Annotated in this window: 98 protein-coding genes and 10 pseudogenes (2 of these 108 running past the window's edge); 32 read left to right on the forward strand and 76 right to left on the reverse strand. The window is 44.7% G+C overall.

Annotated features, from left to right (window positions below):
* From PLE7327_RS08265 to PLE7327_RS08275, 3 genes are all read right to left on the reverse strand, one after another.
* Positions 1–2,576, reverse strand: partial view of a cation-transporting P-type ATPase gene (locus PLE7327_RS08265; RefSeq protein WP_015143390.1) — the 5' portion only. Its footprint begins 157 nt before the window's first position; the window shows 2,576 of its 2,733 coding nt (coding positions 1–2,576); the start codon lies at positions 2,574–2,576; the stop codon falls past the left edge of the window.
* Positions 2,577–2,702: 126 nt separating this feature from the next.
* Positions 2,703–3,998, reverse strand: a complete 1,296-nt coding sequence (locus PLE7327_RS08270; RefSeq protein ID WP_015143391.1) for a glycosyltransferase — start codon at positions 3,996–3,998, stop codon at positions 2,703–2,705.
* A 259-nt stretch (positions 3,999–4,257) separates the two neighbouring features.
* Positions 4,258–4,932, reverse strand: a complete 675-nt coding sequence (locus PLE7327_RS08275; RefSeq protein WP_015143392.1) for a response regulator transcription factor — start codon at positions 4,930–4,932, stop codon at positions 4,258–4,260.
* 99 nt (positions 4,933–5,031) lie between these two features.
* Between PLE7327_RS08275 and PLE7327_RS08280 the strand changes: the two genes are divergently transcribed.
* The gene (locus PLE7327_RS08280) at positions 5,032–6,402 is read left to right on the forward strand and encodes an ATP-binding protein (protein ID WP_041393018.1); all 1,371 of its coding nucleotides are present in this window, start codon (positions 5,032–5,034) and stop codon (positions 6,400–6,402) included.
* A 276-nt stretch (positions 6,403–6,678) separates the two neighbouring features.
* Here PLE7327_RS08280 and PLE7327_RS26440 read toward each other — a convergent pair.
* The 19 genes and pseudogenes from PLE7327_RS26440 to PLE7327_RS08365 form a co-directional block, all read right to left on the reverse strand.
* Positions 6,679–7,784: pseudogene (locus PLE7327_RS26440) on the reverse strand (ISAs1 family transposase).
* Positions 7,785–8,287: 503 nt separating this feature from the next.
* Positions 8,288–8,965, reverse strand: a complete 678-nt coding sequence (gene rppA / locus PLE7327_RS08295) for a two-component system response regulator RppA (protein ID WP_015143394.1) — start codon at positions 8,963–8,965, stop codon at positions 8,288–8,290.
* Positions 8,966–9,088: 123 nt separating this feature from the next.
* Positions 9,089–9,373 (reverse strand): annotated as a pseudogene (locus tag PLE7327_RS25200) (amino acid permease); the annotation flags it as partial.
* A gap of 11 nt (positions 9,374–9,384) precedes the next feature.
* Positions 9,385–9,576 (reverse strand): hypothetical protein, encoded by a 192-nt coding sequence (locus PLE7327_RS08305; protein WP_041391969.1) that lies wholly within the window; start codon positions 9,574–9,576, stop codon positions 9,385–9,387.
* Between the two features lie 132 nt (positions 9,577–9,708).
* Positions 9,709–9,882 carry a hypothetical protein gene (locus PLE7327_RS23935; RefSeq protein ID WP_015143395.1) on the reverse strand — a complete coding sequence of 58 codons (174 nt, stop codon included), beginning with the start codon at positions 9,880–9,882 and terminating at the stop codon, positions 9,709–9,711.
* A 36-nt stretch (positions 9,883–9,918) separates the two neighbouring features.
* The gene (locus tag PLE7327_RS08310) at positions 9,919–10,872 is read right to left on the reverse strand and encodes a F0F1 ATP synthase subunit gamma (protein ID WP_015143396.1); all 954 of its coding nucleotides are present in this window, start codon (positions 10,870–10,872) and stop codon (positions 9,919–9,921) included.
* Positions 10,873–10,993: 121 nt separating this feature from the next.
* A complete protein-coding gene (atpA, locus tag PLE7327_RS08315) occupies positions 10,994–12,505 on the reverse strand; it encodes a F0F1 ATP synthase subunit alpha (protein WP_015143397.1) in 1,512 nt (503 codons plus the stop codon).
* A 42-nt stretch (positions 12,506–12,547) separates the two neighbouring features.
* The gene (atpH, locus tag PLE7327_RS08320; RefSeq protein WP_015143398.1) at positions 12,548–13,102 is read right to left on the reverse strand and encodes an ATP synthase F1 subunit delta; all 555 of its coding nucleotides are present in this window, start codon (positions 13,100–13,102) and stop codon (positions 12,548–12,550) included.
* Positions 13,102–13,638 (reverse strand): F0F1 ATP synthase subunit B, encoded by a 537-nt coding sequence (locus PLE7327_RS08325; protein WP_015143399.1) that lies wholly within the window; start codon positions 13,636–13,638, stop codon positions 13,102–13,104. The genes atpH and PLE7327_RS08325 overlap by 1 nt, the downstream gene beginning before the upstream one ends.
* A 31-nt stretch (positions 13,639–13,669) precedes the next feature.
* A complete protein-coding gene (locus PLE7327_RS08330; protein ID WP_015143400.1) occupies positions 13,670–14,101 on the reverse strand; it encodes a F0F1 ATP synthase subunit B' in 432 nt (143 codons plus the stop codon).
* Positions 14,102–14,353: 252 nt separating this feature from the next.
* Positions 14,354–14,599 (reverse strand): ATP synthase F0 subunit C, encoded by a 246-nt coding sequence (gene atpE / locus PLE7327_RS08335; protein ID WP_015143401.1) that lies wholly within the window; start codon positions 14,597–14,599, stop codon positions 14,354–14,356.
* Positions 14,600–14,818: 219 nt separating this feature from the next.
* Entirely contained in the window at positions 14,819–15,574 is a 756-nt protein-coding gene (gene atpB, locus PLE7327_RS08340) for a F0F1 ATP synthase subunit A (RefSeq protein WP_041391971.1), read from the reverse strand.
* A 63-nt stretch (positions 15,575–15,637) separates the two neighbouring features.
* Complete coding sequence (locus tag PLE7327_RS08345; protein ID WP_015143403.1) at positions 15,638–15,991, reverse strand: ATP synthase subunit I; 354 nt, start codon at positions 15,989–15,991, stop codon at positions 15,638–15,640.
* A gap of 241 nt (positions 15,992–16,232) precedes the next feature.
* Positions 16,233–16,379, reverse strand: coding sequence for a hypothetical protein (locus tag PLE7327_RS25715; RefSeq protein WP_186005405.1), 147 nt, complete (start codon positions 16,377–16,379; stop codon positions 16,233–16,235).
* A gap of 4 nt (positions 16,380–16,383) precedes the next feature.
* Positions 16,384–16,560, reverse strand: a pseudogene (locus tag PLE7327_RS26445) (hypothetical protein); the annotation flags it as partial.
* Complete coding sequence (locus PLE7327_RS26450; protein ID WP_071880600.1) at positions 16,478–16,741, reverse strand: hypothetical protein; 264 nt, start codon at positions 16,739–16,741, stop codon at positions 16,478–16,480. The gene PLE7327_RS26450 and the pseudogene PLE7327_RS26445, both read right to left, overlap by 83 nt.
* 433 nt (positions 16,742–17,174) lie before the next feature.
* Entirely contained in the window at positions 17,175–17,576 is a 402-nt protein-coding gene (locus tag PLE7327_RS08355) for a fasciclin domain-containing protein (protein ID WP_015143405.1), read from the reverse strand.
* A 178-nt stretch (positions 17,577–17,754) separates the two neighbouring features.
* The gene (locus PLE7327_RS08360) at positions 17,755–17,988 is read right to left on the reverse strand and encodes a winged helix-turn-helix domain-containing protein (RefSeq protein ID WP_015143406.1); all 234 of its coding nucleotides are present in this window, start codon (positions 17,986–17,988) and stop codon (positions 17,755–17,757) included.
* A gap of 263 nt (positions 17,989–18,251) precedes the next feature.
* Positions 18,252–18,716: a DUF2808 domain-containing protein gene (locus PLE7327_RS08365; RefSeq protein ID WP_371265294.1), complete on the reverse strand. Its 465-nt coding sequence runs from the start codon at positions 18,714–18,716 to the stop codon at positions 18,252–18,254.
* A gap of 337 nt (positions 18,717–19,053) precedes the next feature.
* Between PLE7327_RS08365 and PLE7327_RS08370 the strand changes: the two genes are divergently transcribed.
* The gene (locus PLE7327_RS08370) at positions 19,054–20,232 is read left to right on the forward strand and encodes an AGE family epimerase/isomerase (protein WP_015143408.1); all 1,179 of its coding nucleotides are present in this window, start codon (positions 19,054–19,056) and stop codon (positions 20,230–20,232) included.
* Positions 20,233–20,267: 35 nt separating this feature from the next.
* On the opposite strand, the gene PLE7327_RS08375 is transcribed toward PLE7327_RS08370, so the two are convergent.
* From PLE7327_RS08375 to PLE7327_RS08385, 3 genes are read right to left on the reverse strand one after another with little or no spacing between them, the layout of a single operon-like run.
* On the reverse strand, positions 20,268–20,942 hold the full coding sequence (locus PLE7327_RS08375; RefSeq protein WP_015143409.1) for an N-acetylmannosamine-6-phosphate 2-epimerase: 675 nt from the start codon (positions 20,940–20,942) through the stop codon (positions 20,268–20,270).
* Entirely contained in the window at positions 20,939–21,310 is a 372-nt protein-coding gene (locus tag PLE7327_RS08380) for a LapA family protein (protein WP_015143410.1), read from the reverse strand. The genes PLE7327_RS08375 and PLE7327_RS08380 overlap by 4 nt, the downstream gene beginning before the upstream one ends.
* 34 nt (positions 21,311–21,344) lie before the next feature.
* Entirely contained in the window at positions 21,345–23,651 is a 2,307-nt protein-coding gene (locus PLE7327_RS08385; protein ID WP_015143411.1) for a GAF domain-containing hybrid sensor histidine kinase/response regulator, read from the reverse strand.
* A 105-nt stretch (positions 23,652–23,756) separates the two neighbouring features.
* On the opposite strand from PLE7327_RS08385, the gene cobN reads away from it, so the two are divergent.
* Positions 23,757–27,542 carry a cobaltochelatase subunit CobN gene (cobN, locus tag PLE7327_RS08390; protein WP_015143412.1) on the forward strand — a complete coding sequence of 1,262 codons (3,786 nt, stop codon included), beginning with the start codon at positions 23,757–23,759 and terminating at the stop codon, positions 27,540–27,542.
* A 40-nt stretch (positions 27,543–27,582) separates the two neighbouring features.
* Here the strand turns inward: cobN and PLE7327_RS08395 are convergent, their stop codons facing one another.
* From PLE7327_RS08395 to PLE7327_RS08410, 4 genes are all read right to left on the reverse strand, one after another.
* Positions 27,583–27,918: a hypothetical protein gene (locus PLE7327_RS08395; RefSeq protein WP_015143413.1), complete on the reverse strand. Its 336-nt coding sequence runs from the start codon at positions 27,916–27,918 to the stop codon at positions 27,583–27,585.
* 333 nt (positions 27,919–28,251) lie between these two features.
* A complete protein-coding gene (locus tag PLE7327_RS22615; RefSeq protein ID WP_015143414.1) occupies positions 28,252–28,632 on the reverse strand; it encodes a hypothetical protein in 381 nt (126 codons plus the stop codon).
* A gap of 131 nt (positions 28,633–28,763) precedes the next feature.
* Positions 28,764–31,205 (reverse strand): HD family phosphohydrolase, encoded by a 2,442-nt coding sequence (locus PLE7327_RS08405; protein ID WP_015143415.1) that lies wholly within the window; start codon positions 31,203–31,205, stop codon positions 28,764–28,766.
* Between the two features lie 120 nt (positions 31,206–31,325).
* Positions 31,326–32,255, reverse strand: a complete 930-nt coding sequence (locus PLE7327_RS08410; RefSeq protein WP_051036405.1) for an ADP-ribosylglycohydrolase family protein — start codon at positions 32,253–32,255, stop codon at positions 31,326–31,328.
* A 445-nt stretch (positions 32,256–32,700) separates the two neighbouring features.
* On the opposite strand from PLE7327_RS08410, the gene PLE7327_RS08415 reads away from it, so the two are divergent.
* The 4 genes from PLE7327_RS08415 to PLE7327_RS08430 all read left to right on the forward strand — a co-directional run bounded on the left by PLE7327_RS08415 (position 32,701) and on the right by PLE7327_RS08430 (position 38,455).
* Positions 32,701–34,515, forward strand: a complete 1,815-nt coding sequence (locus PLE7327_RS08415; RefSeq protein WP_015143417.1) for a fatty acyl-AMP ligase — start codon at positions 32,701–32,703, stop codon at positions 34,513–34,515.
* A gap of 159 nt (positions 34,516–34,674) precedes the next feature.
* Positions 34,675–36,489, forward strand: coding sequence for an acyl-CoA dehydrogenase (locus PLE7327_RS08420; protein WP_015143418.1), 1,815 nt, complete (start codon positions 34,675–34,677; stop codon positions 36,487–36,489).
* 16 nt (positions 36,490–36,505) lie between these two features.
* Positions 36,506–36,862, forward strand: a complete 357-nt coding sequence (locus PLE7327_RS08425) for an acyl carrier protein (protein WP_217523412.1) — start codon at positions 36,506–36,508, stop codon at positions 36,860–36,862.
* A gap of 135 nt (positions 36,863–36,997) precedes the next feature.
* Positions 36,998–38,455, forward strand: a complete 1,458-nt coding sequence (locus PLE7327_RS08430) for an MBOAT family protein (RefSeq protein WP_015143421.1) — start codon at positions 36,998–37,000, stop codon at positions 38,453–38,455.
* Between the two features lie 156 nt (positions 38,456–38,611).
* On the opposite strand, the gene PLE7327_RS08435 is transcribed toward PLE7327_RS08430, so the two are convergent.
* Entirely contained in the window at positions 38,612–39,703 is a 1,092-nt protein-coding gene (locus tag PLE7327_RS08435; RefSeq protein WP_015143422.1) for a saccharopine dehydrogenase family protein, read from the reverse strand.
* A 257-nt stretch (positions 39,704–39,960) separates the two neighbouring features.
* Here PLE7327_RS08435 and PLE7327_RS08440 point away from each other — a divergent pair, with 257 nt between their 5' ends.
* Entirely contained in the window at positions 39,961–41,535 is a 1,575-nt protein-coding gene (locus PLE7327_RS08440; protein ID WP_015143423.1) for a trypsin-like peptidase domain-containing protein, read from the forward strand.
* Between the two features lie 168 nt (positions 41,536–41,703).
* Here PLE7327_RS08440 and PLE7327_RS08445 read toward each other — a convergent pair whose 3' ends face one another.
* The 7 genes from PLE7327_RS08445 to PLE7327_RS08475 all read right to left on the reverse strand — a co-directional run bounded on the left by PLE7327_RS08445 (position 41,704) and on the right by PLE7327_RS08475 (position 48,960).
* The gene (locus PLE7327_RS08445; protein ID WP_015143424.1) at positions 41,704–42,603 is read right to left on the reverse strand and encodes a glycosyltransferase family 2 protein; all 900 of its coding nucleotides are present in this window, start codon (positions 42,601–42,603) and stop codon (positions 41,704–41,706) included.
* Between the two features lie 212 nt (positions 42,604–42,815).
* Positions 42,816–43,025, reverse strand: a complete 210-nt coding sequence (locus PLE7327_RS08450; RefSeq protein WP_144266101.1) for a hypothetical protein — start codon at positions 43,023–43,025, stop codon at positions 42,816–42,818.
* Between the two features lie 119 nt (positions 43,026–43,144).
* A complete protein-coding gene (locus PLE7327_RS08455; RefSeq protein WP_015143426.1) occupies positions 43,145–44,068 on the reverse strand; it encodes a glycosyltransferase family 2 protein in 924 nt (307 codons plus the stop codon).
* Positions 44,069–44,144: 76 nt separating this feature from the next.
* On the reverse strand, positions 44,145–45,881 hold the full coding sequence (locus PLE7327_RS08460) for a hypothetical protein (protein ID WP_015143427.1): 1,737 nt from the start codon (positions 45,879–45,881) through the stop codon (positions 44,145–44,147).
* Positions 45,882–45,977: 96 nt separating this feature from the next.
* Positions 45,978–47,435 carry an NAD(P)/FAD-dependent oxidoreductase gene (locus PLE7327_RS08465; protein ID WP_041391977.1) on the reverse strand — a complete coding sequence of 486 codons (1,458 nt, stop codon included), beginning with the start codon at positions 47,433–47,435 and terminating at the stop codon, positions 45,978–45,980.
* A 1-nt stretch (position 47,436) separates the two neighbouring features.
* Positions 47,437–48,459 (reverse strand): glycosyltransferase family 2 protein, encoded by a 1,023-nt coding sequence (locus PLE7327_RS08470; RefSeq protein ID WP_015143429.1) that lies wholly within the window; start codon positions 48,457–48,459, stop codon positions 47,437–47,439.
* Positions 48,460–48,705: 246 nt separating this feature from the next.
* On the reverse strand, positions 48,706–48,960 hold the full coding sequence (locus PLE7327_RS08475) for a hypothetical protein (protein ID WP_015143430.1): 255 nt from the start codon (positions 48,958–48,960) through the stop codon (positions 48,706–48,708).
* A gap of 172 nt (positions 48,961–49,132) precedes the next feature.
* Here PLE7327_RS08475 and PLE7327_RS08480 point away from each other — a divergent pair, with 172 nt between their 5' ends.
* Together PLE7327_RS08480 and gyrA are read left to right on the forward strand one after the other, a co-directional pair.
* Positions 49,133–49,780, forward strand: coding sequence for a hypothetical protein (locus tag PLE7327_RS08480; RefSeq protein WP_015143431.1), 648 nt, complete (start codon positions 49,133–49,135; stop codon positions 49,778–49,780).
* A 165-nt stretch (positions 49,781–49,945) separates the two neighbouring features.
* Positions 49,946–52,513 (forward strand): DNA topoisomerase (ATP-hydrolyzing) subunit A, encoded by a 2,568-nt coding sequence (gene gyrA, locus PLE7327_RS08485; RefSeq protein ID WP_015143432.1) that lies wholly within the window; start codon positions 49,946–49,948, stop codon positions 52,511–52,513.
* Positions 52,514–52,582: 69 nt separating this feature from the next.
* Here the strand turns inward: gyrA and PLE7327_RS08490 are convergent, their stop codons facing one another.
* On the reverse strand, positions 52,583–52,801 hold the full coding sequence (locus tag PLE7327_RS08490) for a hypothetical protein (RefSeq protein ID WP_015143433.1): 219 nt from the start codon (positions 52,799–52,801) through the stop codon (positions 52,583–52,585).
* A 166-nt stretch (positions 52,802–52,967) separates the two neighbouring features.
* Here PLE7327_RS08490 and PLE7327_RS08495 point away from each other — a divergent pair, with 166 nt between their 5' ends.
* Positions 52,968–53,627, forward strand: coding sequence for a Fe2+-dependent dioxygenase (locus PLE7327_RS08495; protein WP_015143434.1), 660 nt, complete (start codon positions 52,968–52,970; stop codon positions 53,625–53,627).
* A gap of 24 nt (positions 53,628–53,651) precedes the next feature.
* Here the strand turns inward: PLE7327_RS08495 and PLE7327_RS08500 are convergent, their stop codons facing one another.
* The 4 genes from PLE7327_RS08500 to PLE7327_RS08515 form a co-directional block, all read right to left on the reverse strand.
* Positions 53,652–54,527: a YihY/virulence factor BrkB family protein gene (locus PLE7327_RS08500; RefSeq protein WP_015143435.1), complete on the reverse strand. Its 876-nt coding sequence runs from the start codon at positions 54,525–54,527 to the stop codon at positions 53,652–53,654.
* Between the two features lie 174 nt (positions 54,528–54,701).
* The gene (locus PLE7327_RS08505) at positions 54,702–55,670 is read right to left on the reverse strand and encodes a YegS/Rv2252/BmrU family lipid kinase (protein WP_015143436.1); all 969 of its coding nucleotides are present in this window, start codon (positions 55,668–55,670) and stop codon (positions 54,702–54,704) included.
* A gap of 66 nt (positions 55,671–55,736) precedes the next feature.
* Positions 55,737–56,450 carry a rhomboid family intramembrane serine protease gene (locus PLE7327_RS08510; RefSeq protein WP_015143437.1) on the reverse strand — a complete coding sequence of 238 codons (714 nt, stop codon included), beginning with the start codon at positions 56,448–56,450 and terminating at the stop codon, positions 55,737–55,739.
* Positions 56,451–56,484: 34 nt separating this feature from the next.
* Positions 56,485–56,721, reverse strand: a complete 237-nt coding sequence (locus tag PLE7327_RS08515) for a hypothetical protein (RefSeq protein ID WP_015143438.1) — start codon at positions 56,719–56,721, stop codon at positions 56,485–56,487.
* A 719-nt stretch (positions 56,722–57,440) separates the two neighbouring features.
* Here PLE7327_RS08515 and PLE7327_RS08520 point away from each other — a divergent pair.
* A pseudogene (locus PLE7327_RS08520) lies at positions 57,441–57,644 on the forward strand (GlsB/YeaQ/YmgE family stress response membrane protein); the annotation flags it as partial.
* A 379-nt stretch (positions 57,645–58,023) separates the two neighbouring features.
* On the opposite strand, the gene PLE7327_RS08525 reads toward PLE7327_RS08520, so the two are convergent.
* Positions 58,024–58,908: a ClpP class periplasmic serine protease gene (locus PLE7327_RS08525; RefSeq protein WP_015143440.1), complete on the reverse strand. Its 885-nt coding sequence runs from the start codon at positions 58,906–58,908 to the stop codon at positions 58,024–58,026.
* Positions 58,909–59,144: 236 nt separating this feature from the next.
* Entirely contained in the window at positions 59,145–59,522 is a 378-nt protein-coding gene (locus tag PLE7327_RS08530; RefSeq protein ID WP_015143441.1) for an orange carotenoid protein N-terminal domain-containing protein, read from the reverse strand.
* Between the two features lie 480 nt (positions 59,523–60,002).
* On the opposite strand from PLE7327_RS08530, the gene PLE7327_RS08535 reads away from it, so the two are divergent.
* Entirely contained in the window at positions 60,003–60,695 is a 693-nt protein-coding gene (locus PLE7327_RS08535; RefSeq protein WP_015143442.1) for a manganese catalase family protein, read from the forward strand.
* A 276-nt stretch (positions 60,696–60,971) separates the two neighbouring features.
* Here PLE7327_RS08535 and PLE7327_RS08540 read toward each other — a convergent pair whose 3' ends face one another.
* Positions 60,972–61,631, reverse strand: coding sequence for a hypothetical protein (locus tag PLE7327_RS08540; RefSeq protein WP_015143443.1), 660 nt, complete (start codon positions 61,629–61,631; stop codon positions 60,972–60,974).
* Positions 61,632–61,894: 263 nt separating this feature from the next.
* On the opposite strand from PLE7327_RS08540, the gene PLE7327_RS08545 reads away from it, so the two are divergent.
* A complete protein-coding gene (locus PLE7327_RS08545) occupies positions 61,895–62,452 on the forward strand; it encodes a zinc ribbon domain-containing protein (protein WP_015143444.1) in 558 nt (185 codons plus the stop codon).
* A 58-nt stretch (positions 62,453–62,510) separates the two neighbouring features.
* Here PLE7327_RS08545 and PLE7327_RS08550 read toward each other — a convergent pair whose 3' ends face one another.
* The gene (locus tag PLE7327_RS08550) at positions 62,511–63,269 is read right to left on the reverse strand and encodes a phycocyanobilin:ferredoxin oxidoreductase (RefSeq protein ID WP_041393028.1); all 759 of its coding nucleotides are present in this window, start codon (positions 63,267–63,269) and stop codon (positions 62,511–62,513) included.
* 142 nt (positions 63,270–63,411) lie between these two features.
* Between PLE7327_RS08550 and PLE7327_RS08555 the strand changes: the two genes are divergently transcribed.
* From PLE7327_RS08555 to PLE7327_RS08565, 3 genes are all read left to right on the forward strand, one after another.
* Positions 63,412–63,588 (forward strand): twin-arginine translocase TatA/TatE family subunit, encoded by a 177-nt coding sequence (locus PLE7327_RS08555; RefSeq protein WP_015143446.1) that lies wholly within the window; start codon positions 63,412–63,414, stop codon positions 63,586–63,588.
* A gap of 130 nt (positions 63,589–63,718) precedes the next feature.
* Complete coding sequence (locus PLE7327_RS08560; protein ID WP_015143447.1) at positions 63,719–64,537, forward strand: tetratricopeptide repeat protein; 819 nt, start codon at positions 63,719–63,721, stop codon at positions 64,535–64,537.
* A 472-nt stretch (positions 64,538–65,009) separates the two neighbouring features.
* On the forward strand, positions 65,010–65,771 hold the full coding sequence (locus PLE7327_RS08565) for a glycosyltransferase family 25 protein (RefSeq protein ID WP_015143448.1): 762 nt from the start codon (positions 65,010–65,012) through the stop codon (positions 65,769–65,771).
* Positions 65,772–65,957: 186 nt separating this feature from the next.
* Here PLE7327_RS08565 and PLE7327_RS08570 read toward each other — a convergent pair whose 3' ends face one another.
* The 3 genes from PLE7327_RS08570 to PLE7327_RS08580 are packed head-to-tail and all read right to left on the reverse strand — an operon-like array spanning position 65,958 to position 68,433.
* Positions 65,958–67,091, reverse strand: a complete 1,134-nt coding sequence (locus tag PLE7327_RS08570; protein ID WP_015143449.1) for a beta-ketoacyl-ACP synthase — start codon at positions 67,089–67,091, stop codon at positions 65,958–65,960.
* Positions 67,092–67,144: 53 nt separating this feature from the next.
* Positions 67,145–67,828 (reverse strand): peptidylprolyl isomerase, encoded by a 684-nt coding sequence (locus tag PLE7327_RS08575; protein ID WP_015143450.1) that lies wholly within the window; start codon positions 67,826–67,828, stop codon positions 67,145–67,147.
* Positions 67,829–67,866: 38 nt separating this feature from the next.
* A complete protein-coding gene (locus PLE7327_RS08580; RefSeq protein ID WP_015143451.1) occupies positions 67,867–68,433 on the reverse strand; it encodes a photosystem I assembly protein Ycf4 in 567 nt (188 codons plus the stop codon).
* Positions 68,434–68,715: 282 nt separating this feature from the next.
* Here PLE7327_RS08580 and PLE7327_RS08585 point away from each other — a divergent pair, with 282 nt between their 5' ends.
* The 4 genes and pseudogenes from PLE7327_RS08585 (at position 68,716) to PLE7327_RS08600 (ending at position 73,961) form a co-directional block, all read left to right on the forward strand.
* On the forward strand, positions 68,716–69,651 hold the full coding sequence (locus PLE7327_RS08585) for a DUF5050 domain-containing protein (protein ID WP_015143452.1): 936 nt from the start codon (positions 68,716–68,718) through the stop codon (positions 69,649–69,651).
* A gap of 17 nt (positions 69,652–69,668) precedes the next feature.
* On the forward strand, positions 69,669–70,910 hold the full coding sequence (locus PLE7327_RS08590) for a glycosyltransferase (protein ID WP_015143453.1): 1,242 nt from the start codon (positions 69,669–69,671) through the stop codon (positions 70,908–70,910).
* A 54-nt stretch (positions 70,911–70,964) separates the two neighbouring features.
* Positions 70,965–71,330: pseudogene (locus PLE7327_RS26455) on the forward strand (VOC family protein).
* Positions 71,331–71,429: 99 nt separating this feature from the next.
* The gene (locus tag PLE7327_RS08600) at positions 71,430–73,961 is read left to right on the forward strand and encodes a sigma 54-interacting transcriptional regulator (RefSeq protein WP_015143454.1); all 2,532 of its coding nucleotides are present in this window, start codon (positions 71,430–71,432) and stop codon (positions 73,959–73,961) included.
* 134 nt (positions 73,962–74,095) lie between these two features.
* Here the strand turns inward: PLE7327_RS08600 and PLE7327_RS25215 are convergent, their stop codons facing one another.
* A complete protein-coding gene (locus tag PLE7327_RS25215; protein ID WP_217523355.1) occupies positions 74,096–74,245 on the reverse strand; it encodes a hypothetical protein in 150 nt (49 codons plus the stop codon).
* A gap of 44 nt (positions 74,246–74,289) precedes the next feature.
* On the opposite strand from PLE7327_RS25215, the gene PLE7327_RS08605 reads away from it, so the two are divergent.
* Positions 74,290–74,835, forward strand: a complete 546-nt coding sequence (locus PLE7327_RS08605) for an adenylate kinase-like kinase (RefSeq protein ID WP_015143455.1) — start codon at positions 74,290–74,292, stop codon at positions 74,833–74,835.
* 7 nt (positions 74,836–74,842) lie between these two features.
* Here PLE7327_RS08605 and PLE7327_RS08610 read toward each other — a convergent pair whose 3' ends face one another.
* On the reverse strand, positions 74,843–74,998 hold the full coding sequence (locus tag PLE7327_RS08610; protein WP_186005374.1) for a hypothetical protein: 156 nt from the start codon (positions 74,996–74,998) through the stop codon (positions 74,843–74,845).
* A gap of 286 nt (positions 74,999–75,284) precedes the next feature.
* Here PLE7327_RS08610 and PLE7327_RS08615 point away from each other — a divergent pair.
* Positions 75,285–76,320: pseudogene (locus tag PLE7327_RS08615) on the forward strand (histone deacetylase family protein).
* An 81-nt stretch (positions 76,321–76,401) separates the two neighbouring features.
* Here PLE7327_RS08615 and PLE7327_RS08620 read toward each other — a convergent pair.
* From PLE7327_RS08620 to PLE7327_RS08660, 10 genes are all read right to left on the reverse strand, one after another.
* On the reverse strand, positions 76,402–77,568 hold the full coding sequence (locus tag PLE7327_RS08620; RefSeq protein ID WP_015143457.1) for a 5-(carboxyamino)imidazole ribonucleotide synthase: 1,167 nt from the start codon (positions 77,566–77,568) through the stop codon (positions 76,402–76,404).
* The gene (locus PLE7327_RS08625; protein WP_015143458.1) at positions 77,568–78,074 is read right to left on the reverse strand and encodes a pentapeptide repeat-containing protein; all 507 of its coding nucleotides are present in this window, start codon (positions 78,072–78,074) and stop codon (positions 77,568–77,570) included. Before PLE7327_RS08625 ends, PLE7327_RS08620 begins: the two co-directional genes overlap by 1 nt.
* 114 nt (positions 78,075–78,188) lie before the next feature.
* On the reverse strand, positions 78,189–79,739 hold the full coding sequence (locus tag PLE7327_RS08630; protein ID WP_015143459.1) for a Na+/H+ antiporter: 1,551 nt from the start codon (positions 79,737–79,739) through the stop codon (positions 78,189–78,191).
* A 142-nt stretch (positions 79,740–79,881) separates the two neighbouring features.
* Positions 79,882–81,294: a hypothetical protein gene (locus PLE7327_RS08635; RefSeq protein WP_051036524.1), complete on the reverse strand. Its 1,413-nt coding sequence runs from the start codon at positions 81,292–81,294 to the stop codon at positions 79,882–79,884.
* A 12-nt stretch (positions 81,295–81,306) separates the two neighbouring features.
* Positions 81,307–82,674: a glycoside hydrolase 100 family protein gene (locus PLE7327_RS08640; RefSeq protein ID WP_015143461.1), complete on the reverse strand. Its 1,368-nt coding sequence runs from the start codon at positions 82,672–82,674 to the stop codon at positions 81,307–81,309.
* A 115-nt stretch (positions 82,675–82,789) separates the two neighbouring features.
* Positions 82,790–82,930 carry a hypothetical protein gene (locus PLE7327_RS24790; RefSeq protein WP_015143462.1) on the reverse strand — a complete coding sequence of 47 codons (141 nt, stop codon included), beginning with the start codon at positions 82,928–82,930 and terminating at the stop codon, positions 82,790–82,792.
* 104 nt (positions 82,931–83,034) lie between these two features.
* On the reverse strand, positions 83,035–84,081 hold the full coding sequence (locus tag PLE7327_RS08645; RefSeq protein WP_015143463.1) for an AI-2E family transporter: 1,047 nt from the start codon (positions 84,079–84,081) through the stop codon (positions 83,035–83,037).
* A gap of 203 nt (positions 84,082–84,284) precedes the next feature.
* On the reverse strand, positions 84,285–84,914 hold the full coding sequence (locus tag PLE7327_RS08650; RefSeq protein ID WP_015143464.1) for a class I SAM-dependent methyltransferase: 630 nt from the start codon (positions 84,912–84,914) through the stop codon (positions 84,285–84,287).
* Between the two features lie 32 nt (positions 84,915–84,946).
* Positions 84,947–86,314: an APC family permease gene (locus PLE7327_RS08655; RefSeq protein ID WP_015143465.1), complete on the reverse strand. Its 1,368-nt coding sequence runs from the start codon at positions 86,312–86,314 to the stop codon at positions 84,947–84,949.
* 92 nt (positions 86,315–86,406) lie between these two features.
* Positions 86,407–86,820, reverse strand: a complete 414-nt coding sequence (locus PLE7327_RS08660; RefSeq protein WP_015143466.1) for a NirD/YgiW/YdeI family stress tolerance protein — start codon at positions 86,818–86,820, stop codon at positions 86,407–86,409.
* Between the two features lie 335 nt (positions 86,821–87,155).
* Here PLE7327_RS08660 and PLE7327_RS08670 point away from each other — a divergent pair, with 335 nt between their 5' ends.
* From PLE7327_RS08670 to PLE7327_RS08680, 3 genes and pseudogenes are all read left to right on the forward strand, one after another.
* Positions 87,156–87,770, forward strand: a complete 615-nt coding sequence (locus PLE7327_RS08670; RefSeq protein WP_015143468.1) for a universal stress protein — start codon at positions 87,156–87,158, stop codon at positions 87,768–87,770.
* Positions 87,771–87,786: 16 nt separating this feature from the next.
* Positions 87,787–90,723 (forward strand): UPF0182 family protein, encoded by a 2,937-nt coding sequence (locus PLE7327_RS08675; RefSeq protein WP_015143469.1) that lies wholly within the window; start codon positions 87,787–87,789, stop codon positions 90,721–90,723.
* Between the two features lie 30 nt (positions 90,724–90,753).
* Positions 90,754–90,972 (forward strand): annotated as a pseudogene (locus PLE7327_RS08680) (sodium:proton antiporter); the annotation flags it as partial.
* A gap of 154 nt (positions 90,973–91,126) precedes the next feature.
* Here the strand turns inward: PLE7327_RS08680 and PLE7327_RS26460 are convergent.
* The 8 genes and pseudogenes from PLE7327_RS26460 to PLE7327_RS08715 form a co-directional block, all read right to left on the reverse strand.
* A pseudogene (locus tag PLE7327_RS26460) lies at positions 91,127–91,409 on the reverse strand (DUF3124 domain-containing protein); the annotation flags it as partial.
* A 36-nt stretch (positions 91,410–91,445) separates the two neighbouring features.
* Complete coding sequence (gene gltX, locus PLE7327_RS08685) at positions 91,446–92,891, reverse strand: glutamate--tRNA ligase (protein WP_015143472.1); 1,446 nt, start codon at positions 92,889–92,891, stop codon at positions 91,446–91,448.
* Positions 92,892–93,010: 119 nt separating this feature from the next.
* Positions 93,011–93,292, reverse strand: a complete 282-nt coding sequence (locus PLE7327_RS08690; RefSeq protein ID WP_015143473.1) for an acylphosphatase — start codon at positions 93,290–93,292, stop codon at positions 93,011–93,013.
* Between the two features lie 3 nt (positions 93,293–93,295).
* Positions 93,296–94,189 carry a CoB--CoM heterodisulfide reductase iron-sulfur subunit B family protein gene (locus tag PLE7327_RS08695; protein WP_015143474.1) on the reverse strand — a complete coding sequence of 298 codons (894 nt, stop codon included), beginning with the start codon at positions 94,187–94,189 and terminating at the stop codon, positions 93,296–93,298.
* Positions 94,190–94,573: 384 nt separating this feature from the next.
* Positions 94,574–95,626: an adenosine deaminase gene (locus PLE7327_RS08700; protein ID WP_015143475.1), complete on the reverse strand. Its 1,053-nt coding sequence runs from the start codon at positions 95,624–95,626 to the stop codon at positions 94,574–94,576.
* A gap of 212 nt (positions 95,627–95,838) precedes the next feature.
* On the reverse strand, positions 95,839–99,279 hold the full coding sequence (locus PLE7327_RS08705; RefSeq protein ID WP_015143476.1) for a hybrid sensor histidine kinase/response regulator: 3,441 nt from the start codon (positions 99,277–99,279) through the stop codon (positions 95,839–95,841).
* A gap of 34 nt (positions 99,280–99,313) precedes the next feature.
* Positions 99,314–99,574 (reverse strand): hypothetical protein, encoded by a 261-nt coding sequence (locus PLE7327_RS08710; RefSeq protein ID WP_015143477.1) that lies wholly within the window; start codon positions 99,572–99,574, stop codon positions 99,314–99,316.
* Positions 99,575–99,735: 161 nt separating this feature from the next.
* A pseudogene (locus tag PLE7327_RS08715) lies at positions 99,736–100,697 on the reverse strand (RNA-guided endonuclease InsQ/TnpB family protein); the annotation flags it as partial.
* 62 nt (positions 100,698–100,759) lie between these two features.
* On the opposite strand from PLE7327_RS08715, the pseudogene PLE7327_RS23275 reads away from it, so the two are divergent.
* A pseudogene (locus tag PLE7327_RS23275) lies at positions 100,760–101,601 on the forward strand (IS5 family transposase).
* 199 nt (positions 101,602–101,800) lie between these two features.
* On the opposite strand, the gene era reads toward PLE7327_RS23275, so the two are convergent.
* On the reverse strand, positions 101,801–102,751 hold the full coding sequence (gene era, locus PLE7327_RS08725; protein WP_015143479.1) for a GTPase Era: 951 nt from the start codon (positions 102,749–102,751) through the stop codon (positions 101,801–101,803).
* Entirely contained in the window at positions 102,748–103,887 is a 1,140-nt protein-coding gene (locus PLE7327_RS08730; RefSeq protein ID WP_015143480.1) for a succinylglutamate desuccinylase/aspartoacylase family protein, read from the reverse strand. The genes era and PLE7327_RS08730 overlap by 4 nt, the downstream gene beginning before the upstream one ends.
* A gap of 131 nt (positions 103,888–104,018) precedes the next feature.
* Here PLE7327_RS08730 and PLE7327_RS26140 point away from each other — a divergent pair, with 131 nt between their 5' ends.
* Both PLE7327_RS26140 and PLE7327_RS08735 read left to right on the forward strand, forming a co-directional pair.
* On the forward strand, positions 104,019–104,141 hold the full coding sequence (locus PLE7327_RS26140; protein ID WP_256377722.1) for a hypothetical protein: 123 nt from the start codon (positions 104,019–104,021) through the stop codon (positions 104,139–104,141).
* Between the two features lie 141 nt (positions 104,142–104,282).
* On the forward strand, positions 104,283–104,921 hold the full coding sequence (locus PLE7327_RS08735; protein WP_015143481.1) for a VWA domain-containing protein: 639 nt from the start codon (positions 104,283–104,285) through the stop codon (positions 104,919–104,921).
* 18 nt (positions 104,922–104,939) lie between these two features.
* On the opposite strand, the gene PLE7327_RS08740 is transcribed toward PLE7327_RS08735, so the two are convergent.
* Both PLE7327_RS08740 and PLE7327_RS08745 read right to left on the reverse strand, forming a co-directional pair.
* On the reverse strand, positions 104,940–106,370 hold the full coding sequence (locus PLE7327_RS08740) for an oligosaccharide flippase family protein (protein ID WP_015143482.1): 1,431 nt from the start codon (positions 106,368–106,370) through the stop codon (positions 104,940–104,942).
* A gap of 119 nt (positions 106,371–106,489) precedes the next feature.
* Positions 106,490–109,060, reverse strand: coding sequence for an EAL domain-containing protein (locus PLE7327_RS08745; protein WP_015143483.1), 2,571 nt, complete (start codon positions 109,058–109,060; stop codon positions 106,490–106,492).
* A gap of 449 nt (positions 109,061–109,509) precedes the next feature.
* Here PLE7327_RS08745 and PLE7327_RS08750 point away from each other — a divergent pair, with 449 nt between their 5' ends.
* From PLE7327_RS08750 to PLE7327_RS08760, 3 genes are all read left to right on the forward strand, one after another.
* Positions 109,510–111,123: a hypothetical protein gene (locus PLE7327_RS08750; protein ID WP_015143484.1), complete on the forward strand. Its 1,614-nt coding sequence runs from the start codon at positions 109,510–109,512 to the stop codon at positions 111,121–111,123.
* A gap of 115 nt (positions 111,124–111,238) precedes the next feature.
* Positions 111,239–111,829: a DUF3038 domain-containing protein gene (locus tag PLE7327_RS08755; protein ID WP_015143485.1), complete on the forward strand. Its 591-nt coding sequence runs from the start codon at positions 111,239–111,241 to the stop codon at positions 111,827–111,829.
* Between the two features lie 96 nt (positions 111,830–111,925).
* On the forward strand, positions 111,926–113,437 hold the full coding sequence (locus PLE7327_RS08760; protein WP_015143486.1) for a DUF4335 domain-containing protein: 1,512 nt from the start codon (positions 111,926–111,928) through the stop codon (positions 113,435–113,437).
* 83 nt (positions 113,438–113,520) lie between these two features.
* Here PLE7327_RS08760 and PLE7327_RS08765 read toward each other — a convergent pair whose 3' ends face one another.
* The 3 genes from PLE7327_RS08765 to PLE7327_RS08770 all read right to left on the reverse strand — a co-directional run.
* Complete coding sequence (locus PLE7327_RS08765) at positions 113,521–114,090, reverse strand: DUF308 domain-containing protein (RefSeq protein ID WP_041393036.1); 570 nt, start codon at positions 114,088–114,090, stop codon at positions 113,521–113,523.
* A gap of 56 nt (positions 114,091–114,146) precedes the next feature.
* Positions 114,147–114,293, reverse strand: coding sequence for a hypothetical protein (locus PLE7327_RS24795; RefSeq protein ID WP_186005375.1), 147 nt, complete (start codon positions 114,291–114,293; stop codon positions 114,147–114,149).
* Positions 114,294–114,677: 384 nt separating this feature from the next.
* A protein-coding gene (locus tag PLE7327_RS08770; RefSeq protein ID WP_186005376.1) for an HMA2 domain-containing protein crosses the window boundary here: on the reverse strand, positions 114,678–115,343 show its 3' portion. 294 nt of this gene lie beyond the right edge of the window; only the last 666 of its 960 coding nucleotides appear in the window; the start codon falls outside the window, past its right edge; its stop codon occupies positions 114,678–114,680.

Raw genomic sequence — 115,343 nt, forward strand, 5'->3', positions numbered from 1 at the left:
GCGCCAACGATCCCAATAATAATAGCTGGAGCATCTGTTATTCGTTCACTTCTGCCTCGAATTCTATTAAAAATTGCCGTTCCTAATTGACTGATGCTCAATAGATAAAAAATACGCCCCGATACTAAGGCTTGAATTGCCATCGTGCGGGCGAGAGCAATATTTCCCGTCGTCGCTTCGATCCATTCAAATACGCCAAAAATGAGAATCCAATTAAATACAGAAATTGCTAAGATGCGTTTTAATAAACTTCTAGAAAGTAAAGGTTCTTTGGGGCTGCGCGGAGGCTGTTGCATGACCCGCTCGGATTTTGGCTCGAAGGCAAGAGGAACCGTCATGGCGATGGAATTGACCATATTGAGCCAAAGAACTTGTAGCGCTAAAATCGGCAAATCCCTAGCAAGCAATACGCTAATCAAAATCGTCATCGATTCCCCACCATTGACGGGTAGGATAAAAGCGATCGCTTTGAGCAAATTTCGATAGACAGTACGTCCTTCCTCAACCGCCGCTTCAATCGAAGCGAAGTTATCGTCGGTCAAAATCGCGTCAGCCGCTTCCTTGGCGACTTCCGTACCAGCCTTGCCCATTGCGATGCCAATATCGGCTTGCTTGAGCGCAGGGGCATCATTAACCCCATCTCCCGTCATGGCAACGACTTCGCCCTTGGATTGCAAAGCTTCCACTAGCCGTAATTTCTGTTCGGGTGCGACGCGGGCAAACACTACCCCTTCTTCGATCGCATTTGCCAGTGCTTGGTTATCCATGCGACTCAGTTCCTGTCCGGTGAAGGCGAGAACTTCCCCATGCTTTTCCAATCCCATGCGAGCCGCGATCGCTTGTGCAGTAACGGCATGATCTCCAGTAATCATCTTCACTTGGATCCCTGCTGTTTTACAAGCGGCTACCGCTCTAATTGCCTCCTGTCGCGGCGGATCGATCATCCCCTGCAAGCCGATAAAGATTAGACCTTCTTCGATGTCTTCATGGTCTAGAGAGTTTTGCTCGTTAGAGACGAGTTTTTTAGCGAACGCCAGTACCCGTAACCCTTGCGCTGCCATCGCATCGGCTTCTTGATAAATTATATTTGGATCGAGGGGAGTTAAATTACCTTGGGCATCGAGCTTCTGCGTGGAGCGAGAGAGAATTGCCTCTACCGATCCTTTAACGTAGATAATTTTGGATTTCGTGCTTGCTTCTCCGTTCCCATGCAAAGTTGCCATGTACTGAAACTCGGACTCGAAGGGAATTACATCGAGCCTGGGCATCTTTTGTTCTAACTCGTCGCGAATGCATCCTACTTTGTTGGCAACGACAATCAGAGCACCTTCAGTCGGATCGCCAACAACATTCCACCGACCATCTTTGAATTCTAGGTAAGAATCATTGCATAACAATCCAGCGATTAGACACTCCCTAAGTACGGGAGACTCATCTAGATTGACTGGTGCTTCATCGAGAAAGATTTCTCCTTTTGGAACATAACCTTCACCGCTAACGCGATACCGTTGTCCTCCTGCGTAGATAGCTTGCACGGTCATCTGATTTTCGGTGAGCGTACCCGTTTTATCCGAACAGATGACTGTGGCACTGCCGAGGGTTTCTACAGCAGGTAATTTGCGGATAATCGCATGACGACGAGCCATCCGGGAAACGCCAATCGCCAGGGTAATGGTCACAACTGCGGGTAAGCCTTCAGGAATTGCGCTCACTGCCAAGGCGACAGCCGCCTCGAACATTTCTACCCAGGAATAACCGTATCCCAAACCGACGGCAAATGTCAGTGCAGCTACTCCTAAGATGATGTAAACCAATGTGCGACTGAATTTATCGAATTTGCGAGTTAAGGGCGTTTTTAAGTTAGTTTGCTGCTCCATTAACTGGGAAATTCGCCCGGTTTCAGTTTCCTGCGCGATCGCGACAACAATTCCCTTTCCTTGCCCAAACGTAACGAAACTGCCTGCATAAGCCATATTGGTTCGCTCTGCTAAAGGTGCATCGGCATCAAGCATTTGAAGATTTTTTTCGACGGCAACGGATTCGCCAGTGAGAGCAGATTCATTGACTTGTAGGTTTCGGATTTCAATGAGTCGCAAATCGGCTGGTACTTTGTCCCCAGAAGTCAGTAATACCAAATCTCCTGGTACGATCTCAGATGAAGGGATTCTGACTTTTTGTCTGTCTCGAATGACTGTTGCTTCGGTTTGAACAGAGGAAGCCAAGGCAGCGATCGCGCTTTCGGCTTTGGATTCTTGCACGAATCCGACAATGGCGTTAATCAGAGTTACGCCCCAAATCACCCAAGCATTCACCCACTCTCCCAAAATAGCCTTAATTGTCCCCGCGATGAGCAAAATATATAGCAAGGGTTGGTTAAATTGCAGGAGAAATCGTATTAAGGGACTTTTACCCGGTTTTCCCTTGAGTTCGTTAGCGCCAAAACGTTCTCGTCGTTTGGCAACCTCAGCCGATGTTAAACCCGCTTCTAAATTACTATCTAAATGTCCGGCGACTTCCCGTATTGATAGATGATGCCATTGGTACGATGGCAAGGGTTTTTGAGTAGTTGCTGTCATATTTTCACTCCAAGATATATCCTGGCAGATAAAGTTTCTAAGCTTGTTGTTAAGCGAGCGCGCCAGATTGCATAACGGTTAACTTACCAAGTAAATGTGATAGAAAAATGACAGTTATGCCATTATTTATTTCATATTTGTTAAATAATAATTTTCATCCCTCTGTTGGTAGACATTGATAAGCGATTGGTACAGTTGATGGATTTGAGCGGCGACTGTGGCACTATTGAAATGCAACTGGACTCGCTTTGAGCTAGCTTCTCCCCAAGACTGCGCTAATTTTGAATTGCTCAACACCGCCCAAAGTGCATAGGCTAAAGCTTCAGGATTGCCAGGAGGAATCAGCAGTCCAGTTTCGCCATGTACGACGGTATGCTGCAATTTTCCTACATAGCTGGCAATTACAGGAGTTCCCGCAGCCATTGCTTCAATCGCAACTAGTCCAAAGGATTCGCAGTCACTGGGCACCACGCAAACATCGGCAGCAGCATAATAAGCTGGTAACTGTTGCTGCGGGATATGCTCGATCGACGTTGTGACCGATTCTAATCCCCATTCCCAGACTAAAGCTTTAATTCGTTTTCGATCGCGTTCGTCACTGCTGCTCGGTTCGCTTCTATTTGCCAGACACAGTTGGAATCGCTTAGGTAGCTGGGCACAGCCTTTAATTAAAGTTTCAAGACCTTGGCGGCGGTCAAAACAACCCACATACAAAATCGTCTTGGTCTTTGGAGATATTCCTAGCTGTTGGCGAGCTTTCTGTTTGGCAAGCAGAGAAAAGGGTCGAGCGTCAATTCCGTAGGGAATGACTCGAATCTTGCCCCGTCTGGAAACCGACCAACGCAAATCTATTTTTTCTTGCGGAGTCGTTGCCACCACGCAATCAGCTTCTTGCAAACACGCCCATTCAACTATTAATCGGGCACTAGCGAGATCGGAAATAGGTTCGCTGTCGCCAGATTTGACAGAACCGATAGAGTGATAGGTATGAACTAGAGGTAATTTCAATCGAGATTTGAGTTGTAAACCTACCCAACCAGAGAGCCAGTAATTAGTATGGATGAGGGCGTAATGGCGATCGCAACAGCTTTGAAAAGCTAGCCAAGCTTCAAGAAAAGCAGGTAAATGCTCGAACAATTCATCTTGAGAGATCGACCGGGCAGGGCCTGCCGTTAGACGAACGATTCGACATCCCGGCGCGAGATCGATAATAGCAGGCTGGTCGGGATCTTGGCGGCGAGTAAATATATCGACTTGGCATCCTCGTTGCGCTAGCGCCAGTCCTAGCGATCGCACGTAGACATGTTGCTCGCATCGGTCGTCATCCACCGATATCAAAGCGTAGGTTGATTTAGCAGTCTGATTTTGCGGTAATGATTGAATCGTTTTTATCTGACTAACGCGACCAATCGTTTGCTTCATAATCTCTTAATCAAGTGACGGACATAATACAAGCGAAGGCACTGTAGATGAGTGACGGTTGAGAAATCGCTAAGTTCGAGCAAAATTGAGAAGGAAGATGAATATCATTCCAAACAAGAAAATTTTTACCAAGCTGAAATCATATTCATCCGGGTTCCCTAACCAACTGCTTTGGTTAAAGTTAGCTTAATTTTTCCTCGTGGCAGAAATTAGGGAAAAATCGGGGAGAAATCGGGGGAAAATTAACCTAGGAGTTTCTCTAAAACTGCTTGAGGCGGTATCCCAGTCCGTGAACTGTCTCGATCAAATCTTCTGGTGCGCCTGCGGTTTTGAGTTTATTGCGTAGACTTTTAATATGAGACTTGACAGCTTCTTCTGTCGGCAGTTCTCCCAGCGACCAAACCTGCTCGATGATACCTGCTCGACTCATAACTCGCCGACCGTTGGCAATGAGTAGCTCTAAGATAGCAAACTCTTTTGGAGTCAAAGATAGTGGGATGTTCTCATAAGTAACTTCAAAGGTTCCCGAATTTAGGTATAAGCTTCCCCAAGATAGTCCCGACGTAGTGGTCAGTTTTCCTCGGCGCAGCAGGGCACGAATTCGTGCCATTAACTCTTGCAAGTCAAAGGGTTTGACCATGTAGTCATCTGCCCCCGCATCCAAACCCGTAATTTTGTCGGCAATGGTATCGCGGGCAGTTAACATTAAAATCGGAAGAGCAACGCGTTGTTGGCGCAGTCGCTGACAAAAACTGACTCCATCTAGCTTGGGCAGAGTTAAATCCAGCAAGATCAGATCGTATTCTTGTCCCCTAACCCAATCCCATGCAGTTTCCCCGTCTTGGGCAAGATCGACCACGTATTGAAAGTCTGTGAGCGCTTCTGTCAGCATTTCTGCTAGCCGGACATCATCTTCAACGACTAAAATACGCATTTGGTAGCTTAGAGTATAAATAATTGACTGGCTCGATTGTAGTTTGAGTTGCTAATTACCAAGATAAATCCACAATTGACAATTTCCAATCGTGTCGTGATAAAAAAGTCGCTTGAAGGCAAGTGGATCGCGGGCGGGTTAAGTCTGGCATTGCTGTTGATGGGTTTTGTCAGCTTGGTTTCTTACCAAAATGCCACTCGCTTAATTGCCAGTGCTAACCAAATGAAACAGACTCATCAAGTCCTGAAAACCCTGACAGATGTCGTCGCTACCCTGACTAATGCAGAAGCCGGACGGCGGGGCTATATTTTGTTTGAGGACGAGGAAGAGTTAGAGCGCTATAATCTCGCTATTCAAGGCATTGATTCTAAAATTACTCAACTTCAGCAATTGCTCGACAACGATCCCAACCAACAGAGGCGACTAGCAAAGCTGAACGCATTAATTGAGCAAAGGTTAGCTTTTTTCCAGCAGCTTACTGACCTATACGAGAACAAGAAATCGCGAGCAGCTCAAGACTCACTAATTGCCCAAACCAAGCAAAATCAGCGTGAAATTCTTCAAATCGTCGCCCAAATCCAAACTGAAGAAGAACAATTACTTCAGATACAGGTTAGTCAAACTCAGTCCGGCTTTCATAGCAGAATGTCGATCGAGATTCTGGGAACTATTCTAACGTTTGTCGTACTTTTAGCCGTGTATGCGCTGCTTTACCAGCAAATGGTAAAGCGTCAGCAGGCAGAGATACGACAACGAATTCTGGCTCAAGAAAAAGAACTGAGCGAACTGAAGCTCAATTTCTTTTCTATGGTCTCCCATGAATTTCGCACGCCCTTGAGCTTGATTCTCGGTTCGGCGCAACTGCTACTAGCAAGTAATCAACAAGGGCTAGATCCCAAAGAGCGCAAAAATCTCGATCGCATTCAGTCTTCAGCTAGGGTAATGACGAAGTTGCTTGCCGATCTGTTGACCCTAACTAGGGCTGAAGCGGGAAAGTTGGAGTGCAAGCCATATTTACTCGAACTTCAATCCTTCTGCCTCAATCTAGTGGAGGATATGCAGGTTTTTGATGAGTCTTCTCACTCAATTGAGGTGATCGGTCAAGGAGCGCTTACCCACGCCTATCTGGATGAAAAGTTGCTCTACTCGATTCTGAGCAATTTGCTTTCCAAAGCCATCAAGTATTCACCTAGCGGTGGTAAAATCCGCTTTGTGCTGAGGGACGAACCAGGTGCAGTAGTTTTTCAGATCCAAGATGAAGGAATAGGAATTCCCTCAGAAGACCTGAAAGCTCTTTATGAGCCATTCCATCGCAGCAAAAATGTTAAAGATATCGCTGGTACTGGATTGGGATTGGCAGTGGTAAAAAAGTGTCTGGAACTTCATCAAGGAGAGATTTTTGTAGAAAGTCAAGAGGGAGTTGGAACGACGTTTACTGTTAAGATTCCACAGGAGTCTGCTTGTCCGTAAATTATGTATTCTCTTTACTTACTTTGATTATCGGCTCCAAAGATTTGCGCTGCTGTTAGAGGACATCTGAAAAGTCCATTTTGTCATTCTCAGTGCAGGAGAACGTAACGAAGAATCTCTGTTTGGAGTTGCTATGCTAGATGGATTTTCGAGTGAATAGAATACAGGATTTTTTTCCTTTTTCCTCGATGCTCAAAGAAGCTTCGCTATCCCCCCTATCAGGCAGCAGGGCTGTTTCAAGAAGAAGAAATCAGCAAAAAATATGAGTTTATTGTTCTAAATTGAGCATAAAGAACACATTGCCTTGAGAGCGTGACTCAAATAACTTATTGCTTCTGTGATTGAATCATAGCCGTGACTCCTCAACAGATTAATTACCCAACTCTTGAGAATTGAGAAATTTATCGAGGCCAAACCATTAAGCCTCGGACTGGTATCTTCACGAAAAACGACATCTTTGACCCAATGAAGCCGATTTTCAATTGACCAATGCTGGCGAATCCCAGAGGGAATTAGTGAAGAGTGAGGAACTAGAGAGCAGATGTAATAAGTCGGCAACTTTGATTGATAAAATTGTTTTCCTCTAATGCCTTGTCTAAACACTTTGATTACGCAATTAATTCCTCGCCATTGTGGGTCAATCTCCGAGGGCGCTTCAAACACTTCAATCGTTCTTTGTATCAATCTGTCTCTGGTTTTTTCTGTATCTTGATACTGACGGATTGGTTTTTTCATAAGACATTGAAGTTCCAGGAGTTGGTGTAATTTAGGTTGATTTTTTTTGACTGGGATTAGGTAGTCATTGCCACTGTCAATAATGGCGGCGACTGTTTTTTTTGACAGTGCAGAGCATCAACCGTGAATACTACATTTTGTAAATCCAAGAGCGATAAAAGATTTTCGACGACGACTATTTCGCTTTCGTGCTTATTTTCCATCACTTGTACTCCTAAAACTAAACCGCGATTATGACTAAAAGCTGATACCATGCTCACGAAGTTTTGCTCGGCCCGTGCAGAGTCACTCACTGTATTTCTGAGGCTTTTACCATCAAGAGCTACCCATTGGCGAGAAACTTCCTTATCGATCTGAGATGCCCAAGCGTTAAAGACATCGCACAGAGCTTGATAATCAATCTCCATCAATACTCTTCTAATAGTTGAATAAGAAGGAACTGTTGCTCCTCGGATCAAAAACATTTGTCTTAGTACTCGCCGATGTCTTTCCACAAATGTTCCCAGACCGCGATATCCATAATATCCACTCATTAGCCCCATGATTATGAGCAGCAAGACCAACCATAATGGATGTCTACGACCATTTGGATGTCGCGGGTCGGGAATTTGTTGAAGATAATCAATTAAGCTTTTCTCAAAACTCATTAGTTCGTTTTAAACTACTTATCGTTCTCTTAGACTAGATTATCTGTTTTCTCTGGTTCTTGAAACAGCCCTGCTCTGGAAGAGGGGTTGCTCGCTCCCGCGTGCGCGTCGGCTCCCCCTTTCCCCGATCGACCAATTTTATCTCTCATCTAACTGGAAACTGCTATAATGCCATTTCTAAAAAAGAACGCTACAGATGCTCAATGAAAAAGCCTTACACACAGAGAGCTGCTGACTAATTGCGAACTGATAATTGCGAATCGGTAGAAGATGTTTCGCTTCGCGATCGCTATGCTCGACATGACATTCTATACTTTTGGGACAACCTGCTAGATCCAGTTCTCTAAACTGTGGGAATACTATTCGCTCGTTCCCCGAAAAAAAGCTGCCAAATTTAGTGTAAGTGATTCCGGTTAATTCCAATACCAGTATCGTTTTCGCTTGGGGGTCTACAACCCATTGACCAATCCTAAAATAATGGCGGCGATCGCTGACATTAAAGATTAGCTATTGCAAGGGTCAAAACGATAACCCATCCCATAAATAGTTTTTATCCATTCTGCCGCATTCACTAGCTGCAATCGCTGCCGCAAACGCCGGATCGAAGCCGATACAGCATTACTTTCCGGCTCAGTTCCCCATTCCCACAAAGCTTGTTCGATTTGGTTGCGGCTTAATACTTGACGGGGGTGACGGACAAAGTATTCTAATAACTGAAATTCGCGGGGTGATAGTCGCACCGATGCCTGACCGCGTTCTACTGTCAGGCAGGTTGCGTCTAGTTGCAAATCGGCAACGCCGAGACAATCTCCTTGCCAATTCGGCGATCGCCTTCCTAACGCCCGCACTCGCGCTAGGAGTTCGAGTAAGTCTACAGGTTTAACGATATAATCGTCAGCACCGGCATCTAATCCGCTAATTTTATCTGCAATTGTGTCTTTAGCGGTCAAAATCAGTACAGGCGATGTTTTCCCAGAATGCCGATACTGCTGACATAGGCATAGTCCGCTAAGATCGGGTAACATCCAATCGAGAATTAGTAAATCATAGTCTTTCTCGCCTAAAAGCCATCGAGCTGTTTCGCCGTTCCGTGCGCCATCGACAATATGCCCGACTTTTGATAAAGCTTCATGCAGTGGTTCGAGTTGTTCTGGATCGTCTTCAACCAGTAAGATACGCATTCAATATTTTTGCCTCTTTTATTTTTATGATTTAGGATATGCAAGGAAAGGCGATCTTATCTTCTTTCTCCAGTCAGATTTAGTCGCGATCGATGAAAATGATTGTTCTATCTCCAGAAGCGTTGAAGTTTGAGTGACAGAGACAATGGTAATGTTGACTGGGTTAGAGCGGTGAATTCCCCCCAGAACAATCGATATCAGCAACACGACTGCGTCTAAAGCCGTGGAAATAAGAAAGGTGCGATCGCTAACGCCGAAAACATTGAGCAAGTAACCCGCACATCCTAAAGCAGCCGTAGCAGCAGAAGCAGACTTAGCAATCAAGAACATTCAGCCAGCCGTAAAACCGAGCCAGGGGTTAAGATACTTATAACCATCCTCGTAAGCTCCACCACTAACGGGACGTGAGTTCGACGAAACTAAAAAACGGCAGGAGGTAATACAGGCAAATCTTTTGGGTAAATGTCAATCGACAGTTTTTTGGGTAAATAGGTGTAAACGGCTAAACCAGCGATTAGAATGAAGTTTAAACCCAAAGTGCCACCCCACAGAATTTTTTGCTTAGATATTTTGAGTCTCGGCGTTTTTTGGTCTTTTTTGCGGCTGCTCAATCAATCTTAGCTATCCCATTACCTGCCTAGCTGTTCATACTTCATATCTAGCAGGCTTTTTGCCTTTTTCTCATCGTCTTCTCATCATCGAACTCACGTTAACGGGATGGCTAGCTACTAATCGATCGCTGTTTAAGCCATTACAGATAGCAACCCCAGCCGCGATCGCAACAGAAACGATCGCTGCCGGACCCGCAATCCCTGCGGCATGCCCGTACTGACAAACACGCCAGCACCAACAATCGAACCCAGTCCGAGGGTACTCCCGCCTAGTACCCCCAGCTCTCGTTTTAGCGACTGTGCCATTAATTTACAGCGGCATGTTACTGAAAATCACTGTAATCACAGAGCATTTGCACCCGCAACGACTTCTAGAAGTTCTTGGGTAATTGCTGCTTGACGAGCTTTGTTGTATGACAGAGTCAGGGTGTTAATCAACTCGCTGGCGTTGTCGCTAGCGTTATTCATTGCAGTCATGCGGGCTGCAAGTTCGCTGGCGGCTGATTCCTGCAACGCTCTCAGCAATTGGTTATTTAGATAAAGAGGTAAGAGCGAATCCAGAATTTGCACCGGGTCTTGCTCAAAAATCATGTCCTGAGAAAAAGCTACCTTCGGTGTAGAAACTTTCTCTCGTTCTACCTGGAATCTGCCCTCGCGGGTAATCAGTCGGAAAATCTCATCGTCTTGAACTTCTAGCCCTTGGGGAGTCAGGGGAAGTAAGGTTTGGACGATGGGGCGAGAACTGATCAGAGAAACGAAACGAGTATAGATCAATTCAACGCGATCGACGGTCTCCGAAAGAAACAGCGACAGCAGTTCGTCGGCAATCCGAGAAGCTTCGGCAGCAGAGGGAATCTGCTCTAACCCCGTGTAGATTTTCTCGTGAATCTGAATCGGTCGATCGTGACGCTGGAAATATTGAATGGCTTTGCGTCCGACTAAAACGTATTTGTAGTTCACGCCCTGCGCTTTCAGTTCTTGAGCGCGTTGTTCGGCGCGACGGATGACGTTGGTATTGTAGCCGCCGCACAAACCGCGATCGCCCGAAACGACGAGTAAAGCAACCGTGCGAACTTCCCGTTGCGTCAGCAGGGGCAAACTGACTTCTCCAAAGCGCAGTCGATTTTGGAGGTTAAATAGAACCTGCGTCAGAGCATCGGCAAAGGGACGGGTGGCGATGACTTGCTCCTGAGCGCGTCGTACTTTAGCGGCTGCCACGAGGCGCATGGCTTCTGTAATTTTTTTCGTATTTTTGACCGACTGAATGCGATCGCGGATAGCTTTTAAGTTAGCCATAAATTCAGTAAACAGTTATTAGTTATTAGTAATCAATTATCAAGGGTTAATGGTTATTAGTTAGTAGTTGCTCGTTCATTCCCACTAACCACTAACTAATAACTCCTAACTAATCGCCGAACTATGCTGTAAAAGCCTGCTTGTATTCAGTAATTGCCTCTTTAAGCAGGGCTTCTGCGTCTTCGGTCAGAGCTTTTTTCTCGCCGATAATTTCGGAGTATTTGGGCTTGTTGGTTTTGAGATACTCCCGCAATCCTTTGGCAAAGTCAACCACTTTATCGACTGGCAGGTCGTCGAGATAGCCGTTCAGACCCGCGTATACAGTAGCTACTTGCTCCCATACCGCTAGAGGAGAGTTTTGAGGCTGTTTGAGGATTTGGCGCAGGCGCTGACCCCGTGCCAATTGTGCCTGAGTTGCCGCATCCAAATCGGAAGCAAACTGAGAGAAGGCTTCAAGTTCGGCAAACTGAGCTAATTCTAGCTTCAGCTTACCTGCAACCTGTTTCATCGCTTTGGTTTGAGCGGCAGATCCCACGCGCGATACCGAGATTCCTGCGTTAATGGCGGGGCGGAAACCAGCGTTAAACAAGTCAGAAGAGAGGAAGATCTGTCCGTCGGTAATAGAAATAACGTTAGTAGGAATGTAAGCAGATACGTCGCCTGCCTGAGTTTCGATAATTGGCAGCGCGGTCATACTACCGCCACCCAGTTTGTCGCTTAGCTTAGCAGCACGTTCTAGCAAGCGAGAGTGGAGGTAGAATACGTCTCCGGGATAAGCTTCCCGTCCGGGTGGACGACGCAGCAGCAGTGACAACTGACGGTAGGCTTGCGCTTGCTTGGTGAGGTCGTCATAAATCACTAGGGTATGTTTGCCCTTGTACATGAAGTATTCCGCCATCGAAGCCCCCGTGTAAGGCGCGAGATATTGTAAGGTGGCGGGGTCGTTGGCGTTAGCAGCAACGACGATGGTATAGTCCATTGCGCCTTTAGATGCTAGGGTATCGACGACCTGAGCAACGGTAGAAGCTTTTTGTCCGATCGCGACATAGACGCAAATCACGTCTTCGCTCTTCTGGTTAATGATGGTATCTACGGCTACAGACGTTTTCCCGGTCTGGCGATCGCCGATGATTAATTCGCGCTGTCCGCGTCCGATGGGAATCATCGCGTCAATGGCGGTAATCCCCGTCTGTAAGGGTTCGCAAACGGATTTACGGGCTACGATACCGGGAGCGGGCGATTCTATCAGCCGAGTTTCGCTAGTGTTAATCGCCCCTTTGCCGTCAATCGGACGACCTAAAGCGTCTACTACTCGTCCGATCAGGGCTTCGCCCACGGGCACCTGAGCGATTTTTCCAGTCGCTTTAACCGTGCTACCTTCTTGGATTCCGAAGCCTTCTCCCATCAACACCGCACCTACGTTGTCTTCTTCTAGGTTGAGGGCGATGCCGACCGTCCCGTCTTCAAACTCTAACAGTTCTCCAGCCATTGCTTGTTCTAGCCCGTAAATGCGAGCCGTACCGTCTCCTACCTGAAGAACCGTTCCTATGTTAGAAACCTGGACTTGCTTGTCGTAGGCTTCAATCTGTTGGCGAATAATGCTGCTAATTTCGTCGGGTCTGATGCTAACCATAGTCTGAATTTTGGATTTTAGATTTTAGATTGAGAAAAAAATTTAAGTGGCGCTGCTAAGGCTATAGCTAATGCGACGCAGTTGTCCTCTGAGGCTGGCATCGTATACCTGAGAACCCACTTTGATAATAACGCCGCCGATGAGGTCGGGATCGATTTTTGTCTTTAGTTCTACTGCTTGTGCGCCTGTTAAGGCTCTAACTTTATCTGATACTGCTTGTCGCTGCCGTTCGTTTAGCTCGGTTGCCGAGATAACTTCTGCCAAAACTGCGTTTTTTAACTTCCGCAATAGTTCTAGGTATTGCTCGCAAATTTTTTTTAAGAAGATAACGCGGCGCTTATCGACTAGAAGCATGAGAAAGTTAACGAGATAGGGATGACTCTCTCGTGCAATCCGTCGCAGAATCGCTTTTTTATCCGGATCTTTAACGACTGGATTGGCCAGAAATTCGCTTAAATCTTGGGAGCTTTCTATTAAATCGATTAAAACGCGAATATCGTCGCCAAATCGATCGGTTAGATTGTTAGACTGAGCGACAGCCATCAAAGCTTGAGCGTAAGGCTCGGCAACTTCCGTCCCGAATGCACTTCCTTTCATTAGCGACCTCCTAATTGAGCGATACTGCGCTCGATGAGTGTTTGCTGAGCAGATTCGTCTAACTGAGCTTTCAGTTGAGACTCAGCTCGCTCGATTGCCAACGCCGCGATACGCTGTCTGAGTTCGGCGATAACGCGCTCTTGCTCGGACGTAAGATCTTGCGCTGCTATCTCTTTTAGGCGCTGAATATCTTTTTCGGTTTGAGAGGCGATCGCAACTTGAGCGGCTTGGGCTCGCTGTTCGGCTTCCTGGCGAATGCGTTCCGCTGTTGCCCGAGCTTGGGCTAATTTCTTTTGCTGCTCGGCTAGGAATGCCACCGCTTTCTTTTGGCGGTCTTCGGCTTCTTGAATCGCCTGAGCGATCTTGGAGCGGCGCTCGCTGAGGATCTGCCCTAGTACTTTGCGACCGAAATAGACCAGAAGCCCAACTAAAATGGCAAGGTTGATGAGGTTTGTCTCGAATATGTCTAGATTTAGACCAAAACCTCCTTCCTCAACCGCTTCTGTAGCTGCTAATAATAAAATTGTACTCATCATGTTTAAATTTAAAACTCAACCGATGAAGGAGTTATCTTACCAGTTCGGGTCCTAGTAATTTGTCTAGGATTTGGCGGCTGAGAGCATCAACCTGTTGCTCTAGCTCTCGCAGAGCTTCTTGTTTTTGCTTCTCTATCTCTCGAGCAGCTTCTTCTTTTTGTGCCTGAGCTTCTCTTTGAGCCTCTGCAATCTTGCGATCGGCTATTTTTTTAGCCTCTGCTTGCGCCGCCGCAATAATTTCTTGCGCTTGCTTGCGAGCTTCTGCAATTTGAGTTTCGTACTCTTTTGCCAAGGCTTCGGCTTTGGCGATTCGTTCCTTTGCTTCAGCTTCTGTGGTACGGATATAATCCGCTCTCTCATCTAAGACTTTGCCGAGGGGCTTGTAGAAAATGGCATTAAGCAAGACAGCCAAGATTACGAACTGCAATGCCATAAATGGCAAAGTTGCATCAAAATCAAACATATTTGCGAGTTCCCATTAATTTTAGTTAAAGTAAGCCTTTTACAAGCCAAACCTATCATCTTATCTCGGTTTTATCTTGTTTTGACTCTCTCCTAATTAAAAGGCGCCAACTTTGCGGAGGAGCTGGCTGACGTTCGCTAAGTATTTTAGAGGAACTTACCCACGTCGCCAGCTCGCTTGCGATCGCCCAATGGCAGAATCGGTTCTACCATTTTAGCGGTGCCTCTCCGCCTTTTTCTGACCTATAACCTTTTAGGCAAATGGGTTAGCAAATAGTAGTACTAGAGCGATTACCAGACCGTAAATCGTCAGAGACTCCATAAACGCTAGAGTTAATAGTAGAGTACCGCGAATTTTGCCTTCAGCTTCGGGTTGACGGGCAATACCCGAAACGGCTTGTCCAGAGGCATTACCTTGACCGATACCAGGACCGATAGCAGCCAGACCAACGGCTAAAGCAGCAGCAATTACTGAAGCAGAAGCAAGAATTGGATTCATATCAACTTATTTCCTTTGATTACAAAACAAATCGTCAAGTTAATTGTCAGGAGCGCGAAGTCCCCAAGCAACTCAATCTATGTTGACTTCTTCTAAATTACTCCCAAAGTGTCATCTACTGAGCTTCTAGATCGGTTATCTATTACCAATTATCAATCATCAATTACTTATGTATTCTTTCACTGATAACTGATAACTGAATAATTAATAACCGATCGTCTACTCATGCCCTTCTTCACCTTCAGACTCAATCGCCTCGTGAATATAGGCTCCGGCTAAGGTAGCAAATACCAATGCCTGAATTGCGCTAGTAAATAACCCCAACCCCATCAGCGGTAAGGGAACGAATAGCGGCACTAAAAACACCAGTACTGCTACAACCAGTTCGTCTGCCAAAATGTTTCCAAAAAGTCGGAAACTGAGAGATAGAGGCTTGGTGAAATCTTCTAAAATTTTGATCGGTAAAAGGATGGGAATCGGCTGAACGTAGTTAGCAAAATATCCCAAGCCCTTTTTACTAAAACCTGCGTAAAAATAAGCCAAAGAAGTTAGTAACGCTAAAGCAACCGTCGTATTGATATCATTTGTCGGGGCTGCGAGTTCGCTATTGGGAATCTCAATGAGTTTCCAGGGAATTAATGCGCCCGACCAATTAGACACGAAGATAAAGAGAAACAGCGTGCCAATAAATGGTAACCAAGGACGGTATTCCTTTTCTCCCAGTTGGTTTTTGGCTAAATCTCGTAAGAATTCTAGAACGTATTCCATTAGGTTTTGGATGCCACTGGGGATTCGCTGAACGTTGCGCGTTGCAGCTAGCGAAGCAATAATGAGAAGTGCAATTACGAACCAGGAAGTGAGAAACACCTGTCCGTGTACTTTTAAATTACCAATTTCCCAATAAAAGTGTTTACCAACTTCTAAAGCGGCGAGGGGAAGAGAATTTAAAACGCTCAAACCGTCCAACATTGTCATTTGCTGAGATTCACCTAGTTTTTAAAACAGGCAATTCTAGAATTTCCTCAACAGCTAATCGATCTACTTTTTTGCTGGCTGCACGAGGCTTTGCAGCATGTAGATGACGATCGCGGCTTTATAAGTTAGAAATCCAAGAAAAACAGGCACTATGTGCAATTGCTGCCATTTACAGGCAAAGATAATTAGCGCTGCAAAAAGGGCTAGACCTTTTACTCCGACTCGTCCAGGCTGTTTGCCTACCCTTTCTACATCTCTAGCAAGTAGCTTTAGATAGACTACGCCCACACATGCGCCCAGTAAATAATTTAGCGCCGTGTCAAGCGAGTAAGCTATCCAGATGCTGACACAAATCATCCCAGTCAAAACAAGAGTGGTCAGCAACAGGGTTTGTTGCAGTTGGTAGAACTCTTGCATTGAATTATCCGATGCCGACATTTGGGAATCGGTTTGAGAACGATCTTGTGTCAAGGTCGTAGATTCGAGAGATGGATGGGAAAGGGTCACGCTTCTCGGCTACAGGCTAATTATAAAAGGACAGCTTGCTAGATTTAATTTTCCATGATAGAGGAAGGTTAAATCCAAGCCAGAAGTCATCATATCATGGGATAGTAACAAGATTAAACAATTGTAAAAGCCAAGATTTCTCTAGAGTCAACTAACCGCACCGACAAGCGGATGCGGCTTGGCTCTGGGAACCGAGAGTCCCCGAACCATGAGGAGCATTGACTGACCCCTGTTCCCCCGTCTCGATTTGAGCAAGGGAAAGAATACCGAGAACATTTCTGACTGGTATACCGAGCATCGACAAAGACAACTCGTTTGCCAAGTGCCTCAGCCTTATACGAAAGGAATTGCTCAAACTGATAGAAGCTCCAGCTAGAGAGCCACTTATTGAGCTTTTTACCTCGCCTTTGAGTGCGAAGTCCCGACTTCCAACACAAAAACTGTGTAATCAGGCTGTCTAGCAAGCTTCTTGGTTGCACAATAGTTAACGTCGCCCATGAACCGCTTCTCTTTGCCTGACATCGCCCCTAGGCGACGCTTCGCGCTTCGAGTACCTTTTTGCTGCAACTTGCGCCGATTGTACAAATACCGTCTTGGCGTAGCACGAACTTTGTTTGAGCTAAAGAACTGACCGTCTGAGGTAGTTGCCAGATGGTACAAACCTCGGTCAATGCCTTGAGCTTCACCGTTTTGAACTTTGGGGTTTCAGTTTCAAACTTCAACCTCACCCAAAGCCGATTAAAAATCTCAGCACAAAACCCCATGAGGGGCACAAACCGCTCATGGGGGAAATTGACGGGAATGGAGACGGTGCGCTTCATTTGCTGCTGCCAACCAGTTTTTCAATTGATACTCAGTATCACTATAGAAATTTTACGTTATCACAGAACACAAGATGCGGCGATAGCCGCGATGGTAGCGTAGTTTCAAGAGTTCGGTAAGAGTTTGGCGATTCCTCAGCGACCTTAATCACTCATCAGCCTGCGGCTAATATTGTTTAAGGGGTCACTTCGTCATCGCCTCGCCTCTCATCCGCCACCACAAGGGTGGGCGGGATTCCCGGCGAATTTAATAAAAAATAACCAACTATGCACTATCCCATCAAAATAACATTATCAATAACATGAATTACCCCATTATCTGCTTCGATATCTGCAGCAATAACAGTGGCATTTTTTACCTCAAAGCCATCGGAACAATCAATCCGAATGGGCGAACCTTCTACAGAAGTTACCGAATCAACTTTTTCTAAGTCTGCTTTCATTAATTTACCGAGAACGACATGATAGCAAAGAATTCGAGTTAGTTGAGGAATATTTTGCACTAGGGTTTGTATCGTTCCTGGGGGAAGTTTAGCAAAAGCGTCGTCAGTAGGAGCAAAAACGGTAAAGGGGCCGGGACTTTTTAGGGTATCTACTAAATTAGCAGCTTTAACGGCGCTAACCAGGGTTTGGAAGTTATCGGCGCTTACTGCAATATCAACAATGTCAGGCATATTGGAGGTATTTTTTGTGAGGATTCCTCTAGCAAAATAATATTATAGGCAGATATTCGCTCGTTTTTTTAAATGAATAAAGTTAATCAGAAAAATAAAATTAGTTTAATCTTTAGAGGAGAAACTGAGGAAATCGCGATTGCACCGTCGCTTCAGCTAGATGAAATAATGAAACCATCTATGCGATCGCGCTTGGATAATAAATCTGTTGCATCCCGCTTTCGCTGAGTCGAACATAAACTTGTTTGGATGTGAGAAGGGGTTTTAAACATAGGTTAACCATTGAAACAGGACGATTCAAACGATTGCTCAATTCTTTGATAGTGATTCCTTGAGGATGGGCTAGGATCAGCTCAAGAATTCTTTCAGTCGTAGTAGGTCCTGGCGTGGCACTGATAATTTGTATCGGCAAGATCTATTATTTTTGAGTGCGTTCGCCTCATATGACTTACCGATGCAGAAAATTTGTTCCCTTTTAGTTAATAGACTTCTTGCAAAAGTCTTTCGTGGTCTGATGAAATGTTGGTCAATTTTTGATAAGCGCGATCGCCATAGCGGTTCTCATACTCATGAGGTACAAATTTTTTCTCTTTAACCCTTCCCCTTTGACCTTTCCCTTTTCCCCAGACATAGCCAAGGTGTACCTCACTTAATCGAGAATTGCTATATCAATATTTACCGTCCTTCTATACTAACAATCCAAGTGCCCAAATAGAGACGAACGGGAATCTGTCCGGCAGCTTGAGCATCGCAAACAAAATAATAAGTTCCAAAGTCGGGATTTTTAACGTTAGACAAGACAATAGTTGCTTTGGTGCCTGCTTCGATTGGCTGTTCTAGATCGATTTCGAGAACGCGACTCTCTTTATCCCAATAGACTTCTCGCAAGGGAACAGACTCCTTATTGACTCGGACTTCAACTTTATCTGTATCAAACTTGCCGTTGAAGTGTTTTGGATAGGAGATGAAGAATTTACTAGCTCCCTGAGTCAATTTTTTAGCGGGAACGTAAAGTTTATAGCGATCCCACTGGCGAGGGATTCCGCCAAAATCTAAATAGTAATTTAGAATATTTTCGCGCTCGACACCGCTGAAAATGGTTAATCCAGGATTGCCCTGCGCCCAGCCAATCGTTTGCATGCCAGCCAACAAACAACCTGAGAAAAATAGGGCAGGGATAAGACGTTTAGCCAATAATTTTATAGCAAACATAGACTTTAATGCGTGATATAGCTCTGAAACTCTTTTTTTAAACCTCGTCTATAGGATTAACAGTAACAAATAAAGAGCCTAAATGTCATAAATGGCTAGCCAGCCCAAAAACTGTCCTAGAGTGGGAACGATCGCTAGAGTATTTTAGTCAGATCCGGTTGTAGGGAAAAGCGATCGCCCGCGTCGCCCATCCCACAAAATCCCTTGTTGAAGATCTCCCGCAAAGGCGATAATTAACGCGATTAGTTTTGGTGAAAATCGGATCGTGGAGTACGACTTTAAAGCACTGGCGCAACTGTACAAAAACGCACTCCTCAAGGACGCGATTCCATTTTGGGAAAAACACTCGCTCGACTGGGAACGGGGCGGCTATTTCACCTGTTTGGATCGAGAGGGAAACGTTTATGACACCGACAAATTTGTCTGGTTGCAAAACCGTCAGATCTGGATCTTCTCCATGCTTTACAACCAGTTAGAAAAGCGCGAAGACTGGCTCAAAATTGCTGCCAATGGAGCCAATTTTCTGGCTCAACATGGCACAGATGCGGACGGCAACTGGTACTTTGCCCTCGATCGCGCTGGAAATCCGCTAGTGCAGCCCTACAGTATCTTTTCTGATTGCTTTGCTGCCATGGCATTCAGCCAATATGCAATGGCTTCTGGCGAAAGTTGGGCAACAGAGGTAGCCTTGCAAGCTTACAATAATGTTTTGCGCCGCAAGGATAATCCGAAGGGAAAATACAACAAAATCTATCCCGGCATTCGTCCGATGAAAGCGCTGGCAGTGCCGATGATTTTAGCCAATCTGACGCTGGAAATAGCGTGGCTTTTGAGCGAGGAAACCCTTGAAAATGTCCTAGATATGACGGTTCGGGAAGTGATGGCAGATTTTTTGGATCGCGATCGAGGACTAATTTATGAAAATGTTGCCCCTGATGGTTCTCACGTCGATTGTTTTGACGGGCGGCTGATTAATCCCGGTCATGGGATTGAAGCGATGTGGTTCGTTATGGATATTGCCAGTCGTCGCCACGACGCCACAACGATAAACCAAGCGGTAGACGCGATGCTCAATATCCTCAATTTTGCTTGGGATGTTGAGTACGGCGGATTATATTATTTTCTGGATATAGACGGTCATCCGCCACAGCAACTAGAGTGGGATCGAAAACTGTGGTGGGTGCATTTAGAATCCTTGGTAGCACTGGCAATGGGCTATCGCCTGACGGGGCGCGAGGGGTGTTGGGACTGGTATCGAAAGATGCACGATTACGCTTGGTCGCATTTTGCCGATCCAGAATACGGCGAGTGGTTTGGCTACCTCAACCGTCGCGGTGAAGTGCTTTTGAATCTCAAAGGCGGTAAATGGAAGGGCTGCTTCCACGTCCCCCGTGCGTTGTACCTGTGTTGGCAGCAATTCGAGGCATTGAGCCGACCAAAATAGTTTAAAGTTCAAAATTTAAAAGGACGATGGAGAAATTAACCAAAAACAGCCTTAAAAGCTTTTACTTTCAGATCGATTCCGGTAATAGCCGTACCGACAACGACAGCGAAAGCACCCAAATCTAAGGCTTTCTTTGCGTCTTCGGGAGAACTAATTCCTCCCTCGCCAATGACTGGAATCTGTAACTTTTCTACTATCTCTGTCAGGAGCGAGTAACCGGGAGGAGAGAGGTGTTGAGTTTGGGGCGTGTATCCATAAAGCGTCGTGGCAACAAGATCGGCTCCTGCTTCAGCCGCCGCGATCGCGCTTTCAATCGTATCGATATCCGCCATAACCAGTTTGTCGAGTCTTGTGTGAATTTTCTCGATAATTTCTGAAACTGTTTCTCTCTCTGGGCGTTCTCTACGGGTAGCATCAATGGCAATGATATCTGCCCCTGCCCGGGCGATCGCGATCGCTTCTTCAAAACGAGGCGTAATATAAACTTCCGACTTTGGAAACTGTTTTTTCCACAAGCCAATGATAGAAATGTCGGGCATTTGTTGTCGCACTTGCTCGATATGAGCGGGCGTGTCGATTCTTACTCCTGCTGCTCCTTGCATAACGGAAGCTTTTGCCATTGCTGCGATAATTTTCGGGTCGTGTAGGGGAGAATCTATGGGAGCTTGACAGGATACTATTAAGCTATTTTTCAGCGTTTCAATATTCATTGAGACGTTTTAGCAGATTCGCTGGTTACAGTTTCTTCTATCTTCTTCGCTTCTGTTATTTGGGCTTTTAAAGCCATTTCTTTTTCGTTTAAAGTTTTCTGAAGTTCTTGAATTTGTTTATTCTGTTGAGCAATTTGTAGGCTTTTTTTAAAGCTGTTGTAACTCGAACCTAATAAGCCAATCAGTACTCCCGAACCTAGAGCGGATAACAACACGATCGCCAAAGAACTTTGAACTTTAAGAAAAAGTAAATCTATCGTGACTGTCTCAGCATTTTGTAGGGCGAATAACACGAAGAAAGTAGCAAGCAATAGAGCTAATATTAGTAAATACTGCATAAAACCAAGAGGAGAGAAACGACCAACCATAAACCACCCACCACTGACTACTAACAATCCCCAATCACAACTTCATTTTATCATTCTCTGAGTTTTTATCGCTTGAGACTAAAGCACTAACCCTTTGTAATAAAAGGTGAGGTTGAATGGGTTTGGGCAAATAATCATCAATACCTTTTCTTGAGAGAGCTTGCCAGTCTGTTAAGGTAATTTTATCGCTCAATAAAAGAATTTTAATTGATTTTGTTGTCTGTAATTTTTTGAGAGTTTTACTAATATGATAAACATCGGGGATATTGCGATCGACAATAGCGAGAGAAGGGCACAAAAGTTCGATTTGCCCGATCGCAGTCGTACTGTCAATCAACCAGACAACTTGATAAGTAGCTGCTGTCAGAAGTTCGCACATTAAGGTAGCGACTTCTTCATCTCTTTCGATGAGAACGATACTTTTACTTTCAGAAGATATCTGGTCGTCTACTTTTGAAGCTGGCGTAGTTTTGAGCTGACGATGAGATTGGTTGGGCAAGCGAACGGTAAACAACGATCCTTTTCCTACTGTTGATTCGACTTCAATCGTTCCTCGATGCAATTCGACTAATTGTTTGGTTAATGCTAACCCCAATCCCGTGCCGCCGTGGGTGCGTTGACGGGATTTTTCCAACTGTTGAAATTTCTCAAATAATAGCGGTAATTGGTCTTCAGAAATGCCAATTCCCGTATCTTCGACTTGAAAAACAGCGTAGTTATTCTCTTTCCAAACTCTTAGAATAACAGTTCCGTCAGCCGGAGTAAATTTGATAGCATTTTTGATCAGGTGAAAGAGAATTTGTTGAATGCGATCGGGATCGGCATAAAAGCGATCGTGTCTTGATTCGACTCGACAGTCTAATTCTAAATGAATTTGTTGATTAGTTGCTTCAGTCTGAAGATTTTTAAGCACTTTACGAGACAAGTTTTGCAGCGAAAATTCTTTAGTATTTAAGAATAATTTTCCTGCCTCTAATTGAGAAAAATCTAAAATTTCGTTGATTAATTCCAGCAATTGTTTGCCGCTGTCTTGAATCATTTTTAGGTATTGTCGCTGCTTTGCTAGCGAGAGAGCAGAACCTCGATCCGACCAATGTAATAAAGTTCCCGACAAACCAATAACGCTGGTTAAAGGCGTCCGTAATTCGTGACTCATATTGCCCAGAAATTCGCTTTTGGATTGATGGGCAGATTGAGCGGCTAGCAGAGTATCGCGAAGTTCTTGGGTGCGTTCGATAACTCGTTGTTCAAAGGTATTTTTTTGCTGTTGAACTTCAGCGTATAATTGAGCTTGATAAATCGCAACTGCTAAGTGTTCTCCAATTTGTCTCAAAAAGTTTTTTTCGCTTTCAAACCATTGACGAGTCTCAAAACATTGATGAGCAATCAGTAATCCCCACAGTTTTTCTTCTACGACAATAGGAGCAATTAATTTAGCTTTTACATCGCGTTGTCTGAGTAACTCTACTAAGCAAAAAGATGAAGAATAAGCTTTTTCTACATCTTCGATCGCAACAACCAAGCCGCGACGGTATTTTTCTGTGTAACGAGGAATATAGGTGAAACAATCATCTTCTGCGGTTAAGTTTAAGATAGAAGGAATGCGATCGGATGCTCTAGATTCATAAGTCACCCGTCCCCAACTTTGAGAAGAATGATTCCGTTCGTTCTCAGCAGAACTCTCATTGATAAATTGATAAATAACCAGGCGATCGACCTGAAGAAAACTCCTAACTTCTTTGACGGCAGTTTCTAAAATGACGGGTAATTCTAAGCTTTGACGAATCTGAGTAATAACTTGATTGAGAAGACGCTCTTGTGTAACCTGTTGGTGCAGTGCATCTTCTACGGGTTTGCAAATAGACGCGCGAGGATACATCTGCTCCAATCCTCCTAAAGTCTCCGGAGTCAGAATGTCTAATAATTTGAGAGTAAAGTGACATTGGAGATCCGGATTATTAGACGGTTGAGCGATTAAGGTTTGTTGAAGGAGATCGCGCAGCTGTTGTATTTTTGTGTTTTGTCCGATCTCTTCGCTAAGTCGATCGACAAAATCTGCGATCGTCCGAGTATCCCAGATAATGCTAATTTGATAAAGCAAATCCTCTGTTCTGAGCCTTCCTGTCAAAAGTGCTCTAAATTCTGGAGAAAATAGCAAAAAAAAGCGTTCGCGATATTCTTTCTCTGCAAAGCTTGGATTTACGGGAAAAAGGGTTTCTTCTGTCAACAAAATGTTTTCTTGTCCCTTCCTCTCTGCCATCTGCTGCCATAAGGAACAGAGTCGCTCATAGGTATCGCTGGACACAGTTCGGCGTAAAATGGAAGTCTGGGAATTATCCATTCCTGCGGTTGGGTCGATAGGCACTAGAGTTGGCTATATTTAGGATGGCGCGTCATTATTCACTCTATCTTGAAACCTAATCATTTTTAAAGATAAGAAAATTAAATGCATCGAATTGCTGCTACCCCAGGCGGATGGAATCCCGATTCGGAAGGGGTAATTTTTATCGAACAAACTCCTGCTCCCATCATCTTACTTACGGCAGCAGATACTGATATTCAAACCCTCGCTGCTTGCGTTTCTTGTCTACCTTCTCAATTTCCTGCGATTCGAGTTGTTAATCTTCTACAACTGCAACAACAACTCAGTATTGATATCTATGCAGATACGATTTTGTCGCAGGCAAAAGTTATTATTCTTCGCTTACTTGGCGGACGATCCTATTGGTCTTATGGATTGGAAGTTCTTAAAGAAATCGCCCAAGAAACGGATGCTTTTTTATTTATATTACCTGGCGACGATCGCCCCGATCCTGACTTAATTAGCCATTCCACTGTTTCTTTAGCAACAGTCAATCGCTTGTGGCGCTATTTTACAGAAGGAGGCAGAGAAAACTGGATTAATGCCTTAAAATTCGTTGCCGATGTTTGTCTGGGATATGATTACCATCCTTCCCCTCCTCAAGTCATTCCTCGCGTTGGATTGTATGATTGGCAATTAATAGAAAAAGAACGAGCGATCGCTCGCCCAAAAGTCGGTTTATTGTTTTATCGCGCTCATTATCTAGCCGGAAATACATTACCAATTGATGCAATTTGTCAAGCTTTAAGGAAAAAAAACTTATCCCCTATACCAGTATTTATTTCTTCTTTGCGAGATCCAGACGTACAAGAAGAACTATTAACTTACTTCCAACCTTCACCTATAGACTCGATTGAATTATTACTGAATACGACCAGTTTTTCCTTAGCCAGAATTGGGAAAGAAGAACAATCACAATTATGGCAAAAACTTAACGTTCCCGTCTTGCAAGTTATCTTAAGTGGCACGACTGAAGAACAATGGAAATCTAGTTTTCAAGGATTAACGCCGCGAGACGTAGCAATGAATGTCGCCCTTCCAGAAGTAGATGGAAGAATTATTACTCGTGCCGTTTCTTTTAAATCAGTCAAGACTTGGAATAAAGCCTTAGAAACTGATGTTGTCGTTTATCAACCCAAATGCGATCGCATTAATTTTATTGCCGATCTCGCGGCCAATTGGATACGTCTAAGACGAACTCCCATCTCGGAAAGAAAAATTGCTTTAATCTTAGCAAACTATCCCAATCGCGATGGCAGAATTGCCAATGGAGTTGGCTTAGATACGCCGGCAAGTTGTATTGAAATTCTCAAAGCATTACAAAACGCTGGCTATTCTGTTCGAGACATTCCCGAAAATGGCGATGAATTAATAAGACGATTGACGGTTGGCATAACCAACGATCCAGAAGGAAAAGAAATACGTCTCATTCACCAAAAATTATCTTTAGAAGACTATCAAGAGTATTTTTGTACTTTGCCAGAAAAAGTCCAAAAAGAAATTTGCGATCGCCGGGGAGACTTTAGAAAGAGCGGAGAAGAAAATACTTCTTCATTTCCCATTCCCGGAATCCAACTAGGAAATATATTTATTGGCATACAACCGTCGCGAGGATACGATCGCGATCCGAGTTTAAACTATCACGCTCCCGATTTAGAACCAACCCATGATTATCTTGCCTATTATTGTTGGTTGCGACGGAAATTTGGAGCAAGCGCGATCGTTCACCTTGGCAAACATGGTAACTTAGAATGGCTGCCCGGTAAAAGTATTGCTTTATCCGAGACTTGTTACCCAGAAGTTACTCTAAAAACCCTGCCAAACTTTTATCCTTTTATTGTCAACGATCCAGGAGAAGGTTCGCAAGCAAAACGCCGTTCTCATGCCGTTATTTTAGATCACTTAACTCCCCCTTTGACTCGTGCCGAACTCTATGGCGACTTAGAAAAACTAGAAGCATTCATCGATGAATATTACGAAGCGCAAAACCTCGATCCCTCTCGACTCAAAATTATTAGCGATCGCATCAGCAAACTCATCGCCAAAACCAACCTAAACAAAGACTTAGGAATCGATAAAATAGACCCCAGATCCATCCCCCAATTCCTCACCCTTGCCGATGGATATTTATGCGAACTAAAAGAAGCCCAAATACGAGACGGATTGCATATATTTGGTCAATGTCCTCAAGGAAAACAACTGCGAGACTTAATTGTTTCTGTTGCCCGTTCTCCTAGTCGCGATCGCCTCGGTTTAACCCGCGCGATCGCCCAAGATTTACACTTCGACTTCAACCCCCTCACCGCCAACCCCAGCGAGAAATTCTCTCCCTCCCAAATCTCTGCGCCCTCCCCCCTTAATAAGGGGGGCAGGGGGGATCGCCTCTGCGAGAGATTAAAAAACGCCCGTACTCAAGGCGACGCGATAGAAGCAATAGAAGAATACGCCGCCGAACTAATAGAAAACCCAACCCAAACTCCCCTCGGACAAGCAACCCAAAAAGAACTCGAATGGATTCAAAACATTCTCCTCCCCGCCCTCCAAAAAACCCCTCAAGAAATTACTAACCTTTTGAATGGATTAGATGGCAAATACATCCCCAGCGGTGCCTCTGGCGCACCCACTAGAGGAAGACCCGAAGTTCTTCCTACAGGGCGCAATTTTTATTCAGTAGACATCCGCGCCATCCCAACCGAAACCGCCTGGGACGTAGGACGAAAAGCAGCAGAAGCACTGATCGAACGCTATACCCAAGAAAACGGCGAATATCCCAAAACTCTCGCCATCTCTATCTGGGGAACCTCCGCCATGCGAACGGGAGGAGATGATGTCGCGCAAGTCCTCGCTTTGCTGGGAGTACAACCCGTTTGGGATAGTTCGTCTAGAAGAGTCGTAGATTTTGAAATTCTTTCTCCATCTGCCTTAGGACGACCTCGCGTCGATGTGACGATTAGGATATCGGGCTTTTTTAGGGACAGCTTCCCCAATATACTCGAATTATTATACGATGCGATAAATGCAGTGTCAAGTCTAAAAGAAGACAAAGAAATTAATCCCTTAGCGGCGCAAGTTGAAGCAGATACAGTATTCTGGCAACAACAAGGATTAGAAAAAGAACGAGCTAAACAGAAATCTTGCTACAGAATATTTGGTTCAAAACCAGGCGCATATGGTGCGGGATTGCAGGGATTAATTGAAGCACAAAATTGGCAGGATAATAAAGATTTAGCCCGCGCTTATATTAATTGGAGTTCCTATGCTTATGACAGGCAGGGAATCGGTCATGCAGCACCCGAAGTATTTGAACGAAGATTAAAACAATTACAAGTTGTATTGCACAATCAAGATAACCGAGAGCACGACTTATTAGATTCGGATGATTACTATCAATTTCAGGGAGGATTGACAGCTGCCGTTCGCGCATTAACGGGTAAGAATCCTCAGACTTATTTCGGCGATAATTCGATTCCAGCCAATCCCAGAGTTCGGTTATTAAGAGAAGAAATTGCAAGGGTATATCGATCGCGCGTCGTCAATCCGAAATGGATAGAAGGTGTCATGCGACACGGCTATAAAGGTGCTTTTGAAATGGCAGCGACAGTCGATTATTTATTTGCCTACGATGCAACGGCGAGATGCGTAGAAGATTTTATGTACCAAGGAGTAGCCGAAGCGTATTTATTTGATGAAAAAGTACAACAGTTTATCCAAGAAAAGAATCCTTGGGCATTAAGAGATATGGCAGAGAGATTGTTAGAAGCAAATCAAAGAGATTTATGGCAATCTGTGAGTCAGGAAACATTGGAAAAATTGCGGGGAATCGTTCATCAAGCAGAGGGAATAGTAGAAAGCATACATGAAATAACCTAAGTCAAAAATGAAAATGCGATCGCTCAATCTATTATTTGTTTTAACTTAAAGTTTGAAGACGTTTATGGTAAATTTCAGTTAATTCGGATTTAGACAACTCAACTTGTCCATTAACTTTCATCCGACAACGAAGACCTTGCCAAAGTCCTTCATTATAGTCAATGACAAATGATGTGTTAGTTTTGGTACTAGAAAGAAAAATTAGACCATCCTTCCGTTTAATTGAAAAAGTTACTTGAGGTTCGCGATACATTCGATCGGCATTACATAAAATTTTTAGTAACTCTTCAGCTTCAACCTGAGTTAAACATCGAGCCAAATAGACTTTTTTGTTTGGATAAATAAAATAAACTTTCCAAGAAAACGGCTGATTCATATTTTCTGAAAAAATATAAAATACTGTCTCTCCTCTTCTTTCATACTTGCGTCTGCCAACATAAATATAGTTTGGAGCGATCGTAATAGTAATTAGAGAACTTCTGATAGAAAGCAAAGTAAGAAAATAGATGACCGTGATTCCAATTAAGGCGATCGCCAGAAAATTAAATTCTTGTATATTTTCAGATATCGCTCCTAAAATAAAACCAAGTACGATAAGTTGAATAAAAGCAAAGATAACTCTCCCAAAAATAATTGAAATTAATCTTCCTTTTCGAGTTAAAATTTTAATTCCAAAAGCATTCTTTTCTAAATAAAAAACAAAATTTCTTCAAGTTGCTGAACGATTAGTAATTGTTCTAAAATGCTCGTTTAAATTTACTGAAATCTCACGATTATTTTCTGAGAAAAACTGCTGCCCTTGGTTAAAATTTTGCTGCGTTCCAGGCTGGTAATTTTGTAAAGCTGCTTCAACTTCATTGCACGCTCTAATAAAGCGATCGCGGTCATCTAGAGTTTGATAATTAGCATCATGAGTTATTTTCTTGCGAATTGTAGCAATATATCTTCCTTGTTTAACTACATTTGGAGGAAGCAAATTTTCTACACTAGAAATTTTTTCATGTAACCCTTGACCAGTAGCTCCAAAACGTTTCACCAGCAAAGTTTCAATTGCTTTGCATCTAGTCAGAGTAAATTCAATGTCACCCATCTTTTTTCTTTTTTCTTATCCATTGTTTTTTTTATTATTATTTCATAACGACACCAAAGACAAGACCAACGCTACCAGCAACGCTTACTGCCAGCGCGATCGCGCCTTGAAAAATCGTCTTCAAACTCGTATTAGTGTAGTTTTCCAGGATTGTGAGAATCTAGAACCGCTTTAGGATAAGCAATACGCTGGTGATTGACTTGTTGCCAAACCCTGACAAAAATTTCTGCAATAATCGGTAGCTCTTCGTATCTGATACCGCTATCGACGAGTTGACTATCCCGCCAGCGGGCTTTAAAAATCTTGTGAATGGTTGTTAGGGCGATTTCTGGCGTAGCCTCTTTGAGCGATCGCAACGCAGCTTCGCAGGCATCTGCCAGCATAACAATCCCCGTTTCTCGCGATTGAGGAATCGGACCATCATAGCGAAAATCTAACTCCGATATGGGGGGCTTGCCTTCCCGTTCGGCTCTTTGTTTAGCTTGAAAATAGAAATAAGAAATGAGTAGCGTTCCTTGATGTTCGGGAATAAAGTCCCGAATCGCCTTTGGTAATCCGTATTTGCGAGCCATTACCAAGCCCTCAGTCACGTGCTTTTTGATAATATCCGCACTAACCCAAGGATTATTAATTGTGTCGTGCTTGTTAGGACCGCCCATCTGATTTTCGATGAATCCCATGGGATCGTGCATTTTGCCGATGTCGTGATACAGGGTTCCTGCTCTGACCAGTTCTACATTACAGTGCAATTCCCTGGCAGCTGCTTCGGCAAGAGAGGCAACAAAGAGCGTATGTTGAAACGTACCGGGCGCTTCTGTTGCCAGTCGCTTCAAGAGACTGCAGTTAGGATTGGACAATTCTACCAACCGAATCGGCGTTACCAAATCAAACAATCGTTCTAGGTAGGGCGAGATTCCCAAGGCAACTACGCTCCAAGCTAAACCCAACAACCCGTAAACGATCGCGCCTGGCAAAAGAGCAGACCAAAGCGTTCCCGCTGACGAAGTCAGAATCAAGTTGACAACGAAGTAGGTTCCTCCTTGGGTTAAGCCCACTCCTACTCCTAGTAGCGATAATTCATCCCTAGAACGAAGTCGTCCGGCGAAGTAAGCAGCAAGCAGCCCACTTGCCGTGCCTGCCAGCAAATGCTCCCAACCGACAGCCCCGACTGCGAAAGTCGTCAGTCCGCCTGTCAGAACGACCTGTGTCGCTGCTAGGGTTGGGCTATAAAAACTGCTGACCAATAGCCCGATCGCAGGCAGACTCATGTATCGAGGATGAAGGGCAGCCATGACGGGAGCGCTCAGAGTCAACAAACACAGCAAAAATGCATCGCGACGGCGGATTGGGCGGCGGACTCGCTTGACGACCAGGCAAAATATACCTGTCGCACCAGCGACGAGAATAGCAGAGATGCCTAAACCCATCCAGCTAACTCCGCGACGGCTTAACCCAAAACCATCGAGAACGACAAAATCTTCTTGGGCGATAACATCGCCTTCCTCAACGATTGTGTCTCCCTTTCTAACTTCTACAATGACGGGTTCTACGGCGAGTGCCGCTTGTTCTGCCCTCAGTTGCGTTTCTTCGCGATCGACTGTCAAATTAGGTTGCAACACCATCAACAGCAATTGATTGGCGGCGGGCTGGATTTGTTGCGTCAGCGAGAGACTCGAATGCATCTTAACGGTTTCTTCTAGTACGTTAGGCGGCAGCCCTCTGGGAATTCCTTGAGTGAGAATTCTTCTCGATACTTGAGAGAGTTCGAGCTTGGTATTCTGCCAAGTGCGATCGCTCAAATCTAGAAAGGCGGCGATCGCGCCTGAGTCTAATTCGATATGAGCATGTTTGACTGCTACACTCGTGGCTTTGGCATATCGTTGACGAGCAATGGAAATTTTGGCGATCGAGGTTTCAAATTCCGGTTGAGGAACTTTTTGGCGATAGGTTTTTAAAGAGGCGATCGCCGCCTTCATGACGGGGTCTGAACCCTCAAACGACGCGCTGGACTTGGCTGCGGCAAGAATGGCTTGCCAGTTAGGTTCGGGCATCGAACGTAAAGCTTTTTGGCTGTTTAGGGAGAGAACGCTTACCTCTACGAATGGAAAAGCGCCTACATCCTGTCTCAATTGTTCGATGCGATCGAGAATGGCAACTAAATTCTGTTCGACTTGAGAACTGGCTTGTAAATCCCGTTTCAGAATAGGAGTTACTCCCGTTTTAATCTCTTTGCGCCTCTGTTCTGTGGTTTTAGCATCTTCAAAACGACCGTCTTTGGGCGCTTGAATCGTTTCGGGAGCAACCGTACCGACACCTAGTTGAGGTTGATTGTAAAAGCGATAGCCAAAAATACTGGTCAAAGAAGCGATCGCCACTACGATTACTAGCGGTTGAGCTTTGCGCTTGTGCTTTGATGCAGAGGGTTGGTTTGAGACGGTCTGCTCTTCTAAAATCGCTCCTGCTCTTGCCGTTATTGGCACAGGTGCCTTCTCTGATGCGGAGAAGGAGTGAGACTCTCGATCTTTTCGTCGCCATTCTTCAAATTGCTTGGTCAATGAACGAAAGGTCTTCATAGAGTGTGAGAACGATCTGATTTTATAGGATTAGAAGGAGCTGGCTGGAATTGTCTCGCTAGCGATTTCATAACTTTTAAGCATAAATACTTAGTAAACTATCGTGTAAAACATCAGTGTTTACTTTTTTATTACTTTACTGTCTACATTAAACAGAGGATCTAAAAATGAATATTCTCCTTGAGAAATAATCTTGAGAGAAGAGCGGGGTTGCATTACCAGAGGCGAAGTGACAGCAGCAGATTCAAGAGTATCCAAGCCTTCTAGTCTATAAGCGCCCGACCAAGCAGCAAACAGACAAGTCACCTCTCTAGTAAGTTTTTGACCCGTTGGGTGTTTGCCAACCGCTACACGCCAATCGATAGGAATTCCGCTAAAACTGTTGTGCGCTCCTGCCAAAGCACCAGTTAGAGCAGCAACGAGAGAAGCTTGTTTGCCCGTCCGAATGGCTTGCATCAAGCAAAGTCGAAAATCTTCTGGAGTGCGAGCAAAACAGTAGAGTGCTAGCACTATCGGATTCGGTTTGCCGCCCTTAGAGATTTGGGCGATCGCTTGCCGTAGGGAAGTTCCTTGCTCTAGCCAAGTCCGAACTTGCTCTAGCTGGTCCATGAGGGGAGTCTGAGCCAATCGATAGCGAGCCAAGATTTGAGAAAGCAATCGATCGGGATCGAGTTTTTCTCTGAGTGCCAGCGCGATCGCATACGCCCATATTAAAACATCTTCTAAGGTCTGTGCAGACAATTGCCAAATGTTTACCAAATGTTGTAGCTGCTCTTTGAGCAACCCCAAGTCGTCATGAAAAAAGAACAGTATGGGTAGCGCCGCTACAGCCAATTCGCCGCCGTTGGTAGGAGTTTTGCCCTCTAAAGTAGTAGACAGGCGAGCGCCAATTTGCTCCCAGTCTTCGGCAGACAACGTACCAGAAGCGAGCCAAGGTTCGATCGAGTCGATCCCTATCTCCGATACGATCATTCCTTCTCGTTTTGAAGAACTGCCAATTAAAATCTCTCCCAGGAAACCGCCGAGCAAACCGCCTTGAAACCGACTCAAAAGTGAGTATCGCACCCTCTTTCGACCTCCTTCCCCATCTATTTTGGCTTGTACTAGCTTATAGGCTTCGTACTAATTACGCCTACGAGAGATCCCCGATCTTTCTTTCAATCGTACCGAGTCAGTGCCGTAGCTTTTCTTATTAGATTAAAAAGGTTTTTGGTAACTCTATCTTTAAAAGCTTTAAAGATAGTATTATGCTTGAATCTTTATCTTGAATTTATGTAAGAATAGCTTTCTTAAGGCTCTTGAAGGTTACTTCTACAAGAAAGAAGTTGAATGGGGCTGACAATTTAGGTAAGAGGTTGACATAATTTGTAATTAAGTTAACGTTTATATGTTCTAATTTATCGACAATGTAGGTAACGCTCTGCCGCTCCGTCGTGTCTGAAGGAAGTCGCAGAACGGCAAGAGGACTAATCTAAAAGTTACTAACGAGTTAAAGATGACCCAAAGCCTTGAAAAATCAACAGCGATCCAAACGGTTCCTTCAACCCTAATCGAACTCCTGCGCGGGAGAGCTACACAACAACCTGACGGTCATGCTTACACCTTTCTCATCGATGGAAAAACAGAAAGTGCGCCTCTGACCTATGGAGAATTAGACCGTCAAGCCAGAGCGATCGCCGCCTTACTACAACAGTATCGGGCAAAAGGAGAACGAGCGCTATTGCTCTATCCTCAAGGACTGGAAGTCATCGCTGCTTTTTGCGGGTGTCTGTATGCGGGAGTGATTGCCATTCCCGTTCCCCCGCCAGAATCCGGCAGACTCAAGCGAACCTTACCCAGACTGCGAGCGATTGTTAAAGACGCTCAAGCCACCTTTGCTCTAACTACAGCGGGAATTTTGTCTTTAATCGAGAACGTGCGCGACGAATTTCCCGAATTCGAGCTAATGCACTGGATCGATTCGGCAACCGTCGATCTTGCCCTCGCCGAACAGTGGCAAGATCCGCAGGCAGACAAAAACCAGTTAGCTTATCTTCAGTATACGTCGGGGTCTACTTCCACGCCTAAAGGTGTAATGCTCAGTCATTTTAACCTGATTCACCATGCTGGCTACTTACAAAAAGCTTGCGGCTACGAACCCGATAGCGTGACGCTTACTTGGATGCCATACTTCCACGATTACGGACTCGTTGAAGGAATGATGGTGCCCCTCTACAACGGCACGCCTTGCTATCTCCAGTCTCCCTTCGCCTTTATCAAGCGTCCCGTTCAATGGCTAAAAAACATTACTAAATATCGCGTCACCCATTCTCAAGCGCCTAACTTTGCCTATGACTTGTGCATTCGCCGCGCTAAACCAAAAGATCTTGAAGAACTCGATCTGAGCAGTTGGCAAGCGGCAGGAAATGCAGCCGAACCTATCAACCCGAAAGTGATGGCAAAGTTTGTCGAAACCTTTTCTCCCTGTGGCTTTGCCTGGGAGACCTTTGCTCCCGCCTACGGATTGGCAGAATATACTTTGCTCGTCTCGACGAAACCCAAAGGACACAAACCCGTTATTACACGCCTAGAAGCTGCCGCTTTAGAAAAGGATAAGATTGTCGATGCCAAGCCAGAGCGAGAAAACGGCATTCGGACTATTGCTAGCTGCGGTCGTCTGGTTTGCGATACCAAAGTTGCGATCGTGCATCCCGATACCTTAATTCGCCGTGCACCCGATGAAGTAGGCGAAATTTGGGTTGCCGATCCCAGCGTCGCTCAAGGGTACTGGCAGCGCGAGGAAGAGACAGAGCGCACTTTCAGAGCTTATATCCAAGATAGCGGAGAAGGGCCTTTCCTGCGCACGGGCGACCTCGGATTCCTCAGAGATGGAGAACTCTACATTACCGGACGGATCAAAGATTTAATTATTATGCGAGGCACGAATCACTATCCGCAAGATATTGAATGGACGGTGCAACATCTGCATCCTGCCCTTCGCCCCGATTATGGGGCTGCTTTCTCTATTGAAGATAATGGAGGAGAACAATTGGTTATCGTGCAGGAAGTCGAGCGTCGAACTGAAAATTTAGATCTAAAGCAAATAATTGGCGATATTCGTCAAGAAATTGCCGAACAGCATGAAATTCCTGTCTACGCGATCGTGTTGGCAAAATCGGGAACCATTCTCAAAACGGCGAGTGGCAAGATTCAGCGTCGCGCTTGCCGCCAGAACTTCTTGAATGGAACGATTAACATCGTTGCCGCTTGGAGCGAAAATCCCGAACTCGTGGCAAAATTTAGTCCTGCGGATGAGGAAATTGAAGAGTAAAAATTGTAGTTTTATCGGAAGGCGATCGCGCTTCTTTTGAGCTAACCAACAGAAGATATGGCTAAAATAGCGACAAATTCTGGTGAACTCTCGACCTTCAGCAATGACAAAAAAGCATTGTTTTGAAATCATTTCTTGGATGAATGGAGCGAAAATCTGATGCACGAACTCAAGCAATACTGGGTTGCCCAAACGCTCGAAAAAGATTTAGGCGATCCTCTCGCCCCAGACAGCATTATGTCTTTTAGGCGGGTCATAGAAATCGATGAAAGCGAGGAATTCCCGCACCAAGAAATCGATTGGCTATACAAATGGAAATTACAACATTACTACGTCCCTGCCAATTGTAGCGGAAAATTTACCTCTTTTGAGGAATTTGTCGCCTTTGTCAGAGTTCTGTCGCGTCGAGATCAGACCATCGGCATTGCCTTTACTACCCTCTTCTGGTCGTTTCTGACTTGGATGGCAGGAAGCGAGGAACAGAAACAAAAACTTGCTCGCTACATCATGGACGAATGTGGAGCAATGTGTCTCGGCTATTCCGAGAGAGAACACGGCAGCGATTTAGTAGGCGGCGAACTGACGGCGACGAAAGTTCCCGGCGGCTATCTTCTCAACGGAGAAAAATGGCCCATCAACCGCGCTACTATTTCTGGCATTGCTTATATTTTGGCGAAAACAGAACCCGCAGGCGGTCCGAAATGCCTCACCCTTTTTATGGTGGACAAGCGCGAACTCGACCCCTCGCAGTACTACAACCTACCCAAAATCCTTACCCACGGCATTCGCGCTTCTGATATGAGCGGGATTGGGTTTAAAGATTGCTTCGTTCCCGACTCGATGCGCCTCAAGGAAGAGGGAGACGGATTGGAATTGGCGCTCAAAGGCTTCCAAATTACGCGGATGTTGTGCGCTGCTTTCTCCCACGGAGCTGCCGATACTGCTCTTAGGACAACCCTGAACTTTGCCACTAATCGAGTTCTCTACGGCAAGAAAGCGATCGATCTCCCCCAGCCTCGTAAAACCCTCGTCGATGCCTTCCTCGACATTTTAATTTGCGAGTGCGAAACTATAGGCGCAGCTAGAGGATTTCACATTATCCCGGAACAGTTTAGCGTCTGGGCATCAGTGGTGAAATACTTTGTCACTGTGCGGTTAGAGACGATGGTGAATAGCGTCTATGTCGTTCTAGGTTCTCGTTTCTACTTTCGGGAAGAACATGACTATGGCATTTTCCAAAAGGTGCTGCGGGATAACTCTATTATCAGCATGTTTGATGGTAGCACGATCGTTAACTTGCACGCGCTAATTCTTCAGTTGCGTCAGTTGAGCAAGTACCGCGCTAGAAGAAAGCCGCAAACGATGGCAGAGATTCGGTCTCGTCTGGAAACCATCTTTTCTTTGAACAAACCCGTGCCGACCTTTGAACCCCAAAAATTAGAACTGTTCGGTCGCGGTATGGACGACCCATTACAGGGACTAGAAATTGCTCTGCAACAACTGGAGGGATTGAAAGAAGATACCGATCTCGATCCAGCAGTGTTGGCTAAGCTGCTCGATCTGGGAAATCTAGTATTAGAGGAATTAAATGCCCATGACGAACAGATAGCGAACTCAAAATTTGAATTCGGTCACGAGCAATCGCCCGAATTGTTTGAAATCGCCAAGAAGTACTGCACGTTGCACGCAGCAGCAGCTTGCTTGCATATGTGGCTGTATAATCGGAAAAATTTGGGCGATTTCTTTGCTAAGGGAGAATGGCTGGTACTGAGTCTGCACAGACTTTTGCGTAGCTTGCGACCCCTGCCGTACTTTATCTGTGAACCTTATGTAGAAAACGTCGCTCAAGAACTGCTTAAGCTTTATAGAGAAGATAAACTGTTCTCAATCGTTCCTTTCCAACTCGCGCGATCGCAATCAAAAACACAAGAGGATAAAACCCATGCAACTTCAGAACTCCAGCTTCAAGCTTGACGAACAAGCACCAGCAATGACTCCTGTCGAAGCCGTCCAAAATTGGCTGGTCAAGCAGTTGTCCGAGCAACTATCTCTCGATCCCAAAACGATAAACGTTACCGAACCGTTGACCCGCTACGGACTCGATTCTATCGATGCCGTGACGATGGTGGGCGACTTGGAAGATTGGCTCGATCTAGAGCTTCCTTCTACGCTGTTCTGGGATCATCCGACCATTGAGAAGTCAGCTCAATATTTATGCGAGAACTTTGATTTGTCGAGTGCGTTAGGCGACGTTAAAACAGCCCAAGCAGAAGCTTCTGGTCAGGAAACAGCACAGCCAGCTTCTAGCGGAAAAAAGGGTTGGGGGGGTCTTTGGGGGCGTAAGTAATAAAATCAGTAATCAGGATAAGGGCGCACGGCGATGCGCCCGTACTATTTGAGAAATTTAACTTTTTTCTTTTTTCTCTTATCTCCACCGTCCTGCGGGCGGGAGCGCTAATCACCAATCCCATATTGCAGAGCCTTGAATTACTCTGACTTTTCCTTTTGGCTTATTTTAATCGGATTTGCTATTCCCTATTTCGGGATACGCTATCTTGCGAAGACACTCAATCTTTGGCGAGATAGCTTTGACAGCATCGGACTGATGGTTTGGTCGCTAATGCTGTTTTTGAATACCGATCGCATTAGCTTCGCTGTCTTTGTCTTCGAGGTCGTCTTCAATTACATTATGGTGGCGCTGATGTTGCGTTACCAAAGCGTGCAAGCTAGGCTTATTGCGATGACTGTCATCGTTTTTGATATCGCAATTCTTGCCTATTTTAAATATCTAGCCTTTTTTGTCAAAGATGTGGCGGGATTGGTAGCAACTATACCGCAAAATTGGCAAACAACCTTTCCCATTCCAGTACCCGATCGCATTCCTCCCGGCGTTTCTTTTTATACTTTCCAAATGGTTGCTTTCGTCGTCGATTCGCTGACTGCAAGGAAAAAGAAACCGATCGGTTTTCTCGATTATGTTAACTTCGTCTCTTTCTTTCCTCAAATCGTCGCCGGTCCTATCGAACGCCGCGTGGATCTCTTCCCTCAAATTGAATCGTTTCGCTTTAAATTTTCTTTTGATAATTGCGAGCAAGGACTAAAGTGGCTGTCTTTGGGGCTGTTTATGAAATTCGTCCTCGGCGACAACCTTTCACCTTATATTGATTTGAAAGTGGCAGATAACGCTTGGATTATTTGGTTCCAGGCTTTCTTATTTGCACTCAGAATTTATTTTGACTTTGCCGGATATAGCTTTATTGCAGTGGGTCTGGCTAGATTTTTGGGCATTAAATTAACGCTTAATTTCCTAGCTCCTTATACTTCCCAAAGTATCAATGAATTTTGGCGGCGGTGGCATATTACGCTAAGTACTTGGTTCCGAGATTACGTCTTTATCCCGCTCATGGGTTCGCAAAAGCAATTGGCTCCCTTTTTCCTGTTTATCACTTTTACGCTCTCTGGTTTCTGGCACGGTGCTGCCTGGAATTTCATCCTTTGGGGAGCCTATCACGGCGCTCTCTTGCTAGTTTTACGCTATTTGGGCAGACCCTTTTATGGCTTTATCGGCAAATACATGTCCCAGCCTCAATTTGTCTCTTGGGGACTAACCTTTGCCTCAGTGGTTCTAGGATGTTTATTCTTTATGGAGACGAATACTAGACGACTGCTAGCTAAATTACTTGCGATCGCAACCCCTTGGAACTATTCTTTGACTGGCTTGGGCAAATTATTTAGTTCCTATAGCCTAAATGAAGGAGTCATGCTGATTGCTATTTTGATATTGGCAACGGCTGTTCTCCTGATGGAGCATATCGCTATTTGGCAGCGGAAATTTGAGTACGAGTTACTTCTCTCTCCTTGGGTATCGCCAGTATTGCTTGGTTTAACTGTCCTACTGGCAGAAAAAACCCCATCGAAGTTTATTTATTTCGAGTTTTAGCGGGAAGGGAATTCATTAGAATTCCCTTGCTCGAGCGCGAAAGTCCTATAGGCGAGGACTTTCGCGCTCGCTAGATAAGGCTTTCAGTCCATGTTAATGGACTTATGCTGTTAGCCAAGAAATTGATTTCTTGGGGATCGTTAAACGGATTTGATATTATTCAACGTTCAGTTGTCGATGAATTTTAATTCCTCGACTTGCCATAGTTTCCTCAAATAAATTAGTTGGCAAGACTTGTTCTACCGGAAAAATTCCAGGTTGGTGGAGTTTTCCTGCTAGTACTAATTGGGCAACGCCTCCCGTTCCATATCCAGCAGCAATTGCTGTATTTTCATGTACCATTGTCGAGTAATATTTGACATTGCGATCGCCTTTCTTGCCGCTTATTTCCGTTCGCATTGCTACCCCAATGCCGCTAAAGCGATCGGTCACGGAGGTCATTTTATAACCGACATGAGAAAAAAATTCAACTCCTTTTTTACTCTTAACCCATGCCGAAGGAAAAACATGAGCTGTAATCCAGGTTAGATGATTATATAGATCGGGAACTGACCCAAATTTTGTAATAACGTTTTTGACAGGAAAAGATTCAGCAAAGGTATAAGTTTCTGGCACGTCAAACCAATAAACGCCTGTCTTGCCATACGGTTTGGGAAATTCTATAACTTCTCGTTGGGTGTAAGGCAATTTTTTTTGCCATTTGCCATCTATCCACACCTCGAATGGTTGTTGCAATCCCAAGAAAGTCGTTCGCATGACGGTAATACCAGCACCGCCAGAACCTGCTACAACATAACTGAGATGAATCGTTTCGGCTGCGTCAAGCTGTTCTATTCCTTGACGAACCATACTATTAGAAATTCCTGGAAAAACTCCCGTATTTAAAATTGCCGTAATACCAGCCGTTTTTGCTTCGTCTCGATAATTGATAACCTTCTGATAGAAAGAACGGTGGTCGCTAACATCGATATAATTAACGCCTTGTTCGATACAAGTTTTGAGAACCCGACCATCTCGATAATGAAACGGTCCTGCACAATGAATGACTAAGTTAGAAGTTGCGATCGCAGCTCTTAATCCTTCTAAATCTTCTAAATCTAAGGCAAGAAATTGTAGAGGTTGTTTAATATCTTGTCTGGGTTGGCGACCCGTAACAATAACTTCTGCATCGGTGTGGTTAGCGATATCTTGAGCTACGCTACTCCCAATTCTTCCACAACCCCCAATAATTAAAACTTTTTTAGTCATTTTTTTTAGATTAAAAATTATTTCAAAGATCGTACCCGAACATACAAGGCTATTTCAGTCTATTAGGTTAATATTTTAGCTCCAAGAAATTTATTTTTTAAAGATTTATCTTTCTGTATTGCTTATCCTGTAGGGAGATCGATTTTAGCGCGATCGCGTTCAATTATAATGGGATGGGTTACGATCCAATCGATCGAGCGCTAAATCGGTTCCGAGTAGAAAAACCGAGATTGAGAGGCAAGTCTTGTAGATATGCCATGTCTAAATTTACTCGAAAGTTTTATTTTCTAGTCATTTGCGGGGTTATTGTTGGCATTCTAATTTTATATATAGCACGCCTCGATCGCTTGCGTACCAATATTTCTGTCACTACTGAGAAAGAAAGCATATCTCGCCATCCCAATGCAATCGCTGCTTTAGAAGCAGGAATCGAGTCTTACCAACACTCACAAATGCTAGATGCAGAGATAGCTTTTCGTAAAGCGATCGCACAGGATGCTAACTTAGCGGAAGCATATAACAATCTAGGGGTAATTCTTTTTTGGAACGATCGCTCACAAGACGCGATCGCTGCTTTTAGGAAAGCACTCGATCTTAAGCCATCCTATCGAGTCGCTAATACCAATTTAGGCTGGCTGTTGAAAACCGAACATTACTTCCAAGAATTCATAGAAGCTTATGCCAAAAAAATGCCTGTTAACCCCAATGAGTCTTTAGCTAGGTATAGCCTAATCCTGAAACCAGCTTCCGATCGGTGGGACTATAGTACCCTAGCCCAGGCGATCGAGCAATACCGATCGCAAGTAAAAAGAAATCCTCGTAGTGCTTGGTCTCACTATAATTTAGGAATAGTGCTAGATATGCTGGGGGATTTACCCGCCGCGATCGCCGAGTACCAAATAGCCGTCGATCTTCAATCAGATTTTGCAGAAGCTCATAGCGATCTAGGGAATGTTTTAGGAATTTTAGGAAAAGAAAAACAGGCAATTTTTCATCTAACCAAAGCACGAGATTTATTTCGGAAAAAAAGCAAAATAGATTATCGAGCAACTAATAATTACAATGCTTGGCAAGCAGAACAATTAATCGCTCAATTTCAATCTAAGTCAGACAATAAAAAAAATCTTGCCTTTAATTCCTCTAAGTTAATGGCAACTGCTTTTGTTGAAGAAGGAAAAATCCTGTCTCCCGATCGAGTTTATGCAAAAGTTAGTCCATCTATTGTTTGTATCGAAAAAGAAACGAGCCAAGACGGCGAATGTGGCGGTGGTGGCATAATTGTTACTTCTGATGGGTTGGTTCTTACTAACCAGCATGTTATCGGAACGAAATCAACGGTATCAGTTAAATTAAAAGATGGAAGAAAGCTTACTGGCAAGGTTTTTGAAAGCGATTTAGTTTTTGATTTGGCTTTATTAAAATTACAAGGAGCTAACGATCTGCCAAAAGTTACTTGGGCTGATACCAAGATTAAAGATGAAGCAGGAGGGGAGTTAATTTTAGTAGATTCAAATCCAGTTTATGCAATTGGCTTTCCTTTCCCAGAAGAATGGAAGATGTCCAATGGACAGGTTCTTAAATTACAGAGTCAAAAAATACAATCTTATAGAACGCTTTTAAAAGCTTTTATAACTTCTAGTGACTTAGTTCTCCCCGGATATAGCGGCGGACCATTGATTAACTCTTATGGACAAGCGATCGGGATCACTTCTCACAGACATCGAAAAACCGGTGTAGGAAGACATATTTCAGTTGGAACAATTAGAGGTTTTATCGATGAAGTAGTTCCCTGGCTGAGAATAACTAATGGGAGATGGGAGAACTTATATTAATTTATCTTATATTAAGGTTACAGGTCTTTAAAATTCCTGGGGTTTGACGATGTTTTCTCAAGTTGATTGATGTTATGAATGAGTTTCGAGATTTTTCTGTTTTAAAAGCCTTGACCATTCCTCCTTTGTTAGCGATCGCCTGTTAAGGAATAACTCGTTTCCCTAAAATCACAAAAGACTGCGATCGCGCTGCAACCGTTCCCAGAAAAATCCTGCGACATTGGCAACTTGGGAAACAAAAAATAAGCCAGCCAATAAGACTCTTGGATGGCGAGATGGGATAGAAAAAGGATAGCGCAGTAGGTCGGTATAAAACGTCAGTGGCTCGACTTTAATAGGTTCTAGATTGCGTTGCGAACGGACTTGGTGAAAATGAAACGCGCCGCGACCGTAGTTAAAATGCTGCCGCCAAAAGGTAGGCAATGAAAGTTTATGGGCATGATAGACTAAAGCTTCCGGGACGTAAACCATTGTGTAACCGCGATGCAACCAGCGATCGCACAATTCCCGATCCTCTCCTGCCGCCAAGGGAAACGTCGTATCGAAGTAGCCAAGCTCGCGAAAGCGTTCTGTCGATAGGGCAAAGTTATTAGAAGTAAAGAACGCAGCTCGCTGGGGGTCGCGATTGTAGTAAGTGTAAAGATAATCGACTAAAAGCTGGCTGGCTTCTGAGTAGAGATTCTCAGATAATTCGTTAATTGTATGACCGCCGAGCAAGCCATCGGGATACCGGTCGAAATGGGTTTCGAGCACCTTCAACCAGTTGGGATCGGGTTGACAGTCGTCGTCGGTAAAGACAAGAAACTTTCCCCTCGCACTGGCGGCGCCCGTATTGCGGGCAGCGGCGGGTCCGGCGTTAGTTTGCCGAATGAGCTGGAGGTTGAGTTCTCCTCTAAATGGCGATACGACTGAATCTAGCGATCGCGCGCTACCATCATCAACGACAATAACCTCAAAGCGATCGCGCGGGTAGTTCAGACGAGTTAGGGACTTCAAGCAAGTTTCCAGTCGCTCTGGGCGATTGTAAGTGGGAATAATGATGGAAAAGAAAGGCTGTTTGGGTTCCATAGTTTTATATTTTTGTCAAAATGAGCGATGGAATTTCCAGTCTCGCTTATCCTCAGAAAGTTTTTTCAGCAGGCATATATTATGAGAGAAAAATCTGATTCCTCCGTAATCTCTTTCAAAAGGATTCTGTAAAAAGCGGTAGGCAACTCTCATTAAATACGTGGATAAATTTGGAAAATTGCCAATTTTGACAACTTCATAGCGTCGGTTTCTTAATATGTAATACAAAACTTTCCTAATTCCTGGCATCCATATATCGTCAAACAACACATATCCTTTTTTTGAAAATTGTGTTTCTGAACTAGATCGTAGAGAATGGTGCCCGTCTCGCGAGGAGTAGCAACGGGGAAAGGATTAATCGAATTTCCCTCAGCGTCTTCTACGTAGCCAGTCTCGTAAATATTTTCTAGGATTGCATTCATGGTTTTTTGCTCAAACATAAGATAGAAAAGTAGAAGCTATAGTTTCATAAAAACTCTTAGTTGAGCGAGCAATCAGAATATCTAATTATTCTGACTCCTGACTCCTATCCTTTCCAAGGCTATTCTCTCGCTGACGTTGCTCCTAATTGAAGCCGACACAGTTCCCAAGCACTCACGTATCTGACATAAAACATAATCAGAGACACTTGAATTTTCTGGTTTAATCCTTGCAAGCGCGAATCTCGAAAAGCATTAAAGACAAAAAATAAAGGAGGAATCATATTGCGCCATAAACAATCGAGAAACAGCTTCTGCTTTTCTAAGCGAGAAGATACGTTTTTACACTGCCGCTGATAGCTTCCTGCTGCTAATCTGATCGTTCTTTTGTACAGTTGAGCCAGAGAATATCTTGCTGGATGCGCCACGCATACGTCATCGGCATAAATTTGCACGTATCCCCCAGCAAAAACCCGCGCTCCCCACTCAAGATCGCCATTCGATTTTAAACTTGCATCGAAAGCTCCGACGCGCTCGATGACTTCTTTAAAGGTAAAAACATTGGCGGTAGCCCCACCTTTATACTCCTTAAGTAATTTCTCCTGAGGAAACGCAGTAATACTTTCATAAAGTTCGACTGCTGTCGGTCGATCTGGGTTTTTGAAAAAAAGGTCTATTTTACCGACTACTTGCCCGCAGTTAGGAACTTTGAGCAAATTGTTTACTCCTTTTTCTATCCAATTTGGAGCGGGAATACAATCTGCATCGGTGAAGGCGATTACTTCTCCTTTAGCTAGCGAGATTCCTTTATTGCGAGCGGCGTAGGAACCCGGAATGCTTTCATCGGTTAAAATAGCTTGTCTAAATCGAGCGACAATGCTTTGAACTTTTTCGCGATCGCTCGAACCGTTATCGACAACAATTATTTCATAAAGCTCTTTTGGATAGGTCTGTTTTTCTAGAGCTTCCAAACAAATTTTTAGATGCTCGGAATCGTTGAAAACCGGAACGATCGCAGAAACAAACGGTCCAGATTTGTACTCCATGATCCGATGATTTTGACGGGTTAATAAAATCTACAATGAGCGAGAATTTTCCTCGGTTAACCATCTATCAATTTCTCTATTTTTTGGGTTCGTTGAGAATAAATCCCGCTCCTATTCCCTTGGCTGGATTGCGCAATTTAATATCATTTTTTATTCCTACTTCCGAACAAGGCAATTTAGTAATCCAGCATTTATTAGTCCAGTTGGCTGGATAGGTGTACTCTACATCATTAATTTTTGCATATATTAAATCAAAACTCGGTAATTTAGAGGGGAAAACTAGGCGAGATTGTCCTCCCGCGATCGCAAGAGAAACTACAGCTAAGCCAATTGCTCCTAAGCGAGCGAATTGTTTAACTCTAGTCAACTCGATTATTTTGAAAAAATGAGATAAGAGAAAGTTTTTCTCTCCCCTAACCAAATAATATTTAGCTAAAAATAAGGCAGGGATTGCAATTAAATATCCCAAAGCAAATCTTAACAAAGGAATTTTAGTATATATGAAAGAAGTTCCTAATATCCCCAAAGCAATTATCCAATTTTGCCCCCTCATTTTAGGAGGATTCGAGCTTCTCGATGTTATTAACATCCAAATTGATAAAATTAGTGAAGTAACAAATAACAGAAGCATTATTTGTAATTTGATTGAAGATTTTATCCAGGTAAACCGCTTCTGGAATGCTTCCAATAAAAAATTATCGCTACCAGACGGCATATCTAATCCGGTTATCTTTGACGTTTCTTGGACAATGGTTTGTTCTGGAACCGACCAAGGTAGATCGACGCACATAAACTGGGAAGGATAGAGGGGACATCCAGAGGTAGTAATACTAAATAGAGCATTAGGTAGTAACGCAATAGCGACTAGGATAACTCCCACAAAAACTCGTTTGATCGCTAACTTTTTCCCAAAAACATAAAACAAAAAGCCGATCGCTAAAAGCGGAATAGCACTCAGCTTTATACTAACTGCTCCAACAGAGAGAATCAGCGGGATAAGATAGGCATCTAAATGAGAAGTATTATTCTCTATTAAAAGGGATTGATAATAGTTAGAAATGAGTAAAATACTCCAAGCTGTGACGCCGATAAGAAGCGTTATTGGAACGTCAGGAGAAAAAGATACCAGAATAGATTCATTCAAAAAAGCCGATAAAGTATAGGCACAAATAATTACGCTTGAAAAGAAAATAAAAAACCAATCGGATAACCGAAGATTTTTGGTAATTCCTCGCTGCAAACAGATTAAAAAATGGAAAACATAAATTAAAAAAACAAATCCGTTAGTAATTGCCCCGACGCGATCGCCTAAAAATTGAGGGGTTAACGGGGCAGAAAAAGCAAACCAAGATGAGGTAAACCCAAATCTAGAATGAATCAAAGCCAATCCAGGAACGGCTCCAAATTGAGATAGCCATTGAATGGAACCGAGATGGTAAAGACCCGTATCGAACCAATTAATTTGTTGGGTCGTTAAAGCGGCAACGATTATTTCTATAGCGAGAAATCCTGTAATTAATTTCGGAGAAAGAAGCACTCGAAAACTAAAAATCTCCCTCCTCGCCTGGCGCGATCCCAAAGACAATGCAACTAAAGCGATCGCGACTGTCCCGCCGACCAACGGCGATAGGGGAACAACCAGCGAGACGGCAAGCAACGATATGCTAGGAGCGATCGTCCCCAACCAAACGGCAATCATCAAGCGATCGCTCCTGCGATCGAAGCAATCTGCTTTTAACCAATTGAGAACGGCTATTCCGATAGCAGGACAAACAAAAATTAGTATCGTCCAAACGACGAGCGTATATAACATGAAAATTAAATTGTCTAACTATCCTCGTGCCAACCTGCTAAGAGAGCAGCATTTTTTCGGGGCAAGGCATTGCCTTACCCCTTCTAACGACTTGTCTCAGACTTGCGCTGCTTTTAATTCCTGTTGTCGTTTTTGCCACTCTTCTTGAGTAAATTCCTCGTGATAGGAGCGTTCCGTATTGACGTTCCAGAGATCGTGTTCCTCTCCGAGAATGTTTTTAGCAGCTAAAAGCGCCGTCAGCATCGAGTGGTCTTGGTTGTTGTAGCGGTGCATGCCATTACGTCCGACCGTTTGTAAGTTTTCAAAGGTTTCGATGTAATCGCGAATGACCTGGAGGTGCTTGTAATAATTGCGATCGTAGACGGGATATGCTTTGCGCTGGCGAATGATCGTACCGTCTTCAACCTTGCTAGCATCGACGAGACCCAAACTATCCAATTCTTGCGTTGCCAAATCGAGCAATTCCGTATCGGACATCTCCCAAATAGCATCGCCTTCGCTACAGAAATATTCCATTCCCAAACAAGTCTTGGTTTGGTCGGGAACCATCGCCGGACTCCAATTCTTGAAGTTTTGGATGCGACCGACTTTCACCTCCGGACTGTGAATGTAAATCCAGTTGTCGGGAAACAAGTCTTCTGCATCGACAATCAGCGCTACGATTAAGAAATCTCGATAGGAAAGCGATCGCGCTGCGTGCAAAACTTCCTCTGGCGGAGCGGGATCTAGGCGCTGAAGCAAGGCGGTGACGGGCATGCTAGAAATAAAATGATTTCCGCTAATCTCGATAGTTTTTTCGTCGTGTTGGGCAATGACTCTCTTGATGCGGCTGCCATGTCTCTCGATGCGAACGACTCTGGTATTGAGACGCACTTGTCCGCCTTTGTCTTCCACCAATTCCTGACACCGTTCCCACATCATTCCCGGACCGAGAACTGGATAGTCGAATTCTTTAATCAGACTCTTGGCATTGGTTCTCTTAAATAGAAGATTAATGACAGCTGCCTTGAGCGACATGCCTTTGATGCGCTGTTTCGCCCATTCGGCTTGAATTTTACTACAAGGAATGCCCCAGACTTTTTCGGTATAGGTTTTAAAAAACGTTTTGTACAGACGTTTGCCAAAACAGTGCGTTACCCATTCTTCAAAAGTTTGCGGGTCGGGACGCTTGATGAGAGCTTTTAATTTTTCCTTGAGATAACTCCAGACGACTAGGACACTGAAAATCGGTCCCAGATTCGATAGGGTACTGGAGAATGAGAGGGGATAGTCAAAGAACTTATCTCGGTAGTAGATTCGCGAGAGGCGGGGAACTTTAATAAAATCATCTCCGAGTATCTCGTACCACAGTTGTTCGACCTCTCCTACTTTGGTAAAAAAGCGATGTCCGCCAATATCGAAGCGATAGCCTTTGTAGACCTCAGTGCGAGCAATACCGCCCACTTTATTATCTGCTTCTAGTACGAGGGGACGAACGCTATTCTTGACGAGTTCGTAAGCAGCAGTTAAACCTGCTGGACCTGCTCCGATAATAACGACGGGATGATGTTCCATGTTAGCCATTGATAGTTCTTTGGTTTGAGTTATAGGGAATTGTGCTCAGTAGATGGCGAAGAATACCGATCGCAAATGCTAGTCCGCTGTAGATGTAATAAAGCCAGTGCCAAGGAATGGTCGCGATTGCGAATACCGTCCCACGCTTGTGATAAAAAAACTGGTAAACCGGACGATTGATTGCCAAAAGTGTTATGCAGAGGATGAGAGCAAGCGGCAAGGCTGGAAACCACCACCACGCCAACACTGTAGACCCCAACAAGGCGTGGGCTAAGATGACGCTAACTCGACTAGACCACTGCAAGTTCAGATCGTTCTTTACCTGGCGATTTCGTAAAATTAGAGCAGTCCAGGGAAGCGCTCGGTAAAAAAAGTCTGCTTTCAATAGGGAAATGACTTCCCATCGCTTGAGATGCTTGACTTGTATGTTTTTGGCAAGTTTAATCCGGTAGCCAGCTTGCTTGAGGCGATAGCCCAATTCAATATCTTCTATGCAAGGAAGGCGATAACTTTCATCAAATCCTCCGATTTTTAGGAAAATATCGCGACGGATTGCCCCACAAGCTCCCCAAAAGGTAGATGCTTCTTCACTGCTCGTCTGATGGGTGTAATGATGAAATAAGTTTTTATACTGAGACAGAAAATTAGTTGCCCCAGGCGAATCGTCGTAAGAGCCGATTGAGGCTGCCAAGTCGGGTTCGTCACAAAAGACACGACTGACTTGTGGAATCGTGCTAGCACAGATAGTGACATCGGCATCCAGAAAAAAAAGAATCTCGCCTGTAGCTGCCCTAGCTCCCAGATTTCTCGCCTTTGCCGGACCGCCAGCGCTAGGAATTCTCAAGACGCGCATGCCAAACGCTTCTGCTATATCTCCTGACTCTTCATCGCCATCAGCGACAACGATAATTTCTGTTTCTGGCGGTGCAAACTCTTTTAGGCTCGACAGACACTGCCGGAAAGGTTTGCCCCCGTTGTGTACGGGAATAACTACTGAGATCGATGGTTGTATCCGATTTCTCACAGTTTTTCTCTACTAAGACTATTAGTCGCTAGGTTAAGTGCTTTTAGTTTAATTTCAGGAAAGTTTCTGAAATTGACATGAAAAATACATGAAAGTTTTTTCACGACGATCGACACTGGATCCTAACACATGTTAACAAAGCAAGGATCGCGCTTAAGGAAGATCTATGTTTTGTTATAAGGTAAACTAGCATAACTTATAAGATTTCGGTTAATCCTCAAATCCTTCTCGTTACTAGCTGAGTTTTTAACATTCTCTTTGCCCAAGCTGGCAAATTAAATAAGCATCAATGGAGAGATTTGCATAAAGCGTTTGTGAAAATCGCTCTTGGGCAAGCTTTTGATTATTCATTATATATTTGGCGATAGAGTCGGCGATCGCAAACGAAAAATAGATTGAAAATATGAGATTTTTAAGACTTAATTCAGATAAAATTTGGTTTTTTGTCTTTTTTGTTGCTTTTAATTGCTTTTGCTTATCTGAATTAAGGGATTTTATCATTTAATGCTCGATCCAAATAATCCTGTCGATTTAGTGCTGCGATGGAAAGAACAACAGTATATCTATCGCGGGATATATCCTTACGACGTTACACTAGATTCTCTCAAGCTCGATCCAAAGATTGGGGAAATAAAATCGGGAGGATATCCTCTTTGGGCATTTTTTACTTTATATGTTAAATACTCTTCTCAGACAATCAAAACACTTTGCCGACGAGGGATATTCAAGTATAGCTTTTTTAACCAACTTAGGAATTGCCCCTACAAGTGCAACAATATTGCTAGCTTTGATCGGCGTAGTAGCTGTTACAGTCATTTTTTATACCTATCACAATTCCTCGCTGCTAACGCTTTTTGCGATTGCTTCTGTAATTGGAAGAGTTTCGACTTATCATAGGTTTTACGATAATGTTATGCTAATCTTCTTTTTATTAGCTTTGCTGAAGATGACCTTTAAAAATCTTCACCGATTAAACATTTTAGTTTTGATGTTGGTAGGAATAAGTTTGTGGCTTCCAGGCAAAACTGTCGGGGTAGATAATCTTGGCATTCTAGTACAATTTTTTTTCAGTTACTTGTTTGGAGTTTGGGCTTTGTTTATCTTCTCGTTCAAATCAAGTTTTATTCGGGAGACGGAAGTCAAAAATCTTCTTAGGAAAATCACTATTAGTTATTATTTATTTGCCAAAAAAAATAAAAATATTAGACAGGAGATATTGAAAGTAAATATTTTTTTGATTCTGATTTTGCCAAGCGATCGCCACAATCTAAAAAACTTAACCCCTCAAAATCAAAAGCTTAGAGTTATCCTCGATTTTTGAAGCAGTCTTGGCAAAAGCCAAAAAGAGACCCTGCATGTTAAAATAGTTAAGAAACTCGCGATTTTTACCGTCTTCTCGGTTAAAAAGAAGGCGTTTTTTGCTCGTTATAATTGCTTTTTAGCTGTCTGTCTCTTACATTAACAGATTAACGGAGTTTTTTCCCCTATGACCTTCTCTCAAGATCGGATTATTCCTACGGATCTGAGCAACGAAATGTCCCGATCTTACTTAGAGTACGCGATGAGCGTCATTGTAGGACGGGCACTTCCCGATGCCAGAGATGGTCTCAAACCAGTTCATCGCCGTATTCTCTACGCAATGTACGAACTGGGATTGACCCACGATCGCCCGTTTCGTAAATGCGCCCGCGTGGTCGGGGAAGTCTTGGGCAAATACCATCCTCACGGCGATACGGCAGTATACGATGCCCTAGTGCGAATGGCGCAAGACTTTTCCATGCGCCATCCCCTCATCGAAGGACACGGCAACTTCGGTTCGGTGGATAATGACCCGCCAGCTGCGATGCGTTATACCGAATGTCGCTTGCAATCGCTATCAACTAACGCCCTGCTTCGAGATATCGAAGCAGAAACCGTCGATTTCGTCGATAACTTTGACGGTTCGCAACAGGAACCCGTCGTCTTACCTGCCAGGATTCCCCAGTTACTCCTCAATGGATCGTCGGGAATTGCAGTGGGGATGGCAACAAATATTCCTCCTCACAACTTAGGAGAACTGGTCGATGGAGTCGTGGCACTGCTGCACAACCCACAGATGACCGATACCGACTTGATGCGCTATATCCCCGGTCCCGACTTTCCCACCGGAGGACAGATTTTAGGTCGCGCTGGAATTAAAGAGGCATACACTACGGGACGCGGTTCGATTATCATGCGGGGAGTCGCCCAAATTGAAACCATCGAACAGCATGGTCGTCCCGACAGGGAAGCGATTATCATCACCCAACTGCCCTATCAAACCAATAAAGCAGCGCTCATCGAGAAAATCGCCGAACTGGTTAACGACAAGAAGATTGAAGGAATTTCCGACATTCGGGATGAAAGCGATCGCGATGGCATGCGCATCGTCATCGAACTCAAGCGAGATGCCTATCCCCGCGTCGTTCTCAATAACCTCTACAAGCAGACTCCCATACAAGCTAACTTCGGTGCCAATATGCTGGCGCTAGTCAACGGAGAACCTCACCTCCTAAGTCTGAAGCAATTTCTTCAAGTCTTCATCGATTTCCGCATCGAAACCATTACCCGACGCACTCAGTACGAACTGCGCAAAGCCGAAGAAAGAGACCATATCTTGCAAGGCTTATTGATTGCTCTCAGCAATCTAGATGCGGTCATTCAGCTAATTCGAGGGGCGGCAGATACAGCAACGGCAAAAACACAACTGGTAGGACGATTTGGCTTGTCTGAAGCGCAAGCCGATGCCATTCTACAAATGCAACTGCGACGTTTGACGGCATTAGAAGCCGAAAAGATTCAAGCCGAACACGAAGAACTGCAAGCTAAAATTGCCGACTTGCAGGACATTCTGGCGCGGCGAGAACGGATCGAAGCCATTATCGAACAAGAAGTCCAGCAAATCAAAACAGCCCACGCAACTCCCCGACGGACAGAAATCATACAGGCAGAAGGAGAACTGGTCGATACCGACCTAATTGCCAACGAACAGGCAGTCATTTTATTAACCGAACAGGGTTACATCAAGCGAATGCCTGTCAATACTTTTGGGGCGCAAAATCGGGCAACCAGAGGCAAAGCAGCAGCGAAGATCAAAGAGGATGATGTCGTAGAGCATTTCTTGACTTGCTGCGATCACGATAACATCCTGTTCTTTAGCGATCGCGGCGTAGTTTATACGCTCAATGCTTACCACATCCCTGCCGGATCGCGGTCCGCTAGAGGCGTGCCCATCGTGCAAATGCTAGCCATTTCCCAAGGGGAAAAGATTACCTCAATCGTAGCGGTGCAAGAATTTACCGAAAATGACTACCTGATCATGCTGACGCGCAAAGGCTACATCAAAAAAACCGCACTCTCAGCCTTTAGTAATATTCGTGCCAACGGACTCATTGCCATTTCCTTAGAAGAAGGCGACCAACTGCGCTGGGTAAGACTTGCCCGCGAAGAGGATAGCATCATTCTTGGTTCCAAAGGAGGCATGGCAATTCACTTCAAAGCCGACAGCCAGCAATTGCGTCCCTTGGGTCGCGCCACGCGAGGCGTAAAAGCGATGAAACTAAAAGAGGGCGACGAACTCATCAGTATGGATATCCTACCCAGTCAAGTCGTTGCTCGTATTGGTACGGCTGAGGAAGAATCGGAAGATGAAACCCTCGAAAATGAGGAATTAGTCTCGTCGGAAGAGGCAAATCAAGGTCCCTGGCTGCTGGCGATTACCACTTGCGGGTATGGCAAGCGAGTTCCAGTCTCGCAATTCCGACTGCAAAACCGGGCAGGTATGGGCGTGAGAGCAATCAAGTTCCGTTCCGCACAAGATCGCTTGGTTGCCATTCACGTGGTCAATCGGGAGGATGAGATGATGATCGTCTCTAACCGAGGCATTATTATTCGTCAGGCAGTAGATGCTATCTCGCTGCAATCGCGGATGGCGACGGGAGTTAGGGTGCAACGTCTTGACGATGACGACGCGATCGCTGCGGTAGCTCTAGTTCCACCCTCAGCTGAAGGCGAAGAAGATCCCGAAGCAGAGTAGAAAGTATCTGCAATCCATTAAAGTAGGTGGGGACATGACATTCTATGTCCCTACCCCCCCCTTAAACAGCTAGCCTTCGCCACCTTCATCGCCTTCGCCACCTTCGCCACCTTCGCCGCCTTCACCGCCTTCACCGCCTTCACTAGCAGGACTAGCAGGCGCTTGTTGTGTAGGTTGAGTCGTTTCTTCACCAGCTTCGCCGCCTTCGGTGTTTTGAGCGCCACCACAAGCACCGAGAGTAGTCGCTAAGGTAACGGCGAGAAACAAACTGATTGCCTTAGAATTCATAGTCTTCCTCCTCAATTAGTCTTCTGAAGTTCGATCGGCTAAGTTTGGTAGTATAGCAGGCTGTATTTTTTTTAATTTAAATAGTAAGATTACTTCTAATTGATAAAGGTTGTCAAGCATACCATTGTCAAGCTTTAGGTGATATTTCTCTCTCTTTTTCTGTATAATGATTCTGGCTATCGATAACATTCTTACCCCAGAAGAACTCCAATTTGTTGTTGAGAGTTTATCTCAAGCTAACTTTGTGGATGGAAAAATGACCGCAGGTTGGCATGCTAAGCTCGTCAAAAACAATATACAACTGGAAAAAACTTCCGAAAGGGCTGTAGAGCTGACAGATCTGGTTAAGGCAGTCCTAGAGCGCAATCTTTTACTAAAAACTGCCGTCCTGCCGAAAATTATTCACTCAATTCTGTTTAGCCGCTACGAAAAAGGAATGTCCTACGGCAGCCATACCGATAATGCCTTTATGGGCAAGTGGCGTTCGGATGTCTCATTTACGCTCTTTCTCAGTTCTCCGAATACTTATTCCGGTGGCGAGTTAGTCGTTGCAACGATGGACGGCGATCGCAGTTATAAACTAGAAGCAGGTTCGGCAATTGTCTATCCATCTTCGATGCTTCATCGAGTAGAACCCGTAACCGAAGGGGTGAGGTTGGTTGCCGTCGGCTGGATTCAAAGTTTGGTGCGCGATCCCTCAGAACGGGAAATCCTCTTCGAGTTGGATACGGTGCGTCGATCTATATTCGCGAAAGAGGGGAAAACCCTCGAATTTGACTTACTCTCGAAAACCCATTCTAACTTGTTGCGTAAGTGGGCCGATTGATGACCAAAACAGCGATCTGAATTGTCATTGTGACAACTGAGCGTGTCGGTTTGGTCGAATTTGCGAACCATACCTTCTGGCATAGACCTGGGTAAATTCTGCCCCAAATAGGAGAATTTGGGAAGAATAGTATACCCAAACCAAGAAAACCACCAAAGAACCGGCAGCACCATAGGTCGAACCAAAACTGCTATTACCTAAATAGAGTCCTAGTAAGTGCTTGCCGATAGTAAAGAGCAAAGCAGTAATTATTGCTCCTACCGAAACATCTCGCCAAGTAATTTTTACATCTGGGAGATATTTGTAGATCAAAGCAAACAGAAACGAAACAAAGCCAAAAGAGATGAGAAAATTCAAAATTTGCCAAAGAAAGTCAAAACCCAGTAAAAAACTGGGCCCAAAATGGCTCAGGGCAGCCAGTGCTGCACTGACAATCAAAGATAATAGCAGTAAAAAGCCGATCGCAAGCACCATTGCAAAAGATAGGAAGCGTTTTCTGACGATCGGCAAAATTCCCTGTTCTGGCTTGGGTTTGACATTCCAAATCTGATTGAGAGAATCTTGAAGTGCAGCAAAAACGCCCGAAGCTCCCAATAAAAGAATGGCTACACCAATTAAAGAGGCAAAACTTTTAAGATCGGGCTGATTGGCATTGTCGATCGCAGTCTGAATGACTTGTGCTCCCTTGCTACCAATGAGTTCTTGAAGTTGAGTGAAAATCTCGCCTCTGGCAGCTTCTCGACCGAAAATAGAACCCGCAATCGCGATCGCGATAATTAATAGCGGCGCGAGCGAGAAAACCGTGTAATATGCTAGAGCTGCGGCTAATTGAGATGCTTTGTCCTTTTGCCATTCCTGAAAAGTCTCTTGCAATAGTTTAAAAAGGGAGCGGAGTTTCATGCCAAATCTACAGTTAGTTTAATAATCTTTCTTCCTAACAGGTTGTCCCCAAAGTAGAGAATGTGCAAGGTACTCCACCAAGTGAGCGGCAGAACCTGAAAAGTACTTCGTCATGTTGAGGGTAGCGAGAGCGAAGCAAAAGATCTGAGTATACCAACTCCAATCATAGATTTTTCAAGTATCTGACTTCATCTCTACCTCTACTCCGGGCAATCCCTCTAGTTTTTCAGATGGTTCTTCTGCTAGGGTTTCGGGAATGCAAATGGTTAAACCGCTAGGGACACACTCAACTTCAATCGGAGTCGTACCGATAATTTCTCCATCTAAGACGACTTTCTGGGGTGGCTGAGTTGTTATTTTTACCCGTTTAGTTCTGAGATAGCCAATCTTATCGAGACTAGCTGCATCGCCACTTCTGCCCGTTTGCAAAAGATGGTAAGATGTCGCGATCGCATCAGTCCATTTTTCGACTGCGACGATGGTAACATCCAACAGCCCGTCATCGTAGATAATTCCTGCCGGTCCTTGAGCTAAAATCGAGGTTGGCGGTGCCGCATTAGCGACAGTTACAGCATTAACGGCGGGAGAGCGAATAATTTTGTCGTCAGTTTCGATTTCCACCTCAAAAGCCTCAAGCTGACTTAACTGTTGCACTCCAGCCATTACATAAGCCAGCATTCCCCAACGATTTTTTAACTGCCGCGAGGTATTTTCGACCGTTTCTGCTTCAAATCCAACTCCGGCAAGTAATACCATTGCCTTACCGTTGCATATAGCTGCATCTACTTTTTTCGTTTTCCCCGTTAAAATTGCCCGACAAGCTGCTTCAATCGTACTCGGAAGATTCAAAGCCGCAGCGAAGGCATTGGCAGTACCGCGAGAAATCGCACCCAGGGGAATATCGGTTCCCACTGTGGCAGCGGCGGCAGCTGACAGGGTGCCGTCACCCCCTGCTGCTATTATCATTTCAACACCTCGTTCTACAGCTTTTTGAGCTAGTTCGTCAGCATCGACTTCTTGCGAGGTTATCTGAATATCTAGATCGAATTCAGGTGACAAAAGCACTTTAATTGTTTCTAAATCCTGATTCGGATCGCTTTGACCAGCCACGGGATTAAATATAAGGCAAGCTTTACGAGTCATATTATCTATACTTCTTCAACAATTTAAAGTTCTAAATTTTCTTTTGAAATAGCGATCGCCATGATACTACTGAGTATAAGATTCGGCGCGATCGGACAATAATCCCAATAGAGGACCCAGGATAGCCCCGAAGACAAACCCTCCAGCGTGCGCCCAATAGGCAACGCCGCCGCTTTCCATGCCGATGTGCGCTCTAACATCAAAGCTAGCCAAGCTATTGAAGGCTTGTTGTAAAAACCAAAAACCGAGGAAAAAGACAGCGGGAATTCTAACAGTCGTCCAAAATAAGCCCAGCGGAATTAAGGTGACAACCCTAGCAGTAGGAAACTTGAGAATATAGGCCCCCATAACGCCCGCGATCGCGCCGCTGGCACCTAGCGAAGGAATTGGCGATTGGGCTGAGAAGAACCACTGAGTTAAAGAAGCTAATATCCCACAAGTTAAATAAAAAACTAGATATTTTAAGCTACCTAGTGCTTCTTCGACGTTGTTGCCAAAAATCCATAAGAACAACATATTAAAACCGATATGGACAAATCCGGCATGGATAAATTGCGAGGTCACTAAAGTTAGCGGTTCTGGTACGGGTTGATTGACGGGAATGCCACTAAAACTAGCTGTTAGTTCTTTCGGAACTACGGCAAACAATTCAAAAAATTGAGCGAGCTGGAAATCGGTCAAACTAAGCTCGTAGATAAATACGAGAATATTGATAGCGATTAGCCCATAAGTGATATAGGGAGTAATGCGACTGGGGTTCTCATCCCTTAACGGCACCATAATTTTCTTCCTATCTAAGTATTATTCTATGCATTTAAGCATAATAATTTAATAGACTTGCTTGGCGAGTCGAGAGCAAATGCCAGCCCTGGAGTCTTAGTTTTTGAAAAGTTGCATATCCCTTAGAGCCTGCGGGGATGGGATGGTCTGGAACGGCATATTCTGGAAAAGATGTATAAGGTTTCCATGGTTGATAGGGAGTGGTGCGTAAATGCAATGCCATTTCTTCTTTGTTTTCTTGCATGGGCAACCAAGCCATTTCTTTAATCATGGGATTTTCTCCTAAAAAACAACTGAAAAATACAAGATTTGGTCTACTTCTACTTAGAGGACATCTGAAAAGTCCATTTGGTCATTCTGAGTGCAGTAGAATGTAACCAAGAATCTATGATTGGAGTTGATATACTCAGATGTTTCGCTTCGCGATCGCTACGCTCAACATGAATTCTATACTTCTCAGACAACCTGTTAGTGACTTTTTTCTCTGGTCTTAGATTACTTCGATTGAAGTTAGATCTTTATCTATCTTTAGTTGAGTTTTTAATCGCATAAAAAACGTTAGTAAATTTTTTAAAGCGCACACTCTAACTATGGGCAGAAAGATAGATGTTCGTAGATTTAAATTCTGTATCCAATAGTACTTAGAGAATTATCGATATAAAATACAAGTGAAATTAAAGTATAGCAGTCCTAGATTAATAATGAGAGTTTTAGGCAGTGCGAGCATCTTGCTCGCTATTTGCTTACAAGCGAACAAGATGCTCGCAAATCATCTATGATTGCTATCTAATTGTTCGTCAAATTCTTAACAATATTTTCTTTATTAAGAGGCCGCTTCGCGATAGCGATCGCTTAACCAAGCCGAGCAATAAATATTATTTCTAAATATCAATTTAAATTTAGAAAATTCGATTTATATCTTAGGATATAGATAATTTTCTTTTCGACAAGATAGAGTTAAATTAAGGAGAACTTTTTTAGGAATGTAATATGAACATTATTGCTTGGATTGTTTTAGGACTAATAGCAGGTGCTATTGCTAAAGCGATTTATCCCCGTCATCAAGGCGGGGGAATTTTTGGTACTATGGTACTGGGAATAATTGGCGCTCTAATTGGTGGTACTTTAGCAGTATTTTTTGAGACGGGAACTTTTACGTTAACCGCGGCTTCTCTGAGTATTCCAGGAATAGCATGAGCTGTTTTAGGCGCGATTATTGCTATCTTTATCTGGCAGCAAATCACTTATTCTAGAACGCTTTAATAAAAAAACAAAAAAATTAAACAATTGTCAAAAAAGTCTCTAGCTAACATCATTTGGTTGTTGGGTCTAGCTCAAACTAACGATATATAGAGTTAGCGCGATCGCAAAAGCGTAGCGGGATTAGATAACATCAATCGCTTGAATAAACGCGAAAACATCAGGAGAACAGGTGTAAATCCTGACTAGCTGGTGCGATCCTCATTATGCTTAGTGAACCGCTAGTTTATCGGTATTTCTCTGAATATAGGCTTGAACACACAACCGATAATAATGTAGTGGGATTGACAATCACGACAATCACAACTTCTTCTCAAATTTCACTAAAGTTTGATGGTTTTCTATTGCCTTCGGGTAGAGTAGGATAGCGTCTATAGGGCATCGGAATGTACTGCACCGACGGTCGTCTTTCTGGAGGTTGGGGATATAATTCCATCAAGTCGTATATCGATTTGGGCAGGCTAACGGTAACTGGCAGACCGAGTGAAGAAGCTTCTTCGACAGTTATCGGACAGTCATGGGTAATATGTCCGCTGGTGAGAGCATCTACAATTTTTTCAATGTTTTCAGGAGCAATTTTCTGACTAGGGATCTCGTCCTTAAGTAGGGTTCGGACAAAACGCTGTACCTGATTGATGGCTTTTTGGGCTAAATCTGCCATCATTAGAGTCTCATCGTCAATTTTGTCAATCGGCTTTTTATCAATCACAGAAAGAATACTCGCGGCTGCCATATTCCCTAATTGAGGATCGACGGGTCCGAGAACCGCATTCGCATCCATAACAATTTCATCAGCGGCTAAAGCTAACATCGTACCTCCACTCATGGCATAGTGAGGAACAAAGACGGTAACTTTAGCGGGATGGCGAATCAAAGCGCGAGCAATCTGTTCTGTTGCTAACACCAATCCGCCAGGAGTGTGCAAAATTAGGTCGATGGGAACATCTGGCGGCGTAAGGCGAATTGCTCGCAGTACTTGTTCGGAATCTTCAATTGAAATATAGCGCGACAGGGGAATGCCTAACAAACTAATCGATTCTTGTCGGTGGATTAGCAGAATTACTCGACTTTTACGCCTTTGCTCAAATTCTTGTAAGGCTCGAATCCGCCGAAATTCTAGCTGACGGCGTTGCCATAGTGGTTGTAAAGACGAGATTACCAAAAAAATCCAAAATAAATCAAAAAAGTTAAAATTCATGATGTGTCAATCAAAAGCCAAGAAAAATTGGGGTTAAGTTAAGGCTAATCTCGCTTTACCTAGATCGAAAATTATTTTTGAATTATTTAACACTATAGTATGGGAATTACCCACACTAGAAAAGTTTTGAACTATATAGCCGCACCTGCTTTTGGCTCGCTTCCTGCTGCCGAGACAGATTCGCGCAAGAAAGTAATTTGCTGCTGAAATTCCATTGCTTCTAATTGCGACAATAATTACTGCGCGTTGCTATTGAGTTTGTAGTTTTCTGGCATTGGTACGATTGTTGTGTCTTCCATGCCTTGAGCGAGACAATACCAAAACAGTAATTTTGTGTTCTCGCTCAAAGAGCTATATTCGCGCGAAATTAGGGTATCTTTTCCCGCAAACAGATTGCGTTGCACTTCTAATTGTTCTTGATGAGAGAGTTGTTTAACCTGGTTATATAGTCCCTCAACAATGTCTTGGCCAGCAGCTCCCGGAGCAGCAGGCGTTATAGAATCGCCCATTTTGGTATAAACAAACCATAAAAGGACGAGTTTATCATCAACACTTAGCTCGCTAAAAGTTTTGAGAGCTTCTTGTAAATTGGGATCTAGGTTAGCAGATACCACAATGTTTCCTCCAATCGCTTTCAATTTTTGCTAATAAAACTGTAAAATAATCAGCGATTTTTTTATGACAATCAAAAGACATAAATGGTTGAAAAAATTTTTAAATAAATACATCTAATGATTGATTTTATTTTTATCTCCAGATTTTCCTATTTTTTAAAGTCTATTGCCCAAACTCTTAATTCTGGCTTTAGATAGTAATGAAGATAATTTGCTCTTTATCAATAACCGATCGGCGATCGCTAATTATAGGACGTGCAGTGCTCTCCCTAATTGCGAATTGAAAGTGATGAGCTTGGCAAAGCGATCGCTATCAGACATACTACTTTAGTTAGAAATTGGATCTTTATTTTTTAGATTTGCATTTTAAAGCTATATCTTTAGAGATAAGTTTTACTGTATCTAAGAAGCTAAATTATATAGGAAGCAATTGCCAACCGAATAAAACTTTAAAAAAATAAACAGGAGGATAAATAAACAATGTTTTTTCATAAAAAAGAATTAATTGTAACACCAGTAAAAATTGATGAACCCAATCCTCGTTTTGCTCAATTTTTATTAGAACAATTTGGAGGAGCAACCGGAGAACTAACTGCTGCTTTACAGTATTGGGTACAGTCTTTTCATGTCGAACATCCCGGTATCAAAGACATGCTTCAAGATATTGCGGTGGAAGAGTTTAGTCATTTGGAAATGGTTGGCAAACTCATCGAAGCACACACAAAGAATGCTGACCAAACCGAAGCTTTCAAAAGTACTTTGTTTGCCGTGCGCGGTCAGGGACCCCATTTTTTAGACTCTCAAGGTGCTGCTTGGACTGCCAGTTATATTAATGAAGGTGGCGATGTCGTGCGCGATTTGCGGGCTAACCTTGCTGCTGAAGCAGGAGCGCGTCAAACTTATGAAGCTCTGATTAAACTAGCACCAGACCAAAACACAAAAGAAGTACTGGTACATTTGCTGACTCGCGAGATTTCTCATACCAACATGTTCATGAAAGCACTCGATTCAATGGGCAAGTTAACCGACCCTTTCTTTGGCAATGTTCAGCCCGATCGAACTGTAGATATCTATTACAACTTATCTACTAATGGTCAGGACGAGCGCGGAGCTTGGAATTCTGATGAAAACTTCAGATATATCGCCGATCCAATGCAGAAAAAAGGCATATAGTGCCAGAAAAGCGAGCTATCCGATTCAGTTTTTGTAATCCCAATACGATACACCAACGAGCATAGAAATTGATTTCTATGCTTATAGTGGGGCAAGGCAATGCTTTGTCCCCTACTTGAGCTATTAGCCAGGAACTTAAGTTCCTGGCAGACTCGATAAAAGATAAAAAATCAGGAAAAATTGAGAGCTGAGTTATTAAGTAGAGAAATATAAAATATTTTGCTCTCTAATCCCACCTTTTGTCTTGTTTTCTGGTTTGAGCGCCTGACCGTTCTTTCACACTCTACGTTCGGCGACTGCCTCTGGAGTCATCGTTCTATGGCGATGAATGCCGACAGAAGACCCAATTAGTGCAGCAGCTAAGCCAAAAAGGGAACCAAGGGCAAACCAGCCGCTAGTCTTCGCGATACTATCGGCAATCTGTCGCGCTTGTTCTGCGGTTACATTGGGAGCTTGAGCTGGAAGGGGAGCACCAGCACCGCCTTGTTGTGCCTGAGTGACGATTGCTCCAGCATTGGAAACCACAACACCAAAAGCACCCGACACTCCACTCGCTATCAAGAAAGCACCAATAATCAAACTTGCTGCCCAAAGAATCGCACCATTGAGAAGCGCAGTCCCTTTATTAAGAGGTCCGCTAGCACGGCTGGTTATATATCCCCCCACAAACAGAGAAATCAACAAACTAATAATCGACCAAATGCCAACGGCGGTTCCCACATCGCCAGCTTGAGTTCGAGGTGCTCCTGAAGTCGCAATAGTAGTTGCGCCTACTGCCGTTCCCAGAGCGCTCAAAATTAGTTGAATAGCCAAAGCAATAGCCAGTCCAGCCATAATTGGACCCCAACGAACGCGATCGCGATATTCGACCACTGAAACTCCACCTCGTTCTTCTCTAACTCTGCCGCCGGGATATTCGTTGCTGAATTCCACCATAAGTTATTTACTCCTAATGTTGATAATGCTTAGATCGATTCACACTCCGAGTTTAGGTAAATCCTATAGCCACTACACCTATCTTGAGAAAGGTGTATGATTATCGAGTCGATCGCGCCATGGCATGACTAGCTCAAATTATTTTGTTTCGTCTATCTTGAGTTAGATTTTTACAATTGGTATTACACAATGGTTAAGAAGTCCGTTATCCGATCGCCCTCGTTCTACACTAGGAATAGAGAGCTTTCTTTCAAGAGGCTATTATGGCTTATGTATTCGAGCTAGGAACGGGTCAGCGAGTCTACCTCGAAGATCGAGGAATGCAGACAGTTGTCACCGTCAGCAGCGGCGGTCCGGGACAGCAACAACAATCCAGCAGTAGCATCCAAACTGGAAAATGGACTTCTCCTCCCGAACTATTGCAAACTCCCAATGGTGCTGTCATAAAAATTACTACCGCACGGGGAGAACATCACATCCAAATTCAAGGCAATAGCATCGGCGTAACGAGTCGCTCCTCTGGTGGCGGCGATCGATGGATGCAAGGGCAGCAGGTTTCTAGTACGTCAGTATCTTCTAGTTTTTCGATGCCATCGATGCAACCAATGAAGCCGATGGAACCCATGAACCCTATGGAACCGATGAAAATGGGGGACATGGAGATGAGCGCGAACCCCATGCAAATGCGGATGGGCAATATGGAAATGCGTATGGGTTCGGCAACTCAAACTCAAGTCAATCGACGCTTTTGCAGCCAATGCGGCGCACCTGTCGAACCGAGCGATCGCTTTTGTTCGAGTTGCGGTCATCACCTCGGTTAGCTACCTCTAGCTTAATGTTGGCATTTATTCTCCCATCAATGCCAACACTAAGTTAACATCAGCATTGGGCTTCCTCTTCCTCGGCAGGCAGATCGAACAATACTAACGTCATGTACTTCTCTGCCCACTCAGAACCAAATGCTTTCTCCAAAACTCGTCGAGTTTTATCGTTTTTCTGTTGCTTGGTGCAATAGTAGCGCTGTCCGGCAGAATATAACGCTTGTTGTTGGGGAGGAACGGGTTGCGATTGGATTGCTTGATTGCAATGAATCTCTAAGAAACTCTCAACGCGAGAGAGAAATTGGGTTTCTTCCTCTTGGTTACTCGGACGAATAAACAGACAAAACTCCGAGAAAATATCTCCCCAAGCTGGGAGAGGACGAGGCTGAGCAAATTGAGGGCTGGGTAAAGCTTTTAAAGCAGTTTGATAGGCTGGCGGGAGGATCCGTTCCGGGTTAGTTGGGGATAAGTCCGCGATCGCAGCACTGACTTCACCCCGACCCGCCACGATATCGCAGCCAAACATGGGCAGAGCATATTCTGGTTTGGGAAACATGACGCAGTGCAAAATATCCAGATTGCTGCCCACTTTTGCCAGTTCGAGGTGCATTTTGCGAAACTGAGGGGTCTGAAAGCAGCGATTTTCAATGACCAGTTTTTCCCCTTCCAGCTTTCCTTCGACGTAGCCTAAGTCCTCTGGCAATTCGTAAGGAGATAAGTCGAGATACTTTTGCCAAGAGGACAGAATCAGGTCAGCTAGCTGACGAATAAGGGGGTGTTGTCGTTCGCCAATAGAGGATTTCAAAGTTTCTAACATTCCAAGCATTCAAGCCTTGCCAGAGTGCGATAGGATCGAAAAAATCTGCTAAAAGGTATCTCTATAAAAAGATATACCGAGACCGAGCGCTATCCGTATCGATTAAGACATAAATTAACTATAACTATAGGAGAGACTGATTATGTTTGGATTGGGATGGCCCGAAGTGGCTATTATTGCGATCGTTGCGCTAATTATCCTGGGTCCGAAAAAAATTCCAGAACTCGGTAGTGCCATAGGTAAAACCTTACGCGGTTTCAAGGAGGAGATCGGTAAACCCCAGGAAATTTCTTCTAGCGAAGACAAAGAAGAGGATTGATAGGGGAGATGAGGGGACGGGGAGGGCGGGGAGACAAGGGAGAAATAATCCTCAATCCAAAATCCTTTCATCTAAAATGGTATGGCCGCTAACTAATAACCAATAATTAATAATAAATTGACTAACAGCAATGGGATATTCGGTTGAGGTTAATAGTAGTAATTTTAATAGCGAAGTTATCGAGCAATCTTATACTAAACTCGTTTTAATCGATTTTTTTGCGACTTGGTGCGGTCCTTGTCAGTTATTGAAACCAGTTTTAAAGAAGCTGGTTAAGGAGTATGATTTTATCCTGGCACAAGTCGATATTGACAAAAATCAAGATTTAGCCAATCAATATGGCATCGAAGGCGTACCGGACGTAAGAATTGCACTCAAGGGAGAAATGTACCCCGGATTCGTTGGCGCCCTTTCAGAAGCCCAATTGCGAGACTTGCTGGAGAGGCTCAATCTCAAGTCAGAATTAGACTTGGGATTAGAAAAAGCTAAAGGCGCGATCGCTTCTCAGGACTTTCGAGGTGCGAAACAGATATTCGACAATTTGTTGGTCCAATATCCCGAAAATCCCCATGTAGCTATCGAAGCAGCGCGTTTTTTGTTACGAATCGGACAACTGCAAGACGCAGAAAGGATAGCACGAACGATTGGAGAGGATAATCGAGCATTCTACCCCAAAGCCCAGGCAATTCAAACCTTGATTCAACTCAAACAAGCGGCTGACAATTCAGGGGACAGCGAATTAGATCGATTATTTGCTCGCGCAGCTCGTTTGGCGTTGTCTGAAGATTACGAAGGGGCATTTTCCCTCTTTTTACAAATCGTCCAAGAGAACCGTCAATATAGAAACGATGGGGCGAGAAAAGCGATGGTGTCTCTTTTCAATTTATTAGGACTCGACCATCCCTTGACCAAGCAGTATCAACAAGAATTAATGATGGCGCTCTATTAGGTTGGCGCTAAATAAATCTTAAACGAGCAATTTTCTTTTCTATTAGTAAGGAAAAAATTAATTTTGCGCAAACAAACAGTAGAGCTTTCAATTGAATCAAGCTCTAATAACGAGTTAGCGATCGCTCAAACAAACCAATTTATTTTTTAAATTTATAGGGTAAAAAATATTTACTATTTTTTTGTCCTTAACGTATTATACATGATATCTACTTTAGCGATCTCCATCAAAAGTTTGATTCTCTCAGATCTTTATTATATGTAAAAAATACATAATAGCTTTATTTCTATTTTCCGCCTATATAAAGAGTTAGGTTGCCTGAGCTGATTGGCAATCGAATAGATTATGTAGTGATTGACTTAATTGGGCAGCAATCCGAGCAAGCAAACTGTCCGATTTAATCATGGAAAACTTTGACATACAGCATCAGTTAATCGCGAATTACAGAGTCAGTCAAAAACAAGAGGGCTAGATGAGGTTTTTAGAGTTCTTCGATCGCATTTACGTCATAAATTTGCCTTACAGAGTCGATCGACGTAAAGCTATAGAAAAGGAACTCAACCAGGCAGGAATATCTTTTCTGTCCGAAAAGGTCGAACTATTTGCGGCAATTAGACCGGATAGCGCTGGTTTTTTTCAGTCAATTGGGTACAGGGGAGCATTTCTAAGCCATTTAAACGTTCTCAGGCAAGCAAGAGAACGCGGGTTAAACAATGTTCTGATTATGGAAGACGATCTAGAGCTATCAGAAGATTTTAAAAAGTATGAAGATCTCTTAATCGCAGAGCTAATGGGAAGAGATTGGGATATCGTTCATTTTGGCCATAGCATTGAACCAATCGCTAGCGCTAGAGAAGTTTCCCTCCCTATACTGCAACCTTTTTCTGGAGAATTAATTGGCGCTCAATTCTACGGAGTTAATGGTAAGGTCTTGGATCGATTAATCGATTTCTTTGAAGCATTGCTACAGCGACCTGCGGGACATCCCGAAGGAGGTCCGATGTCTCCGGATGGGGCTTATAATTTTTTTCGGTGGCAGAATCCTGACGTTGTTAGGCTAATTGCCGTTCCAAGTTTTGGCGGTCAGCGAAGTTCGCGTAGCGATATTACTCCAAGCTGGTTCGATCGCTTGCCTATTTTACGTTTTCTGGCAAGAGTTGCTAGAGAGATAGGTTTGGTAAGGATGCTAAAGAATTTTTCTTCTCTCAAGCAGGCGAAGCGTCGCAAACCTTAAGGAAGACAATCTCATACCATTCTTAAAGCGATCGCACAATTTGCCGATAATACCATCTCTAAAAAAGAACGCTACAGATGCTCGAAGGAAAAAGCCTTACACCTAGAGCTGCTTAATTGCGAACCGACGCGGACTCCCACGAAGTGGAGGAGCATCGGCGAATTGGTATAATTCCTGCGAGCATCGCTAAAATTTTCCCAATGCTATGACTGCATTTTGACCCCCAAACCCAAAACTAAAACACATCGCCTGCCGAATCTCTCCCCGACGCGGCGCAGTGACTAAATTCAACTGAAACTCCGATTCTTTCAACCCCACGCAAGTAGGGAATTCCTGGCGCTTCAGAGCCATTAAACAAAAAGCCGCTCCAATTGCCCCAGAGGCTCCTAGTGTATGGCCAGTAGCCCCTTTGGTCGAACTGACGGCAACGCCATGGGGAAATAAAGACTGAACCAGACTAGCTTCTCTTGCATCATTAAGTTTAGTACTGGTTCCGTGAGCGTGAATATAATCTATCTCGGTAGCCGATAAATTACTGCGCTCTAGACAATCCTTGACGGCTATAGTTGCGCTGCGATTGTCTATTGAAGGCGCACTGATATGAGTTGCATCGCAAGTCAAACCAAACCCCAAAATCTGACCGTAAATAGCTGCGCCGCGACTCAACGCTAATTCGGCTGACTCCAGCACCAATATTGCCGCACCTTCTCCTAAAACCAAGCCTTCCCGGTGCTTATCAAAAGGATAGCAACCCGTCGCTGCCAGAGCGCCCATTTGCTGAAATCCTGCTAGCGTCAGTGGCGTTACGGGGGCTTCTATTGCTCCTGCAATAACGCGCTGACATTTCCCTTGTTGAATCAGTTCAAAAGCTTGCGCGATCGCCCAAATTCCCGTGGCGCAAGCTGCCATTGGCGCTAGTACGATCGCCGTCGTTCCTATCTGACGCGCCGCCGCGATCGCACCTTGGTTTGGTAGCGTTTCTAACCAATTTTCTAGCTGTAGCGAATCTCTATCCCCGTGCAATTGACTCGCGTATTGCTCCCAGACTGCCTGACAACCGCGACTAGAACCAATAACGACTCCGCAGTCTGGCAAAGGAGTAGTTAATCTCCCATCTTCTAGGGCGGCTGATAGGACAAGTCGAGTCAGCTTCGTTAATTGGGTTGGCGATTTCCCGATTAGTCCTAACGGATAGGCAGGAAGTTCTGGAAAAGGACGCTGGAGTCTAATTCCCGATCGCCGTGCCAGTAAATTCTGCCAACTCTCGCTTAGAGATCCCAAACAGCAAAGCAACCCAATTCCAGTAACGACAACATTCACGCTTTTAAGGAAAAAGACAAAAGGAAAAAGGCAAAAAATTTCTTTTTTACTTTTTACTTTTTCAGGTTTTCCAATCCAGAGACTACTTTAGCCGATTCGATGCGATCGCCTTGTTTGATATTGTCAACTACTTCCATGCCACTAGTGACGTAACCGAATACCGCATAATCGCCGTCGAGAAATCCTAGATCCGATAGCGCAAAGTAAAACTGAGACGAGGCAGAATCTGGCATTTGGGATCGTGCCATCGCGATCGCACCGCGTTTGTGATTCAATACGACTTTAGGCGATGCAGCTCCGGATTGTCTGCCCACTGCCTTGCTGTAAAGCGGTTTTTCTTCTCCTTGAAGCTTGATTTCCAAAGGAATCGTTCGCTCTTGCTTGGTATTGGGATCGATAAACCCGCCAGTGCCATTGCCTTTGGGATCCCCACCTTGCGCAACAAAGGGTTCGGGTTCGTTGACGACTCGATGAAAGGTCAAGCCATTGTAAACGCCGCGATCGACCAAATCGACAAAATTACCTGCCGTGATGGGGGCATTGTTGCCATCGACTTCGATAGTGATGGGCGAACCGTTCACCTTCATTTCAACGGTAGCTTTTCCTTCGAGTCTGGGTACGTAATTATCCATATTGAGAGAATTTGCTTCTGGTGTCGAGCATCCAGTCAGCACTAAACCGCATACAAAAACAATCGTCAGCAGCGATTTCAACCAGTACTGAATAGACTTTTCCATGTTAAATCTTCTAAAAATAACTTGAATTATTACAATCCTTACAATCCTTCTAAAGGAACGCCCAGGAAACGAGCGAGTTCTGCTCCCTGATTTTCTAACTCTGACAAGGCAATAGGCTGTCCGACGCGAGTTAGAGGGATATCTCTGCGTTGCTTGACGCGCAGGTACAGTGCCCGTTTGGGATTGATTCCTTCCTTAATATCTGCTTTGACTGACTGAACGTCTGCTATGGGGCATTCTATTTCAATGCGTCGGTTTTTTCCAGGAAATCCCCAACGGAAAATTTTGAATTTGCCCGTTTCTTTATTGAATTCGTTATAACCTCCGCCAACATTCCATAGAATCGTCAACCACATATACAAACTGACTAGAGAACCCGTTACCCCATAAAACAGCAATGCCACTCCTTGGGGGACAAACTGCAATCCCCTCGTATCGCTCACGACGAGAAGGTTAACTTTTAAATAGCTAGAAAGTCCTGCTAAAAGAAAACCTACACCGCCGACGGCGGCAACAGTCGCCCACCAGTAGTTACTCAATCGGCGAGAACCTAACACCTCTTGACGCAGGATGGTGCTATCCTTTGCTTTTGCCTGTGCTGCCATATTCCAACAAGTGAGCTTTAGCGAAATCTAAATAAATACCCTTCTGAATTTTACTTGTTTTTGGCGATCGGGGAGTGTGGGGAGAAAACTAGCCACTAACAACTGTACGGGCGGGTTTTTGACAGTAACTGTTGGGAAATCTCTAGGGTTTTTAGATAAACCCGCCCCTACTCACTACTAACCAATTCAATTTAAATTATTTGCGATATTTTGGCGAGTTTTTGCACCAGAGCCATAAAATCTATCCAATTAAATCAATAAAAGTTTTTGTGAAGTGGTGATATGAACAAAAATCTTTGCTGCTTATCGATCGCGATCGCTTTGGGAGGTATTGTTGCCGGAGGTGCCTTAAGCGGCGATCGCAACTTGACGAATTCAAAGGCAACTTCTCTAATTGCAGCATTTCCAGTCGCAAATTTAAAGAGTCCTCTGAGCATCGCTATCGATCCCATCAATCGCAAAATGTACTGGATTGATGGAGAAGGCAAGCAGGTTCAACGGGCAAACCTGGACGGAAGTAATGCCGAAACCGCGATCGTGACAGGATTAGAAAATCCGAGAGATATTGCTCTCGATCTTAGACGGGGCAAAATCTACTGGACTGACAAAGGTCGCAATAAAATTCAACGAGCAAGCTTACGAGATGGAAGTCGGCTTGAAATTTTAGTCTCTGGAGAGATGGAAGGACTAGAAAATCCTGAAGGTATTGCGATCGATTATGTTAACGCTAAGATGTACTGGGTTAACTCCGAGCCTCCAAGAATTTTACGAGCCGATTTAGATGGAAACCGAGTTGAATTCTTAACAACAACCAATGTAAAAAATCCAAGAGATATTGCTCTCGATATTAAAAGAGGCAAAATGTATTGGATTGACGCAGGAACGAAAATGATTCAGCGAGCGAATTTGGATGGAACGAATACAGAAATTGTCTTGTCTGGACTTAATAATCCCAGAGAACTCGCTCTCGACCTTACTAATAATAAAATTTACTGGACTGACGAAGAAACTGATGCGATTGCGCGAGCGACTTTTAAGGGAACGCCGATGGAAATTTTGGTAAGTCGCAATTCTAACGGACTCAAAAGTCCCCATGGAATTGCCCTCGATATTTCTAGAGGGAAAATGTATTGGAGCGATCGCGAAACTCGTAAGATTCAACGCGCTAATTTAGATGGGTCAAATGTCGAAGATCTCGCGATCGGTGTTGGCGAATAAAATTGATTAACTACAAAATGAAAATTGCCATTATTAGTTCTGGATTTCTTCCTATTGTCGATGGCGTAACAGTTACTTTAATTAACAGAATTCATCGACTCAGTAAAGATGGTCATCAAGTTCTGTTGCTCTGCCCCGACTATTCTTCTCTCGAAAAAATCTATCCGAATTGGAGAAAATATACGGGTAATATTTTGCCGAGAGTAAAGGTAATCAACCTTCCCAGCAATTCTTTAATGGGACTAAATTTCGATCGCAATGTTACTAAACAATCTTATCAAATCGTTTTGGAAAAGTTACATGAATTTCAGCCAGATATTATTCACGTTGACGAACCAGAGAGGTTATTTGTTGGGTTTTTAAAAACGCCTGGAGTAGATTTTGCTAAAGAAAATCATCTTCCCTGCATCAGTTTTTTTCATACAAATTTTTTAGAGTATGGAAAAGATTATTTTAGTACGCCTGCTTGGTTAGATATTATCCTGAAATGGATATTTCAATTGCCTTTAGCTTGGATTTATAACCAATACGATGCAACTCTAGTTTCTAGCAGCATCACCGCTCAAAAACTCTCGCGAATGGGCATTAAGAATGTTGTACGGGGAAGTTTTCTTGGTATCGATCTGGCACAATTTAATCGAGATCTTCGTTGCGAAAAGTTTTTTGAGGAGCGTTATGGGATATCAGATATTGCACAAAAAGTAAAGCTCGTTTTTTTAGGACGTTTAACCCCAGATAAAGGATGGAAATTCACAATAAATGCTTTGTTCGAGATGGCAAAGAAAGTCGATTTTAAAACTATTGCGGTTATTATTGCTGGCGATGGTTCGATGCGAGATGAAATTGCCAAAAAATTAGGCAAGCTAACGCCAAATCTTTACTTTTTAGGAAGAATTCCTCATGAGGAGATACCTGCTCTTTTAGTTAATTGCGATGTTCATATAACAACTTCTGAGAAAGAAACTAGAGGATTAACTATTTTAGAAGCATTTGCTGCTGGAATTCCCGCGATCGCGCCGTGTGCGGGAGGAATACCAGATAGTATTCAAGATGGTTGGAATGGGTTTTTGTACGAACCGCAGAATTGCGACGATTTCGCCAAGAAGCTCGAGAAACTAATCGACGATCCCAGTTTACGACAAGTTATGGGAGCAAGGGGAAGAGAGTATATTGCCGAGTATAGTTGGGATAATGCTGTTAGGAATTTACTTCAAATCTGGGAAGAAAAAATAGCCGCAAGGCGAGCAAATAATTACTAATTCGTAATTCAGTAATTCATAATCCGTAATTGCTTTCTTTTCTTTCTCTAAACGATGTATCATTTTGTTTTAACTGTTCATTCTCTAGAAAAAACCTGTGAGCTTTATTCACAAATTCTAGGAATAGAAGTAGTGACCTTTGGACAAGGAAGGAAAGCACTAAAGTTTGGGAACAGCAAAATAAATTTGCACGAGCTTGGCAGAGAGTTTGAACCTAAAGCAGATCGTCTTACTTCTGGCTCAGCAGATTTTGGTCTTATCAGTACCATTCCTTTATAAAAATTTATAATTCATCTTGAAAAGTGTGGAATTTCGATAGAAGAAGGAATAGTCTAACGGACAGGAGCAACAGGTAAGATACGCTTTATTTATCTTCGCGACCCCGATTGCAATCTTATAGAAGTTTCCAAATATATTTAACTAAATTTTTCTATAGCAAATTTAATTTTAGTTTTTCTCTTGGCGATCGCGCTCTCTTTGAAAATAGAATAAAAGTAAGATTGAATCGGAAAGCCAACTATGACTATTCCCAGCTTAGTAACATGGTTGCAAGAACGGACAGCTTTAAGTATTTTGGCTCCCAATGTCATCGAAGCAATTGCACCGATTTTAGAAGAACGAGTCGTATCGGCTAACCAATGTTTAGTTGAGGAAGAAACTTCTGCCGACGGACTTTATATCTTGCGATCGGGTCGTTTAGAAAGCGAAAATAAGAGCGATCGCTTGCGAAATTTGGGTTTATTACCTGGAACGGTTATTAACTTACAAGCGCTAATCTTAAAGCAACCCGTTCGAGATACGATCGTTACGCTGACTGAATGTGAATTTTGGTTCCTTAGCGCCCAAAAATTTCAAGAATTAATCGAGCAATATCCCGAAATTACACAAACTTTTTCGCAACAACTCGCGCGAGAACTCGAACAATTATCTTCTCAACTAAGTTTTGAACAAGAACGCCAAACAATTTTGCGACCCTATCTCGTTACTAAAGCAAAACGAGGAATTATTGGCAAAAGTTCCTATGCCGTGCGACTGCGATCGCAAATCAAACAAGCTTCAGAAAATCGGCAATCGGTTCTTATTTTTGGCGAACCTGGATTGGAAAAAGATAATATCGCCGCGCTCATTCATTTTAGTTCTTCCTATCGCCGCAAACCAATTATTAAAATTAACTGTTCTACCCTACAAGCTAACGGGGCAGATTTATTTGGTCGTGCGGGCGGAAAAATGGGCTTACTCGAAGCAGTAGGAGAAGGAACTCTCATTTTAAATAATATTCAGGAACTACCCTCAGAATTACTACAACCCATTGCAGAATTATTGCAAACAAATACTTATATTCCCGTTACTCGTCCGGGAGAATCTTTAGCCGAGAAAAAAACTTCTCAAGCGCGAATAATTATTATCTCTGAAAAAAATATTGCCGCGATCGCATCTTTGGTTGGGCACTCAATCAAAGTTCCGCCGTTGCGAGTTCGCAAAGGCGATTTAGAAGATTTAACTAATTACTATATCAGCCTTATCTGTCGTGCGAAAGGAATGAAAAAAAGCCGCATCGTACCAGAAGCATTACGACGGCTACAAGCCTACGATTTTCCGAACAATTTAAGGGAATTAGCGAATTTACTCGAACGGGCGATCGTCCAATTACAAGGATGCGCAGATATTACCGAAGAAGTTATTTGGCCCTCCCAAGGTAAGAAAAAACAATTTCGTTTAAATCTTTTAAATGCTTATCCAGTCTTGCGTCAATTTCTCCGAAGTTCTTGGTGGCCCGATCGCATTAATTATGGCTTTACTTTAACGGCTTTTGCTCTCCTTAACGTCATTTTATTTGTTGGACCGCAAACGCGATCGCAAAACTTTGCCCTCAATTTATTTTGGGCGTGGTGGTGGCCCTTAGTATTAATGGTTTTTCCTTTTTTTGGACGGGTTTGGTGTGCGATTTGCCCGTTCATGATTTATGGCGAAGTCACCCAAAAACTCTCTTTATGGTTGTTTCCCCGCCAATTAAAAAAATGGCCCCGACAAGCAGCAGAAAAATGGGGCGGCTGGTTTTTATTTGGCTTATTTGCTCTGATTTTATTGTGGGAAGAACTTTGGGATTTAGAAAATACTGCCTATCTATCTTCTTGTTTGCTGTTATTAATTACGGCGGGAGCGATGATTTTCTCTGCTATTTTTGAACGGCGTTTTTGGTGTCGCTATTTATGTCCTATCGGCGGCATGAATGGCATGTTTGCCAAACTTTCGATGACAGAATTACGGGCACAACAGGGAATTTGTTCGGCTGAATGTACGACCTATCAATGTTACAAAGGAGGTTCTCAAAAAGGAGAGGGAATGGAAACAAATGGCTGTCCTTTGTATTCCCATCCAGCGCAATTAGAAGACAATCGAGATTGCGTTCTTTGCATGACTTGTTTGAAAGCTTGTCCCCATCGTTCGGTAGAGTTTAATTTGCGTCCTCCAGGTATTGAATTATGGACGACTCACGTTCCTCGAAGTTATGAAGTTGCCTTGCTGTTGTTGTTATTAGATTTAGTCTTTTTGCATCGCTTGCCAGAGATCCAACAAAGGCTCAGATTTCACTTAGATTTAACGCAGTTTTGGACGCATTTTTGGGTATCGGTGGTTGCGTTAAGTTTGCCCGCATTAATTCCCTTAGTTGGCTACGGAGTAATGCGATTAATTTATCAAGCGACTCAAAAGATTAAGCCTCGCCGTTTCGTCGAGTTGGCTTATGGATATTTACCCTTAGTTCTCGCTGGAAATTTAGCCCATTATTTGCGACTTTGGTTGGGAGAAGCAGGCAGAATCTTACCCGTCAGTTTTGCAACGTTTGGTTTATCAGGCGAAGGACTGCCAATCTTAGTCGTACACCCAGCAGTAACGGCTTTTTTGCAAGGAACTACATTAGTCGCTGGCGTTATTTTATCGGTTATCTTGACCCAAAAAATTGCTCGTCAGCCTTTTAAATTATTGTTAGCACAGCATTTATGCACCGCGTTACTAGCAATTGGTATGTGGAAAATTATTGTGGGATATTGAAATAAATTTGAATTCGTCGGGGTAGCATCCTATTTCGATGGAAAGTTGTTGAAATAACTCAAGTGCTAACAAATCCTCAACACACAACATAATCGGTTTGGTTAAATTTTTGCTACTAAATGATTAGATTATTCCTAATCTCTGAGCAACTCGAACTGACGGTGTATTACAATTAAGACGATCGCACTGCAAAATCTGAAACTATCATGGCGATCGCTCGTCCGTCCGGTACAAGCAGTTGTTAGGTATGTAAAGGTTTGCGATCGCTGGGTTTCATTCCTCAATCTAGTCTACGAGGTGACTCGATTGCACTAAAAGGAGAGTGGCGATGAAAAAAGTAGCGGTGTTTGGCAATGCTGGAGGCGGTAAATCAACTCTAAGCAAGAGATTATCCCAAATCACTGGTTTGCCACTTTACGTCTTAGACAAGATTAAATATCGATCGGGGGGCATTGAGGTTCCACAGGAAGACTATAAGCACACCCATGAGAAAATTTTGGAGACCGATCGATGGATTATTGACGGGTTTGGTTGCATGGAAACCCTATGGCTACGACTGAACGAGGCGGATAGTCTGGTTTTTGTCGATCTACCGCTATATGTACATTTGTGGTGGGTGACTAAACGACTGCTCGTAGGTCGCTTTAAACCGCCCGAAGGCTGGCCCCAAAAGAGTCCAATCTTGAAGAGTTCGCTGAGTAGCTACCGCGTGCTTTGGCTATGTCACAAATATTTGACCCCAAAATATCGCGAGTATATCAAGCAGGTTCAAAGCACCAAAAGTGTTTATCACATCAGATCTACTCAACAGATTTCACAATTTTTTGAATTAATTGAAAATGAGACCAACGTTGAAGATAGTTCACCAACCTAACGTTGATTTACTTCCCTTTTGGTGGGTCATTAAACAGTGCAACTGCATTAGGAAGATAGCTAAGACTTTCTCCTCCTTTGACTGATGTCCTAGCTCCTTCATTAAAGAAGAAAAGGTTTAACGAAAAAGTAACAACGATAGCTAGCCAGAATTTTTCTTTCATCTCACACCTCCAACTATCTACAGCTTTCTGAAGTTCCATTAGAACCTCTTTCAGTTTTAGAGTAACTAGATGAGTTGGGGATGTCAGTCCCATTAATTTCTTCCACTTTATTCCACTTTTATTTTTCAGGAAGGAATCGCGTTATGGTTTTTCGCCCAGGAAAATTTTTAAATTACTGTTAGCGCAGCATTTATGCACTACGTTACTGGCAATTGGCATGTGGAAAATTATTGTGGGATATTGAGAAATAGAGAAGCTTATTTGTTTCGGGTTGCCAGTACGTTTGATGTTCGCCGTTTACAGCCAAGACCACCAATACCACAACCCTAGATTCGAGTTAGTTGACGGGCAATTCAGCCCGCCGTTCGAGCATCCCCGCCGTGCAGAAACAGTACTGGCTCAAATCCGCGAGATAAGTTTGGGTCACGTCCTACCGCCCAAAGATTTTGGCTTATCTCCGATCCTGCGAGTCCACGACGAAAGTTTCGTTCGTTTTCTGCAAACTGCCTGGGACGAATGGTCACTTGTGCGTGGAGAAGGAGATGCCTTTCCTTTTACCTGGATAGGACGAGCAATGCGTCACGATAAAGTGCCAGAAACCAGCGACGGCAAGCTAGGCTATTACGCCTTCGATGCGGGAACGCCGATTACCTCTGGCACTTGGCGGGCTGCTACTACCTCTGTCAATGTCGCCCTCACCGGGCAGGAACTCGTCGCGAAAGGAGAACGCGCCGTCTTTGCCCTCTGTCGCCCGCCCGGTCATCACGCCGCCCGCGACTGCTATGGGGGTTATTGCTTTTTGAATAATGCCGCGATCGCAGCCCAAGCCTTTCGAGACGCGGGGGCAGAACGAGTTGCTATTCTAGACGTAGACTACCACCACGGCAACGGGACGCAGGCAATCTTTTACGATCGCCGCGATCTCCTGTTTGTCTCGCTGCATGCCCATCCCCGTCAGGAATACCCTTACTTTTCCGGTTACGACGACGAACGAGGCGCAGGGGCAGGAGAAGGCTACAATCAGAACTATCCCCTCCCTTGGGGCACCGATTGGACAAGCTATCGAGAGCCGCTAGAGGATGCCATTCGAGCAATCCGCAATTACAGCCCCAGATGCTTTCGTCGTCTCTCTCGGTGTCAATACCTTCGAGAAAGACCCCATCTTCAAGTTTCAGTTTCACAAAGAAGATTACCTGCGTTTGGGCGAAGCGATCGCTCGCGTTAATAAGCCTACTTTATTCGTAATGGAGGGAGGCTATGCGGTAGACGAGCTAGGTTTGAATGTTGTCAACGTGTTAGCGGGATTTGAGAATGCCTGTTAAAGAACCATTCGCTGGGAGTGCGAGCATCTCGATCGCGTTTGGGTTAGAATTATGCGATCGCGACGCTCATTCAACGGATTCCTAAGCTCCATACCAAAGCGTTTCGATTTTTCGGGCAATTTCTAACAATTGCTCTTTTACGCTTTGAGACGAGCTAGTTGCTGTCTCTGACTCTAGTAAAACCGTCACGTGTCCTAACTTGCGTCCGGGACGAGATTCGGTTTTATCGTACCAATGAAGATAGGCATGGGGAATGGCAGCTATGCGATCGCGTTTTTCTTGATAATTGCTGTGAGAATGCTCGTAGCCTAGCAAATTTACCATCACGGCTCCCGAGCATTTTAGAGCAGACGAGCCTAATGACAACTCCGTCACTGCCCGCAACTGCATTTCAAACTGAGACGTTTCGCAGGCATCGAGGGTGTAGTGTCCAGAATTGTGCGTTCGCGGTGCGATTTCATTGACTAATACTTTGCCATCTTGGGTGAGAAATAGCTCGATCCCAAAAACGCCGACAACTTGCAATTTTTCTAGCAAATGACGGGCAATTCTTTCTATTTCTAACTCGATTTCCGGTGCGAGAGCGGCTGGGACAATAACCCAATGGCAAACGCGATCTTTCTGATAAGTTTCTACAACTGGGTAGATTACGACCTCTCCAGCGACGCTACGAGCAGCTATAACCGCTAGTTCCCGCTCGAAGGGGATAAATTCTTCCAACAACCATGAAGCGTCTGGAAAACGCTTGTAGATGGCTTCTAGCTCATCGCGATCGCTGATAATAAAAGTTCCCTGTCCGTCATAACCGTGGCGGCGGGATTTGAGAACGATGGGAAAGTTTAATTTAAGATCGCAGGAGAAAGCATTATCATCTCTCTTTAGTGCGATAAAGCGAGGGACTGGCAATCTAATCTCTTTGAGATAGCAGCGTTGGTGATATTTATCCAACAGAGGCGATAAAGCCTCCAAGCTGGGGCGAAAGCAAACGCCTCTCTCTGCTAAAGGCTTTAAAGCTTCTAAATTAATAAACTCATTCTCAAAGGTAATAACATCGCAGCGATTAGCTAGCCGAACAGTCGCCGCCGCATCGTCTACGGCGGCTAGGATCGTTTCGGCTGCAATTTTAACGGCTGGGTCATCGGGATGGGGAGTCTGGACAACCAAATCTATCCCTAACTTTTGGGCAGCTTTTGCCATCATCCAAGCCAACTGACCGCCGCCAATGACACCAACTCGTTTTCTTTTCATCAATTGCACCCCAATGAAGCTCGCGTTTCAACGCCCGTTTTAGAATTCACCCCAGATGCTATGGTACACAGTTTAGCGACTTGATCGCCATCTAAAACGGCAAGCGTAAAGTCAGCTCCTGTAATATTTGCTCCATCAAAAGTAGTGCGTAACATGATTGCTTCTGTCAAAACCGCATCGCTGAGATCGGCGCCATTAAAGCTGCTCAGATAGGCGAGACCGTTAGTGAGATCGGCGCCGTGCAGATTGGTTTCTTTGAGAGCGGAACCGTTAAAAACCGCCCCGCGCAAGTCAGTATTGCTAAAGTTAGCAGAGGTTAGATCGACGTTGGTGAACTGAGCGGTTTGTAAATTTTGACCGGAAAAATCTTGACCGCTCAGATTTTTATCTTCAAAACTTGCGGCTGCTCCAGTGACGGCTGAAGAACTTGCCGCTTTTGCTGGTAAAGGAAAAATCAAAATAGTTAATGCTAATAAGAAAATAGCTAATCTTAGGATATATTTCATCGCTTGCAAACAATGTAGATCGCTTAAATCGCCTTCTAGATAGATTGTACGGGAAAGTAGCCTCCGATTTGCTCCCTTAGGTCAAGATCGAACCAGCTTAACGCCGAACTCAGATTAAGTATCGCTGCCTTCAAGAAAATTCTGTTGGAGGAAGGGAGCGAGTTCTCGGTTCAATCGACCGGCTTTGACCAATTCGGCATAGGTATCCGCTTCAGTTGCCATCAATTCTTGGCGCAGTTGCTCGGTAGTAAAGTTTTGTAAATTGGGATATTCATTTTGCAATCGCTCTATTTCTTCTTGCAGGCGGTTTAATTCTCCCTTAACGAGTTGCTCTTGATAGCGATAAAATTCTGGTTCGACTCCCGGACGTTTTTCGACTCGTTGGAGGTGTTGAAGAACGCGATCGAGGGCAGTCAAACGCGCGATCGCTTCTGCATATTGCTGGCGTAGCGGTTGGTCGCCCAGTAGGTTTAGCTTCTCTAGCAACGGCTTGACGGTTAATCCCTGCACGAGCAACGTAAATAAGACGACTCCAAAGACTGTAGCGACGATCTCCTCTCGTTCGGATAGGATAGTAGGGATGCTCAATGCCAAAGCGATAGACACCGAACCTCGCAGTCCGCCCCACCAAAGTATCGTTTGCTCCTGTAAGGGAATGTCCGATTTAACCAGTTTATTGCTCAAACCGCTCAAACCGAAAATTGCTAAGGCTCGCGTCACAATCATCGCGACTACCGTCAAGGCGATGGTTCCTAAATTTTCTCCCAAAACGGCAAACTCGACGCGATCGCCAATTAGCAAAAAAACGATCGAGTTGACAAAAAAGGCTAGAAACTCCCAAAACTCTGTCACGATGATGCGGGTGCGGGGATTCATGCCGATGCGCGAACCAAAGTTCCCCAAAATTAACCCCGTAGTAACGACTCCAATGACTCCAGAACCGCCTAAATCTTCTGTAATCAAATAAGTGCCATATGCCGAAACTAAAGTTAACGATTGCTCCACCAATGGCAAGTCGAACCGTTGCGTGAGGTAGGAAATGCCAAAACCAATTAAACTGCCAACTGCGAGACCGATGCCGACTACTGAAAAGAATTGTATTAAAATCGATTGAATTTCTAACGATTTAGTTCCTAGCGGCAGTCCGACCAAAAAACTAAAAGCCACTACCGCCATGCCATCGTTAAACAGGCTTTCCCCTTCCATTAAGGTGGTTAAACGTCTTTCTACGCCCAGCTCTCGAAATAGCGCCGTTACAGAAACTGGGTCAGTGGCAGACAAACTTGCTCCCACCAGTAACGCAGTTGTTAGCGGCAATCCGGCAAGTTGATTTAATCCCAACGCAATTCCTAAAATTGAAATGACGACTCCCGCGATCGCGTACAAACAAATGGGAAATAAATCGCGCTTTAAATCTAGCCATCTTAAATTCCATGCCGCTTCAAACAGCAGAGGCGGCAAGAAAATTGACAGGATCAATTCGGGCGACAAATCGACGAGGCGAACGTTAACAAATGCCAAACCCAGACCAACGATTACCAATAGTAAGGTATAGGGAATTTGGCGAAACCAGCTAACAATTTGAGGCAGCGTTGCCACGCTCAAAGACACGGCGAGAACTAAAAGAAATTGTTTGAGATTGTCTTCAATCGCTGCTTCACTCATGACTGAATTGAGATTGTAATCATTCCCAATTAATTTATTATGGACTTACGCACTCCAGCAAATGTAGGGGCAGTGCCCCGATCTTTCCCTACAGAAGCCCGGATTTCTAACCCGCAACTGCGCCACTCCTATTATTGCCTGTTTACCGTCTCACTAAGTAATTTAAATTTTCAACTTCTTCAACCACTTTTTCTATCTCGCTTTCAGCAATTCTTTTTACATAATTAATTTTTATTTCTTCTAGCCAACTAATCAACCAAGACTGAATTTCTGGCAGATTTTGCTTTTTTTGGAGTTCTTCTTCAAAGGCATCGATAACCTTTTCAATCAAATTAGCCATCAGTGTAGCGCTGACCGGATCTTCAAGTGCTTTGATTAAGTTATTGTAGAGTCTTTGAGAGAAATCTTTAGTCAAATTTTCGGTAATTTGGACGGATAAATGACTCAACCCAGGAATTTTTTGGATTTTTTGATAAATTGGAGATTCATTGAGAGTTCTTTCAAGATTGTGATGGACTAAAGCTTCTAGATCTGGCTGAACTTTTGGCAAAACATCATAAATGCTGACGTTGAATAAGCGAGCTGCGATCGCTCGCACTTCATTGATATTATTAACCTGAATATAGGGACGGCGAGTTTCGGGATGAAATAACCAGCGTGCCAAATCTCCTCGACGAATCGCGTCTTGCATCTGGTCGATTGCCTGAACGCCTACCATTTCTGTGAGTTCTCCAGCAAAATTAATAGCAAAATCGCGATCGATTTGCTTGCGTAAAGGTTCCAAATTCACTAAGTTGGTTTGGTAAAGACGAATAGTGACTGGAATAACTCGCAACCATCTCCAGAAGGGAAGTAATAAAAACAGATCGTACCAACGCCGCAGGATAGCTTCTAGCCAATTCAAATTCGGATTGCTACGACTAATATGATAAGTGCGTATTAGTACGTCGAGAGCAAAAATAATAATAAATGGTAAATCGAGCAACCAAAAGCGATCGATAAAATTCCCAAATTTATTAATATCTCGATAGTAATTACTTTGAATGAGAGGTCGAATTAGAGAATTGAAAAAATTAATTTGCGATCGCCAATCAGTTTGAGAAAGATAAGCTTGACTCCAAAACGTAGCAAAACCATCTCTGGCAGATTGCTCGTTAGTATGCAAGCGCATTTCGTTTTTGATTTTGGCTAGAGTCCCGCTTTTATTTGCTACATCAAAAGGATTTTCTTCAATAAGACGGTTACTTAAAAGACGTAACTCGCTTAACAAATTTTCTGTCTGGGGAGAAGTTAATCCAGTCTGCAAAACTTGCGCTTGCAATGCGTCTACTTTATCGAGGTAGTTTTGCGTTTCCGGGTGAGGTTCGATCCCTTTAACTGGGTCGTATATTTGAGTTAAAGCTGGCAGTATTTGCAGATAAAAATCGCGCCAGGGTATATAAGTGAGATCGAAAAATACCAAAGTTAAGTTCAGGAATCCAACGATAGCAATTAATTTCTGAAAATAGCGATCGCGCTCAAAGAAAAATTGTTTTTTATTCGAGTTTAATCCCATAAAAAAAATCATTTATTCTCGTTCAAAACTCAACAATTCTAAATGACTGGGATCTGAGATTAGCTCTTTTGCTACTAAAAAAGCCGCGATCGTCCAAGTCTGATATTTTCTGGCTTGTTTGCCAATCAATCGACCTGTTTTTCCATCGTAATATTCCGACCATTCATCCTCACTTAAGTAATTTTTAGCAATATCGATCGCTTCCTCAGCAATCTCAATGCGATCGGTTTTTATTGCAGCTCCTACGAGTAACCAAAGTAGAAAGGGCCAATTGCCACCATTATGATACGACCAGGGACGATTTTTAGGATCGGCTCCCGTAACGATTTTCCACTCCAGACCTTCGAGTGCGGGAAAACACATTTTCATCGGCATTTCGCCAACCAAATCGTCCCAGCGTTGCTCGATTAAATTTATAATTTGCTGCGATTCTCGTTCGCTGGCTAAAGCAGTAATAATTGCCATTAGATTTCCTAGAGCAAAGAAACGAAAATCCATTCGTCCCGGACCGAGATTGCCTGCCAAATAACCTCCATTTCTAGGTAGCCATTCAGTTAACCAACCAGGAATTGACTCGGCAAAAATATTAAATCGATTGGCAACTTCTGTACCAAATTCATCGCCCCGAAAGCGATAGATTTCATTTAAACGTTCGAGATCGATCCAGTAGTATTCGCGCAGATGATAAGTCAAGGGAACTAGGCGTTGTTTGACGCTAGAAATACACGAGCAGTTATCGTTGTTGGGCAAAAGAAGTTCTCTAGCGGCACGTAAGGCAGCATAGAACAGCACCTGAATTTCGAGCGGATGTTCGTAGACACCCATACGACGATCGATCGTAAAAGCGCCATCGGGAACTAACATGGTCGGGTACATGGCGAACCGATGTGCCAAACACATTTCTAAAATTAATTGGATGCCCTGTTGGAATTCAATTTGTTGGGCAAGGGAAATATCGCCCGTAGCTTTCACATAAGCTCGCAACAGGATAATCCACCACAGACAAGAATCGACAGGCGGAACTCGCGCGATCGCGTGTTCGCCAAAATCGGCAGTGATATACTCTTTGCCATCTATTAATTCGACTTTGAAACTAGCTGGCATCAATCCTGATCCCGGCTTGAAAGAGTCCATTTGCGGTTCGTGACTCTGTAGGGAAAGCGTCTCTATCAAAAAGTTGCGAACTATCTCAGACCTGCCTTTAATGAGAAAAGCCAGCGCCGATGGGACAAAATCGCGAATAAAGCATCGATTGTAGTTGAGCGCCTCTAACTCCGGATCGTTGGCGGCGACTGTCCCGACTGGACGACCTCGATAATAAATAATCGATTTTTCCAACCTTTCCCAGGTTTCTGCCACTAAATCGTTGCTTGCGTTCATCGCTTGCCCAATCTCCTCATATCGTTTTCAAAAATGCCTGCTACGAATTCCTTGTTTAATCCCCACACTCCCCACTCATCTCTCTCTCTTCATCTGTAGCCAGAAAAAAGGAATTTTATATTAGCTCGTTTCGCGTCATCTGCAAACTTTGTTCTTCTGGTCCCGGACGGTATTGCAACCAAGCAAACAGCGCCGCCGTACCAAGAAAAATTAGGGTAATAATTGCCACCAGTTGAAGCATGATACTGTAACGCATAACAAGATTTTGGATGAAAGGATAGATTTGTCAGCGATCGCTACAAGTTTTAGATTTTGGATTGGGAGTTAGACGAGGTTTTAGTGTTTTATAAATCTCAACGATCATTTTCCCTGCATTTCTTTAATATCAAATAAACTAATCAACACTCCAGCAAGCGGAATTGATAGGAAAACCCCCACCAATCCGGCGACTCTAGCTCCTACTAATAGAGCAAAGAACATAAAGACTGGATTCATATTAATCGAGCCTTGCATAATGCGAGGCATCAGTAAATTCTCCTCGACTTGTTGTAGCAAAATGCAACCGACTAATACTTGAAGAGAGAGCCAAATTCCTTGAGGCAATGCAATTATAGAAACTAAACTAATTCCAATCGTGGCTCCAATACCGGGAATGAGATCGAATACGCCCGCGATCGCGGCTAATAGCAATGCATAGGGCAAGTCTATGATTATAAATACAATATATACGGAGACTCCAAAGAAAATTGATAATAGCAAACGTCCCCAAAAAAAGCCCAAAAAGTTATATTGGATTGCCTCATTTAATTCTTGACGAATGCGATCGGGAAAAGCTTTGAGTACAAAATTCCAAACCCGCTTGCCATCTAACAACATGAAAAAGGCCACAACGGCAATGATAATCAGATCGATTAGATTAGATACTAAACCATGAAGAGTGGCTAAACCCGCTCCAATTCCTGCTGTTGCCTGCTCTCGCACTTGTGCTTCAAGTGCCTCAAAATCTACTTGAAAATTCCAATTATTCAGCGTCTCTTGTATTTTTTCTAATAAGGAAATAATAAACTCCAGAAATTGAGGAGCTTGGCTCAGTAATTGTTCTGCCTGAGAAAGAATCGCAAAACCAATAGTAGCGATTAATCCTACTAAAATCAGCAAACTCAGTAAAAAAACTAGAAGAACTGATATGCTGCGCGGTAAAAAACGAGAAACCCACTGCACGGGATAATTGAGTAAAAAAGCGACAATGGCAGCAAAAATAAAAATGATAATGACTGTTTCAAAATAAGCTAAAACTTGGATAATAGCCCAACCAAAAGCGAAGAGTAATAAATAGCGAATTAACTTGGAATGATTCAATTGCTTCCAATAGTTTTCCCAAAATTTTTTTAAATTTGGTTCGTTCACAAAATACTAACAGCAAACTTAAACAGCTATTTTTAAGTCTTAATCTTATCAGATTACTGGCTCAACTTTATCTGTCAATAGAAAGAAAAAACGTTTTTCTTCAATTTCGGATCAGTTGCTGTAGAAGAATAGTTTTGTTTTTATGAGATCGTGCACAATACTATCCCTCCATCAGCAACGAGTTTTATAAAATTTCTTCTATCTTAGAGAAGATTGGCAGGAGGATTTTCGGGAACCACCCACAAGTAAATGGTTCTACCACCTATTTGTACGGTGCGTTCTGGTTTCCACTCGCCCATATCGAAGGCGTGAGAAACAATGCGGGTACCCGGTTTGAGTTCTTGAAGCAATCTGGGTCGAAGTTTCACGTTAAGTTCGGGAAGCAGGTAAAGCGTTACGACGGTCGCCTCGCTGAAGTCTGCCTGGAAAAGGTCTTGTTGTCGGAACTGGACTTTGTCAGTTACACCGGCTTCTTTAGCGTTTTCGTTTGCTTCTTGGATGCGTTGTGGGTTAATCTCAATACCAACGCTGCGCGTGCCATATTTTTGTGCTGCCGCGATCGGAATTCGTCCGTCGCCGCTACCAAGGTCGTAAAGAACATCGTCACCCGTTACCTTGGCGAGTTCGAGCATTCCTTCTACGACTTCGGGAGGCGTTGGTACATAAACCACATCGGGTTCGCGTTCTGGGGTTTGAGCGTCAGGCGCTGTTTGCTGGGTTTGAGCGCTCGACGGAGCTTCAGCAAACTTCCGTGGTTGAGTGCATCCGACAAAAAAGAAGCTACCGAGACTTGCGCCAACGAGCAACAATTTGATACTACGTGGTAAGTGCATATTACATTTCTCCGAATTAAATTAATTGTGGGTTAAGAGCGAGACTGAGAGCGCCCAGACCACAGCAACAGCGGAACGCCAGCGATCGCGACTGCCACGCCAATCAGCGCTCCGACATTAGTGAGAGCAAGGCTCGAATAAAGCAAATAACCGCAGATAAGGCAAAAAAGAATTGGCGTTAGCGGATAGAAGGGAACTCGAAACGGTCGTAATATCTGCGGTTCGCGGACGCGCAACACCAGCAACGACGCGGTTGTGAGCAGGAAAAAGAACCAAAAGGTGGGGGCTGTGTATTCCACCATCGTCTCAAAGCCGTTGCGCGTGAAAGTTCCTAGTAAGACTAGCGCTAGGGAAATCGCTCCCTGCACTAGCAAGGCATTCGTTGGCGTACTGCTGCGCGGTTGCCAGCGTCCTAGAAAGATAAATAGCGAAAAATCTCTTCCCAAAGCGTAATTCGTGCGAGCGCCCGTGATAATGGTGGCATTGAGCGAGCCTAATGCAGAAATCGCAACCAGGAGGCTGATAAATACAACACCTGGTCTGTTGAGGACGCGACTCATTAAATCGGCGGCAACTGCTTCTGAATGTGCCATCCTTGCCAGACTTAACCCTCGGATATAAGCCAAATTGATTAGGAGATATATCGTTGTAATGATGCCGATACTCCAAAAGAGCGATCGCGCTAAGTTACGCCTGACATCGCGTACCTCCGCCGAAATATAGGCGGCTTCGTTCCAGCCGCCGTAAGATAGCAGCACGAAAATCATAGCCAGCCCAAAATCCCTCTGGGATGGGGGTTCGGCAGGTGCAGCAGCACCAGAAGGAGCGGCAAAAGCCAAACCGGCGACAATAACTAACAATAAGCCAAGGACTTTGACAGCCGTTAGCCAATTCTGCGTCCACTTCCCCTGCTGGGTGCCAATTAGATTGAGTCCGGTCAAAATGGCTACGGCAAGCGCCCCGTAAAGCGAAGCGGAATGGTTTCCCAGGCGCAACAGTTGCGAAGCATAATCCCCAAACACGAAGGCTAAAAGCGCGATCGAACCAGTTTGAAGAACCGTCATCCGCGTCCAAGCAAACAGGAAAGCAATCTTGTTGCCAAAGGCACGCATCAGGTAATGGTAATTCCCGCCTGCATGGGGATAGGTCGTTGCCAATTCTGCATAGCACAGAGCGCCTATTAGCGAGATTCCACCGCCCAACAACCAAGTTAGCAATGCTATTTGGGCAGTTTCTGTATTCGCTGCAACCAGTGCTGGCGTCTCGAAAATGCCCGCGCCAATGACGATCCCGACAATGATAGCAATGGCATCCGCGAAAGAAATTGCCCTTTTGGGTGTTGTTATCTCAGAAATAGCCGACGTGTAGTCTGTTGTGTTTTCGTTTCTAAGTTTGCTCACTTTGTCCCCATTCGAGTCGAGTTACGGAGCGCAAAAGCTATAAACAGTAAAAAACTTAAGAAGATTGCGATCGCGCCATCTTTAAATAAAGTTTACCGTCTTGGTTTTGCAGGTTCGGGACGATCGCGGTTAGGTCTCCCTGCCCAAGGCGGCGGACCGTCGGCAGGACGAATTTCAATTGTAGAACCGTCAGCGCGGGTAATCGAAAAAGCGTTAAACTCACCACTTTTCTTACTCATTTCACCAGTCACAGTTACCTGTTCGCCCGGTTGGATGTCGATCTCGGGCCACCAGCGCGGTCCGGCATCGACAATGATTTCTCCGCTACCGTCGTCGAGAACAAAATCATTGCCAACAACCGACCTAACTTCACCAGATACGGTTATGCTACGGGAACGCTGTTGTAGCTCTTCAATTCGGGTAGTTTGCGCCCCTACAAAAGCTGGAATTGTCAGTGCAGAAATTGAGGCTAGCGCGATTGAAGCTACAAAAATTTTCCGATTCATAGATAATTAACCTCTTAAGTTTATTCTTTCCAGTTTTAGAGATAAAAATGACTACAAAATGACAACGAGACAGTTGAAAGAGAAGAAAGCTAAGAATGGTGCAAGATGTAAGAGAAAGCCGAGATCTTGCGTTTCTTGGCATACAATTACACAAGGAAGATATAAGACATACAGAGGAAATTCGCCAGAGTTCGCAATTCGCCATTAAAAAAGGGTACAAGTCCCCACCGATCGCAATTGCGAATTGGCGCGAATTGCCGCAAAGCGGCTCGATCTCCTCACAAATTCTTCAAATTATCTTCTTATAATTTTTGTAGAACCTAAGAAAGTCAACAATGCGATCGGATTTCCCCTTCACTAAGTTAGAGGAAGCGCCGCCATCAAAAAACGTAGTATCTCTAACCGACGACCTAAGCGAGGTCATTCTTATGTTTAACAAAATTTTAGTTGCCTTAGATTGTTCTGAAACTAGCAAGCGCGCGTTTGATAAAGCATTAGCGCTAGCCAAGGCGACCAATGCTTCCTTGCTGCTACTGCATGTTTTATCTCCAACCGATAAAGAGTATCCAGCTCCTGTTGATGAGGGCATGTATTCAAGCACGCGCAGGTTAGCGTGGAAATACTATACGCATAAGTGGGAAGAGTTTCAGCAAAAAAGATTTGATTTTTTGCGATCGCTTGCCGAGCAGGCAAATAATCTTGGTATATCAGCCGAAGTAGCCCAAACTTTGGGCAATCCAGGTCGAATCATTTGTGAAGTAGCGCGAAATTGGCAAGCCGATTTGATTGTCGTTGGTCGTCGAGGTCGCAGAGGACTCTGCGAACTCTTACTAGGCAGTACTAGCAATTATGTCATTCATCATGCTCACTGTTCGATTTTGACGGTTCAAGGACAGGTCGAGCCAGCTGTCGATCCTTGTCAGGAAAATACCTTAGCTACCGTAATGTAAATCGAGCGAGAATTTCATGCTCTGGAAACGTAGCTTTCGATTAGTCGCGCTACTCCTGGGATTATGGTTAGGCTTGGATTTAGCATGCAGCCTGGGGGCAGAAATTTTTTGGTTTAGGGAAGTCGATTATCTGCCAGTTTACTTACTCAGGCTGATAACCAAAAGCGTGTTATGGATAGCCGTATTTGGCGTAACGGCTAGCTACCTGCTGGTCAATCTTTCCCTCGCGCAACGGCTTAAGTATCCCAACCCATCAATGGGCGATTTCCGAAAGGGTCGCACAGAACAACAGAGGCGGCAATGGGAGAAGTATTCTTACCAAAAAACGCTCCACCCCCCAAAACCTCTAAGATTGCACTGGCTGCTTTCCCTGTTGCTAAGTTTGGGGGTGCTAGTTGGGTTAATGTTGCTTCACTACGGTCAAATTGTTTTCAGTTATTGGTATCCCGATCCTCAACAAGCCCATGTCACCGCACTCATTCCCGCCCGACTTCGACCCGAAACCATCTGGCAGCTTGGAAGCCAATTAAGTTCTCAGGGTTGGTATCTCGTGGCGATCGCGGGGTTGGCGATCGCCATACTTATCTATCCTCGTTTCTTGCTCTATGCGATCGCGGTGGTGCTGAGTCTACTGCTGGGATCGATCTTATCCGAACATTGGGATAAAGTCTTACAATATTTTCGCCCGACACCTTTTGGGGCTAGCGAGGCTGTATTTGGTACAGATATCAGCTTTTATGTATTTACTTTGCCTGTATGGGAATTGCTCGAACTTTGGCTAACGGGATTAACGTTATATGGGTTCGTTGCCGTCCTTTTAGTTTATCTATTATCGGGAGATAGTCTCAGTCAAGGGCGTTTTCCTGGGTTTTCAAAGGAGCAACAACGCCATCTATGCGGAGTAGGCGGCTGTTTGATGCTAGTAATTGCCTTCGGCTTTTGGCTTAGTCGCTACGAATTACTCTATTCAGCGCGAGGCGTATCCTATGGCGCTAGCTATACCGACGTGACGGCACAGCTGCCAGCCAATACGCTCCTGAGTATCCTAGCGCTAGCGATCGCGCTTAACCAGTTTTGGTACGCGCTCTTTTCCGTGCGTGGGGCTTCTAGCCGCAGGTTGATCTTCCACGAACTGGGGATTTACCTAGTACTGGCGATCGTCATTGGCGCAGCCCTACCTACTGCCGTGCAATATTTGGTCGTCCAACCCAACGAATTAGAACGAGAGCAACCTTATATCGAGCGCACCATTGCCCTGACTCGACAAGCATTCGCTCTCAACAATATCGACGCCCAAAGTTTCGATCCCCAAGGACAACTCACCCAAGCGGATCTAAAAGCAAACGACCTAACGATTCGCAATATTCGCCTTTGGGATCAGCGACCGCTTCTAGAAACCAACCGACAGCTGCAACAAATCCGCCTCTACTACCGCTTCCCAGATGCCGATATCGATCGCTATAGCTTTGCTAAAGAGAAACCAGAAAACAAAAAGACCGAACAGCGACAGGTTCTGATCGCCGCACGGGAACTAGACTACAGCGCCGTGCCCCAGCAGGCTCAAACCTGGGTAAACCGTCACCTCATCTATACCCACGGTTATGGCTTTACCCTCTCTCCGGTGAATACAGTCGCTCCTGGCGGGTTGCCCGAATATTTTGTTAAGGATATCGGCGTGGGCGAGCAGGGTTCGCTGACGGTTTCTAGCGAGGCAGTGCGCGACGCGATTCCGATTGGCAAACCTCGAATTTACTACGGTCAGATTACTAACAACTATGTGATGACTGGAACCAGCGTCAGAGAGCTGGACTATCCCAGCGGCAGCGAAAATGTGTACAATACCTACGACGGTCGCGGTGGAATTAACATTGGCTCTCTATGGCGGAGATTGCTGTTTGCCAAATATTTGAATGACTGGCGAATGGTGGTTACGCCCGAATTTCGACCTGAAACGAAAGTTTTGTTCCGGCGCAACATTAATCAGCGCATTCGCGCGATCGCGCCTTTTCTTAGGTACGATCGCGACCCTTATCTAGTCGCAGCCGATCCGCAGCAGCCCGAAACCGAACCTCCAAGCTATCTCTATTGGATCGTCGATGCCTATACGACCAGCGATCGCTACCCCTATTCCGATCCTGTCAGTGAAGGCATCAACTATATTCGCAATTCCGTCAAAGTAGTCATCGATACCTACCACGGCTCCGTTGACTTCTACATTGCCGATGCCAGCGATCCGATTATTACCACCTGGTCGAAGATTTTCCCCAATCTATTCAAACCGCTCGATGCCATGCCAGCTAGCCTCCGCCGCCACATTCGCTATCCTGTCGATTTCTTCAAGATTCAATCTGAGGAATTGATGACCTACCATATGACCGATCCCCAGGTTTTCTACAACCGGGAGGATCAGTGGCAGATTCCCACTGAAGTCTACGGCGATAAACCTCAGTTGGTCGAGCCATATTACTTAATTACCAGTTTGCCAACCGTTCCTTTTGAAGAATTTATTTTGCTTCTCCCCTATACCCCCCGGCAACGAACGAATTTAATTGCTTGGCTGGCAGCGCGTTCCGATGGCGAAAACTACGGTAGATTATTGCTGTATATCTTTCCCAAGCAGCGTCTGGTTTATGGACCCGAACAAATCGAGGCTCGGATTAACCAAGATCCGGTCATTTCTCAACAAATTTCACTCTGGAATCGCCAAGGTTCTAGAACCATTCAGGGCAATCTTTTGATAATTCCGATCGAGCAATCTCTGCTTTATGTAGAACCGCTCTATCTGGAAGCCACTCAGAATAGCTTGCCAACGCTAGTCAGGGTAATCGTCGCCTACGAAAACCGCATCGTCATGGCACAAACCCTCGAACAGTCATTACAAGCGATTTTTGAGGAAGAAGAAACACCTCCTCCTATCGTCCGTCCCGTCGAGGAGCCAGCCGCAGTCCCGTAATTTCTTCAATATAATATGGCTGCTATTTAAATGGATGTCTCTTCTTTAGTCCAAATTCTTGTCATTCTCTTGCTCGTTGCCACTGGCGTAGGTCTTTTACCGCGATGGTTGCGAGTTCCTTACGTTACAGGGTTAGTTTTGGCAGGTTTGCCGATTACTGAGGTATTGTCTCGTCGGATTGGTTTAGAGCCTTCATTAGTTCTGAATCTTTTCCTGCCAATTTTAATCTTTGAAGCTGCTATTAATACGCTAGCTTTGGTGTTAATACGCTTATTTTTCTGCTAATTGGCATAAACCAGATATTCTTCAAAGCTTTGAAACTGACGTTTCACCTGAATCATGATGTTAACCTGTGATGCTTGTAGTAGCTTGCCTTTATTCATAGGTATTAAGAAGCGATCGCTCATTTAGTGAGACTTTTAATCATTTTGCCAGGGCTAATCCAAGAAATTCCCTGATGGAAAGCACTACTAATCAAAACAGCCTCAACTACAGGCTCAGAAACTTCTGTTCGAGCTACCCACTCGACGATAAAGCTGGCTCCTAAACCTCCACTCGTGTCGCTACCATCTATAACGAAATCTGTAGAAGCCAGCGCTGAAAAGTTGAATGGGGCGATCTAAATACTGCCTTACCAATTTCCCAGCCAAATCATTGTAGCGGACAGAAGTAACGACGATTGGGTTAGGAATTAATTCCTCGGCGGTTGTTGCTCGTTTGATTTAAATCTGGCTTAGCGCTTGTTGCAAGCGGCTTTTATCCCAGCCCTTCTGATTTAGCAACAGCCAAGATTGAATCAGATCGGGACCTTGCAATTCTCCCATCAATGCTGCCCGCAGCGATTTCATCACCAATCCTTTTTTCACGTTTTGGGCTTTTGTAACGCGATCGACGATTTCTTTAGCATTCGCTTCGCTGAGATCGGGTTGAATTGCTTCTAGTACGGCTTTGATAACCTCGGCTACCCCGGCTAGCTTTAACTGAGAGATAGCTTCATCGCTATACTTAACCGACTCTCCAAACAGCAAGCGACTTTCCTTGGGGGCATCGGCTAGGCGAGTCAAACTTCCTGCTATTAATGCTGTTAGTTGTTCTAACCAAGCGCGATCGCTTTCGGGATCGAATTGATATCCTGCTTCTTGCCAGTAGGGAATCAGCAAGTCAACCAATTTATCGGCTGGCATTTTATGAAGGTATTGACTGTTGAGCCAATCTAACTTGTTCCAGTCAAATTTTGCCCCAGCTTTATTGACTCGCTCTAGGCTGAATTGTTCTGCTGCTTCGGAGAGAGTAAAGATTTCCTGAGTTGCATCCGGCGGCGTCCAACCAAGCAAGGTCATATAATTTGCCATTGCTTCGGGCAAGAAACCCATTTTCTTGAAATCATCGATAGAAGTCACCCCATCGCGCTTGGATAGCTTACGCCCTTCTTGATTCAAAATAAGTGGCGTATGGGCAAATTCCGGTACGGTTGCCCCTAATGCTTCGTAGAGCAAAATCTGTTTTGGGGTATTGGCAATGTGATCCTCGCCTCGGATGACGTGGGTAATCTGCATATCGATGTCATCCACGACTACCGCTAGATTGTAAAGAGGCTGACCGAATGCTTCCCCTTCCTTCTCGGCAGCGCGGGCAATCACCATATCGCCGCCGAGATCCCTACCTTTCCAGACAACTTTACCCCGGATTAAATCGTTCCAAGCAATCTCGCGATCGTCTTCTATTTTGAAGCGAATCACGGGTTTGCGTCCCTGGGCTTCAAATTCTGCTCGTTGTTCTTCGGTTAAGTTGCGATCGCGATTATCATAACGAGGGGCTTGTTTTCTTGCGATTTGCTCTTCTCGCATCTTATCGAGTTCTTCGGGTGTGGTATAACTGCGATAGGCTAACCCTTTATCGAGAAGCGTTTGAATTGCTTGGCGATAGAGATCGAGGCGTTGGGTTTGGAAAAACGGCCCTTCATCCCAGTTCAGCCCTAGCCAAATCAGTCCCGATTTGATGTTTTCAGTATATTCTGGGCGCGATCGCTCTAAATCCGTATCTTCTATCCTCAGAATAAACTTCCCGCCGTGATGGCGGGCAAATAGCCAGTTGAAGACTGCCGTTCTGGCTGTCCCAATGTGTAAATTGCCTGTCGGACTGGGCGCGATGCGAACTCTAACCGTCACGAAATACCCCTCTTAAATAAACTTTTATTTAGCCTGCAATTTTCTATTCTAATTAATGTTGTTGGTTAGGAATTAGTGGTTGGTCGAAACCCAACTATCCACTAACTAATAACCACTTCTTATCTTTTTACTCCAAATCCTCTCAATCCTTCTGGTTCGCCCATCTCGACAGTAACATTTTGAACGACAGCAGCCGACGGTCCCCGACGGCACCAGCGAATCATTTCTTCGACTGCCGCTTTTTCTCCTTCAAAAACAGCTTCCACTCTGCCGTCGGGAAGATTGCGCACCCAGCCATTAAGTCCTAATTTTTCTGCCCGATCTACGGTTGAGTAGCGATACCCAACCCCTTGAACGAGTCCAGAAACCAAAACATGGGCGCGGATTATCTTCTCCGACATCGATTAGAATCCTAGTTTTTCCAAAATGGGTTTGGTCGAGACGACGTGGCGATTGAGTCCTAGTTTCTCAGGTTCTATGCCCACTGCCAAAGCCACTAGCTGCGGCAAGTGCAACACTGGCAAACCCAATTTTTTTCCAATGACCTTTTCAACCTCTGGCTGTCGGGAATCGAGATTGAGATGGCATAGAGGACAAGGGGTTACCATGCAATCCGCACCCGCTTCAATCGCTTCTTGGATGTGCGCTCCCGCCATTTTGAAGGCTTGGGTGGCAGCGTAACTAGAAAGGGGCCAACCGCAACACTGAGTCCGTCCTCGGTAGTAAATCGGATTTGCTCCTAGAGTACGAAAGACATTTTCCATCGACTCTGGTTGAAACGGATTATCGAAGGGGATGGATTTCTGCGCCCGTAACAAATAACAGCCATAAAACGCCGCGCAATTAAGCCCGCTCAACTTTTTGGTAACCCTTTCCTGTAGCTGTTCGAGTCCATAATCGCCCACCAACGCCCAAAGTAAGTGTTTGACTTCGCTGGTTCCTCGGTAGGGAGAACAATGTTCTTTTGCCAAAAACTCGTTGACTTGTTCGAGGTAGGCGGGGTTATTCTCCTTCGCTTCCTTAAGGCGTTCGTCTACGTGACCGATAACTCCTTGGCAGGTGCTGCAATGGGTGAGCAAGGGAAGATTGAGGGATTCAGCTAGGGCAATATTGCGAGCGTTGACGGTATCTTCTAGAAGCTGAGAGTCTTCTTTGTAGGTTCCAGAACCGCAACAAGCCGCTTTTTTGAGTTCGACCAATTCAATTCCAAGTGCTTGTGTCAAAACTGCTGTGGACATATACAGCTCGCGGCAAGCCCCCTGGGCAACACAGCCAGGAAAATAAGCATATCGAAACATATTTTAAGGATCCTAACAATAATTTTTGCGATCGCATCAAACGACTACTTCTATTTTGAGCCTTTAGTTCTGGTAAATGCTGAGTAACTCAGAAAAAATTTATTAATTGAAGAGAACTTTAGTGCGATCGTTAACGCGGCTTGAGTAGCAATGGCGCGATCTTAATATCAAATCTGGATAACGACCACAAGAATCAGTAGTAACGACTAGCTTGGTCGCGAGCGAGACGTATGCGCTTACGCGCACGCTACGATGAGCGCACTACAACTATGTATTATTTTATTACTAATTAAACGGAGCCGATACAGTAAAAAGCTGTAAGGTGGGCGCTTTAGTCTTAATGAAAAGTCCCCACCCTACCGCTAACACTTTCAAAAAATTGACTTAGAGCGGCAACAAGCTATCCTCTTCATCTTCTGAGTAAGTCTCTTGCAGCAACCCCATTAATAGGGTAGCAGGACGCTGACCATAAGGCCAAGCAAAGGCATGACGAAAGGCTGCATCCTGACAAGCTTGTAATTGTTTGAAATCGATTACGTCTTGCGTGAGCAGATTTTCGTACTCAAATGGCAAACGCACGTTATGCAACCCAGCGTTGTCGGTACAGATGGCAAGATCTACCCCCGCTTCAAAACAGCGATCGAAGACGACTTTCAGTTCGTATAAACTGTCTAAAGTCCCCGTTTTCAGATAGGTCGTCGGGCAGATTTCCAGACATTGATTATACCGAGCGATTTCTTTTAATAACTCTGGATACAGTAAGGGAATTTGAATGCCGTGTCCGATTCGCATTAAATAGGGAAGCAGTTCGGGATAGCAGCCATCGGTTGTTTCATAAAGATGACCCGTGGTGTTGAGACCGAGCGATCGCGCGTACTCGTACAATCCGACAAATTCGTCTAATCTTTGGGCATAGTGAGCATCTCCGCCTGCCACGTCAATCGCGCAGACGTAATCTCTCATGTCGGCTGCTAGATCGACGATTGCTTTATTGACCTCATAGGGTAGCCGCGAGTGCATGCAGAGAATCTGACTGGTAACAATGGGATACTCTTTTACCTGACTTGCCTTCCCGACAATCTCAACAATGGTTCGCATTTGTTCGATGCGCTCAAATTGGCTGAATTTCTCGGAAGTACGCAGATAAGGGGTATAACGCAATTCTAGATACGCCAAATTCTCAAAGATATAGGCTCCCCGAATCAGGCGATAGATAAAGTAAGGCAGAGTTTGTTCGGTTTGAACGCTTTCTACTAGAGTATGCAATTCTAAATACTCATCTAGAGTATTGCGTTCGCGGGTGTAAAATTCTTCAAACTCTCGATATCGGGGAAATCGCTGCGCTAGCTCGGGACTATGGCGTTGAAAGTATCGCCAGAGAATGCGCGGAACGACAGATCCCCCCAAATGACGGTGTAGATCGGCATATAGAGCCACAGAAACCTCCCTCTGTTATTGATTCAATCTCAGCTAATGGTTTCAATAGATGGGAACTGCAAAAATTGACTTTGAAACCAGTACTTTGGCGATCGCAGAAATTTCCGCATTACAATACGGAACTAGGATCTTGAGTTCTCAAAATACAAATTTATTAAATCTTAACAAGAATTTGGCAATCGCAAGTGCTGGCTTCTATCTTTATTTTCCTGTTATTCTTCCACGGCACTGCCTTTCTTGAGCAAGACTTCCCCAGCAATCAAGCGCTTGGCTGCATCTAGCAAAACTTCTTCAATATAAGGCTTGACAAAGTATCCTTTAGCACCCTTCTCGGCAGCTAAGTTTTGCATTTTTTGGGCGCCACGAGACGTGATCATCGCCATGGGGATAGCAGAGAGCTTTTCATCTTCCTGAAGGCGCGATAGCAGTTCCAAGCCATTCATCCTCGGCATTTCGATATCGCACAAAATCAAGTCGCAAGGCAAACCCCCGCGAAGTTTTTCCCACGCTTCTTGACCGTCGCGGGCTGGTTCGACTCGGTATCCAGCTTTATTAAAGGTCATTGAGAGCATCTCGCGCACCATTACCGAATCGTCCACAATCAGAACCAAATTTTCAGATTTGGCAGAACGAGGCTCTATGGTCGAAAGTCCAGGGAAAGAAACTTCTGCCTCAGAGAAATTGTCCGCTGCTGGATTGCTCGCCCTGGGGGTCTTGGTACTGCCAGGGAGCAAGACTTCTCCTTTGAGCATTCTGGCTGCTGCATCGAGCAAGTCTTTTTCAGTGTAAGGCTTGGTAAAATAGCCGCTAGCCCCCAATTTAGCTGCCACCGTTCGATGTCGCTGAGCGCCGCGAGAGGTGAGCAGGGCAAGAGGAATCTCTGAGAGTCTCGCATCTTGCTGGAGGTGAGACAGTAGCTCTAACCCGTTCATTCTCGGCATTTCGATATCACAGAAGACAATATCGCAGGGCAAACCGGATTGCAGTTTTTCTAAAGCTTCCTGGCCGTCGCGGGCTTGCTCTACTCGATAGCCGGCTTTACTGAAGCTGAGCGATAATAACTGGCGAACAGTAATCGAGTCGTCCACGATGAGTACGGTAGGTTCGCTTCTGACTCCTTCTTCTTGAATCGGGACGTAGGTCTTCTTCCACAGACTGCCGCTGCTGTCTGTCCGCATCCGTCCTTGAGCGATTTCGATCAGTTCGAGAACGTCGCCGATGGGCATAACGCTTCCATCCCCCAATACGGTAGCTCCGGCGATGCCAGCCGGTTTGGGAATGGGACCTTCGATTTGTTTAATAACGATTTCTTGCTCTCCAATCGCCCGATCGATTTGCAGGGCTAGCAAGTTACCTGCGCTGCGAAGCACGACAATCGAAAGTAGCTCTTCTGGTGGCTTGTTGGCGTAGGAAGCTCGGCGACTGGCTTGACGATTGTAATTGAGCAGCTCGCTCAGGCGATAGATCGGCAATTCCATCTCGCGCCAGCGAATGCATTTGCGTCCTTCTTCATCAGTAAACAGCTCGCTGGGCGAGTAATCTTTCGTGTCTTCTACCCCATCGATGGGGAAGGCAATTCGCGATCGCTCGCTCTCACAACACAGTGCTTTACAAATACTCAGCGTCAAGGGCAAGCGAATGGTAAAGGTAGTTCCCTTGCCGATGGCAGAGTCAATGCTGACCGTTCCGCGAATTTCGCTGAGGTTGGTGTAAACCACGTCTAGACCGACACCTCTGCCCGCAAAGTCATCGGCTTTGTCTTTGGTACTAAAGCCGGGGTGAAAGAGGAAATCGTAGACTTCCTGCTTAGATAAAGTTCTCGCCTGTGCCTGGGTAATCAGACCTTTTTCAATCGCTTTGAATTTGACTCTTTCTGGATTGATGCCCGCGCCGTCGTCGGAGACGGTGATTACGGTTTGGTTTCCTTGAATAAAGGCGCGAACGGTGACGCGACCTTCGGGGGGTTTGCCATTTTTGATCCGTTCTTCAGGGGTTTCGATCCCGTGGGCGATCGCGTTATTGACCAGGTGCGTCATCGGGTTATACAGTTGCTCGAGGATCATCTTGTCGATCAAGACATCCTTGCCCTCGACGTATAACTTCGCCTGTTTATTAAGCCGCATGGAAACTTCCCGAATGGCACGAGGCAAGCGATCTGCCGTTTGAGCAAAGGGCACCATTCTGGATTTGGTCATTCCTTCTTGCAGTTGGGTCGTGACTTGCCGCAGCGTTCGCGTTACTTGGTCGGTATCGTCTACGAGAAACTGAATGTCCGAAGTGGATTCTCTGATGCGGACGATTAGCTCGATCATCTCCTGCGAGAGGAGGTGGAAGCCCGTGAAACGATCTATCTCTAGAGCGTCTAACTCGCGATCGATTGGGTAGCTCGCGTTGCCGCTAGACGCGTCCGCGTTAGAGGTTGGAAAGGCATTAGAGCCAGAGCCGGCAAAGGAGTTATTTTGATTGCGGCTGGCCAGCAGAGCGCCCTCTAGGAGAGTTCGCTCGTAAAGATCGTGCATTCTCGCGCCCATCTCGCTCAGCGCCTGCACCTGATTGAGCAAATTATCCAAAGATTGCCGCAAGCGTTCCTGGTCGTCTTCTAAGGCGTTTCGTTTGACGACCAATTCCCCGATGAGGTTGCTGAGATTGTCCAGTTGCTTGACGGGCACCCGCATGGTCTGATCGAAGAGTTTTGCCTTGGGTACGCGGGTGCGGGCTTGTAGGCGCGGGGCTATGCTAGCAGGTTGAGCCGCAGGGGATGGGCTTATCGTTCCCTCTGCTTTTTCTAACAGTTTTTCTAAATCTTGGAATTCATCGTCCGACCTATTGTTTTTGTTGCTCGGTGAAGGATCGTTCATGGTGGCTGGAAAATCGCCGAGCACCGCTTCTAAATCCTCAAAAATATTTGGCTCTAGGGTTCTGCTAGCAGAGGCAGTTGTCGGTTCTTCGAGCAGGGCTGCTAAGTCATCAAGATCGGATTCGCCTAACGCTAGCGATTCTTCCTCCGTAACTGGCGTTGGTGCGGGTATGGCAGGCGAATCCCCAGCGGTCGGAGAGTAAGTTTCTTCGAGATCGTCTCCAGCTAATAACTGTTTGAGTTCGTCCCAATCGCTCGATTGCGGAGTTGTATTGGTATCATCGGCGACATTGCCATCGAAAGATTCCTCAGAAAGGAAAGTAGCTAGCTCGTCGTCTAAGGAAGGCGACTCAGCGGCGATGGGTTGGACAGAATTTCCATCGAAAGATTCTTCGGAAAGGAAGGTGGCTAGCTCGTCGTTTAGAAAATCCGATGCAGAAGTTGTTACATTTTCTTGACTCTGGGTTTCTGGAGCGGAGAAGTCAAGCCATCGATCGCGCTCTGGCGAAGACGAGCGATCTTCTTTCCAGGACAAGTCTTCGCTAAAGATCTTGCTGATTTCATCGTCCGATGGCAGCTCTGAGAAAGTGATTCGGTCTGGGAGGTTGTCCGATAGCATGCCAGAATCGGTTGAGTCTGTCGAGAAATCTTCATTAAACAAACTCCCGAAGTCATCCAAGCTGCCGTTGGCAGATGCTGAAGTCGGGCTATCTTCTAAGTTGTCGAGAAGTTCGGCAATTTCTCGATCGCCTAGGAAGTTGTCGGCTCGATCGTTTTGTTTTGGGTCGCGGCTCATAGGTCTTTGTCCTGGCAAGTTGGCTGAAGGTCAACTAATAATAGAAAGTAAATAAGATGCATGCAAGGATTTCGTTTACTTGTTTTTGTATAGTTTGGATTCTTCGTTCGGCAAAAGCTCGATGGAAAGCGTCGCAGTTGGCGATCGCTTGTTTAACGTTTTTTAATACTAATAATTTAACGCGATCGGACGGTTTGGCTTTTTTCTCCATCTGCCGAGCAATGGCCAGAGGATAGCCATTGCCGCCCGATAGCTGGCTGAAAGTGTTACGGTTAGGGAAGTCTTCGCGTTTCACTCCTTAATTTACTCTCGCCTTTGACGGTTATCTACAGTCAATGTACCCAATATTTGTCTCAGAAATACAATCTTGAATATATTTCTAGTACATTTTGGCAACTAATTTCTTGACATCCTCCCGCCGCTAAATCAGAGATTGTAGCGAGGGATTCCTAAACCTCACGATTTAGGTTTCTGTTTCCTTCCCTTACGGGTTTTGCTCAATTGCCCTTTAGAGCTATGTCTATCAGGTCTTACACTCGATCCACAGACTGTCACGACGAGTCCCGCCGCCAAAATATTACGACTGGCGTTGATGTCTCGATCGTGGGTAGTCCCACATTCCGGACAAGACCACTCTCTGATGCTCAACGGCAGCTTATCAATTACAAAACCGCAGTTCCCACACCGTTTACTCGATGGGAAAAAGCGGTCAATCTTTACCAGTTCTCGACCATACCACTGGCATTTATATTCGAGTTGTCGAACCAGTTCACCCCACCCCGCATCACTAATGCTGCGTGCAAGAGAACGGTTTTTAACCATATTGGGCATAGCCAAATCCTCAACCGCAATCACTTGGTTTTCGCGTACCAGTTGAGCTGTCAGCTTATGCAGAAAATCCTTTCTAGAATCAGCAATTTTAGCTTGAATTCTAGCCACAGCAATTCTTGCTTTCTCTCTATTCTTAGAACCTTTTTGTCTTCTAGAAAGAGTCTTTTGTGCTGCTCTAAGTTTTCGGTATTTGTTGTTGAAATGCTTGGGGTTGGTAATTTTTTCCCCGTCGCTGGTAGTAATCAAGCTAGTCAAACCAGCATCCAAACCAATATTTTTAATAGTTGGGTGCAGTGGCTTCACTGTTGGGTCATTAACCAAACATTAACCAAAAAAGAAACAAACCAACGTCCAGAAGGATCGAGCTTGACCGTCACAGTAGACGGGTCACAACTAACGGGAAAATATCTACTCCAAACAATATTCAAAGGTTCTTTGCATTTAGCCAACCACAGTTTGCCGTCCTTGTATTTAAAAGCAGACTTGGTAAACTCTATCGAACCGCCGTGACGTTTTTTCTTAAACCGAGGATACTTAGCTCTTTTACCCCAGAAGTTAGCAAAAGCTTTTTGCAAATGCCGCAAGCATTAGACCTCCAGCAAAAGTCAGAGTAAGTTAGGTAAAATAAAACCAAATTACAATTCGAGTTATGACTTACTCTCAAGTAAAAAATTTAAAACCGACAGAGTTTAAACGGCTTTGTGGAGTATATCCAGAGACGTTTAAAGAGATGGTAAAAGTTCTAGAAGCCGAAAAAGTCTTACAAAAAAAACAGGACGACCAAATAAATTAAGCGCAGAAGACCAAATCTTAATGACTCTTGAATATTGGCGAGAGTATCGCACCTATTTTCATATCGGAACTAGCTGGGGAATAAACGAGACAACGGCTTTACGAATCACCAGAAAAGTAGAAGATATTTTAATGAAATCGGGACTTTTCAATCTGCCTGGGAAAAAAGCTGTTCAACCCCAAAATACAGAAATTGAAATTGTCGTAGTAGATGTAGCAGAACATGAAATAGAAAGACCGAAAAAAACAAAAAGCTTACTACAGTGGTCGGCAAAAGTGTCACACGATAAAATCGCAAGTTTTAGCTGACGCAAAAACGAGACAAATTCTTTGTATTGCTCATGAGAAGGGAAAAAGTCATGATTTTAAGATTTGGAAAAATAGTAAAATAGGAATCGAACAACAGATAGAATGTTTGGCTGATAAAGGATATCAAGGAATTCAGAAACTTCATCCCAACAGTAGAATTCCCAACAAAAAAAGCGCAATCAACAGTTAAGTCTAGAGCAAAAGAAGTTTAATCGTAAGTTAGCAAGTGAAAGGATTGTAATTGAAAATATTCATCGCAGTCTAAAAATATTCAGAATTCTTTCAAGTCGATATCGCAACCGAAGAAGACGGTTTGGGTTGAGATTTAATTTGATTGCTGGCATTTATAATTATGAACTTCTTTCCCACTCCAATTATGCGATCGCGTAACACTTTTGCAGGAGGTCTATTGTTGCAAGGGGACACAGCTGACATTATTATGGAGGACTCGGCATTGCTAAGGGGCTGTGTGCGGAACCACTTCCGCACTTTAAAAGCCCCGTCTTGCCGCTAACCCTCGACGGGTCTAGCGGGAGTCTCCTGCCGAGAAACTAGATGAAAAAAGAGTCAGGGGCATGAAGTTTTTCGCTCATTCTTCGACGCGATAGCCAAATTCTGCCAGTTGTAAGCGGGATTGCCGCCATTTTGGTTCTACTTTAACAAATAGTTTTAGGTAAACATCGCCTGCAATTAACTTTTGGATTTGCTCGCGGGCAGCGACTCCTATTGCCTTGAGCATAGCGCCACCCTTGCCGATTAAAATTCCTTTTTGAGATTCTCGTTCGACATTGATAGCTGCGAGAACGCGGGTAATTTTTGGCGTTTCTTCGACTTGTTCGATGACGACGGCAACTGAGTGAGGGACTTCTTGGCGAGTTAGCAGCAAAATTTGCTCGCGAATCAATTCTCCCATGATGAAGCGTTCGGGGCGATCGGTAATTAAATCGGGCGGATAATAGTAAGGTCCGGGTTCTAAACAATCGACTAAGAGATTTTGCAGCGTTTCTAGTCCTGCCCCCGTCAGTGCAGAAAATTTAGCGACTTTCCAGTTGTGGGATTCGGCGAGGCACGTGTAACTCTCATCGATCGCTCGATAATCTGAAGGTTGTAAGTCGGCTTTGTTGAGTCCTAAAATGACTGGCGTTTTCGTTTTTTCTAGTAGTTCGACGATGTAGCGATCGCCACCTCCCGCCTCGACGGAACTATCTACGACAAATAGTACGACATCGACAGAATTAATAGCATTGATAGCATTTTTGACGAGGACTTTTCCGAGTTCGTGATGGGGTTTATGGATTCCGGGGGTATCGACAAAAATAATTTGCGCTTTCTCGGTGGTGAGAATTCCCTGAAGGCGATTGCGAGTCGTTTGCGCGACGGGCGAAACAATGGCAACTTTGTGCCCGACTAGATGATTCATTAGGGTCGATTTGCCCACGTTGGGACGACCGATGATGCCGACAAATCCAGATTTAAATCCCGGCGGCGGCGTTGGAATGGCTAAAGGGGTTGATTGTTGGTCAAATTCTTCAGAATTCATAATTCAAAGTTCAGAATTCCTAAAACGTATTCGCCTTGATTGACCGATTGATTGGTGGAAATATCGAAGACTAATCCATCGGTTTCTGCGCAAATATCGATCGCGGTTGGCAGGTCTCCACTTTTATTAAAACTTAAGAGTTGATAGAGGCGATCGCCTGCTTTAACAGAAGTTTTCAAGGGAACCCTTTTTTGAATCATGCCTCCTGCGATCGCGTAATAATTTTTAATTTGATGTCTTCTAACTAATTGAATCTCAGTCGAGGCTGGATAGTTAACGGAGTGCCCTGCTAGAGTCAAAATCCCTTTGTAGGCAAGGTAGTTTTTAATTCCCTTTACCCCCACTTCAACAGATTCTGGATTCATTTGCATTCCCGAACCGAGTTCTAACGTCCATGCTTCTAAATCAAATTTAATGGCTTTTCCCAATTTTGTCAGTTGTTTTTCTAAAGCCAACCAAGGTTTCATAAACGCTTCATCAAAAGCATTTCCGTCGTATTCAGTCATTAAGATGCCGTATTCTAAGAAAAAATATTTGGCACTTTCTTCTCGTCCCTGAAAACAGTATAAGTAATCGATTCCTTGGTTGCTCGAACTATGAATGTCGATAACAAAATCGGCATCCAAGCATAAAGATTGTAATTGATATCGATATCGATCTCTGTAGGGAACGCTACTGGGTTTTTGGATTCGTTCTAATTGTTTGGCAAAAGCAGCTTTTTGTTTCTCTAAAAAATTTTTTCTGACTTCTTTGATGTCCAGATTTTTTTGCGTTTTGACAAAAGTTGCTAAATCTTCACATTCTTTTTCATAATCCCAGAAAATACGATTCCAGTCTCTGCCATCGTAACTATTAAATCTTCCGGCTGAAAAAAAGTGACTTCTCTGATTCGTTCCCAAAGGATTGCAGACCGGAACTAACCAAATTTCTCCAGTTATTCGATCTTCATCTAGCTCGGTCAAAAATTCAATAAGTTGATGAATCACTGCATTGCCAACAATTTCAGATCCATGGAGATTGGATTGTATATAAACTTTTTTCCCCGGCTGTTTGCCAATGAATTTATAAACTTGAATAGATAAATTATCGCCCGAAGCGAGTTGCAGCAAATCGATTTGAGAAGTAATAGGAATCATGCTCAAAAGAAAGAAGTGAAATTAAATACAATTTTTTGAGGGGCGAGCCAGCACCGATATAATAAAAATTATTGTACGATCGATAGTTACTTAAATAATTATCAATAACTATTATTTAATTTCGTAAATAGTTGAGAAGACTTAAGTATGAAGAAAATGGCTTCTCCACTCAGCCTGCTGTCTTTATCGACACTTCTTTCTATTTTTCTTCACTTCAATCAGCGATCGCGTCTTCGGAACGCCAGCGTCAGTAGCACAGCAAAACATTCGAGTTAATACCGTTCGCTCGTTGCCAGTACTGAGCGATTATTTCTACTAATTGATGCTGTTATTTCCAGAGAATTTCGGGGAATCCTAAAACTGTAATCGTATTGGTAGCTTCCCCGGAAAGTCCTATGAGTCAAATGCCAATGAAGTTTGACAGCGCTTCTCTAGCAGCGCGAGATTATACGCTGATTATCGATAAAAGCGGCAGTATGTCTACTGTAGAGCGAGCGGGAGGTCAAACGCGATGGGAGGCAGTTCGAGAATCTGCTTTAGCTTTAGCGAGAAAATGCGAGGAGTTCGATGCTGATGGGATGACGGTTTATGTGTTTTCTAGTCGATTCAAGCGCTACGATAACGTAACATCGAGCGACATAGAAAGAATTTTTCAAGAAAATAAGCCAAGCGGCGGTACTAACTTGGTAGCTGTTCTGCAAGACGCAATTAACAACTACTTTCAGCGTAAGGCAACTGGAAAAACAAAACCGTTAGGAGAGATATTTTTAGTCGTTAGCGATGGCGAACCCGACGATCGCATTGCAGTCAGCGAAGTAATTCTCAATGTCACTCGCAAGATGGATCGAGATGAAGAACTCGGTATCTCTTTGATTCAAGTGGGTTGCGATCCTGGAGTAGCTAAATATCTCAAGTCATTGGACGATCTCCTGCAAGGATTGGGAGCAAAATTTGATATTGTCGATACTGTCAGCTTTGATGAAATGGAAAATCTGACGCTGACAGAAGTTTTAATGAACGCGATCGCTGATTGAAATGAGTGAGTATAGAGTTTATTTGCGCGACAGTTTTGCCCAGATCGCGCTTGGTTTGCCAAGGGCATGAGTGCCAATAAGACTGGCAAATACGCAATACGCACAAGTAGCAGCGATCGCCGTAGGGAGAAAATCTAGCTCGATTTTTTGTAGAATGGCAAATACAGCTAGCATCAACAAACCGAGAAGAAGCGGACGGCGCGCGATCTGCCACGGTCGCAGCGAAAAAAGACGATGATTTGTTGCCCAGACATATTGACCGCAGGCAAGGACTTGCATCAAGAGTAAGGAAAGAGCTGCACCGAGTAACTGATACTGAGAAATTAGCGCTATGCTAGCAAAACCGCCCGCGATCGTCGTCACGATTACCTCGCGCAAGTTAACCCGTTCGCATCCATTGGCGACCAACGAATAGCTTAAGGGTCGAACGATCCCAGAGGCAATCAACCCGAAAGAAACGATGTTTAGCGCTATAGTTGCTTCAAGAAAGCCAGTGTTTCCGTAGAGAAAAACGAGTAAATTTCCGCCAATAAATAAAAGTCCGACAATCAAGGGAAACGCCACGGCTAATAAAATTTCCACCAGACCTTCAACCAATTGACGCTGTTTTTGTTGACCCGATGCAATCGTCTGCGACATTCTTGGAAAAGCACTCGTGACAATACTTTGGGAAATAATTTCAAACGGTTGCATCAACTGTATAACACCGCCATACAGACCGACGACAACTTCCCCACCCAGAAGCGATAAAATAAACGTCAGCATTCTTTCTCTAAAAACCGCAATTCCTTCGATTGCTAAAAATACGCGAACCGCATTGCAAGTATCCCAGATAAAGCTCCAATCAATTCGCCACTGAAGTTTGACCGTTCGTGCGAGCAAGCCCCATTGCAGGATGAGGATAGCTACTTCCGAGAGTACCATAATTACTGCAACGGCGTTAATGTCGTAGTCTAGCCTCATTGCCCAAATTGCAGCTAGCACCCGCAAAATATAAAATGGCACCGTACTAAATGCAATAAGGTGCATCCTCTCCTGTGCTTGAAATATAGCTTCTGTAATATTGGAGAGCGAAAAGGGAGCGATCGCCGCTCCGAGAATATAGCAAACCATTGCCGTATCTGACTTGTAGGGAAGAGCAAAAACGACGAGAACCAGCAGTCCATAGGCAACGAGACTAAAAAAAAGCTGCAATAAAGTGCCGCTGGTCAAATAAATCGGCGTTTCTTGGGGATAGCGCGATAGTTCTCGCGTAAACAGGGTTTTAAACCCCTGCGAAGCCAGGGACATAAAGAAAAAATAATAGCTGAAGGCTAGCGTATACTGCCCCAACTGATAGGGACCCAACAAACGCGCGATCGCGGCAAACAGGACAAAAGTCGTGATGCTTTGTGCCAAGCGATTGGATACTATGGCGAGCGAATTACTAAAGAATTTTCTTTTTCCCATTATCAAAGAGAGCAGCGAAGCTAAACTTTGTTTGATTAAAAGGGAAAATGAAAGAAAAATAAAGTATTGGGCTTGTCATTAGAGTTTAATGACACATAGAGAAATGACTGCGCAGCTTCTCAAACTTTCCATTGCGGATCGCTTGCCAAAAGTTTCGTTGCCGCTTCCTTCGAGAGCGGTTTTGAGAAGAAATATCCCTGTCCGTATTCGCAATTTAAGGATTGAAGCGCCCTAACTTGATGGGCGGTTTCTACTCCTTCGGCGATTACGTCAAACTCTAAATTGTGACCCAGCATAATGATAGTACGAACGATTTGAGCGTACTTATAACTTTCTCGATCCTCGTTGAGATGATTGACAAATGACTGGTCGATTTTCAGAGTATCGATGGGAAAGGCATGCAGATTGCTCAGCGATGAATATCCCGTGCCAAAATCATCCAAACTCAATCTGAGTCCGAGTGCTTTTAGCCGCCTAAGCAGTGCTAATCCTTCTTCAAAATCGTTCATCATCAGACTTTCGGTAATTTCTAACTTCAATCGCTCGCGATCGATGGGAATGTCCTCTAAAATTGTCTCGATTTGTTCGACTAAATCGACTTGAGAAAACTGTCGGCGAGAAAGATTGACGCTCATGATTAGAGAGGAATGTTGGGGAAATTGCTCCCGCCAGCAATTCATCTGAAGGCAAGCTTCTTGCAAAATCCACTGACCGATGGAAATAATCAACCCATTTTCTTCGGCGACTGGCACGAACAGTTCGGGAGACACAAAACCTCGCTGAGGAGACTGCCAGCGAATTAGCGCTTCAAAACCGCTAATTTTGAGCGTTTTAAGCGAGACGATCGGTTGATAGTAGAGCTGAAACTCCCGACGGGCGATCGCTCCCCTCATCTCGGTTTCTAATTGCCAGCGCGTCTCTGCCTGAGCGCGCATTCCGGCAGCAAAGATCTGATGGCGAGCTTGACCTAATTCTTTTGCCTGATACATGGCAATATCGGCTTCTCGCAACAGTTCTTCGGCATCGAAATCGCTACCCGTCCGGTTGTAGGCAATGCCGATGCTGACGGTGGTATAAATATCCTGTCCTTGCCATTGAAAGGGATGGGTTAATTCTTTTTGCAGGCGGTCGGCGAGTTGAGTGGCCTCATGTTCGTCGTCGATCGCGCTCAAATAAATAGCAAATTCGTCTCCGCCGACGCGAGCGAGTTGTTGTCCTTTGCTATCAAGCTGTTTTTGCAGGCGCTTGGCTGTATTGCGCAATAGCCAATCGCCAGCTTCTCTTCCCAAACCGTCGTTGATTCGCTTGAAGCGATCGAGATCGAGAAAGAGAATCGCGATCGTGACATTCTGAAACCTTTTCTGACGGTTGATTTGTTCGAGCTTTTGGAGAAAGGCGCGGCGATTGTGCAAACCCGTCAAGGCATCGCGAGAGTTACTGTAAAAAAGTTGATGGACGAGTACGCCAGCACTGGTTGCCATAACTGCGATCGCGGGTGGAACGACCGGAATCCAGTCCGATTGAACGAAGGCAAGATAGCCAACGAGCCACAATCCGCCTGTAGAGATTGCGACAGCTGCGCCAAGATGAAGGGGGTGGTGCAACCGCAAGCCCAACAGTCCTCCTACTAACGACCAGAGCCAGATCCACAGCCATTCTCCCCACTGCGCCCAGAACCAAAACTGGCGTTGATTGTCTAGCACGGTAGCGAGAATTTGACTGACCATTTGCGCGTGGATAACTACCCCCGGCATGAAGTTGTTATTTCTTGCTCCGGCGCTATAGGGAGTAGCGAATTGGTTTTTACCATTCGGCGCTACCGTCCCGACGAGAACGACCTTATCCTCGATCCAAGTGGGATCTACCTTGTTGTTGAGGACATCAGTTAGCGTGACTTGTCGCACGACTTGCTTAGCTGAACGATATTTGAGCAAGGTTTGCCAACCCGATACCTCGGCAGCAGGTATCTGATATCCGCCAGAATTCTCTTGGAGGCGAGGTAAGGAGGTTTTGCCAATTTGCAGCGCGTCGGGCGTGGCTCGAACGCTTAAATTGCCATCTTTGAGGTAGTTTAGGCTTAGCTGCAAGGCAAATGAGTAGAATTTTTCTTTGTCCGATTCGGCATACATTAAATTGCGGCGCAACACGTTATCGTTATCGAGAACGAAGTCGCTAAAACCAACGCGATCGCGACTAACCCCAGGAGGAGGCGAGATGCTTTGACCGTCGCCGTCTTCTAGTTTGGTGACGACAATAACGTTATTGGCTTTTAGTTCCTCAAGGAGTTCCTCGCGACCGGGCGGGTAGGAGATGTTGGGGTAGATATCAAGACCGATCGCTTTTGGTCGCTCTTTTTGCAGCGCACTCAGGAGTCGCGCAATTACTCGATCCGACAGCGGTCTTTTGTTCTGGGAGCAAAGGTCGTCTTCGGTAATACCCACGACTAAAAGGCGCGGATCGGGAGGCAATGGCGGCGATAGCTGCATCATCGAGTCGAACGCGATCAGTTCCGTTCCTTGCAGGATGCCGGCTTGCCTGATTCCTATGACTAAACCCGCGATCGATAAACTTGCCAATAGCGCAGAGGAAGTGGGAATGACAGACGAACTGGCGAGTTTACGAGCGTTTCGCTGAGAGTTGGCAGCAGCAGATAGCAGAGAACGAATTGTCCGAGAGAGTTTAGCTATCACAAATTTAAATTATAAAATACAAATCTAAAAAACTCTATTTATAGGGATTTTAAGTTAATAAAAATGCAAATTAAATGAGTAAATGAAAAATGGGCAAGGAAGGAAACGAGACTGAAATGAATTTCTGCGAGCAAGCAATCGATTAAATCGACCTCTTTTATCAAGCATTAAATACATACATAACTAGATTAATAGATGAGGTAACTCGAATATGCTAAGGCGGATGCAACTCAAAAAAAAATTTTCGCGATCGCAACTTGGGCATCACTTTGAGGGTGGGAGGAAGTTCTCCTCACTCTTCCCACACTCCCCACATTTCCCTATGCGTCGAGAGCAGGGGGAGAAAAAGCTTGATTTTAAAACATGAAACTTTAATATTCGCTATACAGTCAATAACCTCTAAAAGAAGAGTTTTTCGATAATAGCAAAAAACATAATATGCTGTTTTCATGATTAGAACAGCCGAAGGTCAAGTTAATTTAAAGGCGCTGGAGGAGCTACTGCAAAAACGTCTGAACTCGGAGTCTTCAGCTAACCCTCCCCTACAGATTTACTGCGTCCTGAAAGAGGAAACCCCCATCGTTCTCATTCGCTGCCCGGAGTCCGTTATCCCCTATCCCAAGCAAATTTTTTCGCTGCTAAGACAAGCTCTGCAAGAGGAACGAATCTGGGAAAATTCCCCCATCTCGATGTATCTGATCTGGCAAGACCAAGAACGATCTGAGATTTTTGATCGTTGGCTTGCCGATTGGCAACCGAGAAAGGCAATTGGCGATCGCGACGAGTCTTCTTTGGAGTCGAAGAACTTGCAAAAAAGAGAAACGAAAAGAAAATCTGGGTTGCTAGCGGGAACTGGCATCGGGATCGTTTTGCTGCTTGGCGGTTGGTATGTCTTGACTCGTCCTTGCGCGATCGGCGACTGTCCGGCAATCGATCGCTCGGCTTTGAGTGAGGTCAAACTTTCCGCCTCAAACCAAGATATCTTAGAGGCGCGACAGCAATTGGAACGAACCATCAAAACATTACAAGCAATTCCTGGGTGGTCGAGGCATCGCAGGCAAGCAGAAATATTGCTGGCAGATTACCACAAACAATTGGCAAGTTTAACAAAAATTACAGCAGCGATCGCGACGACAGAGCAAGCCACTTCTCTAGCGCAAAATTTTTCTTACCCTAACTGGGAAGAAATTCGACAGCTTTGCCAAAAAGCGATCGCCTCCCTGCAACAAGTGCCGCCAGAAAGTCAATGGTACGCGATCGCGCAAGCCAGAAAGCGAGATTATCAGAAAAAACTCGCTGGAATCGAGCAGAGACAGCAAGCACAATCCCAAGCCAATACTAGCTTGAGAATGGCTCAAGAAACTGCAAAATTGGCGCGAATACGTCAAAAAGACGCTCAATCCCCAGCAGACTGGCAGCTAGTTCTCGCCACTTGGCAAACCTCAGTAAGGCGGCTGCGAGAAATTTCTCCCCAAACCAACACCTATCAACAGGCACAAAGACTTCTAGCTATCTATACCCCGCAACTGATAGCAGTCCAAACCCGCTACAAGCAGGAGCAGTCTGCGGCGAGTTCCTATCAAAAAGCAATAGAACAAGCCAAACTGGCAACAGATGCCGAAGCGAATGCTCGTTGGTCGGCTGCCGCATCCAACTGGCGCAGCGCTCTAATTTACATTAAACAAGTTCCGCGCAATACCTTTCAATATCGCCAAGCCGAACCCTTAATGGCTATCTATACCGTAGCGTTCGATCGCGCGGCTCGCCTCCAACAAACCGAGAGCATTCTTCAACAAATTTGCCTGCCCGACAACAAGATCTGTAACTGGGCGACCGCCGATAGCGCTATCAAAATTAACCTAACTTCTAGCTACATACAGAGAGTCTGGGAGACGGCGATTCAGGCACAAGCTAGCGCCAATTGGCAAGTACAAGTCGAGTTGCTCGATCGCATTGCCACCCTAGAGAAAAGTTTACAAAGCTTGAGCAATCATTTCGGCAAACGAGTGGAAGTTTATAATGCAGATGGAAGGTTAATGATAGTTTATCAACCGAGCAAGTAAGCGAATATTTAACCAATTGTCGCTAAAATAAAAGACTTGAAAATAGCCATCGCCGCCTTGTTTCCAAATTAGTAACCGCCAAGCCACAACAGTTTCGCCGTATTAAGCTATAGTTATGGGTTCGAGCGCGAACGCACCTCTATCGACTCCCAAACGGGAGGATTTGCCACTTTCACAAGAGCCAGATGCCCAACAGTTGGACAATATTAAAGCTCATTTAGACATTATATTAATGGCTCTAGAGGCTCTGACTAAGATCGGCTCGGAGGAAGTACTCAAAGCAGCCCAAGAGCTAAAATTGGAATCAATTATCGCCGATCGCGTCGAACTGTGGCGCTTGCGCCAGTCGAATCCATTGCGCAAGAGTTCGGGCGGGCGAAAAAAACTGGATGTAGAAGAAGCGCGATCGCTCGTTCTGATTATCTGCTACCTTGCTAGGGGGCACCACGAATTAATTCGTCGCGCGGTAACGTTACTAGAGCAAATCACCGAACAAAATAAAGCTCCCCATCAAACCGCCCTGCTAGGAGATTATTTAGATGCCTTTACCAATAGCTATCAGGAACGTATGGAAGATGGAGAACAAATCTCAACCGAACAACTGTCTCGCCTAGCCCTCAAACTGCTAATCGATTTACTCTTCTATAGTGCAGTCAACGGTCATCGCCGTCTGTGGCTAGCTTTGCTCGATTCGGCACGATCGTGAAATTTGAATTTTAGATTTTTGATTTTTGAAGATTAAAGTCTAGATCAGGAAACAAAGAAACCTAATTTTGCCGTTCCCCAGACTCGTCAGTCAATCATGAAAGTACTTTCCGATTCTCTCATCCGACGATATACGCCTCCAACTTGCACGCTAGAGATTTGGGCAAAACGTTCTCCCCTCTCTTTTTGGAGCGAGCGTCAGTTAGTCAAAGAATTGCGCTTTGAACTGCGCTTTGACGATCCGAGATTGCCGACAGAAGAGCAGATCTCGACTCGTGGCGATCGCGCTCAAATTCAACAGCTTGGCGATGTTGTTGGCAACTACATACAAAACTTTCTCCGGCAGACATCCTTTCAAATTCCCGTAGCGGTGGAGACGCTAACGCTTCCCTCTACTTATTCGCCAGAAGCGCGTGCCAACGAGCCGATGGCTTCGCCCGCTCGCCCTGAGGGCGAGCATAACCGATCGGTTCCTTTTCCTTCCTCTCCCGCACTCAAGCCCAAGGGATTGCTCTCGCACGAACTTTCTTTCGGTTCGCTAGCGGTAAATTCCTCAAAACCCGCCATTGAACTGAGCGTTTCTCAATTATTCGACCTCGCCGAAGCCCTAGAGCAATTCAGCGCGGAAATAGATACTTTACCCGCGCTCGACAAAATTAAAAAGCGAAAAAAAACTGTTATCTGGGCAAGTACGGCAACAGTAGCCTTGTTGGCTGTTGGCACAGCGATCGTCGGCACAAGAATTTTTCAAGCCTCCGAGCGACAAGCCGCCGATATTGCAGCTTCTCAAAGAGAGGCAGATTCAAAGCGAGATCCTCAATCAAACCTTGGAGAGGCTATCCCTCCCGTTCCTGTGGCACCGACGGACGAGCCAATTCCCTCTCCAACCATGCCCCCATCGCTAAAAAATCGCGAAACCCTACCGCCACCTCCATCGGTTAGCGAACCGACAAATTCTTCTCGCCGGACTTCCGTACCTCCAGTCCTGCCTCCCCCTCCCCAATCTCCCTCACCTTCTGCCAACGCTAAGCCAGCTTCGCCCAAACAATCGACGACTGCAGTTAGTCCCGAATCTCCCAAGAAAGCACAACCTAGCTCTAGCGCTCCATCCCAGCCTCCCACTACCGCCCCAAATGGAGAGCTTAACCTACCGACATTGCCATCGCTCCAATCCGAGCCTTCCTCTGCCAATGGGCAAACCCAATCGGTTTCTCCTTCAAAACCGGAAGCAGGCAATACCGCACCTGCTAGCACGCCAAATCCAACAGCCTATGCTCCCTCGGCAGCAGCCCCCCCTGCCTCTTCCCAAGCCACGCAGAACCTGCTCGATACCATCCCCCAAGTTGCAGAAGTCAGACAGTATTTTCAAGAGCGTTGGAAAGCTCCAGAGGGCTTAAATCAGAGGTTAGAGTATCGCTTGATGCTCGATCGCGAAGGCGCGATCGCTCGTATCGTTCCTCTCGGACGCGCTGCCAATATCTATCTCGATCGCACCCAGATGCCGCTGATGGGAACTCCCTTTGTCTCTCCGCTTGAGACGAACGAACGAGCAACGATTCGTCTGGTTCTCAATCCCGACGGAAGCGTGAAAACATTTTTAGAGGAGTAGAATCAGAAAAACCCTCTCATCGAGAGGGCTTTGGCATTTCTAGATAGCTGAGTGACTGGCTTATTAAAATAGAACTGAGTACTTTAGGCTGAAGCTGGGCTATCGGACTGAGGCAAGTTAGAACGCCAATTTAACGATAGCATTACGCGCGAAATGCCAGTGACGATAACGCTAGCACCTACGAGCGTTCCCAGTAGCCAAGGAGCATTGAAAGGCCACTCAAACCAAATTATTCCGCCCAGCACTAAGGTAATGATGCTATTACCCAGCGCCCAAGTCCAATTTTGTTGTCCCCGCAGCCTGAATGCTAGGATTAGCTCGAATACTCCTTCAGTTAGTAAAAAGCTAGCTAGCAACAGGGTCAGCGTCAGGACACCCGTGAGAGGATAAACAAAAAGCATCACGCCCGTTGCAATATAAAGAATGCTCAACAACAGCTTCCAGATAAAGCCACCGCGATCGCGGGTTTGGAACGCATAGAATAGCTTAGCCACCCCTGCCGAAGTAAGAAGCAATGCAATCCAACTCTCAACGACAATCGTCGAGATATTAGGTAGGGCAATACCAATAATCCCTAAACCAATTAGAAGAATGCCAATCCAAAGCGTCCCTTTGTTCTCCCCCTTTACATCGCCAGAAACGTTAGTTGTCAAGATTAATTCGTCGATCTTCAACTATTATTCTCACTTCTGCTCCACACCGATCTAGTCTAGATTCGCTCGCCGCTTTGTAAGGCTTGAAATGCGAGTAACGCTAAGGCGGCTACGCCCGCGATCGCTCCCCACTTCAGTGCCGGATTCTTATCCAACCCATCTAAAAGGCTTGGTACGACCTGTTGACTAAAGTCTCCGTCCACTCTCGTTTAGTCTGGAACGGGATCGTACAGGTTGTTCGGTGCCTCCTCCGACTTAGCATCTGCCCTAAGATAGGACTGAGATCGAATAGGCTCTAACTGAAGTGCGGTAAGAAGTTGATAGCGTCTAAATGGAGACTCTTTCTAGCTCAAATTATCCGATCTAGCTTTTCTCTTTCTAAGTAAGGTACAGCCTAACTTCTGCATCCCCCCTTAATCCCCCCAATCCCCCCAATCCCCCCCAAAGACAGGGGGACAAGTCGTTGTCCCTTTAGGCTGTCCCCCCTTCTCAAGGGGGGTAGGGGGGATCGCCTTCTGCCTTAAAACTATCAGTTATGTACCTTACTAAAAGAGAACTGCTATATGCGTTTATTGATACTTACGATGCTATTTTTCAATAACTGCATAGAATTTATTCAATGGTTTTATATATACCCAACCAATTTGTTCCGGGTCTTTGGTCATGCTCCACTGAGTAAAATTAGGCTTGGAGCGCCAAATCGCGATCGCTCTTGAAGATACCCCTAAACGCCTAGCTAGTTCTCTATGACTTATCCCGATCCTCTTACGAGCCGGAGTAAAATTAGGCTTAATCGAATCGTTTTCCGCTGATTTTACAGAGGATACAATAGAGACTGATTCCTCCTCAAACGCAGCTACTGCAACTTCTTTCGATGCGGAGGCGGGTTCGCTAGCAGTCGAACTGGTTATTAACTCCTCAGAGGAAACTGCCAAGTCTTCTGAGGGTGTGGGGATTGGTTCGCTAGCAGTCGAACTGGTTATTAACTCCTCAGAGGCATCCGCCAAGTCTTCTGAGGGTGTGGGAATTGGTTCGCTAGCAGTCGAACTGATTACTAACTCCTCAGAGGCATCCGCCAAGTCTTCTGAGGGTGTGGGGATTGGTTCGCTATCGGTGGAACTGATTATTTCATCTGGCAAAGATTCTATTTGTTCGCTATGGTTCAAAGAGTCTATTTTATGACTCTCGGACTCGTTAGGCGACTCAGACGCGGTTTCCAGGGCGATTTCTTCAGAGTGCAAGTCTTGCTGTTG

It is taken from the genome of Pleurocapsa sp. PCC 7327, from assembly GCF_000317025.1.
In the GTDB taxonomy this organism is placed as follows: Bacteria; Cyanobacteriota; Cyanobacteriia; order Cyanobacteriales; family Microcystaceae; genus Hydrococcus.

Bases quoted from the DNA above. Each gene is read 5' to 3' on its own strand.
- PLE7327_RS08585 (WP_015143452.1), top strand. From the start codon at position 68,716: ATGAACAAAAATCTTTGCTGCTTATCGATCGCGATCGCTTTGGGAGGT.
- PLE7327_RS08540 (WP_015143443.1), bottom strand. From the start codon at position 61,631: ATGGTGGAATTCAGCAACGAATATCCCGGCGGCAGAGTTAGAGAAGAA.
- PLE7327_RS08675 (WP_015143469.1), top strand. From the start codon at position 87,787: ATGCTCTGGAAACGTAGCTTTCGATTAGTCGCGCTACTCCTGGGATTA.
- PLE7327_RS08730 (WP_015143480.1), bottom strand. From the start codon at position 103,887: ATGATTCCTATTACTTCTCAAATCGATTTGCTGCAACTCGCTTCGGGC.
- PLE7327_RS08650 (WP_015143464.1), bottom strand. From the start codon at position 84,914: ATGCACTTACCACGTAGTATCAAATTGTTGCTCGTTGGCGCAAGTCTC.
- PLE7327_RS08405 (WP_015143415.1), bottom strand. From the start codon at position 31,205: ATGAAGACCTTTCGTTCATTGACCAAGCAATTTGAAGAATGGCGACGA.
- PLE7327_RS08455 (WP_015143426.1), bottom strand. From the start codon at position 44,068: ATGGAGTACAAATCTGGACCGTTTGTTTCTGCGATCGTTCCGGTTTTC.
- PLE7327_RS08355 (WP_015143405.1), bottom strand. From the start codon at position 17,576: ATGCCTGACATTGTTGATATTGCAGTAAGCGCCGATAACTTCCAAACC.
- PLE7327_RS08450 (WP_144266101.1), bottom strand. From the start codon at position 43,025: ATGAATGCAATCCTAGAAAATATTTACGAGACTGGCTACGTAGAAGAC.
- PLE7327_RS08365 (WP_371265294.1), bottom strand. From the start codon at position 18,716: ATGCAAACGATTGGCTGGGCGCAGGGCAATCCTGGATTAACCATTTTC.
- PLE7327_RS08480 (WP_015143431.1), top strand. From the start codon at position 49,133: ATGTTAAATACTCTTCTCAGACAATCAAAACACTTTGCCGACGAGGGA.
- PLE7327_RS08620 (WP_015143457.1), bottom strand. From the start codon at position 77,568: ATGAAAAGAAAACGAGTTGGTGTCATTGGCGGCGGTCAGTTGGCTTGG.
- PLE7327_RS08330 (WP_015143400.1), bottom strand. From the start codon at position 14,101: ATGTTTGATTTTGATGCAACTTTGCCATTTATGGCATTGCAGTTCGTA.
- PLE7327_RS08560 (WP_015143447.1), top strand. From the start codon at position 63,719: ATGGGATATTCGGTTGAGGTTAATAGTAGTAATTTTAATAGCGAAGTT.
- PLE7327_RS08415 (WP_015143417.1), top strand. From the start codon at position 32,701: ATGACCCAAAGCCTTGAAAAATCAACAGCGATCCAAACGGTTCCTTCA.
- PLE7327_RS08460 (WP_015143427.1), bottom strand. From the start codon at position 45,881: ATGTTATATACGCTCGTCGTTTGGACGATACTAATTTTTGTTTGTCCT.
- PLE7327_RS08600 (WP_015143454.1), top strand. From the start codon at position 71,430: ATGACTATTCCCAGCTTAGTAACATGGTTGCAAGAACGGACAGCTTTA.
- PLE7327_RS08310 (WP_015143396.1), bottom strand. From the start codon at position 10,872: ATGGCTAACTTAAAAGCTATCCGCGATCGCATTCAGTCGGTCAAAAAT.
- PLE7327_RS08275 (WP_015143392.1), bottom strand. From the start codon at position 4,932: ATGCGTATTTTAGTCGTTGAAGATGATGTCCGGCTAGCAGAAATGCTG.
- PLE7327_RS08425 (WP_217523412.1), top strand. From the start codon at position 36,506: ATGACTCCTGTCGAAGCCGTCCAAAATTGGCTGGTCAAGCAGTTGTCC.
- PLE7327_RS08440 (WP_015143423.1), top strand. From the start codon at position 39,961: ATGTCTAAATTTACTCGAAAGTTTTATTTTCTAGTCATTTGCGGGGTT.
- PLE7327_RS08555 (WP_015143446.1), top strand. From the start codon at position 63,412: ATGTTTGGATTGGGATGGCCCGAAGTGGCTATTATTGCGATCGTTGCG.
- PLE7327_RS08465 (WP_041391977.1), bottom strand. From the start codon at position 47,435: ATGGAACATCATCCCGTCGTTATTATCGGAGCAGGTCCAGCAGGTTTA.
- PLE7327_RS08475 (WP_015143430.1), bottom strand. From the start codon at position 48,960: ATGATAAAATCCCTTAATTCAGATAAGCAAAAGCAATTAAAAGCAACA.
- PLE7327_RS08590 (WP_015143453.1), top strand. From the start codon at position 69,669: ATGAAAATTGCCATTATTAGTTCTGGATTTCTTCCTATTGTCGATGGC.
- PLE7327_RS08385 (WP_015143411.1), bottom strand. From the start codon at position 23,651: ATGGATAATTCCCAGACTTCCATTTTACGCCGAACTGTGTCCAGCGAT.
- PLE7327_RS23935 (WP_015143395.1), bottom strand. From the start codon at position 9,882: ATGGCACAGTCGCTAAAACGAGAGCTGGGGGTACTAGGCGGGAGTACC.
- atpB (WP_041391971.1), bottom strand. From the start codon at position 15,574: ATGACAATGTTGGACGGTTTGAGCGTTTTAAATTCTCTTCCCCTCGCC.
- PLE7327_RS25715 (WP_186005405.1), bottom strand. From the start codon at position 16,379: ATGCTCGGTATACCAGTCAGAAATGTTCTCGGTATTCTTTCCCTTGCT.
- PLE7327_RS08550 (WP_041393028.1), bottom strand. From the start codon at position 63,269: ATGTTAGAAACTTTGAAATCCTCTATTGGCGAACGACAACACCCCCTT.
- PLE7327_RS08575 (WP_015143450.1), bottom strand. From the start codon at position 67,828: ATGGAAAAGTCTATTCAGTACTGGTTGAAATCGCTGCTGACGATTGTT.
- atpE (WP_015143401.1), bottom strand. From the start codon at position 14,599: ATGAATCCAATTCTTGCTTCTGCTTCAGTAATTGCTGCTGCTTTAGCC.
- PLE7327_RS08735 (WP_015143481.1), top strand. From the start codon at position 104,283: ATGAGTCAAATGCCAATGAAGTTTGACAGCGCTTCTCTAGCAGCGCGA.
- PLE7327_RS08750 (WP_015143484.1), top strand. From the start codon at position 109,510: ATGATTAGAACAGCCGAAGGTCAAGTTAATTTAAAGGCGCTGGAGGAG.
- PLE7327_RS08690 (WP_015143473.1), bottom strand. From the start codon at position 93,292: ATGTCGGAGAAGATAATCCGCGCCCATGTTTTGGTTTCTGGACTCGTT.
- PLE7327_RS08510 (WP_015143437.1), bottom strand. From the start codon at position 56,450: ATGGTGCCGTTAAGGGATGAGAACCCCAGTCGCATTACTCCCTATATC.
- PLE7327_RS08740 (WP_015143482.1), bottom strand. From the start codon at position 106,370: ATGGGAAAAAGAAAATTCTTTAGTAATTCGCTCGCCATAGTATCCAAT.
- PLE7327_RS08705 (WP_015143476.1), bottom strand. From the start codon at position 99,279: ATGAGCCGCGACCCAAAACAAAACGATCGAGCCGACAACTTCCTAGGC.
- cobN (WP_015143412.1), top strand. From the start codon at position 23,757: ATGCATCGAATTGCTGCTACCCCAGGCGGATGGAATCCCGATTCGGAA.
- PLE7327_RS08635 (WP_051036524.1), bottom strand. From the start codon at position 81,294: ATGGGATTAAACTCGAATAAAAAACAATTTTTCTTTGAGCGCGATCGC.
- rppA (WP_015143394.1), bottom strand. From the start codon at position 8,965: ATGCGTATCTTACTGGTTGAAGACGATCCAGAACAACTCGAACCACTG.
- PLE7327_RS08500 (WP_015143435.1), bottom strand. From the start codon at position 54,527: ATGAAACTCCGCTCCCTTTTTAAACTATTGCAAGAGACTTTTCAGGAA.
- PLE7327_RS08670 (WP_015143468.1), top strand. From the start codon at position 87,156: ATGCGATCGGATTTCCCCTTCACTAAGTTAGAGGAAGCGCCGCCATCA.
- PLE7327_RS08610 (WP_186005374.1), bottom strand. From the start codon at position 74,998: ATGAAAGAAAAATTCTGGCTAGCTATCGTTGTTACTTTTTCGTTAAAC.
- PLE7327_RS08625 (WP_015143458.1), bottom strand. From the start codon at position 78,074: ATGAAATATATCCTAAGATTAGCTATTTTCTTATTAGCATTAACTATT.
- era (WP_015143479.1), bottom strand. From the start codon at position 102,751: ATGAATTCTGAAGAATTTGACCAACAATCAACCCCTTTAGCCATTCCA.
- PLE7327_RS08395 (WP_015143413.1), bottom strand. From the start codon at position 27,918: ATGAATCAGCCGTTTTCTTGGAAAGTTTATTTTATTTATCCAAACAAA.
- PLE7327_RS08380 (WP_015143410.1), bottom strand. From the start codon at position 21,310: ATGGTTGGTCGTTTCTCTCCTCTTGGTTTTATGCAGTATTTACTAATA.
- PLE7327_RS08535 (WP_015143442.1), top strand. From the start codon at position 60,003: ATGTTTTTTCATAAAAAAGAATTAATTGTAACACCAGTAAAAATTGAT.
- PLE7327_RS08435 (WP_015143422.1), bottom strand. From the start codon at position 39,703: ATGACTAAAAAAGTTTTAATTATTGGGGGTTGTGGAAGAATTGGGAGT.
- PLE7327_RS08695 (WP_015143474.1), bottom strand. From the start codon at position 94,189: ATGTTTCGATATGCTTATTTTCCTGGCTGTGTTGCCCAGGGGGCTTGC.
- PLE7327_RS08515 (WP_015143438.1), bottom strand. From the start codon at position 56,721: ATGATTAAAGAAATGGCTTGGTTGCCCATGCAAGAAAACAAAGAAGAA.
- PLE7327_RS08525 (WP_015143440.1), bottom strand. From the start codon at position 58,908: ATGAATTTTAACTTTTTTGATTTATTTTGGATTTTTTTGGTAATCTCG.
- atpA (WP_015143397.1), bottom strand. From the start codon at position 12,505: ATGGTTAGCATCAGACCCGACGAAATTAGCAGCATTATTCGCCAACAG.
- PLE7327_RS08445 (WP_015143424.1), bottom strand. From the start codon at position 42,603: ATGGAACCCAAACAGCCTTTCTTTTCCATCATTATTCCCACTTACAAT.
- PLE7327_RS08545 (WP_015143444.1), top strand. From the start codon at position 61,895: ATGGCTTATGTATTCGAGCTAGGAACGGGTCAGCGAGTCTACCTCGAA.
- PLE7327_RS08325 (WP_015143399.1), bottom strand. From the start codon at position 13,638: ATGATGAGTACAATTTTATTATTAGCAGCTACAGAAGCGGTTGAGGAA.
- PLE7327_RS08580 (WP_015143451.1), bottom strand. From the start codon at position 68,433: ATGGCAGCACAGGCAAAAGCAAAGGATAGCACCATCCTGCGTCAAGAG.
- PLE7327_RS08755 (WP_015143485.1), top strand. From the start codon at position 111,239: ATGGGTTCGAGCGCGAACGCACCTCTATCGACTCCCAAACGGGAGGAT.
- PLE7327_RS08420 (WP_015143418.1), top strand. From the start codon at position 34,675: ATGCACGAACTCAAGCAATACTGGGTTGCCCAAACGCTCGAAAAAGAT.
- PLE7327_RS22615 (WP_015143414.1), bottom strand. From the start codon at position 28,632: ATGGGTGACATTGAATTTACTCTGACTAGATGCAAAGCAATTGAAACT.
- PLE7327_RS08605 (WP_015143455.1), top strand. From the start codon at position 74,290: ATGAAAAAAGTAGCGGTGTTTGGCAATGCTGGAGGCGGTAAATCAACT.
- PLE7327_RS08565 (WP_015143448.1), top strand. From the start codon at position 65,010: ATGAGGTTTTTAGAGTTCTTCGATCGCATTTACGTCATAAATTTGCCT.
- PLE7327_RS08345 (WP_015143403.1), bottom strand. From the start codon at position 15,991: ATGCAAGAGTTCTACCAACTGCAACAAACCCTGTTGCTGACCACTCTT.
- PLE7327_RS08640 (WP_015143461.1), bottom strand. From the start codon at position 82,674: ATGAACGCAAGCAACGATTTAGTGGCAGAAACCTGGGAAAGGTTGGAA.
- gyrA (WP_015143432.1), top strand. From the start codon at position 49,946: ATGACCTTCTCTCAAGATCGGATTATTCCTACGGATCTGAGCAACGAA.
- PLE7327_RS08630 (WP_015143459.1), bottom strand. From the start codon at position 79,739: ATGAGTGAAGCAGCGATTGAAGACAATCTCAAACAATTTCTTTTAGTT.
- PLE7327_RS08505 (WP_015143436.1), bottom strand. From the start codon at position 55,670: ATGACTCGTAAAGCTTGCCTTATATTTAATCCCGTGGCTGGTCAAAGC.
- atpH (WP_015143398.1), bottom strand. From the start codon at position 13,102: ATGAAAGGAAGTGCATTCGGGACGGAAGTTGCCGAGCCTTACGCTCAA.
- PLE7327_RS08660 (WP_015143466.1), bottom strand. From the start codon at position 86,820: ATGAATCGGAAAATTTTTGTAGCTTCAATCGCGCTAGCCTCAATTTCT.
- PLE7327_RS08270 (WP_015143391.1), bottom strand. From the start codon at position 3,998: ATGAAGCAAACGATTGGTCGCGTTAGTCAGATAAAAACGATTCAATCA.
- PLE7327_RS08495 (WP_015143434.1), top strand. From the start codon at position 52,968: ATGATTCTGGCTATCGATAACATTCTTACCCCAGAAGAACTCCAATTT.
- PLE7327_RS08490 (WP_015143433.1), bottom strand. From the start codon at position 52,801: ATGAATTCTAAGGCAATCAGTTTGTTTCTCGCCGTTACCTTAGCGACT.
- PLE7327_RS08760 (WP_015143486.1), top strand. From the start codon at position 111,926: ATGAAAGTACTTTCCGATTCTCTCATCCGACGATATACGCCTCCAACT.
- PLE7327_RS24790 (WP_015143462.1), bottom strand. From the start codon at position 82,930: ATGCGTTACAGTATCATGCTTCAACTGGTGGCAATTATTACCCTAATT.
- PLE7327_RS08375 (WP_015143409.1), bottom strand. From the start codon at position 20,942: ATGAATATTGAAACGCTGAAAAATAGCTTAATAGTATCCTGTCAAGCT.